The sequence below is a fragment of the Roseateles sp. GW823-FHT07B05 genome, assembly GCF_058794515.1.
Window position 1 is genome coordinate 1 of the sequence record NZ_JBXAGX010000011.1, and the last position, 109,224, is coordinate 109,224.

The 109,224-nt window shown below is 70.0% G+C and carries 104 protein-coding genes and 1 tRNA gene (1 of these 105 only partly in view); 40 read left to right on the forward strand and 65 right to left on the reverse strand.

The features are described 5' to 3' along the window. Window positions 1–605: 605 nt before the first annotated feature. The 5 genes from AC1Q7O_RS20705 to AC1Q7O_RS20725 form a co-directional block, all read right to left on the reverse strand. The gene (locus AC1Q7O_RS20705) at window positions 606–2,117 is read right to left on the reverse strand and encodes a tripartite tricarboxylate transporter permease (protein ID WP_492660321.1); all 1,512 of its coding nucleotides are present in this window, start codon (window positions 2,115–2,117) and stop codon (window positions 606–608) included. 10 nt (window positions 2,118–2,127) lie between these two features. Next, window positions 2,128–2,592 carry a tripartite tricarboxylate transporter TctB family protein gene (locus AC1Q7O_RS20710; RefSeq protein ID WP_492660322.1) on the reverse strand — a complete coding sequence of 155 codons (465 nt, stop codon included), beginning with the start codon at window positions 2,590–2,592 and terminating at the stop codon, window positions 2,128–2,130. Between the two features lie 92 nt (window positions 2,593–2,684). After that, a complete protein-coding gene (tfpB, locus tag AC1Q7O_RS20715; protein WP_492660323.1) occupies window positions 2,685–4,472 on the reverse strand; it encodes a type IV pilus assembly ATPase TfpB in 1,788 nt (595 codons plus the stop codon). An 11-nt stretch (window positions 4,473–4,483) separates the two neighbouring features. Beyond that, window positions 4,484–5,257 carry a spermine/spermidine synthase domain-containing protein gene (locus tag AC1Q7O_RS20720; protein WP_492660324.1) on the reverse strand — a complete coding sequence of 258 codons (774 nt, stop codon included), beginning with the start codon at window positions 5,255–5,257 and terminating at the stop codon, window positions 4,484–4,486. 50 nt (window positions 5,258–5,307) lie between these two features. After that, window positions 5,308–5,868: a DNA-deoxyinosine glycosylase gene (locus tag AC1Q7O_RS20725; RefSeq protein ID WP_492660325.1), complete on the reverse strand. Its 561-nt coding sequence runs from the start codon at window positions 5,866–5,868 to the stop codon at window positions 5,308–5,310. 17 nt (window positions 5,869–5,885) lie between these two features. Here AC1Q7O_RS20725 and AC1Q7O_RS20730 point away from each other — a divergent pair, with 17 nt between their 5' ends. From AC1Q7O_RS20730 to AC1Q7O_RS20740, 3 genes are read left to right on the forward strand one after another with little or no spacing between them, the layout of a single operon-like run. Next, window positions 5,886–6,695 carry a mechanosensitive ion channel family protein gene (locus AC1Q7O_RS20730; RefSeq protein WP_492660465.1) on the forward strand — a complete coding sequence of 270 codons (810 nt, stop codon included), beginning with the start codon at window positions 5,886–5,888 and terminating at the stop codon, window positions 6,693–6,695. A 31-nt stretch (window positions 6,696–6,726) separates the two neighbouring features. Then, on the forward strand, window positions 6,727–7,542 hold the full coding sequence (locus tag AC1Q7O_RS20735; RefSeq protein ID WP_492660326.1) for an MOSC domain-containing protein: 816 nt from the start codon (window positions 6,727–6,729) through the stop codon (window positions 7,540–7,542). Between the two features lie 18 nt (window positions 7,543–7,560). Further along, window positions 7,561–7,920 carry a hypothetical protein gene (locus AC1Q7O_RS20740; RefSeq protein WP_492660327.1) on the forward strand — a complete coding sequence of 120 codons (360 nt, stop codon included), beginning with the start codon at window positions 7,561–7,563 and terminating at the stop codon, window positions 7,918–7,920. On the opposite strand, the gene AC1Q7O_RS20745 is transcribed toward AC1Q7O_RS20740, so the two are convergent. The 6 genes from AC1Q7O_RS20745 to AC1Q7O_RS20770 are packed head-to-tail and all read right to left on the reverse strand — an operon-like array spanning window position 7,892 to window position 12,049. Next, window positions 7,892–8,725, reverse strand: a complete 834-nt coding sequence (locus tag AC1Q7O_RS20745; protein WP_492660328.1) for a TatD family hydrolase — start codon at window positions 8,723–8,725, stop codon at window positions 7,892–7,894. The two genes, AC1Q7O_RS20740 and AC1Q7O_RS20745, sit on opposite strands and share 29 nt — an antisense overlap. Then, complete coding sequence (locus tag AC1Q7O_RS20750) at window positions 8,725–8,997, reverse strand: type II toxin-antitoxin system RelE/ParE family toxin (RefSeq protein WP_492660329.1); 273 nt, start codon at window positions 8,995–8,997, stop codon at window positions 8,725–8,727. The genes AC1Q7O_RS20745 and AC1Q7O_RS20750 overlap by 1 nt, the downstream gene beginning before the upstream one ends. Beyond that, on the reverse strand, window positions 8,997–9,233 hold the full coding sequence (locus AC1Q7O_RS20755) for a CopG family ribbon-helix-helix protein (RefSeq protein ID WP_492660330.1): 237 nt from the start codon (window positions 9,231–9,233) through the stop codon (window positions 8,997–8,999). Before AC1Q7O_RS20755 ends, AC1Q7O_RS20750 begins: the two co-directional genes overlap by 1 nt. 38 nt (window positions 9,234–9,271) lie before the next feature. Beyond that, the gene (gene purU, locus AC1Q7O_RS20760; RefSeq protein WP_492660331.1) at window positions 9,272–10,129 is read right to left on the reverse strand and encodes a formyltetrahydrofolate deformylase; all 858 of its coding nucleotides are present in this window, start codon (window positions 10,127–10,129) and stop codon (window positions 9,272–9,274) included. Next, the gene (gene lolD / locus AC1Q7O_RS20765) at window positions 10,126–10,803 is read right to left on the reverse strand and encodes a lipoprotein-releasing ABC transporter ATP-binding protein LolD (RefSeq protein ID WP_492660332.1); all 678 of its coding nucleotides are present in this window, start codon (window positions 10,801–10,803) and stop codon (window positions 10,126–10,128) included. Before lolD ends, purU begins: the two co-directional genes overlap by 4 nt. Beyond that, a complete protein-coding gene (locus AC1Q7O_RS20770; protein WP_492660333.1) occupies window positions 10,796–12,049 on the reverse strand; it encodes a lipoprotein-releasing ABC transporter permease subunit in 1,254 nt (417 codons plus the stop codon). The genes lolD and AC1Q7O_RS20770 overlap by 8 nt, the downstream gene beginning before the upstream one ends. Window positions 12,050–12,146: 97 nt before the next feature. On the opposite strand from AC1Q7O_RS20770, the gene AC1Q7O_RS20775 reads away from it, so the two are divergent. Beyond that, complete coding sequence (locus AC1Q7O_RS20775) at window positions 12,147–12,692, forward strand: histidine phosphatase family protein (protein WP_492660334.1); 546 nt, start codon at window positions 12,147–12,149, stop codon at window positions 12,690–12,692. A gap of 23 nt (window positions 12,693–12,715) precedes the next feature. On the opposite strand, the gene AC1Q7O_RS20780 is transcribed toward AC1Q7O_RS20775, so the two are convergent. From AC1Q7O_RS20780 to nosZ, 7 genes are all read right to left on the reverse strand, one after another. Continuing rightward, complete coding sequence (locus tag AC1Q7O_RS20780) at window positions 12,716–13,321, reverse strand: nitrous oxide reductase accessory protein NosL (RefSeq protein ID WP_492660335.1); 606 nt, start codon at window positions 13,319–13,321, stop codon at window positions 12,716–12,718. A gap of 8 nt (window positions 13,322–13,329) precedes the next feature. Further along, window positions 13,330–13,875, reverse strand: a complete 546-nt coding sequence (locus AC1Q7O_RS20785) for a nitrous oxide reductase accessory protein NosL (RefSeq protein ID WP_492660336.1) — start codon at window positions 13,873–13,875, stop codon at window positions 13,330–13,332. Next, the gene (locus AC1Q7O_RS20790) at window positions 13,872–14,711 is read right to left on the reverse strand and encodes an ABC transporter permease (RefSeq protein ID WP_492660337.1); all 840 of its coding nucleotides are present in this window, start codon (window positions 14,709–14,711) and stop codon (window positions 13,872–13,874) included. Before AC1Q7O_RS20790 ends, AC1Q7O_RS20785 begins: the two co-directional genes overlap by 4 nt. After that, complete coding sequence (locus AC1Q7O_RS20795) at window positions 14,708–15,673, reverse strand: ABC transporter ATP-binding protein (protein WP_492660338.1); 966 nt, start codon at window positions 15,671–15,673, stop codon at window positions 14,708–14,710. The genes AC1Q7O_RS20790 and AC1Q7O_RS20795 overlap by 4 nt, the downstream gene beginning before the upstream one ends. Continuing rightward, entirely contained in the window at window positions 15,654–16,967 is a 1,314-nt protein-coding gene (locus AC1Q7O_RS20800; RefSeq protein WP_492660339.1) for a nitrous oxide reductase family maturation protein NosD, read from the reverse strand. The genes AC1Q7O_RS20795 and AC1Q7O_RS20800 overlap by 20 nt, the downstream gene beginning before the upstream one ends. Next, on the reverse strand, window positions 16,964–19,597 hold the full coding sequence (locus AC1Q7O_RS20805) for a 4Fe-4S binding protein (RefSeq protein WP_492660340.1): 2,634 nt from the start codon (window positions 19,595–19,597) through the stop codon (window positions 16,964–16,966). The genes AC1Q7O_RS20800 and AC1Q7O_RS20805 overlap by 4 nt, the downstream gene beginning before the upstream one ends. A 69-nt stretch (window positions 19,598–19,666) precedes the next feature. Next, window positions 19,667–21,613 carry a TAT-dependent nitrous-oxide reductase gene (nosZ, locus tag AC1Q7O_RS20810; protein ID WP_492660341.1) on the reverse strand — a complete coding sequence of 649 codons (1,947 nt, stop codon included), beginning with the start codon at window positions 21,611–21,613 and terminating at the stop codon, window positions 19,667–19,669. A gap of 264 nt (window positions 21,614–21,877) precedes the next feature. Here nosZ and AC1Q7O_RS20815 point away from each other — a divergent pair, with 264 nt between their 5' ends. Next, a complete protein-coding gene (locus AC1Q7O_RS20815; protein ID WP_492660342.1) occupies window positions 21,878–22,294 on the forward strand; it encodes a c-type cytochrome in 417 nt (138 codons plus the stop codon). Window positions 22,295–22,301: 7 nt separating this feature from the next. After that, on the forward strand, window positions 22,302–23,330 hold the full coding sequence (locus AC1Q7O_RS20820) for an FAD:protein FMN transferase (RefSeq protein ID WP_492660343.1): 1,029 nt from the start codon (window positions 22,302–22,304) through the stop codon (window positions 23,328–23,330). A gap of 138 nt (window positions 23,331–23,468) precedes the next feature. Here AC1Q7O_RS20820 and AC1Q7O_RS20825 read toward each other — a convergent pair whose 3' ends face one another. The 3 genes from AC1Q7O_RS20825 to AC1Q7O_RS20835 are packed head-to-tail and all read right to left on the reverse strand — an operon-like array spanning window position 23,469 to window position 26,818. Further along, window positions 23,469–24,308 carry an HDOD domain-containing protein gene (locus tag AC1Q7O_RS20825; protein ID WP_492660344.1) on the reverse strand — a complete coding sequence of 280 codons (840 nt, stop codon included), beginning with the start codon at window positions 24,306–24,308 and terminating at the stop codon, window positions 23,469–23,471. 36 nt (window positions 24,309–24,344) lie between these two features. Continuing rightward, window positions 24,345–25,637 carry a glycerate kinase type-2 family protein gene (locus AC1Q7O_RS20830; protein WP_492660345.1) on the reverse strand — a complete coding sequence of 431 codons (1,293 nt, stop codon included), beginning with the start codon at window positions 25,635–25,637 and terminating at the stop codon, window positions 24,345–24,347. Next, window positions 25,634–26,818 (reverse strand): urate hydroxylase PuuD, encoded by a 1,185-nt coding sequence (locus AC1Q7O_RS20835; protein WP_492660346.1) that lies wholly within the window; start codon window positions 26,816–26,818, stop codon window positions 25,634–25,636. Before AC1Q7O_RS20835 ends, AC1Q7O_RS20830 begins: the two co-directional genes overlap by 4 nt. A gap of 199 nt (window positions 26,819–27,017) precedes the next feature. Here AC1Q7O_RS20835 and AC1Q7O_RS20840 point away from each other — a divergent pair, with 199 nt between their 5' ends. Then, window positions 27,018–27,845, forward strand: coding sequence for a substrate-binding periplasmic protein (locus AC1Q7O_RS20840; protein WP_492660347.1), 828 nt, complete (start codon window positions 27,018–27,020; stop codon window positions 27,843–27,845). Here AC1Q7O_RS20840 and xdhC read toward each other — a convergent pair. Genes xdhC through uraH form a run of 3 tightly spaced genes read right to left on the reverse strand, consistent with a single transcriptional unit; the run spans window position 27,790 to window position 29,117 of the window. Next, complete coding sequence (gene xdhC / locus AC1Q7O_RS20845; protein WP_492660348.1) at window positions 27,790–28,569, reverse strand: xanthine dehydrogenase accessory protein XdhC; 780 nt, start codon at window positions 28,567–28,569, stop codon at window positions 27,790–27,792. The genes AC1Q7O_RS20840 and xdhC overlap by 56 nt on opposite strands. Then, window positions 28,562–28,774: a hypothetical protein gene (locus AC1Q7O_RS20850; protein WP_492660349.1), complete on the reverse strand. Its 213-nt coding sequence runs from the start codon at window positions 28,772–28,774 to the stop codon at window positions 28,562–28,564. Before AC1Q7O_RS20850 ends, xdhC begins: the two co-directional genes overlap by 8 nt. Continuing rightward, window positions 28,764–29,117, reverse strand: a complete 354-nt coding sequence (gene uraH, locus AC1Q7O_RS20855) for a hydroxyisourate hydrolase (protein WP_492660350.1) — start codon at window positions 29,115–29,117, stop codon at window positions 28,764–28,766. The genes AC1Q7O_RS20850 and uraH overlap by 11 nt, the downstream gene beginning before the upstream one ends. 49 nt (window positions 29,118–29,166) lie before the next feature. Between uraH and puuE the strand changes: the two genes are divergently transcribed. The 9 genes from puuE to AC1Q7O_RS20900 all read left to right on the forward strand — a co-directional run bounded on the left by puuE (window position 29,167) and on the right by AC1Q7O_RS20900 (window position 39,355). After that, complete coding sequence (gene puuE / locus AC1Q7O_RS20860) at window positions 29,167–30,123, forward strand: allantoinase PuuE (protein WP_492660351.1); 957 nt, start codon at window positions 29,167–29,169, stop codon at window positions 30,121–30,123. Further along, window positions 30,120–31,877, forward strand: coding sequence for a 2-oxo-4-hydroxy-4-carboxy-5-ureidoimidazoline decarboxylase (gene uraD / locus AC1Q7O_RS20865; RefSeq protein WP_492660352.1), 1,758 nt, complete (start codon window positions 30,120–30,122; stop codon window positions 31,875–31,877). Before puuE ends, uraD begins: the two co-directional genes overlap by 4 nt. Window positions 31,878–31,894: 17 nt before the next feature. Beyond that, the gene (locus AC1Q7O_RS20870) at window positions 31,895–32,323 is read left to right on the forward strand and encodes a DUF7684 family protein (protein ID WP_492660353.1); all 429 of its coding nucleotides are present in this window, start codon (window positions 31,895–31,897) and stop codon (window positions 32,321–32,323) included. A gap of 5 nt (window positions 32,324–32,328) precedes the next feature. Beyond that, a complete protein-coding gene (locus AC1Q7O_RS20875; RefSeq protein ID WP_492660354.1) occupies window positions 32,329–33,573 on the forward strand; it encodes a M20/M25/M40 family metallo-hydrolase in 1,245 nt (414 codons plus the stop codon). 121 nt (window positions 33,574–33,694) lie between these two features. Next, window positions 33,695–34,738 (forward strand): ABC transporter substrate-binding protein, encoded by a 1,044-nt coding sequence (locus AC1Q7O_RS20880; RefSeq protein WP_492660355.1) that lies wholly within the window; start codon window positions 33,695–33,697, stop codon window positions 34,736–34,738. 98 nt (window positions 34,739–34,836) lie between these two features. Further along, window positions 34,837–35,649 (forward strand): ABC transporter ATP-binding protein, encoded by an 813-nt coding sequence (locus AC1Q7O_RS20885; RefSeq protein WP_492660466.1) that lies wholly within the window; start codon window positions 34,837–34,839, stop codon window positions 35,647–35,649. Further along, window positions 35,646–36,398 (forward strand): ABC transporter permease, encoded by a 753-nt coding sequence (locus AC1Q7O_RS20890; protein ID WP_492660356.1) that lies wholly within the window; start codon window positions 35,646–35,648, stop codon window positions 36,396–36,398. Before AC1Q7O_RS20885 ends, AC1Q7O_RS20890 begins: the two co-directional genes overlap by 4 nt. Window positions 36,399–36,421: 23 nt before the next feature. After that, a complete protein-coding gene (locus AC1Q7O_RS20895; protein WP_492660357.1) occupies window positions 36,422–37,402 on the forward strand; it encodes a porin in 981 nt (326 codons plus the stop codon). A 297-nt stretch (window positions 37,403–37,699) separates the two neighbouring features. Further along, a complete protein-coding gene (locus AC1Q7O_RS20900) occupies window positions 37,700–39,355 on the forward strand; it encodes a HipA domain-containing protein (protein WP_492660358.1) in 1,656 nt (551 codons plus the stop codon). On the opposite strand, the gene AC1Q7O_RS20905 is transcribed toward AC1Q7O_RS20900, so the two are convergent. The 4 genes from AC1Q7O_RS20905 to AC1Q7O_RS20920 are packed head-to-tail and all read right to left on the reverse strand — an operon-like array spanning window position 39,344 to window position 42,699. After that, window positions 39,344–40,627 (reverse strand): hypothetical protein, encoded by a 1,284-nt coding sequence (locus AC1Q7O_RS20905; RefSeq protein ID WP_492660359.1) that lies wholly within the window; start codon window positions 40,625–40,627, stop codon window positions 39,344–39,346. The two genes, AC1Q7O_RS20900 and AC1Q7O_RS20905, sit on opposite strands and share 12 nt — an antisense overlap. 2 nt (window positions 40,628–40,629) lie before the next feature. Next, on the reverse strand, window positions 40,630–41,424 hold the full coding sequence (locus AC1Q7O_RS20910; protein ID WP_492660360.1) for a hypothetical protein: 795 nt from the start codon (window positions 41,422–41,424) through the stop codon (window positions 40,630–40,632). Window positions 41,425–41,429: 5 nt separating this feature from the next. Further along, on the reverse strand, window positions 41,430–42,092 hold the full coding sequence (locus tag AC1Q7O_RS20915; protein ID WP_492660361.1) for a hypothetical protein: 663 nt from the start codon (window positions 42,090–42,092) through the stop codon (window positions 41,430–41,432). A 43-nt stretch (window positions 42,093–42,135) separates the two neighbouring features. After that, entirely contained in the window at window positions 42,136–42,699 is a 564-nt protein-coding gene (locus AC1Q7O_RS20920) for a peroxiredoxin family protein (protein ID WP_492660362.1), read from the reverse strand. A 76-nt stretch (window positions 42,700–42,775) separates the two neighbouring features. Here AC1Q7O_RS20920 and AC1Q7O_RS20925 point away from each other — a divergent pair, with 76 nt between their 5' ends. The 6 genes from AC1Q7O_RS20925 (at window position 42,776) to AC1Q7O_RS20950 (ending at window position 50,324) form a co-directional block, all read left to right on the forward strand. Further along, a complete protein-coding gene (locus AC1Q7O_RS20925) occupies window positions 42,776–43,162 on the forward strand; it encodes a DUF2946 family protein (protein WP_492660363.1) in 387 nt (128 codons plus the stop codon). 84 nt (window positions 43,163–43,246) lie between these two features. After that, on the forward strand, window positions 43,247–45,673 hold the full coding sequence (locus tag AC1Q7O_RS20930) for a TonB-dependent receptor (protein ID WP_492660364.1): 2,427 nt from the start codon (window positions 43,247–43,249) through the stop codon (window positions 45,671–45,673). Window positions 45,674–45,683: 10 nt separating this feature from the next. Continuing rightward, entirely contained in the window at window positions 45,684–46,208 is a 525-nt protein-coding gene (locus AC1Q7O_RS20935) for a YcnI family copper-binding membrane protein (RefSeq protein ID WP_492660365.1), read from the forward strand. Beyond that, window positions 46,208–46,603: a DUF2946 family protein gene (locus AC1Q7O_RS20940; RefSeq protein WP_492660366.1), complete on the forward strand. Its 396-nt coding sequence runs from the start codon at window positions 46,208–46,210 to the stop codon at window positions 46,601–46,603. The genes AC1Q7O_RS20935 and AC1Q7O_RS20940 overlap by 1 nt, the downstream gene beginning before the upstream one ends. A gap of 104 nt (window positions 46,604–46,707) precedes the next feature. After that, window positions 46,708–48,843: a TonB-dependent receptor gene (locus AC1Q7O_RS20945; protein WP_492660367.1), complete on the forward strand. Its 2,136-nt coding sequence runs from the start codon at window positions 46,708–46,710 to the stop codon at window positions 48,841–48,843. A 2-nt stretch (window positions 48,844–48,845) separates the two neighbouring features. Next, the gene (locus AC1Q7O_RS20950) at window positions 48,846–50,324 is read left to right on the forward strand and encodes a PepSY domain-containing protein (RefSeq protein ID WP_492660368.1); all 1,479 of its coding nucleotides are present in this window, start codon (window positions 48,846–48,848) and stop codon (window positions 50,322–50,324) included. Between the two features lie 357 nt (window positions 50,325–50,681). On the opposite strand, the gene AC1Q7O_RS20955 is transcribed toward AC1Q7O_RS20950, so the two are convergent. From AC1Q7O_RS20955 to AC1Q7O_RS20975, 5 genes are all read right to left on the reverse strand, one after another. After that, entirely contained in the window at window positions 50,682–51,470 is a 789-nt protein-coding gene (locus AC1Q7O_RS20955; protein ID WP_492660369.1) for a PEP-CTERM sorting domain-containing protein, read from the reverse strand. 66 nt (window positions 51,471–51,536) lie between these two features. Next, window positions 51,537–52,067 (reverse strand): c-type cytochrome, encoded by a 531-nt coding sequence (locus AC1Q7O_RS20960; RefSeq protein ID WP_492660370.1) that lies wholly within the window; start codon window positions 52,065–52,067, stop codon window positions 51,537–51,539. Further along, on the reverse strand, window positions 52,064–52,909 hold the full coding sequence (locus tag AC1Q7O_RS20965) for a hypothetical protein (RefSeq protein WP_492660371.1): 846 nt from the start codon (window positions 52,907–52,909) through the stop codon (window positions 52,064–52,066). The genes AC1Q7O_RS20960 and AC1Q7O_RS20965 overlap by 4 nt, the downstream gene beginning before the upstream one ends. Next, window positions 52,906–54,597, reverse strand: coding sequence for a hypothetical protein (locus AC1Q7O_RS20970; RefSeq protein ID WP_492660372.1), 1,692 nt, complete (start codon window positions 54,595–54,597; stop codon window positions 52,906–52,908). Before AC1Q7O_RS20970 ends, AC1Q7O_RS20965 begins: the two co-directional genes overlap by 4 nt. Window positions 54,598–54,653: 56 nt before the next feature. Next, entirely contained in the window at window positions 54,654–56,351 is a 1,698-nt protein-coding gene (locus AC1Q7O_RS20975) for a hypothetical protein (protein WP_492660373.1), read from the reverse strand. Window positions 56,352–56,588: 237 nt separating this feature from the next. Here AC1Q7O_RS20975 and AC1Q7O_RS20980 point away from each other — a divergent pair, with 237 nt between their 5' ends. Further along, window positions 56,589–57,272, forward strand: coding sequence for a hemerythrin domain-containing protein (locus AC1Q7O_RS20980; RefSeq protein ID WP_492660374.1), 684 nt, complete (start codon window positions 56,589–56,591; stop codon window positions 57,270–57,272). On the opposite strand, the gene AC1Q7O_RS20985 is transcribed toward AC1Q7O_RS20980, so the two are convergent. Then, window positions 57,236–59,872 (reverse strand): winged helix-turn-helix domain-containing protein, encoded by a 2,637-nt coding sequence (locus AC1Q7O_RS20985; RefSeq protein WP_492660375.1) that lies wholly within the window; start codon window positions 59,870–59,872, stop codon window positions 57,236–57,238. The two genes, AC1Q7O_RS20980 and AC1Q7O_RS20985, sit on opposite strands and share 37 nt — an antisense overlap. A 53-nt stretch (window positions 59,873–59,925) precedes the next feature. Continuing rightward, a complete protein-coding gene (locus AC1Q7O_RS20990; RefSeq protein ID WP_492660376.1) occupies window positions 59,926–60,273 on the reverse strand; it encodes a hypothetical protein in 348 nt (115 codons plus the stop codon). Between the two features lie 200 nt (window positions 60,274–60,473). On the opposite strand from AC1Q7O_RS20990, the gene AC1Q7O_RS20995 reads away from it, so the two are divergent. The 3 genes from AC1Q7O_RS20995 to AC1Q7O_RS21005 all read left to right on the forward strand — a co-directional run bounded on the left by AC1Q7O_RS20995 (window position 60,474) and on the right by AC1Q7O_RS21005 (window position 63,685). Beyond that, window positions 60,474–62,153: an alkaline phosphatase D family protein gene (locus AC1Q7O_RS20995; protein WP_492660377.1), complete on the forward strand. Its 1,680-nt coding sequence runs from the start codon at window positions 60,474–60,476 to the stop codon at window positions 62,151–62,153. Window positions 62,154–62,170: 17 nt separating this feature from the next. Beyond that, window positions 62,171–62,752 (forward strand): DVUA0089 family protein, encoded by a 582-nt coding sequence (locus tag AC1Q7O_RS21000; protein ID WP_492660378.1) that lies wholly within the window; start codon window positions 62,171–62,173, stop codon window positions 62,750–62,752. A gap of 93 nt (window positions 62,753–62,845) precedes the next feature. Beyond that, complete coding sequence (locus AC1Q7O_RS21005) at window positions 62,846–63,685, forward strand: PEP-CTERM sorting domain-containing protein (RefSeq protein WP_492660379.1); 840 nt, start codon at window positions 62,846–62,848, stop codon at window positions 63,683–63,685. A gap of 18 nt (window positions 63,686–63,703) precedes the next feature. Here AC1Q7O_RS21005 and AC1Q7O_RS21010 read toward each other — a convergent pair whose 3' ends face one another. The 3 genes from AC1Q7O_RS21010 to AC1Q7O_RS21020 all read right to left on the reverse strand — a co-directional run bounded on the left by AC1Q7O_RS21010 (window position 63,704) and on the right by AC1Q7O_RS21020 (window position 67,040). Then, window positions 63,704–64,036, reverse strand: a complete 333-nt coding sequence (locus AC1Q7O_RS21010; protein ID WP_492660380.1) for a hypothetical protein — start codon at window positions 64,034–64,036, stop codon at window positions 63,704–63,706. Window positions 64,037–64,069: 33 nt separating this feature from the next. Further along, complete coding sequence (locus tag AC1Q7O_RS21015) at window positions 64,070–65,710, reverse strand: response regulator (protein ID WP_492660381.1); 1,641 nt, start codon at window positions 65,708–65,710, stop codon at window positions 64,070–64,072. Between the two features lie 82 nt (window positions 65,711–65,792). After that, window positions 65,793–67,040 (reverse strand): class I SAM-dependent methyltransferase, encoded by a 1,248-nt coding sequence (locus tag AC1Q7O_RS21020; protein ID WP_492660382.1) that lies wholly within the window; start codon window positions 67,038–67,040, stop codon window positions 65,793–65,795. A gap of 166 nt (window positions 67,041–67,206) precedes the next feature. On the opposite strand from AC1Q7O_RS21020, the gene AC1Q7O_RS21025 reads away from it, so the two are divergent. Together AC1Q7O_RS21025 and AC1Q7O_RS21030 are read left to right on the forward strand one after the other, a co-directional pair. After that, window positions 67,207–69,333, forward strand: a complete 2,127-nt coding sequence (locus tag AC1Q7O_RS21025) for an MHFG family PEP-CTERM protein (protein ID WP_492660383.1) — start codon at window positions 67,207–67,209, stop codon at window positions 69,331–69,333. A gap of 141 nt (window positions 69,334–69,474) precedes the next feature. Next, complete coding sequence (locus AC1Q7O_RS21030) at window positions 69,475–70,191, forward strand: PEP-CTERM sorting domain-containing protein (RefSeq protein WP_492660384.1); 717 nt, start codon at window positions 69,475–69,477, stop codon at window positions 70,189–70,191. A 604-nt stretch (window positions 70,192–70,795) separates the two neighbouring features. Here the strand turns inward: AC1Q7O_RS21030 and AC1Q7O_RS21035 are convergent. From AC1Q7O_RS21035 to AC1Q7O_RS21075, 9 genes are read right to left on the reverse strand one after another with little or no spacing between them, the layout of a single operon-like run. Beyond that, window positions 70,796–71,452 carry an SCO family protein gene (locus AC1Q7O_RS21035; protein WP_492660385.1) on the reverse strand — a complete coding sequence of 219 codons (657 nt, stop codon included), beginning with the start codon at window positions 71,450–71,452 and terminating at the stop codon, window positions 70,796–70,798. Continuing rightward, window positions 71,445–72,041 carry a c-type cytochrome gene (locus tag AC1Q7O_RS21040; protein ID WP_492660386.1) on the reverse strand — a complete coding sequence of 199 codons (597 nt, stop codon included), beginning with the start codon at window positions 72,039–72,041 and terminating at the stop codon, window positions 71,445–71,447. Before AC1Q7O_RS21040 ends, AC1Q7O_RS21035 begins: the two co-directional genes overlap by 8 nt. Window positions 72,042–72,056: 15 nt before the next feature. Further along, window positions 72,057–72,647, reverse strand: a complete 591-nt coding sequence (locus AC1Q7O_RS21045) for a cbb3-type cytochrome c oxidase subunit II (RefSeq protein WP_492660387.1) — start codon at window positions 72,645–72,647, stop codon at window positions 72,057–72,059. Window positions 72,648–72,658: 11 nt separating this feature from the next. Then, window positions 72,659–74,233, reverse strand: coding sequence for a cbb3-type cytochrome c oxidase subunit I (locus AC1Q7O_RS21050; protein WP_492660388.1), 1,575 nt, complete (start codon window positions 74,231–74,233; stop codon window positions 72,659–72,661). A gap of 47 nt (window positions 74,234–74,280) precedes the next feature. Further along, on the reverse strand, window positions 74,281–75,003 hold the full coding sequence (locus tag AC1Q7O_RS21055; protein ID WP_492660389.1) for an MgtC/SapB family protein: 723 nt from the start codon (window positions 75,001–75,003) through the stop codon (window positions 74,281–74,283). A gap of 5 nt (window positions 75,004–75,008) precedes the next feature. Next, entirely contained in the window at window positions 75,009–76,418 is a 1,410-nt protein-coding gene (locus AC1Q7O_RS21060) for a patatin-like phospholipase family protein (protein ID WP_492660390.1), read from the reverse strand. Continuing rightward, on the reverse strand, window positions 76,415–77,800 hold the full coding sequence (locus AC1Q7O_RS21065) for an efflux transporter outer membrane subunit (protein ID WP_492660391.1): 1,386 nt from the start codon (window positions 77,798–77,800) through the stop codon (window positions 76,415–76,417). Before AC1Q7O_RS21065 ends, AC1Q7O_RS21060 begins: the two co-directional genes overlap by 4 nt. Next, on the reverse strand, window positions 77,797–78,882 hold the full coding sequence (locus AC1Q7O_RS21070; protein WP_492660392.1) for an HlyD family secretion protein: 1,086 nt from the start codon (window positions 78,880–78,882) through the stop codon (window positions 77,797–77,799). The genes AC1Q7O_RS21065 and AC1Q7O_RS21070 overlap by 4 nt, the downstream gene beginning before the upstream one ends. A 13-nt stretch (window positions 78,883–78,895) precedes the next feature. Continuing rightward, window positions 78,896–80,476 (reverse strand): MFS transporter, encoded by a 1,581-nt coding sequence (locus AC1Q7O_RS21075; RefSeq protein ID WP_492660393.1) that lies wholly within the window; start codon window positions 80,474–80,476, stop codon window positions 78,896–78,898. A 274-nt stretch (window positions 80,477–80,750) separates the two neighbouring features. Between AC1Q7O_RS21075 and AC1Q7O_RS21080 the strand changes: the two genes are divergently transcribed. Beyond that, window positions 80,751–81,860, forward strand: a complete 1,110-nt coding sequence (locus AC1Q7O_RS21080) for an AraC family transcriptional regulator (RefSeq protein ID WP_492660394.1) — start codon at window positions 80,751–80,753, stop codon at window positions 81,858–81,860. A 31-nt stretch (window positions 81,861–81,891) separates the two neighbouring features. Here AC1Q7O_RS21080 and AC1Q7O_RS21085 read toward each other — a convergent pair whose 3' ends face one another. After that, complete coding sequence (locus AC1Q7O_RS21085) at window positions 81,892–82,026, reverse strand: hypothetical protein (protein WP_492660395.1); 135 nt, start codon at window positions 82,024–82,026, stop codon at window positions 81,892–81,894. A gap of 435 nt (window positions 82,027–82,461) precedes the next feature. Between AC1Q7O_RS21085 and AC1Q7O_RS21090 the strand changes: the two genes are divergently transcribed. Beyond that, complete coding sequence (locus AC1Q7O_RS21090) at window positions 82,462–83,502, forward strand: GSU2403 family nucleotidyltransferase fold protein (protein ID WP_492660396.1); 1,041 nt, start codon at window positions 82,462–82,464, stop codon at window positions 83,500–83,502. A 54-nt stretch (window positions 83,503–83,556) separates the two neighbouring features. On the opposite strand, the gene AC1Q7O_RS21095 is transcribed toward AC1Q7O_RS21090, so the two are convergent. Then, complete coding sequence (locus AC1Q7O_RS21095) at window positions 83,557–84,228, reverse strand: histidine phosphatase family protein (RefSeq protein ID WP_492660397.1); 672 nt, start codon at window positions 84,226–84,228, stop codon at window positions 83,557–83,559. Between AC1Q7O_RS21095 and AC1Q7O_RS21100 the strand changes: the two genes are divergently transcribed. The 3 genes from AC1Q7O_RS21100 to AC1Q7O_RS21110 are packed head-to-tail and all read left to right on the forward strand — an operon-like array spanning window position 84,227 to window position 86,786. Then, window positions 84,227–84,739 carry a GNAT family N-acetyltransferase gene (locus AC1Q7O_RS21100; protein WP_492660398.1) on the forward strand — a complete coding sequence of 171 codons (513 nt, stop codon included), beginning with the start codon at window positions 84,227–84,229 and terminating at the stop codon, window positions 84,737–84,739. The two genes, AC1Q7O_RS21095 and AC1Q7O_RS21100, sit on opposite strands and share 2 nt — an antisense overlap. Further along, window positions 84,732–85,391, forward strand: a complete 660-nt coding sequence (locus AC1Q7O_RS21105; RefSeq protein WP_492660399.1) for an alpha/beta hydrolase — start codon at window positions 84,732–84,734, stop codon at window positions 85,389–85,391. Before AC1Q7O_RS21100 ends, AC1Q7O_RS21105 begins: the two co-directional genes overlap by 8 nt. A gap of 57 nt (window positions 85,392–85,448) precedes the next feature. Next, window positions 85,449–86,786: a hypothetical protein gene (locus AC1Q7O_RS21110; RefSeq protein ID WP_492660400.1), complete on the forward strand. Its 1,338-nt coding sequence runs from the start codon at window positions 85,449–85,451 to the stop codon at window positions 86,784–86,786. On the opposite strand, the gene AC1Q7O_RS21115 is transcribed toward AC1Q7O_RS21110, so the two are convergent. Continuing rightward, on the reverse strand, window positions 86,783–87,670 hold the full coding sequence (locus AC1Q7O_RS21115; RefSeq protein WP_492660401.1) for a LysR family transcriptional regulator: 888 nt from the start codon (window positions 87,668–87,670) through the stop codon (window positions 86,783–86,785). The two genes, AC1Q7O_RS21110 and AC1Q7O_RS21115, sit on opposite strands and share 4 nt — an antisense overlap. 343 nt (window positions 87,671–88,013) lie before the next feature. Between AC1Q7O_RS21115 and AC1Q7O_RS21120 the strand changes: the two genes are divergently transcribed. Together AC1Q7O_RS21120 and AC1Q7O_RS21125 are read left to right on the forward strand one after the other, a co-directional pair. Beyond that, a complete protein-coding gene (locus AC1Q7O_RS21120) occupies window positions 88,014–88,919 on the forward strand; it encodes an MBL fold metallo-hydrolase (RefSeq protein ID WP_492660403.1) in 906 nt (301 codons plus the stop codon). Further along, on the forward strand, window positions 88,916–89,083 hold the full coding sequence (locus AC1Q7O_RS21125) for a hypothetical protein (RefSeq protein ID WP_492660404.1): 168 nt from the start codon (window positions 88,916–88,918) through the stop codon (window positions 89,081–89,083). The genes AC1Q7O_RS21120 and AC1Q7O_RS21125 overlap by 4 nt, the downstream gene beginning before the upstream one ends. A gap of 3 nt (window positions 89,084–89,086) precedes the next feature. Here AC1Q7O_RS21125 and AC1Q7O_RS21130 read toward each other — a convergent pair whose 3' ends face one another. From AC1Q7O_RS21130 to AC1Q7O_RS21140, 3 genes are all read right to left on the reverse strand, one after another. After that, the gene (locus tag AC1Q7O_RS21130; RefSeq protein ID WP_492660405.1) at window positions 89,087–89,368 is read right to left on the reverse strand and encodes an AbiEi antitoxin N-terminal domain-containing protein; all 282 of its coding nucleotides are present in this window, start codon (window positions 89,366–89,368) and stop codon (window positions 89,087–89,089) included. 259 nt (window positions 89,369–89,627) lie between these two features. After that, entirely contained in the window at window positions 89,628–91,610 is a 1,983-nt protein-coding gene (locus AC1Q7O_RS21135; protein ID WP_492660406.1) for a rhamnogalacturonan lyase, read from the reverse strand. 32 nt (window positions 91,611–91,642) lie between these two features. Then, window positions 91,643–93,511: a polysaccharide lyase family protein gene (locus tag AC1Q7O_RS21140; protein WP_492660407.1), complete on the reverse strand. Its 1,869-nt coding sequence runs from the start codon at window positions 93,509–93,511 to the stop codon at window positions 91,643–91,645. Between the two features lie 388 nt (window positions 93,512–93,899). Between AC1Q7O_RS21140 and AC1Q7O_RS21145 the strand changes: the two genes are divergently transcribed. Beyond that, window positions 93,900–95,543, forward strand: coding sequence for a GH35 family beta-galactosidase (locus tag AC1Q7O_RS21145; RefSeq protein WP_492660408.1), 1,644 nt, complete (start codon window positions 93,900–93,902; stop codon window positions 95,541–95,543). 361 nt (window positions 95,544–95,904) lie between these two features. Further along, entirely contained in the window at window positions 95,905–96,090 is a 186-nt protein-coding gene (locus AC1Q7O_RS21150; protein WP_492660409.1) for a hypothetical protein, read from the forward strand. Window positions 96,091–96,094: 4 nt separating this feature from the next. Here AC1Q7O_RS21150 and AC1Q7O_RS21155 read toward each other — a convergent pair whose 3' ends face one another. From AC1Q7O_RS21155 to secA, 6 genes are all read right to left on the reverse strand, one after another. Then, window positions 96,095–96,538 (reverse strand): GNAT family N-acetyltransferase, encoded by a 444-nt coding sequence (locus AC1Q7O_RS21155; RefSeq protein WP_492660410.1) that lies wholly within the window; start codon window positions 96,536–96,538, stop codon window positions 96,095–96,097. 145 nt (window positions 96,539–96,683) lie between these two features. Then, a complete protein-coding gene (locus AC1Q7O_RS21160) occupies window positions 96,684–98,810 on the reverse strand; it encodes a prolyl oligopeptidase family serine peptidase (RefSeq protein ID WP_492660411.1) in 2,127 nt (708 codons plus the stop codon). 105 nt (window positions 98,811–98,915) lie between these two features. Continuing rightward, window positions 98,916–100,145, reverse strand: a complete 1,230-nt coding sequence (argJ, locus tag AC1Q7O_RS21165) for a bifunctional glutamate N-acetyltransferase/amino-acid acetyltransferase ArgJ (RefSeq protein ID WP_492660412.1) — start codon at window positions 100,143–100,145, stop codon at window positions 98,916–98,918. Between the two features lie 90 nt (window positions 100,146–100,235). Next, complete coding sequence (locus tag AC1Q7O_RS21170; RefSeq protein WP_492660413.1) at window positions 100,236–100,940, reverse strand: PEP-CTERM sorting domain-containing protein; 705 nt, start codon at window positions 100,938–100,940, stop codon at window positions 100,236–100,238. Between the two features lie 27 nt (window positions 100,941–100,967). After that, window positions 100,968–101,462, reverse strand: a complete 495-nt coding sequence (locus AC1Q7O_RS21175) for an FxDxF family PEP-CTERM protein (RefSeq protein ID WP_492660414.1) — start codon at window positions 101,460–101,462, stop codon at window positions 100,968–100,970. 231 nt (window positions 101,463–101,693) lie between these two features. Next, entirely contained in the window at window positions 101,694–104,438 is a 2,745-nt protein-coding gene (gene secA / locus AC1Q7O_RS21180) for a preprotein translocase subunit SecA (protein ID WP_492660415.1), read from the reverse strand. Window positions 104,439–104,605: 167 nt separating this feature from the next. Between secA and AC1Q7O_RS21185 the strand changes: the two genes are divergently transcribed. After that, a complete protein-coding gene (locus AC1Q7O_RS21185; RefSeq protein WP_492660416.1) occupies window positions 104,606–104,941 on the forward strand; it encodes a hypothetical protein in 336 nt (111 codons plus the stop codon). Between the two features lie 98 nt (window positions 104,942–105,039). Here the strand turns inward: AC1Q7O_RS21185 and AC1Q7O_RS21190 are convergent, their stop codons facing one another. Then, complete coding sequence (locus AC1Q7O_RS21190) at window positions 105,040–105,240, reverse strand: hypothetical protein (RefSeq protein WP_492660417.1); 201 nt, start codon at window positions 105,238–105,240, stop codon at window positions 105,040–105,042. A gap of 170 nt (window positions 105,241–105,410) precedes the next feature. On the opposite strand from AC1Q7O_RS21190, the gene AC1Q7O_RS21195 reads away from it, so the two are divergent. Next, window positions 105,411–105,959 carry a hypothetical protein gene (locus AC1Q7O_RS21195; RefSeq protein WP_492660418.1) on the forward strand — a complete coding sequence of 183 codons (549 nt, stop codon included), beginning with the start codon at window positions 105,411–105,413 and terminating at the stop codon, window positions 105,957–105,959. Further along, on the forward strand, window positions 105,946–106,629 hold the full coding sequence (locus tag AC1Q7O_RS21200; protein WP_492660419.1) for a hypothetical protein: 684 nt from the start codon (window positions 105,946–105,948) through the stop codon (window positions 106,627–106,629). Before AC1Q7O_RS21195 ends, AC1Q7O_RS21200 begins: the two co-directional genes overlap by 14 nt. 384 nt (window positions 106,630–107,013) lie before the next feature. Here AC1Q7O_RS21200 and AC1Q7O_RS21205 read toward each other — a convergent pair. From AC1Q7O_RS21205 to AC1Q7O_RS21225, 5 genes are all read right to left on the reverse strand, one after another. Next, window positions 107,014–107,089: transfer RNA gene (locus AC1Q7O_RS21205), tRNA-Thr, on the reverse strand. Window positions 107,090–107,145: 56 nt separating this feature from the next. After that, window positions 107,146–107,652: a ClpXP protease specificity-enhancing factor gene (locus AC1Q7O_RS21210; protein WP_492660420.1), complete on the reverse strand. Its 507-nt coding sequence runs from the start codon at window positions 107,650–107,652 to the stop codon at window positions 107,146–107,148. Next, window positions 107,652–108,269, reverse strand: a complete 618-nt coding sequence (locus AC1Q7O_RS21215; RefSeq protein WP_394386872.1) for a glutathione S-transferase N-terminal domain-containing protein — start codon at window positions 108,267–108,269, stop codon at window positions 107,652–107,654. The genes AC1Q7O_RS21210 and AC1Q7O_RS21215 overlap by 1 nt, the downstream gene beginning before the upstream one ends. Before the next feature lie 137 nt (window positions 108,270–108,406). Continuing rightward, on the reverse strand, window positions 108,407–109,177 hold the full coding sequence (locus AC1Q7O_RS21220; protein ID WP_492660421.1) for a cytochrome c1: 771 nt from the start codon (window positions 109,175–109,177) through the stop codon (window positions 108,407–108,409). 20 nt (window positions 109,178–109,197) lie between these two features. Continuing rightward, on the reverse strand, window positions 109,198–109,224 hold the 3' end of the coding sequence (locus AC1Q7O_RS21225; protein WP_492660422.1) for a cytochrome b. Its footprint extends 1,380 nt past the window's final position; only the last 27 of its 1,407 coding nucleotides appear in the window; the start codon falls outside the window, past its right edge — the gene reads right to left on this strand; the stop codon is at window positions 109,198–109,200.

Consider the following 109,224-nt stretch of genomic DNA (forward strand, 5'->3'; position numbering starts at 1 on the left):
GAAGGACCGTTGCAAGTCACCTTGCAACATCACTTCGCCTCAAACGCCCACGCTTATCGGCTGTTAATTATTAAAGAACATCGCAAGGAGCATTTGCTCTTCTTGCGTCGCTGACAACTTGTTGTTATCAGCAAAGAGGCGAGATTCTAATCCGCCTTTCGCTTCGTCGTCAAGCGTTTTTGAAAATTTCTTTTCTCAACACCTTGCTGATTACTCAGCGGCCGACTCGGCTTTCTTTGCCGCCACTGAATCGTTTATTTAAACTTTTCGTCAGCAGCAAAGAGGCGAGATTTTTATCTGCTTTCACAGTGTCGTCAAGTACTTTCTGAAAATTCTTTTTGGAACTCTCTAGCACCTGGCGACTCTCTCAAGCTCGCCTGCAGATCTTTCGATCCACCTTCGCTGCAACTCGTCGTCGTTTCCGACTCAGTGCTGTGATCAGCGAAGCCCACGACTGTAGCACAGGTTTTCACCTAAGTGGAAGCCCTTTCCCGAAGTTCTTCGAGGCTGGTGCTCACGGGACTTGTGTGCCGCCTCCATAAATCAGAAGGGCCCGGTGATGCTTCGCATCACCGGGCCCTTCTGATTCATTCACCGAGGTGGCGTCAGCCTTCTTCCTGGAAGGCCTCCTCGCGCTTGTTCTTGATCGAGGGCAGCATGACCACCACGATCATCAGTGCGGCGGCGATCAGCAGGCCGGCCGACAGCGGGCGGTTCAGGAACGTCATCCAGTCACCGCGCGCCAGCAGCAGGGCCCGGCGCAGGTTCTCTTCCATCATGGGGCCCAGGATGAAGCCCAGCAGCAGCGGCGCCGGTTCGCAACTCAGCTTGTAGAAGATGTAGCCCAGCAATGCGAAGCCTGCTGTCATGTAGACGTCGAAGGCATTGTTGTTCAGCGAGTAGGTGCCGATGCAGCAGAAAACGACGATGGCCGGGAACAGGAACCGGTAGGGCACCGTCAGCAACTTGATCCAGATGCCGATCAGCGGCAGGTTCAGCACGATGAGCATCAGGTTGCCGATCCACATCGATGCGATCAGGCCCCAGAACAGTTCCGGGTTGCTGGTCATCACCTGCGGACCGGGCTGGATGCCCTTGATGGTCATGGCACCCACCATCAGCGCCATCACAGCGTTGGGCGGGATGCCCAGCGTCAGCATGGGGATGAAGCTGGTCTGCGCGCCGGCGTTGTTGGCGCTCTCCGGCCCGGCCACCCCCTGGATGGCCCCCTTGCCGAACGGGATGCGCGGGTTGCGGTTGATCTTCTTTTCCAGCGTGTAGGCGGCGAAAGACGCCAGCAGCGCGCCACCACCGGGCAGCACGCCCAGCACGGAGCCCAGTGCCGTACCGCGCACAACCGCCGGCCAGGCGTCCTGGAAGTCTTCCTTCGTGGGCCACAGCCCCTTGACCTCCTTCGTGAACACCTCGCGGTGCTCCTCGGGCTGGCCCAGGTTGGCAATGATCTCGCCGAAGCCGAACACGCCCATGGCGATGACGACGAAGCCGATGCCGTCCGTCAGCTCGGGGATGTCGAACGAGAACCGGGCCGTGCCGGTGATGACGTCGGTATTGATCTGGCCCAGCAGCAGGCCCAGCACGATCATCGCAATGGCCTTCACCAGCGAGCCCGAGGCCAGCACGACGGCACCCACGAGGCCCAGCACCATCAGCGAGAAGTACTCGGCGGAACCGAACTTGAAGGCCAGCTCGGTCAGCGGCGGTGCGAAGGCGGCAATGATGATGGTGCCCACGCAACCGGCGAAGAAGCTGCCAAGGCCTGCGGCCGCCAGCGCCGCGCCGGCGCGGCCGCGGCGGGCCATCTGGTAGCCGTCGATGGCGGTGACCACCGAGCTGGACTCGCCCGGCACGTTGATCAGGATGGCGGTGGTGGAGCCGCCGTACTGTGCGCCGTAATAGATGCCGGCCAGCATGATGAGGGCGGGTGTCGCGTCCAGCGTGTAGATGGACGGCAGCAGCATGGCGATGGTGGCGACCGGGCCCAGGCCGGGCAGCACGCCGATCAGCGTCCCCAGCACGGTGCCGAAGAACGCGTAGAGCAGGTTCTGTAGCGTCAGCGCCGTCTGAAAGCCGAGCGCGAGGTTGTTCAGCAGATCCATGTCGCGCGCCTCAGCCGTTGAAGTAGATGGGCCAGACCGGAATCGTCAGCTTCAGGCCCAGGATGAACAGCGCCCAGCTGCCGGCGGTCAGCACGACGCTGCTGAACAGCACGTCGCGCAAGCGGAACTCGCTACCGGCCAGCGACGACAGCAGGATGGTGATGGGCAGCGTGATGATGAGGCCCAGGCGCGGCAGCGCGACGCCAAACACGGCGATGGCCAGGATGATGACCAGCAGCGGCCGCCAGGCGATGGCGCCGATCGGGTCGCCGCCTTCGGACTCCAGCGTCAGTGCCTTGAACAGCACCAGGCCCCCCAGCAGCGCCAGCAGGATGCCGAGGCCGAACGGGAAATAGCCGGGCCCGGGGCGTGCCGAGGTGCCGAAGGAATACTCCGTCGCTCCCCAGGCAAACGCCACGCCCACCACGAGGAACATCAGCCCGGACCAGAAGTCCCGCTGGCTCTTGATCTTCATTGCTCTTGTCTCCAACGCCGCGGGAGGGCGCTCTATTAAGTGGGAGGAATTCTGTCAGCCGCCCCCTGGGGCCGTGCTGTGGATTACACGTATCAGCCTTCCCAGGCGGGCGTGCTGCGCAGCACTTCCTCGATGGTGGTCACGCCTTCGGCCACTTTCATCGCGCCGGCCAGGCGCAGGGGCCGCAGCCCCTCCTGCGTGGCCTGGCGGCGCAATGCGGGCAGGTCGCTCAGCGCGCCTTTGACGCCCTCCGTCACCGTCAGCAGTTCATACAGGCCCGCGCGGCCGCGGAAGCCGGTGTTGCGGCATTCCAGACAGCCGACCGGCCGGTACGGCTTCACGCCGCCGCCCAGGCGCCAGTGGCGCACCAGGTCGTTGAGGCTTTCGCGCGTGACAGTGGGATCGGGCTGCTTGCAATGCGGGCACAGCGTGCGAACCAGCCGCTGGGCCAGCACGCCGATGATGGTGGCGCTGAGCAGATAGCTGGGTACGCCCAGGTCCAGCAGCCGCGTGATGGCCGACACCGAATCGTTGGTGTGCAGCGTGCTGAACACGAGGTGGCCCGTCAGCGCAGCCTGGATGGCCATCTCGGCCGTCTCCAGGTCGCGGATTTCGCCGACCATGATGATGTCCGGGTCCTGCCGCATCAGCGCGCGCAGGCCTTCGGCGAAGCCAAAGTCGAGCACGTTCTGCACCTGGGTCTGGTTGAAGGCCGGCTCGATCATCTCGATCGGGTCTTCGATGGTCGTGACGTTGACCTCGTCGGTGGCCAGGCGCTTCAGCGTCGAGTACAGCGTCGTCGTCTTGCCGGAGCCCGTCGGGCCGGTCACGAGGATGATGCCGTGCGGTTGCTTGACCAGCCCCTCCCAGCGCTCGGAGTCATGCTGGCCGAAGCCGAGCGAGGCCAGGTCCTTGACCGCCGTGTCAGGGTCGAAGATGCGCATGACCATCTTCTCGCCGAAGGCGGTGGGCAGCGTGGACAGCCGCATTTCGACTTCGTCGCCGCCCGGGTTGCGCGTCTTGATCCGGCCATCCAGCGGGCGGCGCTTCTCGACGACGTCCATGCGGCCCAGCAGCTTGATGCGCGACGTCATCGCCGCCATGACGGTGGGCGGCAGCTGGTAGACCGTGTGCAGCACGCCGTCGATGCGAAAGCGGATGACGCCCATGTCGCGGCGCGGCTCCAGGTGGATGTCGCTCGCGCGCTGGTCGAAGGCGTATTGCCACAGCCAGTCCACCACCTGCACGACGCCCTGGTCGTTGGCGTCCAGCTGCTTGTTGCTCTTGCCCAGCTCGACGAGCTGCTCGAAGCTGGCCACCTGGCTCTGCTCGCCAGCCTTGGCGGCTTGGCGCACCGAACGGGCCAGCGTGAAGAACTCGGTCGTGTAGCGCGCAATGTCCAGCGGGTTGGAGATGACCAGCTTGATGGGCTTGCGCACATGCGACTCGATCTGCGCCACCCAGCCGGTGTCGAAGGGCTCGGAGGTCGCGATGGTCACGTCGTTGACGCCGAACTGCACCGGCAGGCAGCGCTTGGCCTCGGCGTAGCCGATGGACATCACGTCGCCGACACGGCCCACGTCGACCTTCAGCGGGTCGATGCGCAGGTAGGGCATGCCCACGCGCGTGGCCAGCCACTCGGACAGCGCATCCACATCCAGCGGCTTGCCCGTGGCCAGATGCACCAGGCTGGCATGCCCCAGTCGCACCAGCGGGTGCAGCGAACTGTCACCCGCAGCGAAGCGCTGCTCCGTGCGCTGCGACTGCGCCTCGTCGATGAGGCCGTCGCGCAGCAGCCATTTCAGCAACTGGCGCCATTCCAGGCGGCCTTCGGGCTTGGAGGACGACGGGGCAGCAGCGGGTTTCGGCTTGGGAGTCATCGTTTCGGTCGTCAAAGCGCTTGGATGATGCTCATGGGCAGCGGCCGCACCAGGCGCAGCCACTTGCGGGCCGGCAGCTTGAAGCGCGATTCGATGGTAGCCGCGCACTGCTCCAGCACCTCGCGGTCAGGCACCGTCACGCCACGGGCGGCGACGACGACCGTGTTGCCCTCCTTCGTCGGCGCCAGGCTCCACACCTGGTCGGGCCCGAAGGCGCGCGCGATGCGCTGCGCACTGCGCGCAAAGCTGGCGCTGCGGCCGAACAGGTTCACCGTCATCAGCCCGCCATCCGCCAGCACGCCGCGGCAGGCGGCGTAGAAGGCCTCGTCGTCCAGCACCGGCGACGCGGCGTCATGGTCATACAGGTCGACGTTGAGCACGTCCACAGTCTGCAGGTTCGCGTCGTCGGCCACCCAACCACCGGCATCCGCGTTGACGACGTTCAGCCGCGCGTCGTTGGCAGGCAGGCGGAACCACTGCCGGCAGGCGGCGATGACCTCCGGGTTGATCTCCACGGCAGTCGTGCGCATCTTGAGCTGGCCGTGGCAGAAGCGCGTCAGCGCCGCCGCGCCGAGGCCCAGCTGCACGGCATGGCCCTCGCCCAACGACGCCTCGTCGCGCCACAGCATCCAGGCGCACATGCGCTGGATGTATTCGAGTTCCAGCTGGTCGGGCTTGCGGATGCGCATCGCGCCCTGCACCCAGATCGAGTCCAGGTGCAGGAAGCGCACGCCGTCGAACTCGCTCAGCGTGGCGGGGCCCCAGGTCGGTGTCTTGGATTTCATTGGCGGCGCATCCTAGGTCAAGGCGGCAGGCGCGGCCCTCGGGGATCTTGCTACGACAGGTAAAGCTGCACGGCGGCGCGCCAGGCGTCAATCTTCGCCGGCAGGCTCTGGCCGGCATGGGCCGGGCTGGTGGACGGCAGGCGCAGCACCGGCAGGTCCGGCGCGCCCAGCGCCAGCAGCGTCTGCTTGTGCGCCAGCGCACCGTTGCAGGCGATGGCGCGCAGCGCCGGCAGCCGCGCCACCAGCTCCTGCAGGTCGCTGGGCTCGGCGGCCTGGATGGCCGTGTCCAGGCTGCCCTCGCGGCGGCAGGCGGCCACGGCGTCCCACAGCGCGATGCGGTGCCCGCGCAACACCTGCAGCCGCTCGGCGTAGGGGCGCCCGGCCAGGCCGGCCTCGCCCGTCAGCGCCGCCATGACCGGCCAGAACGCGTTGCGCGGATGGGCGTAGTACTGCGCGGCCTGCAGCGATGCCGCGCCGGGGAAGCTGCCCAGCACCAGCAGCCGCGCCCGCTCATCAAACACCGGCGCCAGGCCGACGAGTCGCCGCTCAGGCTCGGGGTTTGCGGGGTTGGCGCCGCGGGCCGGCGGCTGAGAGGATGGGGGAGATTTCAACGGGAGCACTCGAAATGATGAACACCGAAGCCGTCTGGCAGTTTCTCAGCACCCAGGGCGCCGACTTCGGCCTGAAGGTGCTGGCGGCCATCGCCGCCTGGATCGTGGGCCGGTGGCTCATCTCCTTGGCGCTGCGGCTGTTCTCGGCGGCACTGCTGCGCGGCAAGCACATCGACTCGACGCTGGTTACCTACCTGCGATCCATCCTCAGCGTGCTGCTGAACATCATCCTGATCCTGTCCATCCTGGACATCTTCGGCGTCAAGACGACCTCGTTTGCCGCGCTGCTGGCCGGCGCGGGCCTGGCCATCGGCACCGCCTGGGGCGGGCTGCTGACCCATTTCGCCGCCGGCGTCTTCATGCAGGTGCTGCGGCCGTTCAAGGTGGGCGACTTCGTACAGGCCGGCGGCGTGACCGGCACCGTCACCGAGATCGGCCTGTTCGGCACGACCATCACCAGCCCCGACAACGTGCACACCATCGTCGGCAACAACGCAGTCTTCAGCGGCTCGATCCAGAACTTCTCGACGCTGCCGCACCGCCGCGTCGACTGCGTCGCCAAGGTCGCCAACTCGGTGGACCCGCTGGACGCCATCGCCCGGCTGCGGCCGGCCATCGCCGCCATTCCCAACGTGATGACCACACCCGCGCCTGACATCGAGATCCTGCAATTCACTCCCGAAGGCCCGCTCCTGGCCGTGCGGCCCTACTGCCACACCGATCACTACTGGCAGGTCTACTTCGACACGCACAAAGCGGTCGTCGCGACCTTCGGGGCGGCGGGCTACCCGGTGCCGGAGACCCCGATCACGCCGCGGAATCGTTGAGCCCCTCGCCCAGCCTCGCCCCGCACGCGCCATGACTGACCTGACCGCCCGCATCGCCAGCCTCTGGCGCTACCCGGTGAAGTCCTGTGCCGGCGAGGCCGTCGACACGCTCGTACTCGACGCCGAGGGCTGGCCCGTGGGCGACCGCGGCTGGGGTGTGGTCACCGCCGGCGGCGAGCTGACGTGGATGGGCGCCTTCCCGCGCTTGGCGTTGGTCCACGCGTCGCTGGTCGATAGCGGGCTCACGCTGAGGACGGAAGGCCACGAACTGACGCTGCCCGTGGAGGGCGGCGACGCGGTCACCGTCAACGCATGGAACGACGGTATCAAGGGCTTCGACCGGATCCAGGCCTGGGATGCCGGCGACGCAGCGGCCGCGCTGCTGCATGCGGCGACTGGTGAACGGCTGCGCCTCGTGCGCCTGAGCCACGAGGCGCAGCGCCGGCCCATGCTGAACGCGCTGCACCTGGTGGGTGATGCGTCGCTGCAAGCCTGGCGCGATGCCACGACCCAACCCCTGGCTGGCGCGGCGCAACGCGCACGGCCCAACATCGTGCTGACCGCCGCCGACGATGGCGACCTGCCGCCCTTCATCGAGGACCTGATGACCCAGGCCCGCATCGGCGCGCTGACGCTGGCCCGCACGAGTGTCTGCGTGCGCTGCGTCATGCCGACCGTGGACCCGGCCACCGCCGAGCAGCAGCCGCCGGCGATGGACGCGCTGGTACGGCTCAGCGCCGAGCGCGCGCCGGGCGCGCCGGTGCAGTTCGGCATCTATGCGCGCGGCAGCGGCGCCGGCACGCTTCGTGTGGGCGACCGCGTGGCGCTGAGCCTCGAATTCTCCTGACCCGAACCCTGCACCTCAATGAAACCCGTTCTTCTTCTCATCGCGCTTGTCGCCACATGGCCCTGCAGCGCGCAGCCCACCGAACCAGCCACGGCGCCGGCCGCTGCCGCGTCGGCGGCGCTGACGTTCCCCAAGGACCGCTGCCCGCCTCCTCCCCTCATGCCCAAGGTGGTGGTCCCGTCAGGCGACTACAACTTCAAGGTGCACACCCTGATCAAGGCCGACGGCAGCGTGGGCGAAGTGCGCGTCGAGGGGCGGGGCGCACGGGATTTCAAGCGAATCATCGCCAAAGCGTTCGACGGCTACCGCTGCCTGCCGGCCGAGGCGGATCAGGAATACCAGATCGACCTCAAGCTGGGCAGCCGGCTCGTAGGCTAGCCAGCCGCGGCAGCGCCGCCAGCGCGTTGGCGCTCGTCACCGCGGCCGCCTGCTCAACCGTCCAGCCGCGCAGAGAAGCCAGGCTGCCGGCGATGCGCGGGAGTTCGCCAGGCTCGTTGCGCCCCTGCTCGGACGCCGCGTCGCGCTCGGCGGCCGTTCGGTAGAGCCACTGCGGCGGGATGTCCGGCGCATCGGTCTCCATGACCAGCGCCGTCTCGGACACCGTCGCCGCGATGCGGCGGATCTGCAGCGAGCGCTCGAAGGTCAGCGTGCCGCCGAAGCCGAGCTTGAACCCGAGGTCGATGAAGGCCTGCGCCTGCTGCTCGCTGCCGTTGAACGCATGGGCAATGCCGCCGTGCGTGAAGCCCACGCGGCGCAGGCCGGCCAGCAGCTTGTCGGCGCTGCGGCGCACATGCAGCAGCACCGGCAGGCCGGCACGCTTGGCGAGCCTCAACTGCTCGACGTAGAAGTGCTGCTGGACGTCGGCATCCAGCCCCGGCACGAAGAAGTCCAGCCCGATCTCGCCAACCGCCACAAGCCGCGGGTCGTCCCGGTGCTGCTGCAGCGCGTCGGCCACGCTGTCCAGGTCGCCCGGGCCGGCGTTCATCACGTACAGCGGATGGATGCCCAGCGCATAGCTGAAGCCATGGTAGTGCGCCAGCTCGCGCACGCGCGCCAGGTTGTGCGCGTCCACGGCCGGGATGACGATCTGCGCAACGCCCGCGGCTTTCGCGCGGGCGACGACGGCGTCGCGGTCAGCGTCGAACTCGGCGGCGTCGAGATGGCAGTGGGTGTCGATCCACATCAGCGTCGACGCATGGCGTTGTGATGTATGCGGAGCACCTGCACCGTGCCCTCATTCGCCCGGTAGATGACCCGGTAGTTGGCGTGCAGCACCAGTTCACGTGTCCCGGGCAGCCGTCCGGCGTGGCCGAGGCCCGGAAACTCCTCCAGCCGCTCGATCTTGTCCCTCAGCTCCTGCGCGAAGCTCGTGGCACGGCCAGGGTTGTCGGCAGCGATGTAGTCCAGCAGATCCTGCAGATTGCGCAGCGCGCCGCGCGTCCACCGAATCGCCATCAGGCGCCGTGGCGAGCGAAGACCGCGGCCACGTCGGCCTCACTGGCGAACTCGCCCGCCTCCGCTTCCCGCAGGCCGGCCTTGATGTCCTCGATCTGCCAGGCTTCCAGTGCCAGCAGCTGCTCCAGGGCTTCAGACACCACCCGGGACGGGCTGCGCGCTGTGTCACGGGCCAACGCGTCCACCTGGGCGAACACGGGCTCGGGCAGTTCGATGCTCAGTGTGCGGCTGCTCATGGGCGACTCCTCGAAAGCGCTGCCACCGAGTTTAGGCTTCAGCGGAACACCACGGTCCGGTTGCCATTCAGCAGCACTCGGTGCTCCGCATGCCACTGGATGGCCCGCGCCAGCGCCACGCATTCCATGTCGCGGCCGATGCCCACGAGCTGCTCGGGCGGCATGCTGTGGTCGATGCGGGCGACTTCCTGCTCGATGATCGGGCCCTCGTCGAGGTCGCTGGTCACATAGTGGGCCGTGGCGCCGATGAGCTTCACGCCGCGCTCGTAGGCCTGGTGGTAGGGCTTGGCGCCCTTGAAGCTGGGCAGGAAGCTGTGGTGGATGTTGATCGCACGGCCCGACAGGTCGCGGCACAGCGCGGGCGACAGGATCTGCATGTAGCGCGCCAGCACGACGAGGTCGATCTGGTTCTCGGCCATCACGTCGCGGATCTTGTCTTCCTGTGCGGCCTTCTGCGCGTCGGTGGCACCCAGCAGCGGGAAGTGATGGAACGGAATGTTGTGCGACGCCGCGAGCTGGTAGAAGTCGCGGTGGTTGGACACGATGGCCGGGATCTCGATCGGCAGGTGCCCGGTCTGCACGCGGAAAAGCAGGTCGTTCAGGCAATGCCCCAGCTTGGAGACCAGCAGCAGCACGCGCGTCTTGCGCTGGCGCGACACCAGTTCCCAGTCCATGCCGAACTCGCTGGCCAGCGGCGCGAAGGCGGCCTGCAATGCCGCCTCTTCGACAGTGGCTTCGAACTCGATGCGCATGAAGAAGCGCTGGTGATCCGCATCGCCGTGTTGGTGCGACGTGATGATGTTGCCGCCCTGCTGCAGCAGCACGCCGGTGACGGCGTGCACGATGCCGGCGCGGTCGGGGCAGGAGAGCTTGAGAACGAAACGTGGAGCGGTCATGACTTGAATTGGCCCTTGACCAGGTGCAGCTGCCGGTCGCAGCGTGCCGCGAGGTCGCGGTCGTGGGTGACGAGGACGAAGGCGGTGCCCTGTTCGCGGGCGCGCTCCAGCATCAGCGCGAACACGGCGTCGGCGGTGTCGCGGTCGAGGTTGCCAGTGGGCTCGTCGGCCAGCACGCAGGCCGGGCGCGTGACGAGTGCGCGGGCGATGGCCACACGCTGGCGCTCGCCGCCGGAGAGTTCCGCCGGGCGGTGCTGCACACGGTCTTTCAGGCCCACGCGGGCGAGCATCTCGGCGGCCACCTCGCGCGCCTGCGCCGGGGTCTGGCGGCGGATGCGCAGCGGCATGGCCACGTTGTCCAGCGCCGAGAACTCGGGCAGCAGGTGGTGGAACTGGTAGACGAAGCCCAGGTGCTGGTTGCGCCAGCGGCCGCGCTCAGCTTCGTCCATGGACGCGAAGGACGTGCCCATCAGCGTCACGCCACCGGTGGTGGGCTGGTCCAGCCCGCCCAGCAGGTGCAGCAGCGTGGACTTGCCCGAGCCCGACGCGCCGATGATGGCCAGCGTCTCGCCGCGCTTCACGGCCAGGTCCACGCCACGCAGCACGGTGACGTCGAGGCTGCCTTCCTTGAAGCGGCGGGTCAGGCCGGTGGCCTGGATGACGGCGTCATTCATAGCGCAGCGCCTCCGCCGGCTGCACGCGGCTGGCGCGCCAGCTCGGATAGAGCGTGGCGAGGAAGGCCAGGCTCAGCGAGCCGATGGCGATGGGGACGATGTCGCCGCTCTGCGGGTCGCTGGGCATCTGGCTGATCAGGTAGATGCTGCCCGGCAGGAAGCTGACGTTCAGCAGGTGTTCGATGGCGGGCACGATGATGTCGATGTTGAAAGCGATCAGCAGCCCCAGCACCACGCCGGCCAGCGTGCCGATGATCCCGGACGCGGCACCCTGCACGATGAAGATGCCCATGACCGAGCGCGGGCTGGCACCCAGCGTGCGCAGGATGGCGATGTCGCTCTGCTTGTCGGTCACCGTCATCACCAGCGTCGACACGAGGTTGAAGGCCGCGACGGCGACGATCAGCGTCAGCACGATGCTCATCATGCGTTTCTCGATCTGAACGGCGTCGAACCAGGTCGCGTTGGACCGTGTCCAGTCGCGCACGAGGATCTCCGGTCCCATCTGGCCAGCCAGCTCGGCGGCCACGCGGCGGGCATCATGCACGTCGCGCAGCTTGAGCTGCACCCCCGTGGGCCCCTCGGTGCGGAACAGCCGGGCAGCGTCGTCCACGTGCACCAGCGCCAGGCTGGAGTCGTACTCGTAGTGGCCGGAGTGGAAGACGCCCACGATGTTGAAGCTCTTCAGCCGCGGCACGACGCCGGCCGGCGTGACCTGGCCGCCGGGCGCGACGACGGTGATCTTGTCGCCCTCCCCCACGTTCAGCTGGCGGGCCAGCTCGGCGCCCAGCACGATGTTCCAGGCGCCGGGGACGAGCTTGGCGTAGGTGTCCTTGAGCTGCGCACCCAGGCCGGTGACGGTCGCCTCCTCGGCCGGCGAGATGCCGCGGATGACGGCGCCGCGCATGTCCTCGCCGCGGGCGATCAGGCTCTGGTTGGCCACGAACGGCGCCGCGCCGATGACGGCCGGGTTCTGGCGCGCCTTGGCGGCGGTGGCCTGCCAGTCGGGCAGCGCCTGGCCGGAGTAGTTCAGCAGCTCGACGTGCGCGATGACGTTGAGCATGCGGTCGCGCACTTCCTTCTGGAAGCCGTTCATGACCGACAGCACGACGATGAGCGCCATCACGCCCAGCGCGATGCCCACCATCGAGGCGCCGGAGATGAAGCTGATGAAAGCGTTGCGCCGCCCGCCGCGGCCGGCGCGCACGTAGCGCCAGCCGACCTGGAGTTCAAACGGCGACGGCATGGGGGTTTTCGGTGGCAGACGGCATGGGGCCGGCATGGTAACTGGCGGGCCGGGTCAGAATGCCCGGCACCCCATCCCACCCTCACCAGGAGAAGCGATGAAGCCCTTGTCTGCCCTGCCCGTGGCGTGCCTGCTGACAACCGCGCTGGCGCTGCCGGCGGCCGCGATGCCCGACGTCGTCATCGTCGTGCGCCATGCCGAGAAGGCCGCCGAGGCCGGCAACGACCCGGCACTGTCCGAAGCCGGCCTGCAACGCGCGCAGGCGCTGGCCCAGGCGCTCGCCGGGCTGCGCGTCAATGCCATCGTGACGACGCAATACCAGCGCACCCGCGCCACGGCCGCGCCGCTGGCGCAGGCGCTGGGGCTGCAGCCGCAGGTCATCGAGACGCGCCGCGGCGACATGCCCGGCCATGTGCAAGCGGTGGCCGATGCCGTGCGCGCCCAGACCGGCGCGGTACTGGTGGTGGGGCACAGCAACACCGTGACGCCGCTGCTCGCCGCGCTGGGCGGGCCGAAGCTGCCGGAACTGTGCGAGACCAGCTTCCACCACGTCTTCGTGCTGCAGCCGGCGGCCACGCCGCTGCGCTGGGCGCAGTTCGGTTACGGCGCGCCCAGCGTGGCGCCGCAGGCGGGCTGCCTCTGACGCCGGCCAAGCGCCGCGCGCCGTCAGTGGCGGTGGGGTGCGAGCAGCTGCAGGGCTGACGGGAGTTCATGCACCAGGGCGGCAAAAGCCATCGCCTCGCCACCGTGACGGCTGATGAACCGTTGTGCCGCCTCGCCGGTGGCAGTGGCGGGCAGGTTGCCGCCACGCATCGGACCAGCGAGCGCCGAGCCGTGCACGTAGAGCGCCTGCTCCGCGGCAAGCCAGCGGCCGGTCTCGTGCTCGCGAACGTGAAGGGCGGCGATGTCGGACCGCTGCCGCCCGGTCGCGTAGCGAGGCACCTGCTGCAGATACAGGAACAGACTCAGTGGCGAGTCGAGGTGATGGGCGTGCCCATCCGTGTAAAGCACCTGCGCAGCCCAGCTGGGCTGCCGCGCAGGGAACATGCCGCAGACAGGGCAGCGAGCGTCGTCCGGTATGGCGCGTGGCGCCATTGGGTCGCCAAGGCCATCCCAGGCCACCGTGGGCGCGTAGAGGCAGACATCGTCGGGCGGCATGGCCGCGGGATTCGAGGCTCCGGCGTGGCGGATCAGCAGCGGGGCGCCGACGCCCGCCAGCGACGCCGCGCCGATCAGCGCGAGCCGCAGCCAGGCCTGGCGGCGAGTTGGCATCACGGCGCTCACATGCGGCTGTCGTGCAGCGCGCCGCCGCTGAGGTCGACCATCTCGGGCTTGATCTCGGTGTAGCGCAGCACGCGGCCACCCCATTGGCCCGCAAAGGCCTTGGCAGCGGCCTCGTCGGCAAAGCTGGCCGCCGTCGGGCCCATGGAGCCGTGGCGCTTGCTGCCGAGCACGTAGACCGCCTGGCGGGCATCGATCCAGTGGCCCACGGGCTTGTCCCAGTCGGCCTTGGCCATGTCCTGCACGTGGGCGGCGAGCAGCGGACGCACCTGCTCGGGCTTGAGCAGCGTGGAGAGCAGCTCCGTGCTGTCGCAGAACCAGGCCACCTCGCCGCTGCCCTTGTAGAGGATCTGGCCCTTGGGGCCAGCGTAGTCCGACAGCAGCATGCCGTCGAGCGAGCAGCTGGACTGGGCGGCGATCTCGCGCGGCCTGGCGGCGTCCTCGGTCGAGGCCTGGCGGCTGCAGCCGGCGAGGCTCGCGGCGGCGAGGGCGGCGCAGCCGCAGAGCAGGCCACGGCGGGTGGGATGGAATGAACGCAGGGTCATGGCTTGAATCTCCAACCCGCCAGGGCCAGCGGCGCGCCTATCCAGGCCAGCATCGCGCCGCCCATGAGCCAGGGGTTGCCCAGCGCAGGCGGCACGACGCTGGCGAGGCCGTACAGGCGCGCCATGTCGTCCAGCGAGAACACGTTGAGGATGCGGAACACGTCCGCGGGATTGAGCAGCAGCAGGTAGGCGAAGCCATCGCCACTGAGCACACCGCCCAGCTCGCCACCGCTGGCCACCAGCAGGCCCAGCAGCAGCAGGTCGAACACCAACACCAGCGCGAACCACAGCGCGATCGCCAGGCCCGAGGCGCGCGTGCGGTCGCGTGCCAACACGGACAGCAGCAGCGCCAGGCTCAGGAAGGCCAGGCCCAGCAGCACCGAGCTGAGGACGAAGCCGCCGTAGTGGTACAGCCCTGCCGCGCCGAAGCGCTGCCACAGCAGCGCCGCCACCAGGGCGAAGCCGGCCAGCGTGGACAGCGCCAGCGCGGCGGCCAGGCCGAGGTACTTGCCCAGCAGCAGCTCCAGCCGCGTGATGGGGTGCGCCAGCAGCAGGTCCAGTGAACCGCGCTCGCGCTCGCCAACGATCGCGTCGAAGCCCAGCAGCAGCGCGATCAGCGGGATCAGGTAGATGACCAGCGACACCAGGCTGGCGATGGTGGCCTCGATGGAGCGCGGGCCGATCTGGCCCTGCGCCGCGCCGCCGAAGTAGGTGATGGCCAGCGAAAACACCGTGAACACGAGAGCCACGGCCAGCACCCAGCGATTGCGCAGCCGGTCGCTGAATTCCTTGGCCGCCACGGCGACGATCTGGCGGGGTTGCAGTCCGTCTTTCACGCGGCCTCCTTCTGGCCCGCGGGCGGTTCGCGCAGCTCGAAGTAAAGGTCTTCGAGCGTCGGCTCCTGCAGCCGCAGGTCCGTCAGCGGGTGGGCGGCGAGTTGCTGCAGCAGCGGCATCTTCAGCGCCCGCGGGCAGTCGAGGCCGGCGTTCTGTGCGCCGTCACGCCGCCAGCGCAGGCCGGGCAGGCCTGCGAGCCGGGCAGGCAGCGCGTCCAGCACGGCGGCTTCGCCTTCCAGGTGCAGGTGCAGCGGGCGCGTGGAGCGCTCGCGCAGTGCGTCCACCGTGCCTTGCGCACACAGCCGGCCGCTCGACAGCATGGCCAGCGCGTCGACGCGCTGCTCCAGCTCGGCCAGGATGTGCGAGCTGATGACCAGCGTGACGCCACGCGCACGCTGCCGATCCAGCTGGGCGTAGAAGTCGCGGATGGCGGCGGGGTCCAGGCCAGTCGTGGGCTCGTCCAGCAGCAGCAGTTGCGGGTCGCCCAGCAGCGCCTGCGCGAAGCCCAGGCGTTGGCGCATGCCCTTGGAGTACTCCCGCACCGGCCGGCGGCCGGCGTGGCTCAGGCCCACCTCCTCCAGCAGCGACGCGCATTGCGCGAGCGGCGCCCCCTTGAGGCGGGCGAAGAAGCGCAGCGTCTCCAGGCCGTCGAGGTTGTCGTAGAGCACCAGGTTCTCGGGCAGGTAGCCCAGGCGGCGGCGCGCCTCGCGGAAGTTGCGACCGCCCACCTCGCAGCCATCCACCCACAACTGGCCATGACTGGGCGCGATGAGACCCAGCACCAGCTTGAACAGCGTGCTCTTGCCAGCGCCGTTGTGGCCGATCAGGCCGAACAGCTGGCCGCGCGGCACCGCGAGGTCCACGCCGTCCAGCGCCTTGTGCAGCGCGCGCCCCCGGCCGTAGTGCTTGGCCAGGCCCTGCACGCGCAATGCGGGGGCCGCTTCAGCGGAATTGCTTGTCACGCCATTCGCTCCAGTTCTTGTGTTGCGGCTGCATGGCCGGGTGAGCGTCCACGACGCTGGGCACGCGCAGCACCGGAAACTGCTGGCCCAGCAGGCGCAGCGCCTGCACGGCGGGGCTGCCCATCAGCAGCTTGACGCTGGGGTAGCGCCACTGCAGGCGGTCCACCAGCTCGTTGGCCTCGTAGGGCACATCGCCCAGGCCGTCGCCGTTGCGGTCCCAGCCGCGGTAGTTGTCCCAGTGGTTGCCCTGGCCGCGGTCCTTGTCGCTGGCATCGCCCCAGCGCTCGTCGCGGGCGCCGATGTAGCGCACCTGCTCGCGGTTGGCGATGAAGTCGTTGCGCTGCACGATGTTGCGCGTGGAGCCGGCCGACAGGTGCACGCCGACATGGTTGTCCACGACGAGGTTGCCGCGCAGCGTCGCGTACTCGACGTCGTAGATGAAGAAGCCGCGGTTGTTGCCGGCAACGATGTTGTCCTCGATGACCGAGTCCTGCAGCGTGCGCAGCATGATGCCGAAGTCGCTGTTGCCCCAGGTGCGGTTGCGGCGCACGGTCTGGTTGCGCACCTCCATCAGCGCGAGGCCGCCGCGGTTCAGGTAGCTCTCGTTGTCCTCCCACAGGTTGTCGTAGGAGTTCATGTAGTGCGTGCCGTACCGGCTGTGGTGCAGCTTGTTGGCGCGGAATTCGGCGTGGTGGGACACGTCCACATAGAGCGCGTCGCGCACGAAGCTGATGTTGTTGCCGACGATCCGCGCGCGCTGGGTGTTGTAGAGCTGGATGCCGTTGCCGCGCTGCGACGAGTTGAAGTCACGCAGGCCGGTGATGAGGTTGTGCTCGACGTGCACGTCGTTGGCCTTCTCGATCCACAGCCCGAAGAGGTTGTAGGTCAGGTCGCAGTGCTGCACCACGGCACGGTGGCTGCCGGGCTGGATGTAGATGCCGGCGTGCTGGGACTTCAGCTCGCGGCCCGAGTCGCGCACGATCAGGCCTTCGATCGTCACGTCGGGCGCGGCCACGCGCAGCGTGTCACCGCGCTGGCCGCCGCTGATCGTGGGTCGGGCGATGCCGCGCAGCGTCAGCGGCTTGTCGATGCGCAGGTTCTCGTCATAGAAGCCACGCTCGATCTCCAGCACGTCGCCGGGCTCGGCCTGGGCGATGGCGGCCTGGATGGGCTCACCAGCGTGCACGCGCCAGGTCTTGGCCTCGGCGCTGCCCAGCAGTCCCAGCGTCGGGGCGACGGCCAGGACGCCGGAGAGAACGAGGGCCTGCAGCGGTTTTGCTCCGGGAGGCTTCATGCCGGCAACCACCCCAGCGTCTTGAGCGCCAGGAAGAGCGCGGCACCGATCAGCAGGTTCTTGAAGCCCACGTAGCTGAGCATGTCCATCCAGCCGGCGACGCGGTAGTTGGCGCGCCACCAGGGGCCGTCCTTCACGTAGCGGCGGCCGCTCATGCGGATCAGCACCTCGTAGACGCTCCAGCCGAACCACCAGCCGATGATGGCGGCCGACGACAGCTTGCCCTGCGCGGCCAGCAGCCAGGCCAGGCTGGCGGCCACGGCCAGCGAGATGCCGGCCACCTGCAGCGCGCGCTGGCTCTTCCAGCCGTCGCGGCTCCAGGGCCACAGGTGGTCGCGGACCTCCAGCACCAGCACCTGACAGGTGGTCGCGGCGCCGCGGGCGGCATAGGGCTGGGCCGGGTCGGTGGGCATGCGCGGATCGGGCCCTTGCGCGGCCTTGGCCGAGATGGCGGGCACGACGTCGATGGGGATGAAGTAGCCGTCGCGGCCGATGGGCGTGATGAGCAGGCCGTCGCGCTCGCGGCGCTTGCGCTCCCGGGCCAGCGGCGGGCAGCCCTTCTGGTCGGTGTAGAGCACCATGCAGTCCAGGCAGTGCAGGCATTCGCGGTGGTCGATGCGCCCGACCGCATCGATGGCCTGGGCACCGCAGCCGACCGCGCAGGCCTTGCAGCTGTTGCAGTCCTGCTTGCGCTTCAGGCCGAACCAGCGGAAGGTGCTGGGCATGGCCAGCGAGGCGCCCAGCGGGCACAGGTACTTGCAATACGGACGCTCGATGAAGAGGGACACCCCCAGCAGCGCGGCGACGAACAGGCCATACGGCCAGGCGCGGTTGAACACGCCGACGAGGAAGGTCGTTTTGAACGGCTCCACTTCGGCCAGCATCTCGGCACGGCCCATGTCGAACATGGACACCGCCAGCAGGCCGAAGAAGATCGCGTACTTCAGCCACTTCAGCTTGTCGTGCAGCGCCTGCGACACGGGCTTCTGCCAGCGCTTGAGCCCGAGCTTGCGCGCGATCTTGAAGATCGCCTCCGACAGCGAGCCGAACGGGCACATCCAGCCGCAGAACAGGCCGCGTCCGAACAGGAACACGGTGACGATGATGAAGATCCAGAACACGAAGATGAACGGATCGGTCAGGAACAGCGACCACGTCCACTGGAACAGCAGGCTGTGGAACCAGGTCAGCACCTGCGTGATGGACGGCTGGGCCATCAGCCCGAAGCCGACGAAGACGATGGACAGCGCCCAGGCGCTGTACTTGAAGGCATTGACCGGCCACTTGTTCTTGTGGGTGGCGCGCCGGGTGAGCCGCTCGCGCAGCGCGTAGACCACGGCCACGCCCACCAGCAGCGCGGTGAACAGCGCGATCTTCAGCGCCTGACTCTTCCAGATGCGCAGCCACGGCGCGTCGGGCTCGACCACGGTCGGGCGGCCGCCCTGCAGCAGCGCGTCGGGCAGCCAGTATTTGCTCTCGAACACGGCGAAGCTGCGGTGGCCGGTGGCCTGGTCGACACGGTTGCCGAGGAAGGCCAGCTTCCACGGGTAGGCGGCCGAGAAGCTGGGCGAGCGGATGATGAAGATGACCGACTCGGTGTAGGCTGGCGCGCCTTCGGCTTCCAGGCCGTAGAGGTTGACGGCATCGAGGTCGCGGAAGGTGAACGCGTCGGCGCCCTGCTTGACCTGGACGCGGTCGTAGATGCCGCCGCGCACGAAGCCCGAGCCCTTGAAGGACTCGGCGCCCGCGCTGCGCACGATGAAGAAGGCCTGCTCGCCGTCCTTGAGGCGCGAGCGCAGGCTGGCGTAGCCGCTGTCGCCCAGCAGGCTGCGGCCCAGGTCGGGGTGGTTCAGATCACCGAACCACAGTTCGATGAAAGGCTCGGCCGCGCGTGGCAGGCCAACCTGCTCGGGCCGCACGCGCAGCTGCTGCACGGCGCCCATCGCCTGCAACTCGCTCCAGCGGTAGCGGCGCCCGGCTTCCTGCCAGCGCGCGGGTTCGCGCACGGTGGGTTCGATGATGCCGACCTGGCGCGCGATGGCACTGCCCGAAAGCTGCATGACCTGGTTCTGCGCCACGACGGTAACGGTGGCGCCGGAGATGGCGTCCACGCCCAGCACGTTCTCGTCCGGGCGCGAGGGACCGACCTCGATCTGGTCCTTGACCGACTTGCCCAGGTACTGGTCGTTGAACTTGACCAGGGCCGTCTCGGGAATGCCCAGCAGCAGGATGGGCTCGGAATGCTTGAGCACCTTGACGCCGACATAGCGTCCGGTGGTGTCCATGCCGATCAGCGTGACCACCGGCTTGCCAGAGTAGGCAGGCGTGTCGGTGATGTCGGTGGACAGCATGACGTAGCCCAGCAGCGCGGGCCTGGCGCCGGCGGCGGCAGGGCCATAGGCCTCGACGTAAGGCGGCTGGCCCTTGCGTGGCGAGAAGCTGACGGCGCCGGGAAAGACGTCCTTGCAGGGCAGCAGCGCGCACAGGTCCGGCGCGGTGGCGAGGTTGTCCGGCAGCTGGGCCTCATAGGCCAGATGCGCGGGCGCCGCCTGCGCGAGCGCAGCGGCCAGAAAAAAAACCGCGGCCAGCGCCCGGAGGCAGGCCGCGGCAAGTCGTTCCACTAACGTCATCTGAGTTCTCGTCTTCCGTCGCCGCGCGGGCCGGCTCGAGTGGCCCGCGCGGTGGCGTCGTGTGCCTGCTCAGGCCTCCACGATCATGCGCGTGCGCATTTCCAGGTGCAGCGCGTGGCAGAAGTGCGTGCAGTAGCACCAGTACACGCCCGGCTCGCCGGCGATGAAGGTCACCGAGGCCGTCTCCTGCGGGTTGACGATGAAGTTGACGTTGTGGTTCGGGATCGCGAAACCGTGCGTCAGGTCTTCCACCTTGTCGAGGTTGGTCAGGATCAGGGTGACCTCGTCGCCCTTCTTGACCTTGAACTCGCGCAGGGAGAAGGCCGGTGCCTGCGACGTCATCTTGACGGTGACCTTCTTGCCGTTGCGGGTCACGCCGGACTCCTTGGGGTCCTTCACCGCGAGCGGGAAATCGTCCAGCTGGTACACCTGCTTGGGCTTGACCAGATCACGCTTGAAGATGATGAAGTCATGCGGCTCGCCGCGCACCGGGTGGTCGGCCAGCAGCACCATCTTGTCACCGGACATGTCGATGATCTGCTCGTTCTCGGCATGCAGCGGGCCCACCGGCAGGAAGCGGTCCTTGGAGAACTTGCAGCCCACGGCCAGGTACTTGCCGTCGGCCGCGATGGTCTCCGACTGCGAGCCGTTGATGTGGCCCGGCTGGTACTGCACGTCCAGGCGGTCCACCACGTACTTGGCGGTCTTGTCGCCCTTCTGGAAGGCGATGGCCTTGTCGATGTTCCACTTCACCACCTGGCTGTCCAGGAACAGCGTCGTGTAGGCGTTGCCACGGCCGTCGAAGGCGGTGTGCAGGGGGCCCAGGCCAATCTCGACCTCGGCGACGATGGCGTCGTCCACCTTCTCGAACTTGCCGTCGAACCAGTCCAGCACCTTGGCCAGCTCGATGACGGTGGCGGTCGGCGACAGCTTGCCGGCGCAGATGAAGTACTTCTGGTCCGGGCTGGCGTTGACGCCGTGCGGGTTCTTGGGGATGGAGACGTAGGCCGTCAGCGCGGTCTTGGGGTCCTTGTTGGCCTCGCGGGTGCCGTCCACGACCGGCACCTTGGAGCTGCCGATGGTCTTGAACTTGCCGGCCTTGACGGCCTCTTCGATGCGGGCGATGTTGAAGAACAGGCAGGCGTCGCGCTCGGCGGACATCATGTCCTCGTAGTGCACGCCCATCTCGGTGTTGTACTGGTTGGTCGCCGCCAGCTTGCCGTCGTACGAGGTGGCGGTCAGGTCGCAATTGCCGTCGATCAGCACCTGCCAGCGCACGTCCATGGTCTCGGCGTCCACGCAGGTGAACATCGAGCGGTACTTGCTGCCGTCCTCGACGCCGGCGTTGGGCAGCGGCGTGGCGAACTCGGCGCCGCAGAACACGCGCGTCGTGTAGTTGATCTTCGGATCGACCGGGTCACGCTTGTCCGGGAAGATGCCGTGGAAGCCCTGCACGTTGGGCAGCTGCGTGATCTTGTCGCAGACGAAGTAGTCCAGACGGATGCGGGCGATGCGGCTGTTGATCTTGTCGTTGATCCAGGCGTAGCGGCCGTCGTAGTTGCCGTCCTTGTAGGAGGCATGCGTGTGGTGCGTGTCGCCCACCGTGTAGCGCAGCGAGCCATCGGCCTTGGTGCCCATGACCTTCTTGGACTCGTTGGTGATGCCCCAGCCCACCAGTGCATCCGGCACGAAGCACGGGATGCGCAGCAGTTCGCGGCCCGAGGGCAGGCCCAGCACGCGCATGTCGCCGGTATGGCCGCCACTCCACAGGCCGTAATAGCTGTCGAGCTGGCCCGGCTTGAGGTGGGTGGCATTCGCCTCGCCCCCCTGAGCAGCAGCCGCGGTGCCGCTGGCCGCCGGCGCGGCGGCAGCGCCATCGCCCTTCTTGTCGCCACAGGCCACAGCGCCCAGCGACAGGCCGGCCAGCGCAGCGCTGTTGAGGAAGCGGCGGCGCGCCAGGCCCTGCGGCTCATGGTCGCCTGCGGTGACGGTGCGGTTCTTTTCTTGGTCTGTCATGGTCTCGCCTTTGCGGTGGGGTCGATACGTGATTCAGATGAACGCGGCCACCTCGATTGGCGACGGTCAATGCTTTAGGTGCGTTAGCGGCAGCCCGTGGCCCGGATGCGTTCAAGAGCGATGGCATCGTCGCCAAGTCACCTCGGACCGGCGTTGATCCAAATCAGTTCGCCCGCAAAAGAGACATTCATGATGCAACTTATTCAAGACACCTCCCAACGAACCGCGCAGAATGAATCTGTCCCTTCACTGATGAGTTACTCGATGCCGCACGTCCCAGCACGCCATCTCCTTCTCTCCGTCGTCGCTGCGCTGGCCCTGGCCGCCTGCGGCAAGCAGGAACCCGCCAGCGCCCCCGCCGCACCTGCGGCTACCACCGCCCCGGCGGCCACCGAGCCCGCATCGGCTGCACCCGCCGTGGCCGAGAACACCGTCGGCAAGGGCGTGTTCGGCAAGACCTGTTCGATGTGCCATGCCGCCGGCATCGGCGGTGCGCCCAAGCCCGGCGACAAGGCCGACTGGGGCCCGCGCATCGCGCAGGGCAACGAAGTCCTCTACAAGCACGCGATCGAAGGCTTCACCGGTGCCAAGGGCATGATGCCGGCGCGCGGTAGCGGCACGACGCTGACCGACGACGAGGTCAAGGCCGCCGTGGACTTCATGGTGGCGCAGTCGCGCTGAGGCCACCTTGACCGCCACGTTTTCGCCGCAGCGCCGCCGCCTCGCACTGGGCGCGCTGGCCTGCGTGCTGCTGCCACGCGCGGCGAACGCGCTGAGCGCCGGGGGCTCTCCCGTGCAGCGCAGCACGGCCGCGCTGATGGGCACGCAGGTCGACCTCGTCGCCGTGCATGCCGATGCCGCACTCCGCGCCCGCGCCGTCGACGCCGCCTGGGCCGAGATGCTGCGGCTGTCCGAGATGATGAGCAGGTACCGCAGCGCCAGCCAGCTGAGCCTGCTGGCGCAGGCCGCCGGCCGCGAGCCGTTGCGCATCGCCCCTGAGCTGATGGCCGTGCTGCAGCAGGCACAGACGCTGTCGCGCCGCACGGGCGGGCGCTTCGACGCAACGGTGGGCGCCTACGCCGACTGGCACTTCGAGCCTGGCACGCCGGCCTCGCTGCCGGACGGCGCGACGCTTGCGCGGCAGCACGCCCTCGTCGACGCGCGCGGGCTGCTGCTCGACGCGACGCGCGGCACCGCCCGGCTGGCCCGCCCCGGCATGCGGCTGGACCTCGGCGGCATCGCCAAGCTGCCCATCCTCCAGGCGGCGCTGCGCACGCTGGCATCGCACGGCGTGACGGACGCGCTGGTCAACGGCGGCGGAGACGTGCTGTGCAGCGGCTCGCTGCAGGGTCGGCCGTGGCGCATCGGCCTGCGCGACCCGAGGGCACCGCAGCGGCTGCTGGGCGCCGTGGCGCTGCGCGGCGGTGTCGTCGCCGCATCGGGCGACTACGAGCGCGGCTTCGATCACGGCGGCCGCCGCTACCACCACATCCTGGACCCACGCAGCGGCCGCCCCACCGAGGGCCTGCATGGCCTGGCGCTCGTGGCCGACGACGTCGACGCCGTCAACGGCTGGGGCGCCGCGATGATGGTGGCGGGCGCAGCCCAGTCCCGGCGCTGGCTGCACGAGCAGCTGCCAGGTGTCGACGCCATGCTGGCCGGCGCCGACGGGACCTGGCTTTCAGCGGGCCTGCAGGCCCGGCTGTTGCCGGTCTAGCGGAGGGCATCAAGCCTGCGCGCCGGCGTCGCCCCACCCAACAACAAGGCCGGCGCGAGGGCTGACCCGACCTTGAAACCCATCCCAATCCTGCCGGCTCTACCGCCTGGCAGGGCGGGAGTCAGGACGACCTGAGGGTCAATGCAGCATCTGCTCGACTTCAGCCGCCGGGTCGCCGGCGGCGACCACCTTGGCGGCCAGCATGTCCAGGTCCAGGTGCAGGTGCTCGATGAGTTCGGGCACGGCCACCTGCAGCGCATGCACCGGCTCGTCGTGGTGCTCGGCAGCATCGGCCAGCACCTCGGCCACGTGCAGCACGGCGGCGATCAGCGAGAACGGGCGGATCTCCAGCGGCGTGTTGGCGTCCTTGAACGCCTCCACCATGCGGTCCGGGAAGTGCCAGTGGGCCGCCAGCGACGCGGTCACGTCGGCATGCGTGCAGCCGAAGCGGTGCTCTTCCAGCGAGAAGCGGCTGCCCGGCTCGGCGGCATGGGCCTCGACGTCGGCCACCAGCTGCGGCGCGTCGGCGGCCATCAGCAGCTGGCCGGTGCGCAGCATCAGGCCGGCGAGGTAGGCGGTGTCTATGGTCGCGGCGTCGGCACCCAGCATGCGGGCCAGAATGCGCGCGTAGTTGGCGGTGGCGATGCTGTGGCGCCAGAACTGCGTGCGGTCCAGGCCCTGCACCTTGGGAAAGGCACCACTGAGGCAGGCAGCCATGGCCAGGTTGCGCAGCGTCTCCAGGCCCAGCGCATGGGCGGCGTCGATGACGGTGGCGATCTGGTGCGAGGGGCTGTAGTGCGCCGAGTTGGCCAGCCGCAGCACCTTGGCAGTCAGCGCACCGTCCTTCTCGATGAGGGCCGCGATCTGGGCCAGGCCCACGTTGTCGTCATCGAAGCTCTTCAGCAGCCGAGAGGCCACCTCGGGCATGGTCGGCAAGGCGGTGTGCTTGACGAAGAAACGCTCGGCGGCTGCGGTCATCGTGGACTCCTTCGGGGCGCTGAAGTGCGACCCAGTCTAGGGCGGCAACACCAGCATCGCGCGGAAATCGTTCACGTTCGTGAAGCTCGGGCCAATGCTGAGTAAATCCCCCAGCGGCGCAAAGAAGCTGGCGCTGTCGTGCCCGTCCAGCAAGGCCTGCGGGCTCAGACCCAGCGCGCGGGCGCGGGCCAGGCTGGTCGGCGTCAGCAGCGCGCCGGCATGGGGGCCAACGCCGTCAATGCCATCGGTGTCGGCGGCCAGCGCCCAGACACCTGGCTCACCCTGCAGCGCCAGCGCACAGCCGAGCAGGAACTCGGTGGCGCGGCCGCCTTTGCCGGCCGGCTTGCCGGCATCGACAGTCACCGTGGTCTCACCGCCGGACAGGATCACGCAAGGTCTGGCAAAGGGTTCACCCCGGCGCGCAACGGCCCGGGCCAGCGCCGCGTGCAGGCCGCCGACGACGCGCGACTCACCCTCGATCTCGTCGCTGAGGATGTGGGCCGCCAGCCCGTGCGCACGCGCCGTGTCGGCGGCGGCCTCGAGGCTCATCTGCGGCGTGGCGAGCAGGCGCAGCTCGTGGCCCGCCAGGCCGGGGTCGCCGGGCTTGGGGGTCTCGAAGGCGCCGGACGCGAGCCCCTCGCGCGCAGCCGCGGGCAGGTCCAGCCGGTAACGGCGGCAGATGGCCAGCGCATCGGCGCAGGTCGTCGCGTCGGCCACTGTGGGGCCGGAGGCGATGACGGCAGGGTCGTCGCCGGGCACGTCGCTGATGGCCAGCGTCAGCACGCGGGCCGGCGCGCAGGCGGCCGCCAACCGCCCGCCCTTGATGGCCGACAGGTGCTTGCGCACGCAGTTCATCTCGGTGATGGACGCGCCGCTGGCCAGCAGCGCACGGTTGATGGCCTGCTTGTCGGCCAGCTGCAGGCCCGGTGCCGGCAGGCTCAGCAGCGCCGAGCCGCCACCGGAGATCAGGCAGATGACGAGGTCGTCCGCGGTGAGCCCGCCCGTCATCGCCAGCAGCGCCTCGGTGGCAGCCAGGCCGGCGGCGTCGGGCACCGGATGCGCGGCCTCGACGACCCGCAAGCGGCGCGGCCGGTACCCCGGCGGCACATGGCCGTAGCGCGTGATGACCAGGCCCGACAGCGGCGCGTCGGCGGGCCAGGCGGCCTCCAGCGCCTGCGCCATCGCGCCACCCGCCTTGCCGGCACCCAGCACCAGCGTTCGGCCCTTGGGCGGCGGCGGCAGATGCTGAGCCAGCACCCGCCCCGGCAGGGCCCGCGCGACGGCCACGTCGTAGAGCTGGCGCAGCAGCGCGCGCGGGTCGAGGGTCATGGCTGCAGCGCCCAGCGGCCGATCAGCGCGCGTTCCTCGTCGGTGATCTGCGTCGCGTTGTTCAGCGGCATGGCACGCTGCACGACGACCTGCTGGTAGACCTGCGCCTTGTGCGCCGCCAGCGCCTCGGCGGAGTCCAGCCGCACGCCCTTCTGCGCCGCCTCGCCCGCGTGGCAGGCCAGGCAGCGCTGCGCGGCGATGGCCTGCACCTGGGCCAGCGTGACCGGCACAGCAGCCGCCACCGCGGGCGCGGGCTTGGGCGCCATCCAGGCGATGAGCCCGGCCAGCAGCGCCAGCGCGAGCACCACGGCGCCCCAGCTGTTGACGCCCTTGTGCCGCTTGACGAAGAACAGGCGGATGGCCACGCCCGCGGCCATCAGCACGCAAAGCACCACCCAGTTGTGCGGGTGCTGGTGCAGCATGCCGTAGTGGTTGCTCAGCATCGCGATCAGCACCGGCAGGCCGAACCAGGTGTTGTGCACGCTGCGCTGCTTGCCGCGCTGGCCGTAGATCGGGTCGGGCTTCTGGCCGGCACGCATCTGCGCGATGACCTTCTTCTGGCCCGGGATGATCCAGTGCGCGACGTTGGCCGTCATCATGGTCGCCAGCGTCGCGCCGACGATCAGGAAGGCCGCGCGGCCGGCGAACAGCTGGCAGGCCAGCCAGCTGGCGAAGACGATGAAGGCAGCGACGACGGCCAACACGCGGCCGTCGTTGCCGATCTGCCCGTCCCGCGTGCGACCCAGCGTCAGGCAGGCTGCGTCGTAGACGGCCGTGCCGACGACGAGAAAGCCCAGCGCCGCGCACACCGCCTGCCACGGCGCGCCCCAGGCGTGCACGCGCGGGTCCACCAGCATCTGGCTGGCGTTGAACAGGTACAGCACGACGAACAGCGCGAAGCCGCTCATCCACGTCCAGTAGCTCTCCCAATAGAACCAGTGCAGATCCTTCGGGAGATTGGACGGCGCCACCATGTACTTCTGCGGGTTGTAGAAGCCGCCGCCGTGCACGGCCCACAGCTCGCCGTCCACGCCCTTGGCCTTCAGGTCGTCGGCGGCGGGCTTGACGAGGTGGTTGTCCAGCCAGACGAAGTAGAACGACGCGCCTATCCAGGCGATGACGGTGATGACGTGCAGCCAGCGCAGCAGCAGGTTGGCCCAGTCGAGCAGGTAGATGTCCATGAGGCGGTGGAATTGTCACGAGCGGCCCCACCACGGCGGGTGCTGTGGGGCCCAAGGGTCGCGTCCGCAGGACTCACTGGACCTGACACCGCTGCGACTGGCGTCGGAGTGTATGCAGCCGCCGTGCCAGCCGTGGCGCCCGTCACGCGGCGGCGCGGCCAATGCGGCACGGGCCCGCCGGCGCGCACACAATCGCGCCATGCCTGCCCGACCACTCTGGCCGACTGCCGTCCTGTCCCTGCTGCCCCTGCTGTGGCTGGCGGCCCCGCCGCCGGCGCTGGCGCAGGAGGCGCCCACGGTGAAGCTGGCCACCAACGTGGAGCGCAGCTACTTCCCGCCGGCCGAGGCGCTGCTGCGCAAGGCCTACGCGAGCCTGGGCCTACAGGTGGAGTTCGTGCCGTGGCCGCTGAACCGCGCCCAGCTGGAGCTGGCCGCGGGCCGCCTGGACGGCGTGGCGATGCGCACGGACACCTTCTTCGCGCAGCTGCCCTCCGTGCGCAAGGTGGACGTGCCGCTGCTGACGCTGCATGTCTACGCCTTCGCCCGCCCGCCCTGCCCCGCCTCGGTCAGCCTGGAGGAGCTGGCGCGCCGCCGCATCGCCCACCAGCGCGGCATGGTGGCCGTCGAGGCGCTGGTGCCCGAAGCCGTGCGACTGCCGGCCAACACGCCCAGCGACGCCTTCCTGATGGTGGGCATGGGTGCAGCCGACTACGCGCTGATGCTGTCCACGCCGTGGATGTCCGAGCTGCCGGTGCTGACCCGCCAGGGCAGCCTGTGCCGCGTGGCGACGCCGCTGAGCCAGACGGTGCTGTACCACGGCGTGCACGAATCGCAGGCCGGCCGCGTGGCGGCGCTGGAGCAGGTGCTGCGCGCGATGCGCGAACGGGGCGAGATCCAGCAGGCCTGGACGGCCTACGAGCGCGAGATCGCGTCGCAGAACAGCGGCCTGCAGGCCCAGCCCGGCCGCAGCCTCACGCTGACGCCGGCGGCAGCGCCAGGATCTGCGCCAGCACAGCCACCGCGATGACGGCCGGCTGCTTGCCGGCGATGCCAGGCACGCCGATGGGGCAGACCACCCGGGCCAAGTCCTCGTCCGTGAAGCCGCGCGCCGCCAGCCGCTGACGAAAGCTCGCCCACTTCGTCTTGCTGCCGATGAGGCCGATGAAGGCCAGGTCGCCACGCTCACGCTGCCGCTTCAGGCAGGCGGCGACGAGGTTGAAGTCCTCCGCATGGCTGTAGCTCATCAGCAGCACGGCCGCGCCAGGCACCAGGTCGGCCACCGCGTCGGCGATGGGGTCGACGGCCTCCTGGCGCCAGTGCGCCGGGGGCGGCTCGGCGGGGAAGGCGTCCTCGCGGCTGTCCACCCAGTGCAGCGCCAGCGGCAGGTCGCGCGCGATGCGGGCGATGGCGTGGCCCACGTGACCCGCCCCGAACAGCGCCACCGGCCGCAGCGGCTCGACAGGCAGCCGGGCCTGCAGGTCCTCGCCAGCCGCCACGCGCTCGAAACGCAGCCAGACGACGCCGCCACAGCACTGCCCCAGGCCCGGGCCGAGCGGGTAGCGCACCTCGGCTTCCAGTGCGTCGCCGGCCAGCGCGGCGCGGGCGCGGGCGATGGCGTCGAACTCCAGATGTCCGCCACCCACCGTGCCGGTGAAGCTGCCGGCCGTGACTGCCATCCACGCGCCCACTTCGCGGGGCACGCTGCCCGACGTGCGGGCCACGGTGACGAGGATGCAGGGGCCGTCAGCCACGCCGGGCCTTTCGCTTCATGCGCAGCCGCTTGAAGCGCAGGAACACGCCCAGGCCCAACGCCGCCAGCGCACCGCCCAGCAGAAGCTGCCCCAAAGCAACGGCAACGCCGGCGCCGCTCCAGGCGCCAAAGCTGGCCAGCCCTTCGACGACGACCAGGCCGCCGTCGCCCAGCCGGTCCAGGCGCGAAGGCTGTTCAGCTGCCACGGTAGGTCGAGTAAGCCCACGGCGACGCGAGCAGCGGCACGTGGTAGTGCGAACCCTCGTCGGCGATGCCGAAGTCCAGCGGCACCTCGTCGAGGAAAGCGGGCTCTGGCAGTGTGTCGCCCCGGGCCCGGAAATACGCGGCCACCTCAAAGACCAGCCGGTAGCGGCCAGCCGTGAAGGTCGCGCCTTCCAGCACCGGCCCATCGGCGCGGCCGTCCCCGTTCAGGTGCAGGCTGCGCAGCCATTTGGGGCCGTCCGCCTCCAAACGGTACAGCCGCACGGCCATGCCGGCGGCGGGGCAGCCGTTGGCGGTGTCCAGCACATGTGTTGTCAGTTTGCCCATCGAAGCTCCGTGGCCTGTTGCCGCATGCGGCTTGATGCAAAGTGTAGGGATGACGACGCCCCGCTATCCCCGCGACCTCATCGGCTACGGCGAGAACCCACCCCACGCGCAATGGCCGGGCCAGGCCCGCGTGGCGGTGCAGTTCGTCCTGAACTACGAGGAGGGCGGCGAGAACTCCGTGCTGCACGGCGACGCCGGCAGCGAGCAGTTCCTGTCCGAGATGTTCAACCCGGCCAGCTACCCGGCGCGGCACCTGAGCATGGAAGGCATCTACGAGTACGGCTCGCGCGTCGGCGTGTGGCGGCTGCTGAAGGAGTTCGAGCAGCGTGCGCTGCCGCTGACGGTGTTCGGCGTGGGCATGGCGCTGGAGCGCCACCCGGACCTGACGCAGGCCTTCGTCGAGCTGGACCACGAGATCGCGTCGCACGGCTGGCGCTGGATTCACTACCAGGGCATGGACGAGGACACCGAGCGCGCCCACATGGCGCAGGCCATGGCGTCCCTGAAGCGCCTGACGCTGGGCCGTGACCCGCACGGCCTGGGCTGGTACACCGGCCGCGACAGCCCCGCCACGCGCCGGCTCGTCGCCGATTTCGGCGGCTTCGAGTACGACAGCGACTACTACGGCGACGACCTGCCCTTCTGGCTGCAGGTCAGGAAGACCAGCGGCGAGCTGGCGCCCCACCTCGTCGTGCCCTACACGCTGGACTGCAACGACATGCGCTTCGCGCTGCCGCAGGGCTTCAGCCACGGCGAGCCGTTCTTCGAGTACCTGAAGGACACGTTCGACGTGCTGTACGCCGAGGGCGCCGAGTCGCCCAAGATGATGAGCATCGGCATGCACTGCCGGCTGCTGGGCCGCCCGGGGCGGATGCGTGCGCTGCAGAAGTTCCTCGACCACATCGAGGCGCACGACCGCGTGTGGGTGTGCCGCCGGCTGGACATCGCGCGGCACTGGAAAGCCACCCACCCCTTTGATGCCAAGACCGCTTTCGTTTGGGAATGATGACGCTCGACGACCTCAACAACGCCAGCGCGGCCGACTTCGTCACGCTGCTGGACGGCACTTACGAACATTCGCCGTGGGTCGCCGAGCGCGCCGCGGCATCCCGCCCGTTCAAGACCGTGGCCGCGCTGAAGGTGGCGCTGGCGCGCGTCGTGCGCGAGGCGTCGCTGGATGAACAGCTGGGCCTGATCCGCGCCCACCCCGAGCTGGCCGGCAAGGCCGCCGTGGCGGGGGCGCTGACGGCCGAGTCGACGAACGAGCAGCAGAAGGCGGGCTTGACGGCCTGCACACCGGAGGAGTTCGCGAAGCTGCAGCAGCTCAACGCCGACTACAACGCGCGCTTCGGTTTCCCGTTCATCCTGGCGGTGCGCGGGCCGCGCGGTACGGGCTTCACGCGGCAGGAAATCATCGCCATCTTCGAGCGCCGGCTGCGCGCGCACCCGGACGTGGAACGCGCCGAATGCCTGCGGCAGATCCACCGCATCGCCGAGATCCGGCTGAACGACAAGTTCGGCATCAAACCCGCTCTGGGCGAGCAGTTGTGGGACTGGGCCGCGGCGCTGGCCGTACACAGCGAGGACGAGACTTTCCTGACCTGCACCTACGCCACGCCCGCGCACACGGCCGTCGCCGAGCAGCTGATGGTGTGGATGCGCGAGTGCGGTTTCGACACCGTCAACCGCGACGCTGTCGGCAACGTGGTCGGGGTCTACAACGGCACCGGTGAGCAGCGCCTGCTGACCGGCAGCCACTACGACACCGTGCGCCGCGCCGGCCGCTTCGACGGGCGGCTGGGCATCTTCGTGCCGATGCTGGTCGTGCGCGAGCTGCACCGGGCGGGCAAGCGACTGCCGTTCGGCATCGAAGTGGTCGGCTTCTCCGAGGAGGAAGGCCAGCGTTACGCGGCCACTTTCCTCGCATCCAGCGCGCTGACCGGCGCGTTCGACCCGACCTGGCTGGAGCAGACAGACGCTGCCGGCGTCAGCCTGCGCGACGCGATGCGTGCCGCCGGCCTGCCGGGCAAGGTGGCGGCCATCACCGCGCTGCACCGCGACCGCAGCCGCTACTTCGGCTTCGTCGAAGTGCACATCGAGCAGGGCCCCGTGCTGGACAGCCTGGACCTGCCGCTGGGCATCGTCACCAGCATCAACGGCAGCCGGCGCTACACCGGCGAGATCGTCGGCTTGGCCAGCCACGCCGGCACGACGCCGATGGGCCAACGTCGCGACGCGGCCGCGGGCGTGGCGGAGCTGATCCTGTTCGCCGAGAGGCGCGCGGCCAGCGTGCCCGACGTGGTCGCCACGGTGGGCATGCTGGAAGTGCCGTCGGGCTCCATCAACGTCATCCCCGGCCGCTGCCGCTTCAGCCTGGACCTGCGCGCGACGACCGACGAGGCCCGCGACGCGCTGGACGCCGACGTGCGCGCCGAGCTGGACGCCATCTGCCAGCGCCGCGGCCTGAGCTTCACGCTGCAGCCCACAGTCGCCGCCAACGCCGCGCCGAGCGACGCCGCCTGGCAGTCGCACTGGGAGGCCGCCGTGACAGCGCTGGGCCTGCCACTGCACCGCCTGCCCTCCGGCGCCGGCCATGACGCGATGAAGCTGCACGAACTGCTGCCGCAGGCCATGCTGTTCGTGCGCGGCGGCAACGGCGGCATCAGCCACAACCCGCTGGAGTCGGTGACGGTGGATGACGCGGAGCTGGCGGTGAACGCTTTCGCGCAACTGCTCGATCAACTCACAAAACAGCGATAGTTCCGTCTCGCCGCCTGATGCAAAGCGTCCCGACCTATCTGCATGTGCAGCCAGATGGCGAGCTGCCGCGCTGGCGCGCGAGCGAGCCGTTTCGCTGCGTCGTCGTCGTTCAGGCGGACGTGTCGCCTGGCTGGCGCTCAAACGTCAGCGGGTGGATGCTTCGCGAGGGTTGCCTGTACATGATGGCTTGGGGTTCCGAATGCAGCCGTTGGGATGACGCCGTGGACGATGAGAACCTTTCAAGGTTCGACTACGGCGATATTCCTGAAGACAAGTTCGTGATGACGACGTGGCACGAAGACCAGTCGCTGAGCGAAGTCTTCTGGTTCGCGAAGGAACTGGCCCATCACCCCACCGTCGCCCTACGCGACACGCTGCTGCTGCACATCGCACCCTGTGCATCAGAAGCTGAAATGCTTGCTGCGTTCAAGAACGCCAAGGACTGAAATAGATGAATGCCCTCGATCAAATCATTGACGATCGTCTGCCGGAGCAGATCCGTTTCCTGCAGCAACTCGTCCGCATCCCCACCGACACGCCGCCCGGCAACAACGCGCCGCACGCGGACCGCACCGCGGAGCTGCTGACCGAGCTGGGCTTCGAGGTCGAGAAGCACGTCGTGCCCGCGGCCGTCGTCAAGCGCGGCGGCATGCAGTCGGTGACCAACCTCGTCGTGCGCCACCGCTTCGGCACCTACGGCCCCAAGATCGCGCTGAATGCGCATGGCGATGTCGTGCCGCCCGGCGAAGGCTGGACGCATGACCCCTACGGCGCCGAGATCGTGGACGGCAAGCTGTACGGTCGCGCGTCGGCCGTCAGCAAGAGCGACTTCGCGACCTACACGTTCGCCTTGCTGGCGCTGAAGAGTTCCGGCCTGCCGCTGCGCGGCGCGGTGGAGCTGCACTTCACCTACGACGAGGAGTTCGGCGGCGAGCTGGGCCCGGGCTGGCTGCTGCGCGAAGGCATCGTGCGGCCGGACCTGCTGATCGCCGCGGGCTTCAGCTACCAGGTCGTCACCGCGCACAACGGCTGCCTGCAGATGGAAGTGACGCTGCACGGCCTGGCCTCGCACGCCGCCTACCCGGACACCGGCGTGGATGCGCTGCAGGCCGCGACCCAGCTGCTGACCGCGCTGTACGCGCACAACGACGTGCTGAAGACGCGCCGCTCCGACGTGCCGGGCATCACGCACCCCTATCTCAACGTCGGCCGCATCGAGGGTGGCAGCAACACCAACGTCGTGCCCGGCAAGGTGGTGCTGAAGCTGGACCGCCGCATGATCCCCGAGGAGAACCCGGCGGAGGTGGAGGCCGAGGTGCGCGCGCTCATCGAGAGCGCGGTGGCCGATATCAACAAGACCAGCCCGGGCATCCGCCTGGAGATCAAGCGCCTGCTGCTTGCCAACTCGATGAGGCCGCTGCCCGGTGCCGACACGCTGGTGGCCACGCTGCAAAAGCACGGCGAGGCCGTGTTCGGTGAGCCCATCCCGACGTCGGGCACGCCGCTGTACACCGACGTGCGGCTCTACACCGCGCAGGGCATTCCGGCCGCCATCTACGGCGCCGGCCCGCGCACGGTGCTGGAGAGCAATGCCAAGCGCGCCGACGAGCACCTGGTGCTGGACGACCTGAAGCGCGCCACGCAGGTGGTGGCACGCACGCTCGCGGAACTGCTGGAGCGCCGCTCCGGTGCGTGAACGCACGCGGCGCGGCCTTCGCGCCGCGCCGGGGTGCATCGGCGCCCCCTAGGTTGTAGGCACAGAGCTTGCAAATGTCTCCCTCGGGCGCACTGCCGCGCCCGATGCCCACGGAGATTGCATGCGACTGAGCCGACGTGCCCTGGCCACCCTGACGGCTGCCCTTGTTGCCTGGGGTGCCGCCCCCTCTGCCGCGCTGGCACAGACGACACCCGTCAAGTTCCAGCTTGACTGGCGCTTCGAGGGCCCCTCGGCGCTGTTCCTGCTGCCCACGGCCAAGGGCTATTTCAAGGACGAGAAGCTGGACGTGACGGTGGACGCCGGCAACGGCTCCGGCGGCGCGGTGACGCGTGTTGCCTCCGGGTCCTACGACATCGGCTTTGCGGACATGGCCGCGCTGATGGAGTTCCACGCCAACAACCCCGACGCGCCGAACAAGCCGGTCGCCGTCATGGTGGTCTACAACAACACGCCGGCCGCGGTGCTGACGCTGAAGAAGAGCGGCATCAAGACGCTGGCCGACCTGACGGGCAAGAAGCTCGGCGCGCCGGTGTTCGACGCCGGCCGGCGCGGCTTCCCCATCCTCGCCAAGGCCAACAAGCTGGGCGCCGTCACCTGGGTCAGCATGGACCCGCCGCTGCGCGAGACCATGCTGATGCGCGGCGACGTCGACGCCATCACCGGCTTCTCGTTCACGTCACTGCTGAACCTGGAGGCGCGCGGCGTGAAGACGGCCGACGTGCAGCTGTTCCCCTACGCCGAGAACGGCGTGAAGCTGTACGGCAACGTCATCATCGCGAGCCCGAAGTTCGTGAAGGAGAAGCCCGAGGCGCTGAAGGCCTTCCTGCGTGCGTTCACGAAGGGCGCCAGGGAGGTGCTGGCCAAGCCCGACGACGCGATCGCGTTCGTCAAGGAGCGCGACGGCATCATCAACGTGGACCTGGAGAAGCGCCGGCTGCGCATGGCGATCAGCGACGCCATCGCCAGCCCCGATGCGCGCGCCGAGGGCTTCGGCCAGCTGAACGCGGCGCGGCTGTCGCTGATGGCCAGCCAGGTGTCGGATACCTACGGCACCAAGACGCGCGTGGACGCTGGCGCCGTGTGGAACGGCAGCTTCCTGCCGTCCGCTGCGGAACTGAACATCCTGCCGCCCGTCAAGAAATGAGCGCGCAAGGGCCGAGCGCCGGGCCGCCCCAAGCCGGCCCGCGTCCCCTCGGGGGACCGGTTGGGGCTGGCGTAGCCAGTCCCGAACGAGGGGCTGACATTCCTGCGTTCGTCGATTTCCGAGACGTCTGGCTGGCCTACAACGACGAGCTGCTCGCGCAAGAGAAGTTCGCCGTCGAGGCCATCGACCTGAAGGTGGCGCGCGGCGAGTTCATCGCCATCGTCGGGCCATCGGGCTGCGGCAAGTCCACGTTCATGAAGCTGGCGACCGGGCTCAAGCCGCCATCGCGCGGCGAGATCCGCGTGGACGGCCGCACCGTGCACGGCCCGCTGAAGATCAGCGGCATGGCCTTTCAGTCGGCGTCGCTGCTGCCGTGGCGCACGACGCTGGCCAACGTCATGCTGCCACTGGAGATCGTCGAGCCCTACCGCTCCGAGCTGAAGGCCAAACGGCCGGAGTTCGAAGCCCGCGCCCGCGCGCTGCTCGCCCGGGTCGGCCTGGCCGGCTATGAGGACAAGTTCCCGTGGCAGCTGTCGGGCGGCATGCAGCAGCGCGCCAGCATCTGCCGCGCGCTGATCCACGAGCCCCAGCTGCTGCTGCTGGACGAACCCTTCGGCGCACTGGACGCCTTCACGCGCGAGGAGCTGTGGTGCATCCTGCGCGACCTGCAGGCCGCGCAGGGCTTCAACGTCATCCTCGTCACGCACGACCTGCGCGAGTCGGTGTTCCTGGCCGACAGCATCTACGTGATGAGCAAGAGCCCGGGGCGCATCGTGCTCAAGCGCGAGGTGCCACTGCCGCGCCCGCGCGAGCTGGATATCACCTACACGCCCGAGTTCGGCGAGATCGTCCACGAACTGCGCGGCCACATCGGCGCGCTGAAGAAGGCTGGCGCGGAGATCGCCCAATGAAGCTGCAGCGTCATGCCCACTGGCTGTTGCTGGCCGTCATCCTGGCGCTGTGGCAGAGCGTCTGCGGCCTGTTCGACATCTCCGAGTTCCTGTTCCCCAGCCCGGCGCGCATCGCGCAGCAGTTCTGGGAGCACCACGACGTGATCCTCGCCCACGCCTGGCGCACCTGGTGGGTCACGATGCTGGGCTTCGCGATCTCCATCGTCGTCGGCACGCTGCTGGGTTGCCTGATGGGCAGCTCCAAGCTCGCCTACTCGGCCATGTACCCGCTGATGACGGCGTTCAACGCGCTGCCCAAGGCGGCCTTCGTGCCCATCCTCGTCGTGTGGTTCGGCATCGGCGTGGGGCCGGCGGTGCTGACGGCCTTCCTCATCAGCTTCTTTCCCATCATGGTCAACATCGCCACCGGCCTGGCGACGCTGGAGCCCGAGCTGGAGGACGTGCTGCGCGTGCTGGGCGCCAGGCGAACCGACGTGCTGTGGAAGGTGGGCCTGCCGCGCTCGATGCCCTATTTCTTCGGCGCGCTGAAGGTGTCCATCACGCTGGCCTTTGTCGGCACGACGGTGTCGGAGATGACCGCCGCCAACGAAGGCATCGGCTACCTGCTGATCTCCGCCGGCTCGTCCATGCAGATGGGCCTGGCGTTCGCCGGCCTGCTGGTGGTCGGCGCGATGGCGATGGCCATGTACGAATTCTTCGCCGTGCTGGAGCGCCGCCTGACCGGCTGGGCGCACCGCGGACAGACCTGATCAACAACACAAGGAGAACCTCCATGGACAAGAAGATCCTGCTGGCCACCGTCATCGCGCTGGCTGCCGCTCCGGCGCTCGCGCAGAGCAGCGTGACCGCCTTCGGCCTCATCGACATGAGCGTCGGTAGCACGAAGCCCCCCGGTGCGACCGCGTCGGTGCTGGGCGCCGAAAGCGGCAAGATGACCACCAGCCACCTGGGCTTTCGCGGCAACGAGGACCTGGGCGGCGGCCTCTCGGCCATCTTCCAGCTGGAAGGCTTCCTGCGCGCGGACGTCGGCGCCAGCGGCCGCTCCAACACCGACAACTTCTGGGCGCGCAACGCGCTGGTGGGCCTGGCCAGCAAGGAATGGGGCACGCTCAAGGTGGGCCGCAACACGACGACGCTGTTCGTCACCACGCTGAGCTTCAACCCCTTTGGCGATTCGTTCGGCTACTCGCCCAGCATCCGCCACATCTTCACCAGCGGCACCGTCACCGGCGACTCCGGCTGGAGCGACTCGGTGCTGTACACGACGCCCAATTTCAGCGGCTTCACCGGCAGCGTCTTCGTCGCAGCCGGAGAGGGCCAGGGCGGCCGCAACGTGGCCGCCAGCGGCACCTACGTCAGCGGCCCGCTGGCCGGCGCGCTGGTCTACCAGCAGGTCAAGAAGGACGGCGGCGCCACGCCGGTGGACGACACCACCGTCTGGATGGGCAACGGCTCGTACGACTTCGGCGTCGTCAAGGTCTTCGGGCAGTACGCCCAGGTCACCAACGACACCAAGAACATCGACTACAAGATCTACGAGGCCGGCGTGAGCATCCCCGTCGGCGCCGCCAAGCTGCTGGCGCAGTACGGCCAGATCAGCCCCACCACGGGCGCCGGCCGCAAGACCTGGACGGTGGGCTACGACTACTGGCTGTCCAAGCGCACCGACCTGTACGCCGTGGCCATGATCGACAAGCTCAGCAACCTGACCGCCGGCGAGAGCTTCTCGGTGGGCATGCGCCACCGCTTCTGATCAGCAGCGCGCCACCATTGCCGGCGCTCGAGGCGCTAGCGACGGTCGGCGTCTTGCTTGATCGTGACTCGCTGCGGGCAGCGGACGTCGCCGCTCTGTTGATATCCAACCCGCAGGCCGCTGTACTCCAACGCTGACCACGCCCACTCCTGGGCGTGCGCCGACATCTCAGCCCCGGCAGCAACGTCATCGCATCCTCATGCCTGGCCCACGGCGGCGTCCACTGCGCGGACAGCAGGCGTCGATGGACACAATCCCTGCTGCAGTCCCAGCGCTCGCCTCGTTCTGGACCATGAAATGCGGCTCGACGTCCAGCGTCTTCGATACGAAGTCGGGCTCGACAGGACGGCCACTGTTGGCCAGCTCAAGCAGTCGGTTCACGAGATGCTTGATCCGATCCTCGGCAGCGCGCTGGGCCTTCGCCAGCACACTAGCCACGCAGAGGGAAACGGCCAACGTCCATCGCCAACTCTGCAGGAGCTTCCATGTCGTGCTGCGTCCGGCAACGGTCAGGTCTGCCGCACTTTTCTCACGTCACACCGGGAAATCATCAAGGCGCACCTCCCACGCCCGGAATGCCAGGTCGATTTGGCACACCGAGAGTACGTCTGTAGTATCTATTCAGTATCTATCCAACAAGCAGCCATGAATCTCGGCGCGTCTCATCAACATGTCCTCGGCGCTCTGGCCGCGCAAGGACCGTTGGCATCGACAGCCCTGCAAGGAATCGTCCATTTGAGCCAGCCCAGCCTGTCACGGCTGCTGGCGGATCTGGCCGGTCAGGTGGTGCCGCTGGGCAAGGCCCGTACCACGCGATACGGGCTTCTCAAATCTATTCACGGATCGAACGGAAGGCAGCCGCTTTTCCTCACGCTGGCGGATGGCCGCATCGAGCGGATCGGCGACGTGACGCTGCTGTATCCCGAGGTGCTCCACGTCAGCGGCCCTGGCGCCGATCTCACCGTCAGCGCGGAGCTGCCCTGGCTGCTCGCACCGCTGCTGGCCCAGGGTTTCCTGGGGCGGCTGCTGGGGCAGCATCTCGCGGCACCCGGCATCGCGGCAGACCCGGCGGGCTGGCGGCTGGAGACGCAGCTCTTTGCCGCGCTGCACCTGCACGACGGCCCCGGCGCACTGACGCTCGGCGAGCCCATGCACGCGCCTCCCACCCTGCTCCCAGCCGGTGACGACACCGCGGCCTTCGACACGCTCGCCGCCGACGTCGCCAGCACATTGCCCGCAGGATCTTCGGCCGGTGGCGAGCAGCCTAAGTTCCTGGCTACTGCCGCGAGCGGCGAGGCGCTGCTCGTCAAGTTCACGCCGCCGCGCGGCACGCCGTTCGGTGAACGCTGGCACGACCTGCTTCACGCCGAGCATCTGGCCTTGCGCGTACTCGCCGAACATGGCGTGCCGGTGGCGCCGAGCCGCGTCGTCACCAGCGCAGCGCGCACCTATTTCGTCAGCACGCGTTTCGACCGTCTGGGCCGCGGCGGGCGGCGGCACGCGGTGGCCATCGGCGCGGTGCACGCCGGCTTCGTGCCGGGCGGCTACTGGAGCTGGCCGCGCACGACCGAGGCGCTGGCGCAGCAGCGGCGCCTGCCGGCGCTGGCGGCCGCACAGGTACAGGCGCTGTGGCACTTCGGTCGCCTCATCGGAAACACCGACATGCACGGCGGCAACCTGTCGCTGTGGGTAGAGGGCGACGACCTGAAGACCTTGCTGCGCGGCCGCTTCACGGTGGCGCCTGTCTACGACATGCTGCCCATGCGCTGGCGGCCGGACGCGGCGCTGGGCGGCGCGCCCGACTACGCGCCCTTCGTGCCCGACGCGCCAGCGCTGCACAGCGGTGCACGCGAGCCGGCGCTGGCCTTCTGGGCAGCGCTTTCTCGCTCCGGCGACGTGAGCCGTGCGCTACGCGACGTAGCAGCGGAGATGGCGGCTCGGCTAGCGCGCTGAGCGCAGCACCTGCTGCCGCTGCGCCAGTTCCGCGGGCTCGAACGGGCTCAAGCCGGGCTTGTCCGCGTACAGGCGGTACAGCGCCGCGAGGTTGGCGCGCAGTTGCTCATCCTGCGGCGCCATGGCCAGCGCCCCCAGCAAGGCCCGGCCCAGCCGCTGCGCCGAGGCGGCGTCGGCCGGCGTGCCGCTGAGCGCGGACACCGCCGCCAGGTTGGCCGCGGCCGCCGAGGCCGGCAGCCGCGCGCGGGCCTGTGCGAACAGCGCGGCCGCGGCGGCACGGTCGCCCCGGGCCCAGGCGAGCTGGCCACGCAGCGCGGCAGCCAGCCCCCAGGCAGAGGGCGCCTCGTCGCCTGGCACGGCGGCCTCGTAGCGGGCCAGCGCCGCGTCGGTGAACTGCGCGATGCGCGCACGCTCGGCATCGCCGACGCTCCCCACCTGCAGGCGCAGCCAGCCGGCCACGCCCAGCGCGTAGTCCAGCTCCGGCAGCCAGCGTGACAGCGACCACTCCGGCACGCTGTCGTCGCCGCTGCGCGCCCGCACCCAGCCGGCCGGCAGGCCCGGGCGCATCGGCTGCAGCTGCAGCCAGTCGCCGCGCTGCGCGGTGATCCAGTACGGCAGCCCCTGGCCGGGCGTGCTCGGCAAGGCCACGCCGGGGGCCGCCGCGTCCGGCTGCGCACGCACGCTCAACGCGGCGCGGGAGGCCGCGTCGATGCGCGCCAGCTCGTCCACGCGCAGCCGGCGCGGCGCGAAGGCCAGCGCCTGCATCGGCAGCGCCGCCTGCAGCGTCTCGCCGCCCCAGCCCAGCGACAGCGTTTCCGGCTGCAGGCCACCGCCCACCGCCTGGCGCGCGAAGCGCAGGTAGGTCTGCACGAACAGCTCGCCGTCCTGCTCGAAGAACCGCCCCCACAGCACGACGACCGCCTGCCCGGGCGCCAGCGTGCCGCCCAGCGCGCCGCCGCGGCTGACACGGCCCAGCACCTCGTTGACATCGCAGGTGGCGCCGGGCGACGCCACCAGGTCCACCGCGCCGATGGACCCCAGCGGCAACATGCCCATCAGCAGCTGCAGATGCGCCAGCGACGACAGCTGCCGGCCGGTGGCCAGCAGCCGGGGGCTGCCGGACTCCACCCGCCACGGCAGCACCAGCGCATTGACGGCGGCGCCGCGGAAGACGAAGGGGTCGGAACAGTCCCGGGCCATCATGCCGGCCTGCGCAGAGGGGCTGGCCCCCAGCGCTAGCAGCAGGCAGGCGGCGAACAACAGTCGGGCCATGGTCACTCCTCGCCGGCGCAGGGTTGCGCCGGGTTCTGCAGCCGCAACAGGCCTGCCTTGGGGTAGGCCGGGTCCGCCAGCGCATCACGCAGCGCCTTCGCCGCACCGTCCTGCACGAAGTGCTGCAGCGCCGTCAGCTCGGTCTTGACGCGGCCCGCCAGCGGCCGCTTGAGCAGCGCGCCCAGCAGCCGCGTGGCGCGGCACAGGTTGGCGTGCGCGGGGTCGAAACGGCGCTCGCGCAGCAGCTTCAGGCCCAGGCTGGTGGCGATGAAGGCGTCCAGGTCCTGTGGGCGGGCCACCAGCTGCACGGCGTCCTGCGCGGGCGCGGCGCCCGCCTCGGGGTAGCGCAGCCGCTGCAGCGCGGCGGCCGGCACCGCCTCGCGCTGGTCGGCCGCGAAGCGCAGCGGCACCAGCAGGTAGTTCATCTGCGCGGACAGCACCGGCGGCGTGCCGTCGCGGTCCACCGCCCCCCACACCTCCAGCAGCACGCGCTGGTCGTTGAGCTGCTCGACGACCTCGGGGCTGAACTCGCTGCCGTCCAGCGCCGGCGCGCGGCGGGGGCAGGCCCGGAAGGCCACGGGCGTGGCATCGGGGTTGATCCACTGCTCGTCGCGCTCGCGGTCCAGCGCGAACTGCAGCCGACGCAGGAAACCGTCGACGGCGGCGCGGTCCGTCATCGCGCCACCGCTGGGCTCGCTGAGCAGCACGGTGAAGCTGTTGGGCGCCGGCGCGCAGTTGACGACGGCGGCCTGGGCGCCGCCGGCGCCCAGCAGCAGGGCTAGCAGCAGGGATCTCATGGGCATCACTCCAGGTTGGCAATGGCTTCGTCGAGCACCTTCTTCAGCCGCGGGTAGGCCTCGGCCGGCGCGGAGACCTCGCCGCCGATGCGCTCCTGCAACTCCGCGGGCCGGCCGGCGACGGCGGCGTTGACGAAGTCCCGGTAGCGGCGCAGCTGCGGCAGCGCCTTGCGGCAGCCGTTGTCCCCCACCAGGCCCACCAGCGTGCGGTGCGCGGCGATGTCGTAATGCTGGTTGCGCTTGAGCAGCAGCGGCGGCAGCACGCGGCACAGCAGCTCGGGGTCGCGCACCGCCATGGCCTCCAGGCCCCGCGTGGCGGCCACCGCGTGCAGGTCGGTGCGGCGCAATTCCATCAGCAGCGCGGGCAGCGCCGGCTCGCCGAACGACGCCAGCACGACGGCGGCGTTGTTGAGCTTGCCGAGGTCGTCCTCCTGCGTCAGCGTCTGCAGCACCGCCAGCATCTCCTTGGTGTAGCTCAGGTCCAGCTGGCGCTGCTTGATGGCCAAGTCCACCGAGTCCTTGACCCAGTAACCCAGCACCAGCAGCACGATGCCGGCCAGCAGCTTGGGCGCCTCGCCGCCCATCCAGGCCAGCAGGCGGGCGGGCAGCGACGGCGGCGGTGGGGCCGGCTTGGGAAGCGGAGGTGGCGTCGCGCCGGGGTAGCTCATCGCCGCAGTGTCTGCCTGCGTGAGCCGGGCGCACAACCCCAAATCAGCTATCCGGCGCGCTGGCGGCCTTGGCCGCCGTCATGGCGTCGTTGACATGCTCGACGATCTGCTCGAGACAGCCCTTCTCGCACCAGCCCGACATCGTCTTCGTGATCCGGCCGTCCCCACGCACCACCACCGTGTAGGGCACGCCGTCGGCCTTGCCGAAGGCCTTCGCGCTGGCGCCATCGGGGTCGTAGGTGTGCAGCATCTGCATCTTTCCCGACAGCTGGCGGTTGAGCTGCCGGAACACGTCGCGCTCCTCGACGCTGATCGCGACGACACGCGCACGCTCCCGGGTGGCGGCCATCTGCAGACGCTCCAGCCCGGGCAGCTCATTGCGGCAGTGCGGGCACCATGACGCCCAGAACATCACGACGACCGGCTTGCCGTCGAAGTCGGACAAGCGGACGACGGTGCCATCCAGCGCCTTGCCCAGCGGCACGTCCAGCGGCACCCGCTCGGGAGGCGTGGGCTTGGCCCGTTCCTGCGCCCAGGTCGGCGTTCCCAGCGTCGCCAGCATCACGCCAGCCAGCAGCAGGCCGCGGCGCAACCGTTCGTGCTTCATGTTTCTCCCTTGATCGGGCGCAACGCCCCGACTCGCCGCCATCTTAGGGACGACCGCCGCTGCATAGAATCCTGGCATGCCCGCCCTCTCCCACGCCCGCGCGCGCCGCCAGTCCTGGTGGTGGCTGGCCGTGCTGGTGCTGGGCATGCTGGCCCCGGGCATGAGCGCCGCGCTGGCGCATGCGCGCGGTGACTTCAGCGCCTGGCAGGACGTCTGCCGCGCACCGTCGCTGGGCCGGGCCGCCGAGCCCAAGCCCATCGAGAAGGCACTGGAGCTGCTGGCCAACGGCCACTGCGCGGCCTGCCACCTGCACGCCACCGATGCCGCCCCGCCACCGGCCACACCGGCGGTCGCGGTGCCGGCAGGTCTCGTGGCCGAGGCCCCGGCACGCTTCTGGACCGCACCGGTCACCGCCCACGCCTGGCGGCCTGCCAGCGCACGCGCGCCGCCCGCGGCGATCTGAGTCTTCCCGACCGCCCGAGGCCTGCCACGGCCCCGGGGACCGCCGCGCGCCTCGGGCGCCGGCCCGACTCCGATCCCGCCATCCATGAAAAAGACTGCCCTTGCGCGCGCGGCTGCCGCCTGCGCCGCCCTGTCCAGCCTCGCGCTGGCCCATGCCACCGCCTTCGCCTGCGACGACTGCGAGGACGCCGCCGCCCCTGAACAAACCACGTTGGCTGCGCAGGCCGACAGCGCCGACGCCGCCCCGCGCACGAAGCTGGGTCTGGTGCGCGTGCAGGGCGTGGCGCCCAGTTCGCTGCCCACCAACATTCCGACGACGCGCGAGACCGTCACGCGCGAGGACATCGAGCGCAGCATCAACGCCACCGACTCGGAAGACGCGCTGAAGTACCTGCCCAGCCTGCTGGTGCGCAAGCGCTACATCGGCGACTACAACCACGCCATCCTGTCCAGCCGCGCCTCGGGCACGGGCAACAGCGCGCGCTCGGCCGTCTACGCCGACGGCGTGCTGCTGTCCAACTACCTCGGCAACGGCGTGGGCGGGCTCTCCTTCCCGCCGCGCTGGGGGCTGGTGACGCCGGAGGAGATCGAGCGCGTGGACGTCATGTACGGCCCGTTCTCGGCCGCCTACCCGGGCAACTCGGTGGGCGCGGTGGTGGACTACGTGACGCGCATGCCGACCAAGTTCGAGGCTCATGTCAAAGTGGGATACGGTCACCAGTCCTCGGAGCTCTACGGCCACAGCAGCAGCTACCGCGCCTGGCAGGCCAGCGCGTCGGTGGGCAGCCGCGACGGCGCCTTCAGCTGGTGGCTCAACGTGAACCACACCGACAGCGACGGCCAGCCGCTGACCTTCGCCACGCGCGTGGCCAGCACCGGCACCGCCGCCACGACCGGCACGCCGGTGACCGGTGCCGTCCTCGTGCCCAACAGCAGCAACACGCCGTGGTACCTGCTCGGCGCCGGCACGCAGTACAGCACCGCGCAGGACCACCTCAAGCTCAAGCTCGCCTACGACCTCAGCCCCACGGTGCGGGCCAGCTACGTACTGGGCCTGTGGCGCAACGACTCGGACGGCAACTCCGAGAGCTGGCTGCGCGACGCCACCGGCAAGCCGGTGTATTCGGGGGTCATCGCCATCGACGGCAAGCAGTTCGCCCGGCTCACCGCATCGGACTTCGCCGTGACGCGCGAGCAGCTGCAGCACGCCATGCACGGCGTCTCGGTGAAGAGCCGCAGCGGCGCCGAATGGGACTGGGAGGTCGCCGCCAGCCTGTACGACTACCGGAAAGACCAGAAGCGCCAGAACGGGCTGACCGTGAACGGCGTGCTGACGGACAACCCACAGCCCGGTGCCCTGAGTGGCGGCGCCGGCACGCTGGTCGACGGCAGCGGCACTGGCTGGCACTCGCTGGCCGCCAAGGGCATCTGGCGCCCGGCCGGCACGGCCCACGTGGTGGACATCGGGCTGCAGCAGGACAGCTACGCGCTGCGCTACCTGACCTCCGGTATCAGCGGCAACTACCTGACGGACGGCCCGGGCGACCTGGTCAACCGCGTGGCGGGCAAGACCCGCCTGCAGGCGGCCTATGCGCAGGACGCCTGGCTGCTGAACGCCGACTGGAAGGCCGTGCTGGGCCTGCGGGCCGAGCACTGGCAGGCGTTTGATGGCCGCACGGACTTCTCCGCTACCGGCACGCCGGCGCCCAGCATCTACGCGGCGCGCAGCGCGAACTTCCTCTCGCCCAAGGCGGCACTGTCCTGGCAGGCCACGGCGCAGACCGTGCTGAAGGCGTCGGTGGGCCGCGCCGTGCGCATGCCCACCGTCAGCGAGCTGTACGGCGCCACGTCGACCACCAACTCGCTGTACATCAACGACCCCAACCTCCAACCCGAGAAGTCGTGGACGGCCGAGCTGAGCGCCGAGTCGGCCTGGGGCGCGCTGCAGTCGCGCGTCACGCTGTTCGCCGAAACCACACGCGACTCGCTGTACTCGCAGACGCTGCTGGACCCGGTACTCAACAAGAACGTCAGCCGCGTGCAGAACATCGACAAGATAGCCACCACCGGCCTGGAGGCCACGCTGGCCGCGACCGACTGGGGCCTCAAGGGGCTGGACCTGTCGGGCAGCGTGACCTACACGGACTCCAAGATCAAGGCCAATGCCGGCTTCGTGTCGACGGCGGGTGACACGGTGGGCAAGTGGCAGCCCAACATCCCGCGCTGGCGCGCCACGGCGCTGGCCGCCTACCGCTTCAGCGACGCCTGGAGCGCCAGCCTCGCCGCCCGCTACAGCGGCCGCCAGTACCGCACGCTGAACAATGCCGACGTGAATGGCTTCGCCTACCAGGGCGTCAGCAAGTACGCCACGGCCGACCTGCGCGTGCTGTGGAAGATCAGCCGCCAGTGGAGCGCCGCCTTCGGCATCGACAACCTCAACAACTACCAGTACTGGAACTTCCACAACTACCCGCAGCGCAGCTATTCGGCCGAGCTGAAATTCGACCTGTGAGGAGAGCCGCATGAAAGCCTTCGTCATCACTGCCCTGGCCCTGCTGAGCGCCTCGGCCCAGGCCCACGTCGTGCTGGACCAGCCCGAAGCCGCGGCCGGCAGCAGCTACCGAGCCGCGTTCCGCATCGGCCACGGCTGCAACGGCGCGGCGACGACCGTCGTCATCGTCACGCTGCCCACCGGCCTGCGCGGCGCCAAGCCCAGCCCCAAGCCCGGCTGGACGCTGACCACCACGCGCCGCCCGCTGAAGAGCCCGTACGAGAGCCACGGCAAGCCCGTCACCGACGAACTGGCCGAGGTGCGCTGGACGGCCAACACGCCGGCCGACTTCCTGCAGGACGACTGGTTCGACGAGTTCGTCATCCGCGCCAGCCTGCCGGCCGAACCCGGCACGCTGTGGTTCCCGGTGCGCCAGCTCTGCACGCAGGGCGAATGGCACTGGGCCGAGCTGCCCAGCGCCGACAACCCAAAGCCGCGCGCGCCGGCCGTCAAGCTCATCGTCTCGCCCGCCCAGCCCGCCGCCCACGCGCACTGATGGCGCCCACCGGCCTGCCCTGCCGCACCACCACCCGCGCCGCACGCGCCGGGTGGGTGGCGCTGCTCGTGCTGGGCCTGCTGCTCAAGGCGGCCGTCCCCTGGCTGGCCGCGGGCGCGGCGAGGGCACGCGGCGTGTCGACGGCGGACGTGTGCTCGGTCTACGGCGTGCGCACCCAGCCGGCGTCGACCGACGACACCGCCGGCCACGCGCACCAGGCCTGCCCGCTGGCCACGCTGCTGGCGGCGCTGCCGCTGCCCGCGCTGCCGCCGCGGCTGGCCCTGGCCCCGGGCCCGGCGCCGGCCGATGCCACGGCCACGCCTGCGGGCACGACGGCCCGCGACCCCGTGCGGCGCTGGCTCGCCCAGCGGCTGCACGCGCCGCCCGTGGCCTGACGCCTGGCCTGTCTCGGCGGCCGCTCACGGCTGCCCTCTTCCCCGTTCCTGACCGACCGCGACGCCCTCGAAGGCGCGCGACGGGCCTTCGCCTGAGCCTTTCCATGAAGCACGTTCCCCACCTCGCGCCGCTGGCGCTTGCCTGCCTGAGTTTTTCCGCGCTGTCACAGACCACCGCGCTGGAGCGCGTCTCCGTCAGCGGCACCGCCAGCGGCCTGAACGCCGACGCCGGCGGCAATTCCCGCCTGGGCCTGACGCTGAAGCAGACCCCCGCCAGCGTCACCGTCATCGACCGCGAGGCCATCGAGGCGCGCGGCGCCGCCAACACGCAGGACCTGCTCAAGGGCGTGCCGGGCGTGGTGGCCGCCGACCCGCCGGGCTCCGCCGGCAGCGTGGTCTACCGCGGCTTCGGCTCGGGCTCGCTGGCCCAGCTCTACAACGGCATCAGCGTGCAGTACGACGCCATCGCCGCACGCCCCGTGGACAGCTGGATCGTCGAGCGGCTGGAGGCCGTCGGTGGTCCGTCCAGCTTCCTCAACGGCTCGGGGGCCGTGGGCGGCACGCTCAACGTCATCACCAAGGTGGCCGACACCAGTGGCGACATCTCGCGGCTGTACGTCGCCACCGGCGACCGCGCCCAGGCGGCAGCCAGCCTGCAGCGCACGCTGGGCGAGCAGGTGCTGCGCGTGGAGCTGAACCGCAGCGAGGGCGCGCTGTGGACGCAGGGCCGCGACCGCAGCGCCTGGCAGGCCAGCGCGTCCTGGCGAGCGCCACTGGCCGCAGGCCTGGTGCACACGCTGGCCGTCGAGCGACAGCACGAGAAGGTGACGCAGCCCTACTGGGGCACGCCCATGCTGCGCGCGGCCGACGGCACCGTCACGGGCAGGCTGGCCTTCGACGCGGGCACGGACGGCGTCAACTACAACGTCGTGGATGGCCGCTACGAGCAGGACGTGACCTGGGCCCGCTCGCTGCTCGAGTGGACGCTGTCGCCCCAGACCCGCGTGAGCCACACGCTGTACCACTACGACGCGCTGCGCGACTACGACAACGTCGAGGTCTACACCTTCAAGGCCGGCAATACCGCGGTGGAGCGTTCCAGCGCGCTGCTGCAGCGCCACGACCAGCGCGTCACCGGCAGCCGCGCCTCGCTGAGCCATGGCACCCGCATCGCCGGCCAGCGCTCGGACTTCGCGCTGGGCTGGGACTGGAGCTTCAACGAGCAGACGCGCTTTCCGCTGTCGGTGAATGGCCCGTTCGACACCACCAGCCCCTACACGCCGGCCGACCGCTTCTTCCTGCAGACGCCGGGCATCACGCGCACCTACACCCCCGGCGCCACCAACCTGCTGCGCACCTTCGCGCTGTTTGCCGAGAACCGCACCGAGCTGGGCGATGGCTGGGCCGTGGTCAGCGCGCTGCGCACCGACCGCATCGCGTTGGACGTGCGCAACCACCGCGCCGTCACCGCCACCAACCCCGCGCTGTTCACCACCGACTTCTCGCCGGTCACCGGCCGGCTGGGCCTGGTGAAGGACTTGCGCAGCGACTGGCAGGTCTACGCGCAGGCCAGCACCGCCGCCGACCCGCCGTCGGGCGTGCTGGCCACGGCAGGCTTCTCGGCGCTGCGCGACTTCGACCTGACCAAGGCCCGGCAGCTGGAACTGGGCAGCAAGTGGGGCTTCGACGGCGGCCGCGGCTGGGCCACGGTCGCGGTGTACGACATCACGCGCAAGAACCTCTCCATCACCGACCCCAACGACCGCACCCAGGTCATCCCGGTCGGCGCGCAGAGCAGCCGGGGCGTGGAGCTGTCCACGCGCTGGCGTGCAACGGCTGCGCTGACGGTGGCCGGCCAGGCCAGCTACACGCGCGCGCGATTCGACAGCTTCGTCGAGACCGTCGGCGCCACCACCGTCTCGCGGGCCGGCAACCGCCCGGCCAACGTGCCGGCCGTGGTGCTGGGCGGCAGCGTCGACTGGCGCGCCAACGAGTCGCTGACGCTGGGCGCCGACTGGCGCCACGTCGGCAAGCGCTACGCCAACACCGCCAACACGGTGTGGGACGAGGCGTACTCGCTGCTGGGCCTGAACGTCACGCTGCGCATCACGCCGCAGCTCACGGCCCGCGCCCGCGTGGACAACGTGACGGACACCCGCTACGTGGCCAGCCTCAGCACCAGCCTGCCCTACCTGGGTGCCCCCCGCAGCATCAGCGCCGCGCTGGACTGGCGCTTCTGACCATGAAGCGCCTGCTCTACCTGCTGCATCGCTGGGCCGGCATCGCGCTGTGCCTGGTGATGGCGCTGTGGTTCCTGTCCGGCATGGTGATGCTGTACGTGGGCTACCCCAAGCTCACACCGGCCGAGCAGCTGCAGGGCCTGGCGGTGCTCAAGGCCGGCCCCGGCTGCTGCGTGTCGCTGGACCGGGCGCTGGACGCGGCCGGGCTGAAGTCGCCCACGTCGTGGCGCCTGGCGGCCGTGGCCGGCGAGCCGCGCTACCTGTTCGGCGACGGCCGCCAGGCAGCGGTGGCGGTGGACGCCGCCACCGGCCGGCGCATCGAGGCCGTCACACGCGACGCCGCGCAGGTGTCCGCCTCGCACTTCGCCGGCGGGGCGCCGGTACGCTGGCTGGGCGATGTCACCGAAGACGCCTGGACCCATTCCCGCGCGCTGGATGCCCACCGCCCGCTGCACCGCGTCGCGGTGGAAGACGGCAGCGGCCTGTGGCTGTACGTCAGCGGCCGCACCGGCGAAGTGGTGCGCGACGCCACGTTCACGGAGCGCACCTGGGGCTGGGTGGGCGCCTGGCTGCACTGGCTGTACCTCTTCCGCGGCGGTGCGCTGAACGCGTGGTGGACCGACATCGTCGTCTGGCTGTCCATCGCCGGCGGCGTGCTGGCGCTGAGCGGCCTGGTGGTGGGCATGTGGCGCTGGCGCTTTCGGGGCCGCTACAAGAGCGGCGCGCGCTCGCCCTACCGCGGCCGGCTGGCGCGCTGGCATCACGTGGTGGGGCTCACCGGCGGCACGCTGGCGCTGACCTGGGTGGTGTCGGGCCTGTTCTCGATGAACCCTTGGAAGGTCTTCGACGCGCCCGGCCCCCGGCCCGACCGCGCGGCCTACGCCGGGGGCCCGCTACGCGCGGACGATGCGCCCGACGCCAGCCGCGTGCTCGCGGGTCTGCAGGCCCAGGGCCAGCAGCCGCGCCTGCTGGAGTGGCGCCGCGTGGCCGGCCAGCCCTGGGTGCTGGTGCAGACGGTGTCCGGCCAGTTCCTCGTGGATGGCGAGGGCCGGCGCCTGGCAGCGCTGCCCGAGGCCACGCTGGTGCAGGCCGCGGCGCGGCTGCTGCCGCAGGCGAACATCGTCCGGCGCGAGTGGCTGACCGCCTTCGACAGCCACTACTACAGCCGCGAGGCGCACACGATGACCGGCCAGCGCGAACGCCCGCTGCCGGCGCTGCGCCTGCACTTCGACGATGCCCAGGCCCACACCGTCGTGCTGGACCCCGCCACCGGCGCCATCGTGCAGACCAGCAACGGCCACCAGCGCACCGACCGCTGGCTGTTCGCCTTCCTGCACAGCTTCGACCTGCCCGTGTTCCTCAACGCCCGCCCGGCCTGGGACGCCTGGATGCTGGGCTTCGGCGGGGCCGGGCTGGCGCTGTCCGTCACTGGCACGGTGATGGGCTGGCGGCGGCTGCGGATGGGGATGCACCGGCGCTGAGCCCAAAAAAGGGCGGCCCCGCCCCGCTGATTGCGGCTTTGTTCACGGCGGGCTGCGCCGATGATCCGTTCTGTCACCAGTGCACGGCCCCCGGCAACGCTGCGGCCCCTGGCGAGGCGGAACTCGAGCCCGCCCGCGACCATGAAAGCATGAGCTTCCCGGCCCGCCAGCGTCACCCCGGTGTCGCCCGCGTCAGCCGCCTGCGCTGTGATGCACACCGCAGCCCCATGTCCGCCGCGAGGCGGATGTCCCGGGCGGTGTGAAGCGCTTTTGCGCCCCGACCGGTGAACACCGGTCGGGGCTTTCCTTTGCGCCGTCACCGGACAGGGAATCAGCGCGGGCGACGGCACCGGGCCGTCATCGCGCGGCGCTGCGACGGCGCCGGTGCAGCACGGCGAGGCCGAACAGGCCGCTGGCCATCAGCGCCATGCTGGCGGGCTCGGGCACGGGCGCCGCCACGGGCGAGAAGTGCCCGGAGGCGGAGGTGTAGGTCCAGCCGGGCGGCAGGTCCCAGTGGAACGACATGGTGTGGCTGTAGTCGGCCACGGCGCCGTCGCGAGCCGACACCGACAGCGCGCCGTACACGTACAGCGTGATGGGCTGACCATTGCGCGCCTCCACGGTGCCGGCCGCCTCCATCTTGCCGTTGCCCAGCGTGCGCATGTTGGGCGTGTACCAGCCGTTGGCGTCGGTGCCGATGTAATACCAGGAGGTGGCCGTGGTGCCGCTGCCGTAGGCCCACGGGCCACGCTTGCGGAAGCCGTCGATGGCGAACCGGTAGTCCAGCGTCTCGGTGCTGTTCGCGGCGGGGGTGATGGTGACGGTGTCCCACACCGACACGCTGGCATGGGTCTGCCACGAGCAGGTGTACACCGTGCAGTAGATCGGCAGCGTCGGGTTCTCGGACGTCCAGGCCCGCGCATGGACGCTGAAGGACTCCGAGCTGCCCCAGGCGCTGGCTTCGGTGTTGCCGCTGGCACTGCCGTGCGAAGCGCTCGCCGTGGACTGGTACCAGCCGCCGGCCTTGACGCTGCCGGCCTCGGCCGTCACGCCGAAGCTGCTGCCCTGCAGCACCGCTGCGAGGCTCGGAAGGGACAGGGTGAACAGGCACAAGGCCGCCAGTGCGTGGCGTGGATGAAAGGACATGTTGGGCTCCTGGGTAGGTAGGGTTGCAGGGGATCGCGTGTGAGGGCGTGGATGCCGGTCCTGCGTTCAGGGCCGGGCGGCCATCGGGGGGGCGAGCGGCTCGGGCACCTTGTTGCGGATGGCCGGCACGCTCTTCAGGTAGGCGAAGACGGCCTTGAGGTCGTCGTCCGTCATCTGGCTGTAGACGGGAATGGGCATGGGCGGCAGTACTTGTCTGCCGCGGCCCAGGTGGCGGCCGGTGCGGATGGTCTGCACGAAGTCGTCCTCGCTCCAGCGGCCCAGGCCGGTGTCGGGGTCGGGCGTCAGGTTGGCTGCGAAGCTCACGCCCCAGGGGCCTGCGTAGGCCGTACCGGTGGCCGCGATGGCCACCATCCACGGCACCGGCAGCACTGCCGCAGGCGCCGTGACGGCGAAGCCTGCCGGGTGGCCGGACAGCGCACGAGCCAGGTCAGGCTCCGGGCCGTTGGCCCCCATCTTGAGCGGCGTGTGGCAGTCGGTGCAGCCGCTGGTGTTGACGAGGTAGCGGCCGCGCTCGATGCGGTCGCTGGCGTGCGCGGCACCGGCCAGCAGCACGAGCAGGGGAATCAGGGCTCTCATGGATGAATCTCCAGGTTGAAGTGACGGGCCAGCAGCGCCAGGCCCACGGCGTCGACCACGCGGGTGCCCAGGGGCGGCATCTGCTGGTAGGGGTTGCGGGTGCCGGCACGGCGCAGCACGGCGGCCCGCTGCTCGGCGTGCAGTGGCGCGGGCGGTGCACCCACGTCCAGCGCCAGGCGCAGCGGCACGGGCACACCGCCGTCGCCGATGTCACCGTGATGGCAGTGCGCGCAGTTGCCGTGCAGGTAGCCGCGCGCGGCGTGAGCGGTGGCGTCGGCGGCGATGAAGTCGGGCGGCTGCGCGGCCCAGGCGGCCGGGGCGTTCGCGAGCAGACCATCGCGCAGCAGCGCCGGCACGGCCGGGCCCAGCTGCAGCGCGGCAAACCCGAGCACCGGGCTGCGCGCCCCGGCGTGGCAGGCGACGCAGTCGCCCACCGACGGCACCTCGTAGCGCCGGCCGCCTGGCAGCGTGAGCGCCTGGCCCCGGTCCGGTGCGCGCACCGCGTCGCCACCCTGCCAGAGGTAGCTGGCGAACTGCCAGCGGCCGTCTGCGCCCAGCTGCATGTGGCGTGTCTCCACCGGCAGGCCGTCCACGCTGAAGGTCTTCCACAGCCGCGTGCCGACGGGGAAGCGCCAGGCATCGGGCCGGCTCGCATCGACCGCCGTGCCCGGCGGCAGCGCGATCCAGCGCTGCTTGGCCGCGCCATCGCTCCACAGCGCGAAGCGCGGCTCGAACGGCCGCACGCCGGGCTCGCCCAGGCCGGTCTGGCTCAGCCGTTCGGGCAGGCTGGCCTGCGCCGACGCGGCCAGCACCAGCCCGAGGGCCGCGAGACCTGCCCTCATTGCGGCCGCTCCAGCGACCAGCTGCGAGTGCCGCCAAGGACGACCTCGAGGCCCTGGATGCGGCCCGCCGAGACGTCGCCGCGCACATCCCAGATGTAGCCCGCTGCGGTGGGGCCGGAGACGGTGCCGGTTGGGCAGCTCACGGTCAGCACGGAATCCCAGCGCGTGCTCAGTCCCAGGGTGTAGCGAGCCGGGCTCACCGACTCGTCCACCACCAGCTCGCCCATCGCGTCGGCCTGCGCCAGTGGCAGCTGCCGGGGCGTCACGGTGTGGGTGCAGCCCGTGTCATCGATGGTGTAGATGTGGGTGGCATCGCCTGTGGGGCGGTAGACGCGGCGGGTGTCGGTGCTCTTGCCGGCATCCAGCGTCCAGCGCGTCGTCAGCCGGAACACGTGGCCGGCGCCGCCGGCGCCGATGCTGCCCTCAAGCTCGCCGGTCCAGGCGTCCTCCACGACGCGCACCTGCGCGGTCAGCACCAGGCGCCGCCCACTGGCGACATGGGTGCTGGTGAAACGCAGCGTCAGCGGGTTGGTGGCAGGCACCTGGGCGGGCGCCGTGTAGACCACGCCGCTGCCTGATTCCGCCGCCAGCACGCCCAGCGCCGGCGCGGGCGTGGTGCTGTCCTGCAGCTCCCACTGGCGCTGGTAGCCGGCCTTGGTGTTGCGCACCGGCATCGTCACGTCGCGCAGCACCGGCGTCGGGATGCAGATGTCGCCATCGGCGGGGCTCTCGCAGGAGATGTTGTCGCTGACCGTGTAGATGGACACCGGCACGAAGCGCTGGCTGCCCAGCACCCGCACGCTGGCGGAGGCCGGCAGCAGCTTGTGGGCCTTCACGCGTACGACATGCAGCTTGGCGGAAGGCGTGGGCAGCGCGGCCTGATGTGCCTGCAGCGCCTGGGCGGTCACGGCCTGCGGCCACAGGGACACGGGCAGGTCCACCGTCAGCAGGCGCTCACCTTCGCCGTGCGCCGCCAGCGGCAGCAGCCACCAGCTGCCGTCGGCCTGCTGCACCGCGAGGCGGTCCGAGGTCACGTCGTCCGCGCTTTCGTTCATGCCGTAGCGCAGCGACAGCCTCAGCGACTGCGCCGGGCGTTCGGGCAGGCTCAGCGCGAAGCCGGTGCCCACGCCGTCGGGCAGCGGGTTGCTCACCGGCTGCACGGTGGCGGTGCCGGCCTGGCTGAAGGCGCCGGCCGGCAGCGACAGCGCCAGCGCGCCGTCGGCCAGCGCAAGGCGGCGGGTGTCGGTCGTGAAGGGCAGCGAGACGGCGTCGCCGGCCGGCTGCGGGGCGGGCGTCACCCGCGCGGCATCGCTGCCGGTGCGCGCATCCGCCGTGGCGGCGACGCTGCCGTCGGCGCGCGTCACGCGGTAACGGTAGGCCGTATCGGCAGTGAGGCCGGTGTCCATCCACAGGCCGGCGCCGCTGTCGACATCGGCCACGGCGCTGAACGCCCCGCTCTCGCCGGCGCGGCGTTCCAGCCGCCAGGTCTGGCCGGCGCTGCCGCCTTGCCAGCGGAGGGTGACGTGGGCGGCGGAGCCGGCCATCGCCGACATCGTCGCCGCGGGCGGCAACGGGGTCGGCGTGTCGGGGCTGCCGGACGGCGCGCCGCCATCACCGCCGCCGCCGCAACCGGTGAGCACAAGCAGGCCGGCGCACAGCGGCGCCAGCAGTCGGAGGGACAAGGACATGGGGATCTCCAGAGTCAGGGGAGCGGGAGCGCCGGGCCGGGGCCCGGCGCGCGCGGTCACAGCCAGTGGCGCATCAGCACCACGTCGAGGTCGCTCGTGCCGCTGGCCTCGCCGGCCTGCAGCACACGCACGGTGGGCACGCGGTCGTCGGGCTGCAGCGCCAGCGCCCGGCCAGAGTCGGTGCGGGTACCGGCAGCGACGGCCGTGGTGCGCACGCCGCCGGGGCCGAAGCCGGCGTCAGCGCTGCCGTTGGCGTTCAGGCGCACCAGCACCGTGTCGGCGCTGGAGCTGTTGCCGGTGTAGACCCAGCCGCCCAGCAGCAGCTTGCCGTCGGCCTGCTGCACCAGCGCGGTGGCTTCGTCCCAGTTGGTGGTGCTGACCGGCAGCGTGACGCGCCCGCCGGTGCCGAAGCTGGCATCCAGCACGCCGCTGGGGCTCAGGCGCACGGCCGCGAAGTCGTGGTCGTGATGGCCGGCCAGCACCAGCTGGTTGTCGGCCGTCACGACGACACCGCGCGCGGCGCCGGTGACGCTGCCGAACAAGGCGTTGACGATGCCACCCGTGCCGAAGCCCGTGTCCAGCGTGCCGTCGGCCTTGTAGCCGGCGACGATGAAGTCGCCCTCACCGCCGACGGCGACGAGGCGCTGCGCGCCGCCGACGGTCTGCAGCGCCAGCGCGTAGACCGTCTCGCTCGCGCTGCCGGCGCCGATGGCCGTCAGCACCTTGCCACCGGTGCCGAAGGCCGCGTCCAGCGTGCCGTTGGCGTTGTAGCGGGCCAGCGCGAAGTCGTTGCCGCTGGCGCCCTGGTTGCTGTCGCCGGCCAGCACGATCTTGCCGTCGGGCTGCAGCAGCAACGCATAGGCCTTGTCGGCGCCGTTGCCGAACGAGGTGGTGACGCGGCCCACGTTGCCGAAGGTCGTGTCCAGCGTGCCGTCGGCGTTGTAGCGGGCCAGCGCGAAGTCGTAGCCCGTGGCGCCCTGGTCGCTGGTGCCGGCGACGAGGATCTTGCCGTCGGGCTGCACAGCCACCGCCAGCGCCTCGTCGCTGCGGCCGGCATTGTTGAAGCCGGTGGTGACCTTGCCACCCGTGCCGAAGCTGGTGTCCAGCCCGCCGTCGCGCAGATGGCGCACCAGCAGGAAGTCGGTGCCCGTCGCCGTGGCGGTGACGCCGAAACCGGCCACCAGCACGCGGCCGTCGGCCTGCACGGCCACGCCGCGGACGTAGTCGTCGGTCAGCCCGCCGGGGGCCACCAGCGTGCCGCCGCCGAAGCTGGTGTCGATGTCGCCCGCCTGGCCGCGCACGGTGACGGTCAGCGGCTTGCTGGCGTTGACGGTGCCCGCGATGCCCTTGACGGTGACCGCCGTCGGCAGCGAGTGCGGCGCCGTCGACGTGGCCTGCAGCGTCAGCGTGCCGGTGGTGCTGCCGGCCGCCACGCTGAGCGCGGCCGCCGTGGTGCCGGTGGGCAGGCTCTCGGCACTGAACTGGATGGCGTCGGTGAAGCCGGCATCGCGCTGCACGGTGACGGCCACGGTGGCCTGCTGGCCCTGCCAGACGATGGCCTTGCTGGTGTCCAGCGTGAAGCTGAAGCCGGCGCTGCCGCCGTTGCCGGGCTGGGGTTGCTGGGGCTGGGGTTGCTGCGGGGACGCGTCGGTCGGCGTCGATGAGCCGCCGCCACAGGCGGTGAGCGCGGCGGCCAGCAGCGCGGCCAGGCAGGGAGCGCGCAGCGCGCGGCGGGCAGAGAGTCGGTGTTGCATGGGTTGTCCTGGGTGAAACGTGGAGGGAGCCCTGTTCGGGCCGGACGCCGCTTCAGGGTTGACGGCACTGTGCCGAGCAGGGTCCGCGCGGCCATCGCCCGGACGGGCCACGCGCCGCGGCGTCGAAGAGCCATGCCGCGCCATCGCCCGGATGGCCCATCGGAGCGATGGCAGACGCACCCGGCGCCGGAACACTGGCGGCCATCGGGCATCCCGCCCGGACCACCAGGACCCACCATGACCTCACCCGCCCCCCGCCTCGACCTCTACGCCCACATCCACAAGGCCTTGCGCCTCTTCATGAGCGACACGCTGCAGCAGCTCGGCCGACTGGACATCGACGACCCGCTGGAGCTGGCGGCCACGCTGGGCCAGCTGGACGCGCTGCTGGACGCCGCGCGCCACCACCTGGACAAGGAGAACACCTACGTGCACCCGGCCATCGAGGCCCGCCGTGCCGGCGCCAGTGCAGCCATCGAGGCCGAGCACGACGAGCACCTGGACAGCCTGGCCGCGCTGCGCGCCGAGGGCGCGGCGCTGCGGGCCATGCCGTCAGCCGCGGCCGCGCAGCGGCTCTACCGGCGCTTCGCCACCTTCGTCGCGCACAACTTCGAGCACATGGGCGTGGAGGAGAGCCGCCACAACCAGGCGCTGTGGGCGGCCTACAGCGACGAGGAACTGATGGCGCTGCACGGCCGCATCCTGGCCAGCATCGGGCCGCGCGAGATGAGCGAGACGCTGCGCTGGATGATCCCGGCGCTGACGCCGGCCGAACGCGCCGAGGTGCTCGGCGGCCTGCCGCCCGAGGTGCAGGCCCCGGTGCTGGCGTCGGCCCGCGCGCTGCTCAACGACAACGCCTGGGCCAAGCTGTGCCGGGCGCTCGGTCAGCCCAGCGCGCCAGGCCTCGTCGCCGTGGCCTGACGCTGGTTCCACCACGCGGCGGCCTCGCCGCGCGAGTTCAGGCCCAGCTTGTCCAGGATGTTGGCCACATGGCGCTTCACGGTGTGGGGGCTCAGGTCCAGCGCGCGGGCGATGTGCTTGTTGCTGGCGCCCGCGGCGATCTGCGCGATGACTTCCGCCTCGCGTTGTGACAGCCGGTCATCGGCCGGCGCGGCAGCAGCGTCCGCGCCCAGCTGCGTGGCGGGGCGCAAGGCCTGGCCCCAGGCCCGCAGTCGCGCCAGCGCGGCGGCGTCCAGAAGCTCGCCCCAGTCCTGACCGGCCAGCTGCAGCAACCGGGGCACGGCCCACAGCAGGCCGGCCGGCTCGCGCCGGGCCAGCGCCGGCGCCAGCACCTGCGCGGCGCCCTCGCGGTCGCCGCGGTCCAGCAGCGCGCCGGCCAGCCGCGCCCGCGTCTCGCCCAGCTGGCCCAGCAGGTCGCCGCTCTCGCCGTCGGCCAGCAGGCCGCGCCAGCCGGCGATGGCGTCGTCCAGCCGATCCTCCAGCGCCGCCAGCTGCGACTGCAGCCCGAGCAGCGGCCGCGGGCGGTGTGGCAGCGCGAGGTCGGGCAGGTCGGCGCCCAGGCGCACCAGCCGTGCCAGGCCCTCGGTCAGCGAGGCGCGGTCGCCGCAGGCCGCCGCCATCCGGGCCATGAAGAAGGTGGCATGCCACTCGCCCCAGGCGCCGTAGCCCGGCACATGCTCGGACAGGCGCAGCTTCATCAGCGCAACGGCCGACTCGTGCTGCCCGGCGATGAGGTCCAGCATCGCGTGCAGCGCCTGGCCATGGTTGCGCGCGATGACGATGCGGCCGCACCAGGCCGCATCGGCCTCGGCCCGCCGCAGCAGCTCGCGCGCCTCGTCCAGCCGGCCCTGCCAGAACAGGTTCCAGGCCTGCGCCATGTGCGCATTGACGCCGAAGGGCAGCGGCCGCTCGCCGACCACCTGCAGCGCGCCGAGGTACCAGCGGTCCACCACGGCCGACATGCCCAGGCAGCTGATCTGCCGCGGTGGCGGCGAGCCGGCGTACCAGGCCTCCAGCGACGCGCTTTGCAGCAGCTCGGTGACGAGCGCGTCGTACAGCGGCGCGACCGCATTGAAGTGGCAGCTCTCCAGCGCGTGCCAGGCCCGGCCCAGCAGCGTGATGCGCTTGAGCTCGCCGCTCAGCGCAAAGGGGTCCAGGTCGCGCAGCAGCGCCTCGGCCTCGTGCAGGCGGCCTTGTGCGATGAGCAGGATGCTGCGATGCGCACGGGTGGTGCGCAGCCCGGTCTCGTCGGCGCGCGCCTCGAACAAGGCCTCGGCCCGCCCCAGGTGCCACTCGGCCTGGCGGACCTCCCACAGCACCCACAGTGCCAGCGCGTTGACGCGGTGCAGCTCGGGGCTGGCGTCCGCGAACGCCGGGTCGAAGCGCCGGGTCAGCTCCATCAGCCCCTGGGCGCCCAGCTGGTTCATCAGCAGCGCGCCATCGCCCAGCAGCAGCTCGGCGGCGCGCTCGGGGAGCCCGGCGGCCAGCAGCAGGCCCTGGCGGCGCACCGGGTCGGCCTCCAGCAGCGCGGCGCGCTCCAGCAGCTGGCGGTGCAGCGCCGGCTGCTCCTGGCTCAGCCGCTGCTGCAGCATGTCGCGGAACAACTGGTGCAGACGCAGCGTGTGCGGCGCCAGGTCCACCACCGTGACGAACAGCGACAGCCGCTCCATCTCGGCCAGCCAGTGCCCGGCGTGGCTGTCTTCGCCCAGCGCCTGGCAGCGCGCGGCATCCAGGTCGTGCAGCACGCTGGTGCGCAGCAGGAAGCCACGCAACCCGGGGTCCAGCCGGTCCAGCACCTCGGCAGCGAGGTAGTCGAACGTGGCGCGGTCGATGGCCGACGGCTGGCGCTGCGCGCCGGGGGTCATGCCCAGCGCCAGTCGCAGGCCGGCAGGCCAGCCCTGGCAGCGCTCGTACAGCCCGTCCACGGCGCTGTCCTCCAGGCCCGCGGCCTGGGCCAGCTGAGCCACTTCGTCACGCGCCAGCGCCAGCGCGCCAGGGCCCAGGTCGGCCAGTTCGCCCGCGGCCCGCAGCCGGGCCAGGCGCAGCGGCGGCTCATGCCGGGCCGACAGCACCAGCCGCCAGCGCCAGCCCATGCGGGCCAGCCAGCGGTCCAGGAACTGCTGGGAGGCGGTGTCCGCGAGGTGGTGCGCGTCATCGAGCACGATGAGGCCGCGCGGCACCTCGCAGGCCTCCAGCGCGTTGAGCATCGCGTCGGCCACCGTGATGAGCTCGGCACCGCCACGCAGCGCCGCATCACGCAAGCCTTCGGGCGCGGTGCGCCACGGCGGGTCGTAGGGCTCGAGCGCGGCGAACAGGCAGTCCAGCAGCCGCCCCAGGTCGTCACCTTCGTCCAGCGCCACCCAGGCGATAGCCATGTCGGCCGGCTGGGCCGCCAGGGCCTGGGTCAGCAGCGCCGTCTTGCCGTAGCCGGCGGGCGCGCACAGCAGCAGCACGCGCTGCTCGTCCAGTGCGCGCGACACCTGGTCCAGCAGCGCCGGCCGGGGCAGCAGCAGACCGTCGCGGGGGCGCGGCGCGCGGGTCTTGGTGTGGGCAAGGGCCATGGCGCGAAATGATAGGTGGCGCCCCGGCGCCTGGCGCCGAGTTCAGCGGACGCTCAGCCCGCGAATGCCAGCGACACCTGCAGCTCCGCCGGGCCGCGGGGCGCCAGCGGCGGGCTGCCCATCACGCGCACCACGGCCGCGGCTTCGTCCTTGCTGCAATGGATCTCGGCCTCATACGTCCAGGACTGCCCCGCCACCAGCGGCGTGGCCGACACGCGCAGCACGTCGTAGCGGCAGTCGCGCGTGCCGGCAAAGTCCTGCGCCTGTCGCAAGGCGGCGGCGACGACCGCATTGGCCTTGAGCTGCGCGACGACACGCGCCTTGTCCGCGGGCTTCACCTCCGCCGCCTGCGCTGCGGCGGCCAGTGCCAGCCCGGCCAGGGCGCACAGAGCTGTCTTCATCACTCGTTCTCTCCGGTGCGGCCCATCCACGGCCGCGTTGCTGCCCATCACGGGCGGGGCGCGATGGTCCGCGGCGCCACCGGCGCGGGCAATCCCCAGCTTCCACGTGACCCAGGTCATGGGCCGGCCCATGCCCGGGCTGTCGCACGGCGGTCAAACGGCGTCGCGATAGTCGCGCTCCCACAAGGAGAAAAGTCGTCATGGGTCGTCCGAAACAAGTCCAGCCCGCGCGCACCGGCAGCAGCCGCCGCGATTTCTTCAAGCGCTCCGGCGCCGGCACGCTGGCGCTGGCCGCCGCGCCCGCGCTGCTGCCACTGGCCGCCGAGGCCGCCGTCAACACGGTGTTCCAGCATGGCGTGGCCAGCGGCGACCCGCTGGCCGACCGCGTCATCCTGTGGACGCGCGTGACGCCCGCGAGCGTGAAGCCGGCCGTGACCGTCAGCTACGTCATCGCCACCGACGCGACACTGACGCAGGTGGTGCAGCGCGGCAGCGCCAAGACCAACCCGGGCCGCGACTACACGGTCAAGGTCGACGCCTCCGGCCTCAAGCCCGCGACGACCTACTACTACCAGTTCAGCGCCGAGGGCGCCACCAGCCCTGTGGGCCGCACCAAGACGCTGCCCACCACTGGCGCCAGCAGCCTGCGCATGGCCGTGGTGAGCTGCTCCAACCATGCCTACGGCTACTTCAACGCCTACGCCCGCATCGCCGCGCGCGCGGACCTGGACCTGGTGATGCACCTGGGCGACTACCTGTACGAGTACGGCGCCGGCCAGTACGGCAGCGTGCGCACGCCCGAGCCGGCGCACGAGATGGTGACGCTGGCCGACTACCGCGCCCGCCACGCGCAGTACAAGCGCGACGCCGACGCGCAGGCCATGCACCGCCAGCACCCGATGATCGCGATCTGGGACGACCACGAGGTCACCAACGACTCGTACCGGGACGGCGCGCAGAACCACCAGCCCGCCACCGAGGGCGACTGGCCGGGCCGCGTGGCCGCCGCGCTGCAGGCCTACTACGAGTGGATGCCGGTGCGCCCGGCCGACACGGCCAACCTGCGCGACAACCACCGCAGCTTCGCCTACGGCGACCTGGCCGAGCTGCTGATGCTGGAGGAGCGCCTGAACGCACGCTCCAAGCAGGTGGGTACGGCCACGCACGCCACCGCCTTTGGCGCCGGCTTCGCGTCCACCGACCCCGGCTACAACGACGCCAGCCGCACGCTGCTGGGCGAGGCGCAGGAGCAGTGGCTCGTCAACCGCCTGCGCGCCACGCCGGCGCAGTGGAAGCTGCTGGGCCAGGGCGTCATGTTCGCGCAGCTGAAGGCCCCGGGCAGCAACCAGGCCACCGATCCAGGCCTGTACTTCATCAACGGCGACCAGTGGGACGGCTACGAGCCGGCCCGCAACCGCCTCTACGCCGGCATCCAGGGCGACGCGACGCACGCGCCGGTCAACAACGTCGTCGTGCTGACCGGCGACATCCACAGCAGCTGGGCCGCCGACCTGCACCCCAACCCCTACAACCCCGCGCTGTACGACAAGGCCACCGGCACCGGTTCGCTGGCGGTGGAGTTCGTCGGCACGTCGGTGTCGTCGCCCGGCATCGACACCGACACCACCGGTGCGGTGGCCGGCGCCATCCGCTTCTACAACCCGCACCTCAAGTACGTGCAGCTGACGCGCCGCGGCTACCTGCTCATCGATGTGAACCGCGACCGCGTCGTCGGCGAGTGGTGGTACGTGGACACCGTGGCCAGCCCCAGCAACGTGGAGACCTTCGGCACCGCCTTCGAGGTGCGCGCCGGCGAGAACCACCTGCGCCCGTCGGCGCAGACGCCCTCGCGCGCAAACCCGCCGCTGCTGGCCCCCTGACACCTCAAGGACACGACATGCACAAGCACCTGCTCTCACTCGCCCTCGCCGCCTCGGCCCTGGGCGCCCACGCCGCCGACTTCAGCTTCTCAGGCCAGGCCGCGAACCACAACGACAAGATCGTCATCGACTTCCAGGTCGCCGCCGGCAGCTCGGTCAGCCTGTGGACCGACTCCTGGCAGTCGGGCCTGAACTTCGACCCGCAGCTGTTCCTGGCCTCGGGCGGCACCATCGTGCAGGCCGATGACGACGGAGGCAGCCTCGTCAACGCCGGCGCCGGCTACTACGACGCCGGCCTGCAGTTCACGGCCACCGCGGCCGGCAGCTACCGGCTGGTGCTGAACGCCGCGTCCAACAACGCGCAGGGCGCCACGCTGTCGCAGGGCTTTGTCTACGACGGCGACGCGCCCATCGCGCTGGCCGCCTGGAACCAGCCCAGCTACGACATCAACGCCAACGACCAGAAGGGCGGCTTCTGGCGCCTGCACCTCAGCGGCGTGGAACAGGCCGCCGCCGTGCCCGAGCCGGCCAGCGTCGCGCTGCTGCTGGCCGGGCTGCTCAGCCTCAGCCTGGCCGTGCGCCGCCAGCAACGTCGCTGATCCCCCGTCCGCGGGGGCCACGCGGCCCCCGCCGCTAACGTTTGCCTAACGGGCGCTGCCAACACTGGGCCTCCCTTGCCGAGGAGACGCCCGATGACCACCGCCCGCCACCTGTTCGCCGCCGCCCTGCTGGGCGCCGCACTCGCCTCCAGCGCCCACGCCGATCCCGGCGTCAGCATGGCCTGGAGCTACCGTGACTTCACCACCTGGCAGCTGTTCGGCACCGCCACCGCGCAGAACGACGTGCCTGGCAACGGCTTCATGTACAGCAACCTGGTGCTGACGGCGCCGGCCTCCCACGACGCCGCCGGCGCCGGTTTCGCGCCCGGCGCGCTGGCGCTGGACTTCAACCAGACCTTCAGCTTCGACTTCCACTTCTTCATCCCCGCCAGCCAGGACACGCGTGGCGACGGCCTCACCTTCACGCTGACCGACGCCACCGGCGTCGGCAACGGCGGCTCGGGCCTGGGCTACGAGGGGCTGAGCGCCCGCAGCGTGGCGCTGGCCATCGACACCTTCCACTTCGACGGCCAACCCGTCTCGCCCAGCCTGCAGCTGCTGTCAGGCGGCTCCGTGACGCCGCTGGCCGCCACCGAAACCGGCCTGGGCGACGCCATCCGCGGCAGCACCTACCAGTGGTACGCGGCACTGCACTACACGCCGTCCGGCAACGGCGACAACACCGGCGTGCTGACCGGCACGCTGGAGAACCTGGACCACGGCAGCTTCAGCGTCAGCGCCGCGGTGGACTTCGACGCGCTGGGCCTGGTCGGCGTGCCGGTGTTCTACGGCTTCACCGCCGCCAACGGGCTGGCCACCGACGGCCACTTCGTCACCAGCGCGATGCCGGTGCCGGAACCAGGCCGCTGGGCGCTTGTGCTGGCCGGCCTGGGCTGGCTGGCGCTGCTGGCACGGCGCCGCAGCGCGGCCTGACCGGGCCGCGGTTGAACCTCATCCGCCGGCCACGAAGGCCAGCGCCTCGCGCGACAGCGCCAGGCACACCGCCGGCGTGGGCCTGGCCAGCTGCAGCCACTCCTTCATGACGCGGCCGTGGCCGGGGTCGAACCGCTCGCCGTCGCCCTGCGCCACCAGCGCCTCGACACGGGCGCGCGGCAGCTTGACGACGAAGTGGCCCGCCGACGAGACCATCGCAAAGATCTTGCCGTGCACCTTCAGCGTGCCGGCGCCGAACGACTTCTTCGCGCTGTCGGCCAGCTCGACACCCGGCTGGCCCGCCAGTTCACGCGCGACCTGGTGGAAGACGGGGGTGAGATCGGTGCTCATGGGGCTCCTCGGTCAACGCCGGCCGGGCCAGGCTCAGTCTTGTCGCGCCACCAGCCGGCGGCCCGCGTCGGTGTGGCTGGCGTGCAGCGGGTCGATGGTCTGCCGCAGCCGCAGCAGCACGTCCGGCGCCAGGCGCGGGCCGTGGTGGTTCAGCGTCGCCCGGGCCAGGTTGATGATGCGGGCATTGAGGCTGGTGCTGGCCAGCTCGGCCAACGCCTCCAGCGTGCGCTGGTGCTGCTTGCCGACCAGGTGCGACATCGCCTCGTTGGCCTGCGCATTGATGGCCTGGGCCGTGTCGCGCACCAGCAGTTCCACGGCCGGCATCGCCGCGGCGGCCAGCTCCAGCAGGTGGGTGCGCGGCCGCGAGATGCAGAAGCGCCGCGCCAGCTGCGCGGCCCAGGTCATGGCTTCAGGAATGGGCTGCTGGCCGGCGCTGCGCACCAGCAGCTGCAGCAGGCTGCCGGCCATTTCGTAGGTGAACTCGGGCTGGGCGATCTGCGCGGCCAGCTGCCGCAGCCCGGCGTGGGCCGAGGCCGCGCGGCGCAGTGCCAGCTGCAGCGCCACCTCGGTGGTGAGCTTCAACATGCGCACCCGGTAGCTGTCGGGGTGGCGGCCCAGCGCGGCCTCCAGGCAGCGGAAGGCACGCTCGGCGCCCTCGACCTGGGCCAGATCCAGGCTCGCGATGGCCAGCGCGACGACGCCCTGGTAGTCCAGCGCCCGCGACTGCGCGCCGATGGTCAGCGCCGCGCCGAGATGCCGCGCCGCTTCCGCGCTCTGGCCCAGGTAGAGCTGCAACGAGCCGAGCTTCTGCAGGCGCGAGACGTTGCCGGGCGTGATCTGCACCGCCTTGGCCAGCACCTCGGCGGCCGCCTCGACCTTCATGTCCTCCAGCAGCGCGTGGCCGTAGACGTCGTAGGCATCGGCATAGGCCGGGTTCTCGGTCAGCAAGGTCTCCAGCGCGCGGCAGGCCCTGTCGGTGTCGGCGCCGCTGAGGTCCAGCCGGGCCAGGCCCAGCTTCGCCCACGGCACGGCCTTGTAGGCCAGCACCGCCTCCAGCATGCGCCGCGCGGCGTCGAGCTGGCCCAGGCGCAGGTAGAGCTCCGAGCCGATGCGCGCGGCGTAGACCCGGTAGGCCGCGCTGTCGCGGAACATGGCCTCGCACAGCGCGGCCGCGTTGGCATAGTCGCCCGTCGCGATGGCCTGGAACACCGCCCGGAAGGCCTGCTTGCGCGCCAGCACCACCTGCAGCCGCTCCTCGAATTGGCGCGCCGTGATGGGCTTGAGCAAGTAGTCGTCCAGCGCGCCCTCCACGGCCTCGGCCACGTGCTGGTAGCGGGCCTCTCCGGTCACCATGATGAAGGCCGTTTGCATGGGCAGGCCCTTGGCCTGGCGCAGCTCGTCCAGCAGGTCCTGGCCGGTCATGTCATGCGGGCCGTGCTGACGGAACGTCATGTCGCTGACGATCAGGTCATAGGGCTGCGACGCGCTCTTGATCAGCCGGCGCGCCTCCTCCGGGCGGCGAGCCATGTGCAGGTTGTGGTGGCGCACGCCCAGGTCGCGCAGCATGCTGGCCAGCACCGAGCGCGACAGCTCGCCCTCGTCGATGATGAGCACGATCAGCGGGTCCACCGGCACGCCGCCAGCCAGACCATTCGCCTGGATTGCCGATGACATCTCTTCAGGTCGCCTCAAGGGTGGGTCAAGGCAGTCTGTCAGTTATTGGCCGCCGCGTCCGGATGTTTTCACATCTGCCGGGCTACGCCAGCAGCTGCTCCAGCCGCTGCTCGCGCAGCCCGTAGAAGCGCTTGATCTCGGCGATCTGTGCCAGCAGCTCGGGCCGGCGCGCCGCCAGCACCTCGGCGGCGGGGCCCTGCGCCTTCACGGCCAGGATCATCTTGTTCTTGCTGGTGTGCTCCAGCGCGATGAACTCGAACACCTGCGTGCGGTAGCCCTGGCTCTCCAGCAGCAGCGCGCGCAGGCTGTCGGTCACCATCTCGGCTTCCTGGCCCAGGTGGATGCCGTGCTGCAGCATCGGCCGCAGCACCGCCGGCAGCATCATCTGCGGGCGCAGCTCCTTGTGGCAGCAGGGTGAGCTCATGATGACCTTGGCGCCGCTCTGCAGGCCCACGTGCAACGCATGGTCGGTGGCGATGTCGCAGGCATGCAGCGCGATCATGACGTCCAGCGGCTGCACGGGCTGCGTGCGCACGTCGCCCTGGTCGAAGCGGATGCCGGCCAGCTGCTCGCCGTCGATGACGGCGTTGCACAGCGTCACCATGTCGTCGCGCAGCTCGATGCCGGTCACGCGCGGCTGCAGACCGTGGGCCTGCAGCCAGTCGTGCACGGCGAAGGTCAGGTAGCCCTTGCCGGAGCCGAAGTCGGCAACGCGCACGGGGCCGTGCAGCTGGGCTTCCTCGACGGCCGAGGACAGGATCTCGACGAAGCGGTTGATCTGCTTCCACTTGCGCGCCATCGCCGGCACCAGCGCCGGCTCGCCCTTGACGAGGTGGGTCAGCCCGAGCGCGCGCCACACCGGGTGCGCCATCTCCAGCGGGCGCTGCTTGGCCTTGTCGTGCGCGGCCGGTGCAGGGGCGTCCTCGGCGCCGTCCAGGCGCGTCACTCGCAATGTTTCCCGGCCCTTGCGGCTGACGGCGAACTGCACCTCCTCAGAAGCCGTGTGCAGGTGCGCGTTGCGAAAGCGCGCCCCCAGCAGCGTGGCGAGTTCGGCGACGCCGGCCTCGGGCGTGTGATTCTTCGTGATGTCCTTCGTGCGGTGCCGCCACAGGAAGCTCAGCGCCGGCTCGCCGCGCAGTTCGACGAGCCGCACGGTCAGGCGCTCCACGTCCTCGTCCTCCCCGTTGACCGAGACCGGGCCGGACAGCAGCAGCTTGCCGAACTGCCCGCCGGCCAGTGCCAGGCGCACCAGGTGCAGGAAGCGCTCGTGCGCGGGCGCCGTGGCGGCGGGGGGCGGGGTGATGAGAGAGGTGAAAAGCGGAGCGGCCATCCGCCGCATTGTCGAACAGCGCTCCGAGCCTTCCCTAGCCTCTGACAACGCTGACAAACCATCCCCCCCCCCGCGAATGGGCTAGCGCACTCACGGCATGGCATCCCGGCCCCTGCCCCCCTAGATTGGCAACCGTGCCGTTTCGCCCGCACCGCCGGAGTCCTCCATGCCCCTGCTTGCTGCCCTTGCCCTCTCGGCAGCCCTGACGCCCGCAGGCAGCTGCGAGTGGCATCGCGGCAAAGTCCCGGCGCAGTCCGGCGATCTGGGTGCGCAGGTGCTGCGCCTGAAAGATCTGCCTGCCGCACGCCGCGACAGGCTGGCCCGCAAGGTGCAGGCGCTGCGCTTCGACGACACGGTGGTCATCGCCCGCGACGGCATCACCGGGCAACAGGCCTACGAGGCGACGCTGCGTGACATGCGGCTGGGCGGCCGCGCCTGCCCGGAGGTGGCCCGCAGCGGCTGGGCCGAGGACGAGACCGAACGCGCCCTGGTGTTCTGCGAGGCGGACGACTGCGTGCTCGTCACGATGCAGGGCCGGCTGCTGGCGCGTGTCAGGCCGCTGCCGGCGGACCCGGTCGGCCAGGCCATTGCCGAGCTGGCGCACAGGCCCACCGCGGCCGGCCCGCAAAGCACCTGGGCGCCACGCCGCGTGTTGATCGGCGCACGCGCCGGGCTGAGCGCCGGCGAGGTCGCCAGGATCGCCTCGGTGCACGGCGCGACGCCGCGCCGGCTGGGGCCGCCCGATGTTTACGTGCTGGACCTGCCGGCGACGGCGTCCGAGAAAGCCGTGGCGGCCACGCTGGCCCGCCACCCGCACTTGAAGTTCGCGGAGCTGGACCAGCTGGCACCTCCCGCGCTGGCGCCCAACGATCCCTACGCCGGCAGCGAGTGGCATCTGGGCCGGCTGGGGCTGCCCAGCGCCTGGGACACCGCGCAAGGCGGCGGCGTGACGATCGCCGTGCTGGACACCGGTGTCGATGCCACCCACCCCGACCTGGCCGGCCGCCTGGTGGCGGGCTGGAACTTCTACGACAACAACAGCAACACGGCAGACGTGAACGGCCACGGCACGGCCGTCGCCGGTGCCGCGGTGGCCTCGGTCAACAACGGCGTGGGCGTCGCCGGCATGGCCGGGCAGGCGCTGCTGATGCCGGTGCGCATCGCCGACGCCAACGCCTATGCGTACTGGAGCACCGTCGCGCAGGGCCTGAACTGGGCCACCGACCACGGCGCCCGCGTCGCCAACATCTCGTACGCGGGTGTCGCCGGGAGTGCCACGGTGCAAACGGCAGCGCAGTACATGCGCGCACGCGGCGGCCTGGTCGTCGTCGCGGCGGGCAACAACGGCATCGACGAAGGCATCGCACCGACGAGCAGCATGATCGTCGTGTCCGCCACGGACGCCAGCGACCTGAAGACGACATGGTCCAGCTACGGCAGCTTCGTCAGCATCTCGGCGCCCGGGCAGGACATCTGGACGACCACCCGCGGCGGCGGCTACCAGGCCTGGTGGGGCACCTCGCTGGCCAGCCCCGTGGTGGCCGGCGTCGTGGGCCTGATGATGTCGGCGCGACCCGCCATGGCCAACACGCAGCTCGAGAGCCTGCTGTACGCCAGCAGCCAGGATCTCGGCACCGCAGGGCGCGACAGCTACTACGGCTGGGGCCGCGTGAACGCCGCCGCCGCCGTGCAGGCCGCGGCCACCAGCACCATCTCCGACACGCAGGCCCCGAGTGCCACCATCGGCTCACCCGCGAGCGGCAGCGTCGTCAGCGGCCTGCTGGCCGTCAACGTCACCGCCAGCGACAACGTCGGCGTGACCCGCGTGGACCTGAAGGTCGGCAACAGCGTCGTCGCCTCGGACACCTCGGCGCCTTACGGCTTCAGCCTGGACACGACGCAGCTGCCCAATGGCAACGCCTCGCTCACGGCCGTGGCCTATGACGCCATGGGCAACGCCGGCAGCTCCGGCAGCGTGACCGTCAGCGTCAGCAACGCCGTGGCCAGCGCGCCGGACACCACGCCGCCGATCGTCACGATCACCGCCCCCGCCAACGGCGCCAGCGTGTCGGGCAACGTGGGCATCAGCGTGAGCGCCAGCGACAACGCCGGCCCGACCGGCCTGAAGCTGCAGTTGCTGATCAACGGCAGCCCGGTCGCCAGCGCCAGCGGCGGCACGCTCACCTACAAATGGAACACCACCAAGCTGCCAGCGGGCAGCTACACGCTGGAGGCCCGCGCGACGGACGCGCAGGGCAACCAGTCCTCCAGCGTCGCCAGCGTCAGGCGATGACACCCACTCAAGACGTCGAAGGCGCGCCCCGCACCTCGACCCCGACATCCCGCCCGACAACACCCATCGACCAAGGAAGTGACCGGAACCCCATGATCACTGACTGCACCCACCGACGGACGGGACACCCTGGAGGGCACCATGTTGCGTAATTCGATACACCGGCTCTGTGCTGTCGCACTGTCGCTGGTCTGTGCCTCGGCGCAGGCCGGCTATGTGCTGTCATCGCAGGGCGTCAGCTTTGACTTCAACCAGCTCGACGCCGATTCCTTCACCATCAAGATCACGAACGCGGAGAACGCGACAGGGAACTGGGGACCGGAAACCCACCTGGGCTTCCTGGGCTTCAAGGACCTGGGCGCGCTGGCCGGGCTGACCGGCGCCACGGTCACGACCATCACGCCGTTCACCACCAGCGTGTGGAACTTCTCCACGCAGGAGCTCAACGGCAACGGATGCCTGGGGGGCAATTCGGGCGGCATCTGCCTGGATGCCGATCCGGACATCGCGCTGGCGCACGAGATGCTGTTCCAGATCGACCTGGTGGGCACGACGCTGGCGATCGATCCGACCCTCGGCCCGCACCTGAAGGTGGGCTTCACGCACTGGGTCGACGCCAAGGGTGACCCGACCAAGAGCAACTACGAGCCCGGGCACTACGAGATCGGCGGCGACCTGCTGTCGCGCAACATGGTGTTCAGCGCCTGCTCGACGCCCGGCTGCGACGGTGGCGGCGGCGGCGGTGGCGCGGGCGGTGGTGGCGGCGGCAGCACGCTGCCCGAGCCCGCATCGCTCGCGCTGACGGGCGTGGCGCTGCTGTTGGCCGTGCAGGCCCGCCGGCGGCGTCTGGCACGCTGAGCGGCAGGCGCCGCTTCCGCTCGCGCGGGCGGCGCCAGCGCTTGAACGGCGTCGGGTTGCGCGCCTGCGCCCAGCACCGGCCGCAAGGCCAGCAGCGCCATGGTCCCCAACGCGACGCTCCAGGCCAGCAGCGCGAACCCGGCCGCCTGCTGGTCGTCGATGAGGTAGTTGACGCAGAGCCGCTGCTCGGCATCGAGGTAGAGCAGCCCCGCCGTGGCCGTCATCCAGGCCGCATTGGCCAGGAAGAACGCGGCGGCCACCGGCGCATGGCGCGCACGGGCCTGGCGCAACAGCGCGCCAGCGCAGGCCCACAGGCCGTACTTCAGCAGTGCGACGCCAGGCTCCAGCAGGGCCAGGTCGAGCGCCGCCGGCAGCATCCACACCGCCAGCACGCAAGCCGCCATGGTTGCCGCGAGCAGCCCGTCGGCATCCATCCCTGCCAGCCACCGCCAGCGCTTTGGCGCGGCGCCGGCGGCCAGCCAGCCGCTCAGCAGCAGCAGCGGCAGTTCGACCGCCATGTGCAGGCTCATGCGGCTTTCCAGCGCGGCTCGCACCTCTGGCGTGGCCAGCAGCAGGACGAGCAGCACGCCGGCCGGCCACCGCCTCATGGCCGGCCTGCCGCCAACTGGCGGGCCAACGCGAGCGCACGCTGCCAGTCGGCCGTGTCGAAGATGCCGGCCACACGGCCGCGAGGGTCGACGACGTGGATGGCGCCGTTGTGCACGAAGCCGCCGCGGCCATCGGCCACGGCGATGACGCCCAGCGCCCGGCGGGCCTGCCTCCCCGCATCCACCGACCGTGGAGCGGTGATGGCCCACACCGCGCCATCTGCGCGGTGGCGTGCGCCGTAGGCCGCCAGCGCCGACGGGGTGTCGCTCTCGGGGTCGATGGAGATGGACAGCAGGCGAATGCGCTGCGCTTGGCCCGCAGCAGCGCGCCGGATCTGCTGCTGTGCCTGAAGAAACTCCGCCCCGAGGGCCTGGCACACGGACTCGCAGCGCGTGTAGATGAAATCCACCACCAGGACCTGGCCCGTGCCGGCCGCCGGCAGGTGCAGCGGTCGTCCCTGGGCGTCGATGAGGTCCAAGGCCGGGAACGGCATGGCGCCCGCGAGCGCGGCCTGCCGGCGCAGCGCCTCGAAGGTCCAGTGCTCAAAGCCGGCCGTGAGCCGCCACGTGGCCGCGGTGAACGCCGCAGCCACGAGCGCGCAGGCCAGCAGCGTGAGGCCGAGGTGCCCCGACGGGGCCGGCCGGTCAGTCATGAGCCGGCAGTTCCTTGTCGCCCGCGAACGGTGCCGTGCGCTGCTGGTGCTCGGCACGCGCCTGCGCAACGGCCTGTGCGCTGACCGGCGCCGCCGTGTTGCCCCACTGGGCGCGCACATGGGTCAGGACTGCGGCGATCTGCTCATCGCTGAGCTGGCCGCCAAACGCGGGCATGGCGCCCTGGTAGGTGACGCCCTTGACCGACAGGCTGCCGGTGACGCCGTGCAGCAGGATGGCGGCGGCGGTGCCGGCCCTGCCCTGCACCCATTCGCTGCCGGCCAGCGGCGGGAACACGCCCGGCAGGCCCTGGCCGTTGGCCTGGTGGCAGGCGACGCACAGGGCGGCGAAGAGCGCGGCGCCGTCGACCTTGGCGGTGCCGGGCGCCGGGCCGCCGCCCAGTTCGGCGGCCGAGCGGCCATCGCCCCAGGCCGCCGGCGTCTCGATCTCCGCAGCGCAGATGTAGGCGATGCAGAACACCAGCAGCAGCGCCAGCAGCAGCCGCATCGGCCACGGCACCGGGTGGCTCTGCTCACGCGGGTCGGGGTGCTCGCGCTGCTGGGGCGAGGAGATCTGTGGGTCGGGTGTCATGGGGGCTCCAGAGGGTCAGCGCCTGGCGGGCAGGTCGGCCACCGGATAGGTGTGTTCCAGCGCCTTGAGGTAGGCGACCAGGTCGAGCGCCTCGGCGTTGGCCGTGACGAGCTGGCCCGGGGGCGCTTCGCCGGGCGGCAGCTGCACCTGCACGTCGCCGCGCTCGAGCCGGGCCTTGGTGGTGAACAGGAAGGGATAGCTCGGCATCACGCTTGCCGGCACATAGGCCCGCGGCTGGTAGAGGTGGCCGAGGTGCCACTGCTCGCTGGGCTGGCGGGCACCGATGTTGAACAGGTCCGGGCCGGTGCGCATCGTGCCCAGCAGGTGGGGGGTGTCATGGGCGTAGTCCGAGGCGACGCTGGCGCGCCCCCAGCCGCGGGCATGGTCCGGCGCGAGGCTCCTGGCGCGCGGCTGCTGCGAATGGCAATAGACGCAGCCGTTGGCGATGTAGACCTGCCGCCCGCGGAGCTGCGCCGCGGTGTAGGGCTTGAGGGCCTCTGGCGCGCGCACTTCCCGCACGGTCAGGTAGGGCACCACCACCAGGGCGCTGGTGGCGATGCTCAGCATCGTCATGCCGCCGGCAATCAATCGGGTTTCACTGTGCATGGCGGGTCTCCTCAGCGCGCTGCCAGCAGCGTGGGCGTGGCGCGGCCCGTCGTCCGCCCTACCAGCAGCATCAGGAAATGAAGGGCGAACACGAGGTGACTGAGCCCCATCAGGGCGCCACCCACCGTGCGGGCCTTCAGGTAGGGCAGCGTCAGCGTGACGGAGTCCATGAAGGGCCGGCTCTCGTCCAGCATGGCGAGCCCCTGCAGCCAGCCGCCCACCGTCAGCGACACGAAATAGACCGTGATGCCCACGGCAGCCAGCCAGAAATGAAGCGCGATGAGCGCCCGGGACGGCCACTCGCGGCCGCAGATGCGCGGCGTGATGAAGTAGATGGCGCCGAAGAACACCATCGTCACGAAGCCATACAGGCCCAGGTGGGCATGCGCCACGGTGAAGTGCGTGAAATGGGCCACCGCGTTGACGCTGCGCAGCGCCTCCAGGCTGCCCTGCACGGAACAGGCCGTGTACATGAGGCCACCGAAGCCGATGAAGCGCAGCGTCGGCGAGGTGCGCAGCTCGCCGACATGCCCCTTGAGCGTCTGGTACTGGTTGACGGTGAACGCCGCCACGGGCACGACCATCATCACGCTCTGCACGATGGACAGCGTGATCAGCCAGCCCGGCACCGGCCCGCCGATCAGGTGGTGGCCGCCGACCTGGCCGTAGAAGAAGGCCAGGCCCCAGAAGCCCAGCAGCGACAGGTTGTAGCTCTGCACCGGCCGGCCGATGACCTTGGGCAGGAAGTAGTACACCGAGGCCAGCGCCAGCGGCGTGTAGAACAGGCCCAGCACGTTGTGGCCGAACCACCAGTTCATCGCGGCCTGCTCCACGCCGCGATGCAGGCCGGGCACATTGGCCACCACGAACAGCACCGGCAGCCAGAACAGCGCGCAGCCCATGTACCAGACCGACACATAGAGGTGCGCCACCCGGCGGCTGAGCAGCGTCAGCACCAGCGGCAGGCCGACCAGCGCGCCGCCGGTGGCGAACAGGATGTCGATCTGCCAGGGGATTTCCAGCCACTCCAGGCCGTCGCTGAAGCCGGCGGCGATAGCGCCCAGGCCGGCCACCAGCGCGGCGTTCCACAGCGCCGCGCCGAGGAAGGCGTAGCGGGCCCCGACGAGTTCCGTCTTCAGCAGGCGGGGAATGATGAACAGCGCGATGCCCAGGCCCGCCATCGGTGCCCAGCCGTAGGCCACCGCGTTGAGGTGGATGGTGCGGATGCGGCCGAAGGTCAGCCAGGCCTGCGACGCCAGCCAGTCCGGCTCATGCAGCTTGATCGAGGCGGTGAGCCCCGCCGCCGACGCCACCAGCAGCCACGCAAAGGCACAGCACAGAAAGAAGAACACGAGTGGCGCCGTCGACGCGTCGGCCTGGGCGCGCCGCAGCAGCTCCTCGTTGGCCAGCGGCGGTGTGACCCCGGCGGCCGGGTCTTCCACCTGGCCGATCTCGCCGGGCGCGAAGATCACCTCGCCCGCGCCGGCGCTGCGCTCGAACAGGCCGCGCCGCTGCGTCCAGATGAAGAAGAGCAGCGCCGCCACCGAGAGGACGAAGGCCGATAGAAGAATGCTGACGGTGCTCAAGAACGCACTCCTTGGAAGTGAAGGTGGGCAAGCCGGGCCGGCATGGGCTACTCGCGGTTGGACCGGGTCATCACGAAGGACTCGATCTCGGGCAGCGCCGACAGCTCCAGCGCCACCTGGCTCATCGTGGTTGCGCGCGGGCCGCCGTCGGCAAAGATCAGGCTGTCGATCTCGAAGTGCCCGTGCTTGAACTTCACGGTCATGGTGTTGGGCGGCATGCGCAGGCCGCGCGCCACCAGGAAGGCCTGGACGACCTCGATGCGCGGCTGGAAGCCGGCGCGGAACTTCAGCGTGCTGGTGAAGGCCGTGCGGGCAGGCAGCCGGCGCTCCAGCCAGGGCAGCAGTTCCACGGCCACGACGGACAGCGCCGTCAGGGCGATCGCCGGCAGGTACAGGCCCACGCCGACGAGGATGCCCTGCGCGGCCACGCCCCAGATGGACGCTGCCGTCGTCAGCCCGCGCACGTTCAGCCCGGTCTGCACGATCAGGCCGGCGCCCAGGAAGCCGATGCCGGTCAGGATGGACCCGATGACCCGCGTGGGGTCGCCGCCAACCGACCCGGGGTCGACGCCGCCGTACCAGAGGCCGGGATGCCCGGCCAGCAGCGTGACCGCGGCCGAGGTGGCGCCCACCAGGCAATAGACCTGGCTGCCGGCGGCGCGCCCGCTGAAGAAGCGCTCGTAGCCGACGATCCAGCCCAGCAGCATCGCCAGGCTGAGATGGGCGAGGAACTGCAGGCCGGATGCCAGCCACGGCGGGTCGATGGGCATGGGGATCATTCGGGGGACGCGGGGCTTTGCAGGCTGCGCAACATGGCGCGGAACTCGGGGGCGGCGCGCAGGCGCTGCCGCGCGTGCGCGCGCAGCAGCGCGACGTCGGCCGGCGGCAGTTCGAGCGAGGTGGGGATGGCCTTCAGCCGCTCGGCCAGCGCGGCGTCGGGCGCGTCCAGGCCCACCTCGATGAGGTGGAACTCGACGTCGGGGGCAAACGGCGTGTCCTCGCCGCGCGCCTGGGCGTTGTGCACTTCCTCGCGCCAGGCCTGGACGGTGGCGCGCATCTGGTCCAGCGCGACGTCGGAGTTGCGGTTGATCGGGATGTCGGCCAGCGCCAGCGCCGTGCGCAGCGGCCCCGGCACCTGGGGGCTGAGGTCCTCGGGCGTGCGGGCGCTGGTCTCGGCATTGACGACGATGAAGACGACGCGGCGCAGGCGCCGGTAGCCCGCGAAGCGCGCGCTGCGGACGATGCCGCCGAACTGGCCGATGTAGTCGGTCGGGCCGCGCACGCTGACGTTGTCGGCCAGGCCCCCGTCCACGAGGTGGATGAAGGGCCGGCGCGGCCCGCCGGCCTGCAGCTCGCGGTAGCTTTCCAGCTCGCCCAGGCGCCGGCTGTTCAGCACGGCGGGCTGCGCCCGGGCGGCGCGGCGCAGCAGCGGCGGCCCGCAGTCGTCGCCGGGGGCGCCGCGCACGTGGTTCCAGATCGTCACCGGGCTCAGCAGCAGCGGCACGGCGCTGGAGGCCGCCACCGCACGCGCCAGCTTCACGCCGCCGAGGTCGCTGCACAGGAAATCGAACTGCTCCTGCACGAACTCGAAGCGGCCGCCGTTGACCATGTCGGAGGCGTAGATGACGGCGAAGGGCTTGCGCGGGTGCTCGCTCAGGTCGGCGAAGGTCGTGCCCTGGAACACGCGCTCGTCCAGGAAGCGCTCGAAGGCGTCGCTGCGCCCGAAGTTGGGGGAGCTCAGCCGCCACAGCGTCGCCGGCGAGAGCAGGCTGCGGGCGAAGTCCGACTGGGGCGATCCCCGCAGCAGCGCGTCCTCGAAGCGCACGAGGCCGGCTTCGCCCCCCATGGCCAGCGCGCCGGCCAGCATGCTGCCGCCGGACAGGCCCATGACGATGTCGACCTGGTCGAACAGCCGCTCGTCGCGGCCCGCCCAGTGGATGGGGGTGTCGCGCAGCTCGTCCAGCACGCCCAGGCCCAGCGTGGCCGCCCGCAGCCCGCCGCCGGAGAAGGACAGGTGCAGCAGCAGGCTGTCGTCCGGGTCTTGCGCAACGAAGCGCTGCAGCCGGTAGCCGCGCTGCGGGTCGACCTGGGCCAGCGGCGGGTTGACCGCGTAGTGCGCCGTCGAGCAGGCGCCCAGCAGCAGGCCCAGCGCCACGCCCGCGCCACGTGCGAGCCAGCCCGTCACGGTGCCACCCCCGACCAGCCACCGCCCAGCGCGCGGAACAGCGCCACCTGCGTCTGCAGCAGCCCGGACTGCAGGCCGACGAGGCCCTGCTCGGCGCCGAGCAGCTGGCGCTCGGCGAGCTTTTCATCCAGCGCGGACGCATAGCCCTCCCGGTAGCGCCGCCCGGCGATGCGCAGGGCCTCGGCCAGCGCTTGGTGCTGGGCCAGGGCCTCGCGCAGCTGGATCTGCTGCTGCTCGTGGCTGTTGAGCTGGACCTCGACCTCGGCCCACGCGCCCAGCACGGCGCGCTCGTAGGCCGCCAGCGCCTGGTCGCGGCGCGCCTGGCTGGCCTGGGCCAGCGCCTGCAGCCGGCCGCCGTTGAAGATCGGTGCCAGCACGCTGCCGCCGAGGCTCCAGATCGTGAACGGGTCGCCCCGCAGCACGCTGGCGCCGACATGGCCGAGGCTGGCGTTGAGCCGCAGCGACGGCAGCCATTGCGTGCGCGCGGCGGCCAGCTGCGCATCGCTCGCGGCCACCTGCAGCTCGGCGCCATGGATGTCGGGCCGCTGTCGCAGCAGCTCCGAAGGCAGGCCCGCATCGGGCAGCGCACAGGAGCGCAAGTCGGCCAGGCCGCCGCCCCGCGCCACCCGGCCGGGCGGGCGGCCCAGCAGCAGATTGAGCTGCGCCTCCTGGCGTTCGAGGGCGCGTGACAGCTGCGGCAACGCCTGGACGCCGGTATGCAGCTCAGCCTCGGCCTGGGCGAGTTCCAGGTTGCTGGCATGGCCCTGGTCGCGGCGCTGGCGCACCAGCGCCACCGTGCGCTCGCGTGACGCCAGCAGGCGCCTGGCCAGGTCCACCTGCGCGTCCAGTTCCAGCAGGCCGATGTAGGCCTGGGCGACGCTGGCCGCCACGCTCAGCGCCACGCCGTCGCGGGCGGCGCGGCTGGCTTGCTCGCCCTGGTCGGCGGCACGGGCCAGCGCGTCGATGCGGCCCCACAGGTCGACTTCGTAGCTGGCCTGGAAGAGCTCCTGGTGGCCCGTGGAGAGGTAGGGCTTGAGCGTGACGTCGCTGATGCTGCGCGAGCGGCCGGCGCCGATGCCGGCGTCCAGCGCGGGCCAGAAGGCGGCGTGCTGGGCGGTGGCCAGCGCACGGGCCTCGGCCACGCGGGCGGCCGCCTGGCGCAGGTCCTGGTTGTTGGCCAGCGCCTCGCGGATGAGCTGCGCCAGCGTCGCGTCGCCGAAGCCCTGCCACCAGTCCTGCTGCAGCGCGGCGGTGCCGGCGTCATGGCGCCAGCCCGCTGGCGGCGTGGGTGGAGTGACCGGCGGCACGGGGGGAGCGGCGCAGGCGGCCAGGGCCAGGGCGGCCGCCAGCGCGACGGCCAGGGGGGTGCGATGTGGCTTCATGGCTGGTGCGAGCCCGTGTCCACCTCGGCGAGCACCGACATGCCCGGGCGCAGCCGGCTGGCCAGCGGGTCGTTCGCGTCGACGGCGATGCGCACTTGCAGGCGCTGCGGCACCTTGGTGAAGTTGCCGGTCGCGTTGTCCGCACGGATGACGCTGAACTCCGACCCCATGGCCGGTGCGAGCTGCTCCACGCGGCCCTGCAGCTGCGCGTGGCCCAGGCCGTCGACCTGCAGCCGCGCCGCCTGGCCCGGCGCCATGCGGGCTGCCTGGGCCTCCTTGAAGTTGGCCACCACCCAGACCTGGGACGGCACGAGCGCCAGCAGCTGGGTGCCCGGCGTCACGTACTGGCCGAGCTTGACGCCGATCTCGCCGGCGGTGGCCGCGCGCGGCGCACGGATGCGGGTGTTCTCGAGATCGATCTCGGCGAGCTGAACGCTCGCCTGGCCCCCCTGGATGGCGGCTTCGATGACCTGCTGGTTCACGTCCACCGAGCGCAGCTCCTGGCGCGCCACCTGGATGGCGGCGCGGGCCTGGTCGGCATGCGCGTCCGCCTGACGCTGGGCGGCCTGCGCCTGGCGCAGCGCGCTCTCGGCCTGCTCCTGCTCGCGCCGGGACACCGACCCGTCCTCCACCAGGGCGCGCGTGCGCCGCTCGTCCGCCTGGGTGCGGCCGAGCTGGGCGGCCGCACCGGCCTGCTGAGCCTCGGCTGCCGCGAGCTGGGCCTGCGCATTGGCGATGCCGGCCTCCCGCACCCGGCGCGTCTGCGCGATGTTGGCCAGGTTGGCCTGCTGCGCCGCCAGCGCGGCCCTGGCCTGGGCCAGGCGCTGCCGGAAGTTGCGGTCGTCCAGCCGCACGAGCACCTGGCCGGCGTCGACCGATGCGAAGTCGCGCACCAGGACTTCGGCGACGTAGCCGTCCACCTTGGGCGCGATGACCGTCACGCTGCCGCGCACGTAGGCGTTGTCGGTGGATTCGATGTCGCCGTGGAAGGGCGGGAGCTGCCAGGCGTGCAGGACGAAGGCGATGGCGCCGAGGGCCGCGGCCGCGATGGCGATGTTGGCGAGGTGGGGGGACTTGCGCATGGTGGCGGAGGTTTCAGGGGCGGGCGGCGGACTGGCGGCGCAGTCCGCGGATGGCGAGTACCGTGAGCCAGGCCAACATGGCCGCGGCCAATGCCGCCGTGCTGGCGAACAGGTCGTCGTACGCCAGCACGACGGATTCGCGGCCGACCTGCTGGTGCAGCAGCGCCAGGCCTTGCTGGGCGCGCGCCGTGGGGTCGGTGACGAAGCGGGCCACCGAGCCCGCGAGCTGGCCCAGGCGCTGGGCCACGAGGGGGTCGCCGATGCCCAGGCGTTCGACGATCGCCGCGTAGTGGAAGGACTGCCGCCGGGCGACCCAGGTGGCGACCCAGGCCGAACCGAGCAGGCTGCCCATGAACTGCGCGGCGCTGAAGGCGGCCAGGAAGCTCACGAGCCGGCGCCCGCCGTCCTCGATGACCGGGCCGAAGCCCTGCAGCAGCGACGCGGAGAAGAACAGGCCCAGGCCGACGGCCAGCAGGGTCTGGCTGACGTAGAACTGCTCGGGGCGGCTCAGCGCGGTGGCGCGGCTGTCCATCCACGCGGCACACAGCACCAGGGCCACAGCGACCACCGACAGCAGCGGCACGCGGCGCCTGAGCGCCATGACGGCCGCCAGCACGAAGCCGGCCAGCAGGCCCGCGCTGGCCAGGGCGAAGAGGCCTTGCATCTGCACGTTGGACTGGCCGAGCGCCGACATCAGCCCCACCACGCCCACCGTCTGCTCCGACAGCACGATGCGGAACAGCAGCACGGCCAGCACGAAGCGCAGCATGTCGGGGCGGGCCAGCCAGCGCAGGTCGAGCAGCGGGTTGCTGCGGTTGAGGTCGACGAGGACGTACAGCGCCAGGCAGGCCATGCCGAGGGCCAGGCACACGCCGAGCCAGGGCGCGTCGGTCCACCAGGCGAGGCGGCCTTGCGAGACGGTCACGCACAGCAGGGCCAGGCCGGTGGCGTAGAGCAGGAAGGGCAGCAGGTCGCCGGCCTCGAAGGCGGGCTGGCGGGGCTGCGGCTTCAAGGGCAGCGCGTGGATGGCCGCGACGCTCACCGCGGCCAGGGCCACGTCCAGCAGGAACAGGCCGTGCCAGCGCCCGGCCGCCAGCAGGTCGGGCGAGATCACGCGGCTCAGCGGCCCCGGCAGCTGCAGGCAGGCAAAGCCGATCAGCAGCGCCAGCGGCGCCAGCTTCTGCGGCAGCGCCTCCATCATGTAGAACACCGCCAGCGTGCTCAGTGGCGCGGCGGCTAGGCCCAGCGCCGCGCGCACCGCGACCGCCGAGCCGAGCGTGTCCGTCAGCAGATGCAGCGCGCTGATCGCCAGGAACAGCCACAGGCTGGCCACCGTGAACGCGCGCAGCCCGAAATGCAGGCGCATCTTCGTCACCAGCAGGGTGGCCCACATCGCCGTCGCAAAGTAGGCCGTGGTGAGCCAGCTGGCCTCGGCGGCGGTGGCCCCCAGCGAGCCCTGGATGTCTCCCAGGTTGTTGGTGACCAGATAGAGACCGAAACCCTGGGTCAGCGCGAGCAGCACGGCCGCCGCCGCGCGCACGAGCGGCCGGGCTGTCGGGGCGGGCAGTGCCGTGGCGGCGGGGTCAGGGTTCATGGCGGTACATCCAGGGTGGTCCGTGGTCCGGTGGGCCGGCGTTTGCGGCACGGCCTGCACCGGCGGCGGGTGCCGACGGCTTCACGTGGGTGCAGGACGGTCTGCTTGCGCGGGCTTGCGCAGCACGAAAGGAATTCTGTTCAGGCAGGCACCGCGCACAAAGTCAGACTCGGACAGCCCGCGCATCGGATCGGACAAGTTCGCGGGCCTCACCGCGCCGGGTCGTCACGGCGGGCACTTAACATCCTTCGCTGGTCCCAACCTGCCCGGTGCCATGCCCATCGCCCCTCGTCCTGCCGCCAAGCAGGTACCGCCCGCTCCCGGCTTCCCGGTCCATGTCGCGGCCCGGCAGCGCGAGAAGATCTACGCGCCGTTGAAGATCCTGAGCGTCGTGCGGGCTCTGGCCGAGTGCGGCGTGGCCGGCGATGCCGCGCTGGCGGACACCGGCCTCAGCCTCGATCAGATCCGCGACCCCGACGTCCTGACCTCCGTGCAGCAGCTGCTGACCGTCGGGCGCAACGCGGTCCGGCTCTGTCCCGACCCACTGCTCGGCCTGTTCGCCGGCCAACGCATGCATGTCAGCAGTTATGGGCTGTACGGCTACGCGATGCTGTGCGCGAACACCATGCGCCAGGGCTTCGAAATGGCGCTGCGCTACCAGGACCTGGGCACGCCCGTGATGCCGATGAACTTGCTGGAGGAGGGCAGCGTGGCGATCTGGCAGCTGCCCCGCCATGAGGACGTGGCGGTGCTCGGCCTGAGCGCCGCGGAGTACGCCTGCTTCCTGGACATGCAGTTCGCGATCACGCTCACCCTCGTCAAGGATGTGATGGGCCCGTGGTGCGTGCCGACCGAGGTGCTGTACGCGCTGCCGCAGCCCCCCCATGCCGAGGAAATGGCGCGCATGCTGGAGTGCCCCGTACGCTTCGGCCAGGACGTGAACCAGCTGCACTACCCGCGCGCCTGGCTGGAGCGCGCGCCGCACATGGCCAACCCGATCACTGCCGCGCAGATGTCGGAGACCTGCGAGCGCCTGATGACGCAGATCTCGTGGCAGGCGGGGCTGACGCGCCGGGTGTACGAGGAGCTCACGCGCACACCCGGGCGGTTTGCGAGCATCGAGGCCGTCGCGGCATCGCTGTGCATGACCTCGCGGACGCTCAGGCGCAGGCTGAGCGCCGAGGGCACGTCATTCAGCGAGCTGCTGGCGCGTGTGCGCCACGCGCTGGCGCTGGACTATCTGCGCACGACCCAGCTGTCGGTCGAGGACATCGCCGCCGCGCTGGGCTTCAGCGACGCCAGCAGCTTCAGGCACGCATTCAAGCGCTGGTCGGGCAAGTCACCGCTGGAGTGGCGCACCAACCCGGGCCGCGTGGCACCGTGAGGGCGATGGCAGGAGAGCCATGACGGCGCCGTCAGGCGTGCGTGGCCAGTTCCCTCGTCTCCGCGGTGTCCAGGTGCGGCAGCGTGTTGAAGGTCGCGAGGCGATGCTGCTTGCGGTTGAGCTCGAACTCGGTCGCATGTCGACCGAGCACCAATCTGTACAACACGCGGCCTCAATGGCTCGTTGACGCCCATGAAGGGCTGGACCGCGCGGTCGCTGAAGCCTGCGGCTGGTCTGACTACGCCTCGGAAGTGCCGGATGAGGAGGCACTGCGGAGGTTGCTCCTGTTGAATGCAGAGCGCACCTCATTTGAGACAGACAGCCAGCTGACTGTGCCGTTTGCAGGGTGCACTCGCAGTCCCGTCGCAATGAAGCAAAAAGGTTGAGCACCAACTCCAGCACGGCCGAGTTGCGCAGCCGCAGGTTCAGATCAAGCAGGAGATGGCTGCCATTGCGGCTGAGTCGGCGGTAGATCTGCTGACAAGGGGCATGCAAGCGTGCAGCATGCGCTGTTGCGCTGGGAGCGAACAGCCTGGGAAGCTTCTTCAAGTCGCGAGACCGCGCCTCTATACTACTATTATAAAAAAGGTAGTATACGAACATGTTCGTCGATCACAGCGTTGCCGCCCAAGCCGCGTACTCGTCGGTGCTCTCGGCAACACGCATGGCCCAGCTGAATCGATCGCCAGCAGACTTGCCGGGCGGATTCTCATCCAAGCAAGTCCACGGCAAGCAGTACTGGTACTACCAACGCAAAGGCCCCGCAGGCCTGGAGCAAATCTATGTCGGCCCCGACGATGAGTCGACACGCGCCCTCATTGAAGCGTCTCGCAATGAAACTGCGAGCGCCCATCAAGAGCACTTGCGCAAACTCGCCAATGCCGCCGCGGCCCTGGGCTGCTACACCGTCGCTCCCAAGCACTTCCGGGTATTGAAGCGCCTTGCGGACCACGGCGTGTTCTCCGCCGGAGCTCTCTTGGTTGGCACGCACGCCTTCTTGGCGTACCAGAATGTCCTGGGCGTACTCTGGGGAGACCCGGGCCAGACGGTTGACTTGGACTTCGCGCACGCCGGCCGCAACTTGTCGCTTGCGTTGGCACCCGATGCCCGTGTCGACGCGCACTCGGCCATCGATTCACTGCAGATGGGCTTCGTGCCGGTGAACTCGGGCACGCGCTACATCAAGCCGGACGAACCCGATTTCGATCTGGACTGGCTGACTTCAAGAACCCGCGCCGGCGATGAGCCGGTTGCGTGCCCCGCGCTGAACGTGACCTTGCAGCCGCTACGCTTCATGGAGCTCGCGCTTGAGGCGCCCATCCCCGCAGCCCTGCTGGGCAGCACCTCGGCAATCGTCGTCAACCTGCCAACCCCGGCTGCCTACGCAGTAGGAAAACTGCTGGTCGCGGCGGAACGCACCGGGGACAGCCGGTCCAAGACGAAGAAGGACATCGCCCAGGCCGCGGCGCTCATTGACTACTTCATCCAGCGCGATCCCGACACCATTGTGGAAATGGTTGAGCAGACTCGCGCACGGGGCCCTGCGTGGCGCAAAGCGCTGGATGTGGGACTCGCCCAGGTTGGCCGGGCTTGGCCTGCCGCCGCGGCGGCGCTGGCACAGGCGACCTCAGGCCACAAGTAGACGTCTTCCCCCAGCCCGCCGGGGAAGCATGCAGAGCCTAGGCGGACCGGGCCGTCAGGCGTGCGTGGCCAGCTCTCTCGTCTCTGCGGTGTCCAGGTGCGGCAGCGTGTTGAAGGTCACGAGGTGATGCCGCTTCGGGTTGAACACGAACTCGGTGACGGCCGCGTTGCGCAGCCGCAGGTTCAGCTCCACGACGCTCTCCGCCGGGCAGGCCAGCACCTGGCCCACGGCGGTGGAGATGGGGCCGCCGCTGGAGACGATGAGCACCTGTTTGCCAACGCCCAGCGCCAGCACGCGGGCCAGCGCGTCGGCCACGCCGGCGGCAAAGTCGGCGTGCATGGGCATGCCCGCGGGGGCCGTCTCGCCGTGCATCCAGGCCAGCAGGCCCGTGCGCAGCAGCCGGAAATGCTGCTTGACCGACTCGGCATCGGTGGGCTTGCCCAGCGGCCCCGGGTGGACGGCGCGCACGATGGCCTCGCTGTCGTACTCGTTCAGGCCCGGCAGCGCAACGGCCGGCAGGTCGTCGCCGAAGCCCTCGACGATGCCTGCCAGCGACTGCGCATGCCGGCGCAGCGTGCCGGTGAACACGGCGTCGAAGCGCTGGCCGCGTGCACGCCAGTAGGCGCCCAGCAGCCGGCATTGCTCATGGCCGCGGGGGCTGAGCTGGTCGTAGTCGGCCGCGCCGAAACTGGCCTGGCCGTGGCGAACGAGGTAGAGGCTTCCCATGGCCACCATCATCAGCCGGCGCGGCGCCGCCGGCTGTCGCGACAATGACGGCATGTCACACCTGCGCCAAGCCACCCGCGACGACACCGCCGAACTCTGGCGCGTGCGCTACGCCGTCACCGAGAACACGCTGACGCCGGGCCGCATCTCCGACGCCGAGCTGCATGCCTACCTGGAGGAGCTGGGCCGCGGCTGGGTCGTCGAGCTTGAGCCCGCGCCGAACCTGAAGATCGCCGGCTTCGCCATCGCCGACGCGCGCGACGGCCACATCTGGGCCATGTTCGTGGACCCGGCGCTGCACGGCCGGGGCTACGGCCGGCAGCTGCACGACGTCATGGTGGGCTGGCTGTTCGCGCAGGGCCATGAGCGGCTGGACCTGGGCACGCAGCCCGGCTCACGGGCCGAGGCCTTCTACCGCCGCGCCGGCTGGCGCCCCCTCGGCGACGGCGTGGACGCGCACGGCGACAGGTCGTTCGAATTGCTGAAAAAGGACTGGAACCCCCATGCTTGAGACCCACGTCATCGAGACCGCCCCCAACCCGCGCACGACGATCATCGTGCTGCACGGCCTGGGCGCCGACGGCTACGACTTCGTGCCCATCTGCGGCGAGCTGGACCTGGCGGCACTGGGCTCGGTGCGCTACGTGTTCCCGCACGCGCCGCAGCGGCCGGTGACGATCAACGGCGGCTACGTGATGCGCGCCTGGTACGACATCCGCGTCACCGACCTGGTGCGCGAGGAGGACGAGGGCGGGCTGCGCGAGTCGTGCGCGCAGATCAGCGCCCTCATCGACGCCGAGCGGGCCCGCGGCGTGCCGGCTAACCGCATCGTGCTGATGGGCTTCTCGCAAGGCTGCGCGATGACGCTGATGACGGCGCTGCGCTACCCCGAGCGGCTGGGCGGCGCCGTGGGCATGTCGGGCTACCTGCCGCTGGCCGCGACGACGGCTGCCGAGCGCCATGCCGCCAACGCGCACCTGCCCCTCTTCCTGGCCCACGGCACGCAGGACCCCATCGTGCCGCCGGCCCGCGGCGCCGCCAGCCGCGACGCGCTGCGCGCGCTGGGCCATGACGTCGAATGGCACGACTACCCGATGCCGCACTCGGTGTGCGCCGAGGAGATCGAGGCGATCAACGCCTGGCTGCTGAAGCAACTGGCCTGACTTCAGCCCGCTGTTCGCGGCGCCGCAGGCGCAGCGCTGGGCGAAGATCAACAAGTCATGGAGCGCCTGCCCGAACAGATCGTCGACTGGCACAACCGCCACCCCCTCGCCCGCCGCATCGGCGTGGGCGACGTGCACACGGTGGGCGTCGTCGCCCTGCCCTTCGTGCGCGCGACGGCGCAGGCGGGCGGCTTTGCCGAGCCGGTGCTGACGGACGCGGTCAGCGCGTTCGACGAGCTGCACGGCTCGCCGCCGGTGTCGCGCGGCACGGTGTGGCTGCAGCGGCTGCAGGCACTGCCCGCGCGGCTCGCCGGGCTGCTGCCGGGGCGCCAGCCGCGCACGCAGTGGCGGGCCTTCAGCGAGAAGTTCCTACCGGGGCTGGGCGTCGGCCGCATCGAGCGCTTCGCGCTGGCCCACGGTTTTGCCGAGCCGCCCGCGACGCCCGAGTCCCAGCCCTGGCGCGTCATCGTCATCGACGAGAAGCTGGCCAGCACCCACGGCGGCTGGCCGTTCGAGCTGTACCTGATGAGCGCTGGCATCGACGTGGGCAGCGCGCGCACACGCGTGCTGTGCGGCCGCGGCATCCCGTCGCAGATCATCGGCCGGCGCCTGTGGGATCCGCGGCGCGTGGCGATCGCCGCCGCGGTGGCCGCCCTGCTGGGCGCCGTGGCGGCCTGGGCGCTGTGGCCACGCCACGCGGCCGAGCCGCTGCCTGCCCCGGTGGTCGCCGCCTCGGCACCGGCCGCGGAGGCGCCGCCGGTGGGGCCGGCAGCACCGGCTTCGGCGGCCAGTGCGGCGGAGGCCGCCTCCGCGCCTGACGCCGCCTCAGACTCGCAGGCGACGGTGCCTGCTACGGTGCCCCTGCCCGCGGCGTCACTGCCCGCGGCGTCACTGCCCGAGCCGGGCGCGAGCGGCGCCTCGCAACCCGACATCCGCCCGCGCCTGGTCGAGCGCGCCGATGGCGTCGCCCGGCCGCCGCTGCGCGCCGACAAGCCGGTGCAGCCGCCGGCCACCGAGGCGGCGGGCAAGGTGCCGGAAAAACCGGGTACCAGCCCCGCTGAGAAATCCCCCGAAAAGGCCGGGCAAAAGGCGGCCGAGAAACCCGCCGAGCCCGTCGACCCGCGCCTGGTGCGCATGGCCGAGTCGCCCGCCAAGATCGCGGTGGCACTGGTGGGCCCGCCGGGCAGCAAGGCCGACGCCGAGGCGCTGCTGAAGAAGATGAAGGACGGCTTGAAGGGCGTGCACGGCAACCCCGACGCGCTGCAGGCCGACGTCATCCAGACGCCCGAGGGCTGGCGCGCCACGGTCTGGCCCTTCCCCAGCCGTGAGCAGGCCCAGCTCATCAACGCCACGCTGGTGGCGCGCGGGCTGAAGACCAAGGCCGTCAACTTCTAGGCCGGCGCGCCGAACCGCTCGGCCAGGAAGTCCAGCAGCAGCCGCAGCGCCAGCGGCTGGTACTGCCGCGACAGGTAGACGCCGTGGATGCCATGCGACTCGGGCTCGCAACCCGGCAGCACGCGCACCAGGCGGCCCGCGCGCAGGTCGTCGTCGACGAGGTAGTCCGGCAGGATGGCCAGGCCCGCGCCGGCCAGCACGGCGCGGTGCATGACGCCCGCGTCGTTGCTCTGCAGCACCGAGCGCACCGGCACCCGCAGCCACTGGCCGGCCTGCTGCAGCGCGTAGTCGCTGCGGTTGACGTAAGCATGCGTCACGCAGCGGTGCTGGCGCAGGTCCTCGGGCGTCTGCAGCGGCGGCGCGCCGGCGAGGTAGCCGGGCGTGGCGCACAGCACCGAGTTGAAGCGCCCCAGCGGCCGCGCCACCAGACCCGGGTCCAGCTGGTTGCTGATGCGCACGGCCAGGTCGATGCGCTCCTCGACGAGGTTGACGGCGCGCTCCAGCACGACGAGCTCCACCTCGCAGTCAGGGTGCCGGGCCAGGAAGTCGGCCACCGCCGCGGCCAGCCGTGCCTGCGCCAGCGAGGCGCTGGCCGTCACGCGCAGCCGGCCGCGCGGCGCCAGCTGCTGCTCACCGGCGGCGGCCTCGGCCTCGCGGGCCAGCTCCAGCATCTGCCGGCAGCGCAGCAGCGCGCCGCCACCCGCCTCGGTGAGGCTGACACGCCGCGTGGTGCGCTGCAGCAGCCGCGCGCCCAGCCAGCGCTCCACGCTCTCCAGGTAGCGCGACACCATCGCCCGCGACATGTCCAGCGCGTCGGCCGCCTGCGTCAGGCTGCCACGCTCGGCCACCTCCACGAACACCTGCATCGCGATCAGGCGGTCCATGGTCCTAGAAGCGGCAGTTGAGCAGGCCCGAGGGCGCGCCGAGGCGGGCGGCTGGCAAGGCGCGACGACGACGTGGGCTCATGCCCACGAGAAGGAGCAACGCAGCCAGCGGCCCGAAGCGGCGGGCCAGCGGGCCTGCAGCGCTGCTGCCCGACGTGGTGGACGTGGCACCGTGAGCAAGGTCTTGATGCATTGAGACTTTCGATCAGTAGCAAGCGGTCGACTGCCGCTTCTAGGACATTTGCTCGATCTGGTTGACAAAGCATCGACTCTAGCGGCGTTTATTCATTCAACCAGCGCAAATAGAGTGCAAGTCATTCCTTCCACCTCTCCAAGGACCGCCATGAACCCCCTCAAGACGCTGCGCCGCTTCGCCCTGCCGCTGGCCGCGCTCACGCTGGGCGTCACCGACGCCGGCGCCCAGGCCGCCGCACCTGCCGCCACCCCGGCGCCGCTGACGCTGCAGGTCTACAACGCCGACGCCGGCAGCTTCCACGTCAACGCGGTGCTCGTCAGCGGCAAGACCGACGCCGTGCTGCTGGACACCGGCTTCACGCGCGCCGACGCGCTGCGCATCGCCGCCCTGGTGCTGGACAGCAAGAAGACGCTGACCACCATCTACATCAGCCAGGCCGACCCGGACTTCTACTTCGGCATCGGCGTGCTGAAGGCCTTCTTCCCGCAGGCCCGCGTCGTCGCGACCGCGCCGACGCTGAAGAAGATCGAAGCCACGCTGCCGACCAAGCTGCAGGTGTGGGGCCCGCGCCTGGGCGCCAACGCGCCGCAGGCCGTGCCGCTGCCCGAGGCGCTGGCCACGCCGGTCATCGAGCTGGAGGGCGAGAAGCTGGAGATCCGCGGTCTGGACGACACGCTGGCGCACCGCAGCTATGTCTGGATCCCGTCTCTGCGCACCATCGCCGGTGGCGTCAACGTGTTTGCCGGCCTGCATGTGTGGACGGCCGACACGCCGACCGTGCAGGAGCGTGCCGCCTGGCGCGACAAGCTGTCGGCCATGGCCGCGCTGCAGCCGCTGCGCGTCATCCCCGGCCACAGCCGCGCCGGCACGCCGCAGGACGCCACGCAGATCCGCTGGACGCAGGACTACCTCGCCCGCTTCGAGACCGAACTGCCCAAGGCCGCCAACGCCGCGGCGCTGATCGGCACGCTGCAGCAGGCCTACCCGGACGCGGGCCTCGGCATCGCGCTGGACATCGGCGCCAAGGTCAACAAGGGGGAGATGAAGTGGTGACCCGGCTGCACTACGTGCACGACCCCTTGTGCGGCTGGTGCTGGGCGGCGTCGCCGCTGGTGCAGGCCGCCCGCGAGCTGGTGCCGGTCCAGGCCCACGCGGGCGGGCTGTTCATGGACGACGCCCGCCGCTCCATGGGCGCCGAGTGGCGCGCCGATCTTTGACGGCTAGGTGTGCCGCACGCCTCGCCAGGCAAGCGCAGTCTTCCCACCCACATGCAGGCCCGGTATCAATTCCGCCAAGCGGGCCAAGCTGGCATCACGGCCCAACTGGTCCCCCGGGAGGATGTAGAAACCGTGCCCGAGGCGCTCAAGCCAGCCATCCTGCGCAAGCCTTGACACCTGCTTTGCGGTCAAGCCGCGCGCCTGCAGCCAGGTGGTCGGCATGGGCAAACCTCGCGGCACCTCCGCCAGGAGTTCTCGGAATACAAAAGATGGCAAGGCTCCCATCTGGAGGGGATTTTATGGATTTTTCTATTCCGACGCCACACTAAATCGGTCGGCAAGCCGGATCTTGAGTTCCCATCGTCGCCTGCTCGAATGCATATAAATATTGTCGATATTCCCGCTACACGGCTGATACGAAACCTTTTCTATTCCGCTAGTCAAGGTCTTACGCCGTCGACACTGCGCCTGCTGGCCGGCCCTCGAACGAGCTGGTCCTACGGGACCGATTTTTCTGCCGCGCCAGTGCCATCGGGATGCACGTTCACTTCGGTGCTGTCCAGCGACGCGCAACGATCTTCGCCACCGGCGGCTCCTTCATGCCGGCACCGATGAAGAAGCTCGGATACGGCGGCTGGTTGTAGGCGGTGTTCTGCCAGGCGATGGCGACGCGGTACTGCGCGTCGTGCATCAGCGTGAAGAGGCGCCGGTCGGTGGGATGGGGCGTCGTGTAGATGCGCAGGAACTTCTCGTCCGGCGTGTGCCACACGACTTCTTCGCGCCAGTCGCCGAACAGGTCGGCTGACACGACGGGCACGTTCTTCGTGCCGCTGGTGTGCGTCGCGCCGGTCGCCTCCAGCAGCGTGCGCGACGTGCCTGCCAGCCAGTCCCACTTGGTAATGCGGTTCTTGTCGAACATCTCGCGCAGGTCGTCGCCATCCCACCAGACGAAGAAGCTCAGCTCCCTGGGCCGCTTGACGCCGTCAATGGGCTTGCCCTGCGCGGTGTACAGCGCGTCCTGGTTGGTGGCCCAGGCCTCGGCGCCGGGGAAGCGCGGGTCGATGTCGGCGGCGACGCCGCGGCCGGTGTCCTTGTCCGCCGGCGTGCTCCACAGCACCTTGCCCGTGCGTGCGTCCAGCATGGCCGCGCCGATGCCTCCGTTGCGCCCTACCACCTCGTGGGCGCCGAATTTCTCCAGGCCCGGGTGGCCCGGGTCCAGGTCGCTGACGGCCATCGCGTCGCCGTGCAGTAGGCCGGAACTCCACAGCCCCTTGCCGTCGCTGCCGACGACCATCGAGCCGTAGATGACTTCGTCCCGGCCGTCGCCGTCCACGTCGGCCACGCTGAGCTGGTGGTTGCCCTGGCCGCCGAAGGCCTCGTTGCCCGGCTCGGTGCTGTCGAAGGTCCAGCGTTTGGTCAGCCTGCCGTCGCGCCAATCCCAGGCGGCCAGCGTCGTGTGCGCGTAGTAGCCGCGGGCCATGACGATGCTGGGGCGCTCGCCGTCGAGATAGGCCGTGCCGGCCAGGAAACGGTCGGAGCGGTTGGCGTAGCCGTCGCCCCAGACCTCCTTCATCTGCGCGGCCGTCGGCGCGTCGGTGCGGGGGGCGCGCGCCGGCCAGTAGGGTTCGCTGGCCAGCGCCTCGCCGGTCGCGCCGTCGAAGATCGTCAGGAACTCGGGGCCCTTCAGGATGCGGCCCTGCAGCGGCGCGACCAGCGTGCCGTCGGGCTGCGGCTTGCCGCCGGTGCGGTCGGTGGACGGCACCTCGCCGCCGGTTTCGCGCCAGTCGGCGTTCGCGTCGCCCAGGACCTGACCGGTGCCGTCGACCGTGCCGTCGCTGGTGCGCACGGCCAGTTCGGCACGGCCGTCGCCGTCGTAGTCGAAGACCTGGAACTGCGTGTAGTGCGCGCCGGCGCGGATGTTTTTGCCGAGGTCGATGCGCCACAGCCGCTGGCCGTCCAGCGTGTAGGCATCGAGGTAGACCGGACCGGTGTAGCCGTGGAAGGCGTTGTCCTTGGCGTTGGTCGGGTCCCACTTCAGGATGATCTCGTAACGGCCGTCACCGTCCAGGTCCGCGACGCTGGCCTCGTGGGCCGTGTAGGTGTAGGCCTCGCCGGCCGGCGTAACGCCGCCCTCGGGCTGCTGGATGGGGATGCTGAGATAGCCCTCGGCCCAGACCTTGACCGGTGCCGTGCGCTCGATGTCGCGGCCGTTGATGCGGGTGCGCACCACATAGGTCGACTGCGGCGTGCCGGCCTTGTCGACGAAGTTGGTGCCGCCGCCCAGCGGCTTCGCATTGAGCTTGCGGCCGTCGCGGTAGACGTCGAACGTCGTCTTCGGCGCGTCGGTGGCGAGCAGGCGCCAGCTGACGAGCACGCCGCCGTCGATGGCCGGCACCGCGACGGCGCCGCGGTCCAGCGCCTCCAGCCACTTAGGCGCGGCGGTGGCGTTGCAGGCGGCGAGCAGGCCGAGGGTGGCGCCGCCCGCCAGCAGTGTCTGGCGAAGACGGGCTTTGAATGTTCTGGTCATCGTTGAATCTTTGGTGGGTCTGGGCTTGAGGGTCATGGCGCCAACGTCGTGCCAGCGGCTTCCAGACGCAGGTAGTCGTACTGCGTCGTGCCACTCTTGCCCTTGGCAAACACTTGCGACAGGGAAATGGCATTAGCGCCTTGCTTCAGCAGGCCGCCAGGGATCTCGATCCGCGTCTCCGCAAAGGCACCATGGCTACCCAGGCGCACCGGTGCATGGCTGGGTTGCGGAGCCTTGTAGGTGGCGACCTGCGTGCCGTTCACTGTGACGACTAAGCTGGCCTGCGTGGACGCCAGTGCGATGTACAGCGACGCCGGCGCGTTCATGGGAGGCGTCGCGGCCAGCGCGAACTTGATCGTCCACGGCGCCGAGCCGAACTGCGCGTAGTGCCAGTCCTTGCGCCAGTCGCTCTTGCCGACGGTGTAGGTCAGGCCCGAGGTCTCGGCAGCGGCCTTCTCGTAGGTGGCCCACTGCGAATAGTTGAACGCACCGTCGTTCAGTTCCTGGGTATCACGATCGGGGATGCCGATCTCCCACAGCGTGGGCGCGACCCGCGGGGGAGACCACGGCACCGCGCCGAGGTCCAACACCTTTCCGGCCTGCACTTCAATGTTCGCGCGCTTGAAGGTGCCGATGTTGCCGGCGCCGAACGCCAGCAGGTGATATGGGCCTGGCAGCACGTGCGGGATGCGGAAGCGGCCGTCGGCGCCGGCCTTGACCCAGAACTGGTAGGTGCGGCCCTGCAGCTGGAAGTCCGTGCCACCGTCATCGGGTGCGAGGCCCACCCAGGCGCCGGCCGATGTAGCGGCGGCATTGCCGCTGTCGCTCACCTGCAATTGGCCGTTGACCTGGCCACGACCCGAGGCCTGGACGTAGTCGGCGTTCTTGAACCACGTGTAAGGCCACGCGGAGCGTTCGGCATCCGCCTGGGCCTGCGCGTCCCGCCACAGCGACTGGGTCACCTGGCTCGTCGAATCGGTCGCGGCGCCCTGGTAACGGTTGGCGTAGACGAAGAAAGGGCCGTAGGTCTTCTTGAAGTCTTTGCCAGCGTCCAGGATCAGCTGTGTGCCGATGCTGTAGTGCGACCCGTTCAGCATGTTCAACAGCGCATGCGTCATGTGCCCCGTCAGTTCCCGCTTCATGGGGCCGCCGTTGTAGTACTCGTGGCTGGGCACGGTCATCCAGATGCCGATGCGCTTGGTCGTGCTGCTCCATCCCCAGACGTTCAGTTCGCCCAGGTCGGCGCTGTAGGAATACTTGCACTCGTACTGGCCGGCGTATGTGCCGGTGGTCAAGCGGGTCACCTCCTTGGGCGCACCCGGCACAGGCACCGAGGCAGCCAGGTCTTCAGCCGTGGGCATCTGTCGCTGCCGCAGCGCGTCCACGCTGAGCCAGTCGAACATCGGGCTGACGTAGGCATTGGAGCGCCACTCGCCGATATCGGTCCGCGGGTAGGACGCCGGGTGGTGCAGCACGGCTGCCGCGTAGTAGCCGTGCGCACCGCGCTTGAGGCTGAAATAGATGTCCACATCCATCGCCGCCTCGCCAGCCTTGCCGGACCAGGGGCTATGGATCTTCACTTCCGCGTAGTCGCCATGGTTGGACGCAGGGTCGACCGTCAGCGTCGACGTGCCCTTAGGGCCGCCATAGGCCGGTGCGTTCCAGCTCCAGTAGAAGCGCCCGCCCTTGTAGCCGTCGCCGAACAGGTTGGTGCCCTGGTAGTTGAACGTGCTGATCGACGCATCCGCCTTGTTGACGCGAATCGAGACGATGCCGTTGTCCAGCACGATGGCCCCGCCTTCATCCTTGAGCGATACATCCGGGCCTTGGCCGTTGCCGCCCCCCGCGACGTTGGCAAGGACGCTGGCCGGCGCCACGCCGGCCAGCGCGGCGAAAAGCATATTCAGCAGTATGGATCGGCAGTTTGCAAACATCATCAATTCGATTCTCAATCGCGACGGATATGCACCCAGGGTCGGATGCATATGATCATTCCGACTATCGAATTCCATCGATCTGGGATTCGCGCTGCATTTAACGGCGACCGGCACGGCCTCGCCTACACGGTATCGCTCAAGGCTCTGCGCGTTTGCTGTGAGCGAGGTGATGAGGCGGCACCCGGACAGCGTTGCCAAATGAATAGATGGCGTCAAACTGGATATATATCCAATTGAAGGGCGGCGCACCCAACATTTATATAGGTCGCGTTTTGCAGTGCAGCTGCAATCAGGGTGCTGATCATTTCGGGCGGCGGATATACAAACAAGCCGTCATGCCTAAACTGGCCGCATGACTGCCAAACGCTTCAAGACAATATCTGCCCTAGCCCTTGCCTTCGCCATGGTGGGCGCCACAGCGCAGGACCAGCCCCATCTGCGCAGGCAGGGCACGGCCACCCAACTGATCGTGCACGGCAAGCCCATGCTCATCCTGGGCGGCGAGTTGGGCAATTCGACGGCGTCGGACCTGAAGTACCTGAATCAGTACTGGCCCACGCTGAAGGCCATCGGCCTGAACACAGTCATCGCCACCATCGAGTGGGACCAGATCGAGCCCAGGGAAGGCAGCTTCGACTTCTCGTCGGTGGACGGTCTGATCCAGCAGGCCGAGGCCAACAACGTCAAGCTGGTGTTGTTGTGGTTCGGCGCATGGAAGAACTCGACCTCGTCCTATGCGCCGCCCTACATCAAGCACGGCTGGCAGAAGTACGCCAAGACGCAGGACGACAAGGGTGTGCCCCAGGACATCCTGAGTCCTTACGACATCGACACGCTCAAGGCGGACCAGCGCGCACTCGGTGCGGTCATGGCCCACGTCAAGAACGTCGACAGGAACCACACGGTCGTCATGGTGCAGGTGGAGAACGAGATCGGCATGCTGCCCGTCGTGCGCGACTACAGCCCGCTCGCACAGCAGGCCTTCAAGGGCCAGGTGCCCCAGGCGCTGACGAACTACCTGCGCAAGAACCAGTCGACGCTGCACCCCTACGTGCGCAACGCCTGGGCCGCGAAGGGAGACAAAGCAGCCGGCACCTGGACGGAGGTGTTCGGGGATGGCGTCGAGGGGCAGGAGATCTTCCAGGCCTGGGGCTTCGCGGTGTTCGCCAACGAGCTGACGAAGGCAGGCAAGGCCGCCTACAACCTGCCCATGTACGTCAACGTCGCGCTCAATCGGCCCGACCAGAAGCCGGGCCAGTACCCGAGTGCCGGCCCGCTGCCCCACCTGTTCGACGTCTGGAAGGCCGCCGGCCCGGACATCGACCTGATCGGCATGGACGTCTACTTTCCGAACTACGTCCAGTGGGCCGACCAGTTCAAGCGCCCGGACAACCCCGTGTTCGTGCCCGAAGCCAATCGCGCCGGCCAGTCGGACGCCGGCGGCAACGCCTTCTACACGCTGGGCGAGCTGGACGGCATCGGCTTCTCGCCCTTTCATATCGAGACCCTGCCCAACTTCGCGACCGATCCGTTGACGGATGCCTACCGCGTGCTGCGCCAGATCGCGCCTGTCGTGCTGGCTCACCAGGGCAAGGGCACGATGCGCGGGTTCAAGGCGCCGCTGAGCTACGAAGGCGTGCTCGACGAAACGCCGAGGAAGATCGAGCTGGGCGGCTTTGCGCTCACGGTGACCATGGTCGACTCGCGCACGCCGAAGAACACGCAGGACATCAAGGCGCACGGCGGCCTGATCATCCAGACCGGCAAAGACGAATTCCTGGCCGCGGGCCGGGGTGTCATCGTCAGGTTCGCCGATGCCGCCGCCATCTCCGGCTACCGCATCGGCATCGAGCAGATCCGCGAGGGCGAGTTCGTGAACGGCGAGTGGGTACCCGGCCGCTGGCTGAACGGCGACGAGAGCGGCCAGGGTCGCTACCTGCGCCTGCCCCCGGAGAAGTTCGGCATCCAGAAGATCAAGGTCTACCGCTACAAGTAGCGCGGCCGGGTCGGCCCGGTTCAACGCCGCTGCGGCCTGACCGCGCAGCGTCCGGCGCTCGTTGGCTGGCGGCCGACTCCGCCGAGACCGGCGCGACGATATTCCGAGGTCATTGCGTGCCACCGGGAAGGCCGCTTCCCGCCAACTGGCAAGCGCCTCTGCCGAATGGTCCTCGCGCAGATGCCCGTAGTGCTTTTCGATCATCTCAACGCTCGTCCCACTGAGCAGTGCCACGGTCAGCAGGTCGAGTCCATCGATGACCAGGTCCGTGATCGTTGAATGCCGCAACGTGTAGAGGACGGTCCCCGGTGGCAGGCCCGCAGCAGCAGCTGCTGCCTTCATCGGCCTCTTCCAGGCATCCTTGTTCCAGGCTTTGCCGCGGCCCCGCGCGAAGAGTGGTGCAGCAGGCAGCCGCGCGCTACTCAGTGGCCTGGGCGGCCGGGGCTTTCCGGCGCTGGCGCGCGGCGACGACTGGCAGGTGATCGACGTGGGCCGCTACCTGGGCCGCGTGGACGACTGGCGCAAGTGGCTGCGGACGCAGCGCTGAGCGCTCAGCGTTCCGCGGGCGCGCGGATGACGAAGGCGCGCTTGTCGCTGCTGCTGAAGCCGCAGCGCTCGTAGAACGCCCACACGGCCGGGTCCTTGCGGCTGGTGGTCAGCACCACCTTGTAGGCGTCCATGGCCCAGGCCTGCGCGATGGCATGCCGGATAACGGCCTGGCCGTGGCCCTGGCCGCGGTGGTCGGCCTGCGTCACAACGTTCTCGATGACGCCGTAGCTGCGCCCGCCGCGCGTCAGGTTGGGGATGACGGCGAGATTGCAGCTCGCGATGAGCTGCGCCCCGTCGAACCGCCCGAAGTGGCGCAGCCCCGGGTGCGCGAACACACGGCGCACCGCCTCTGGCGAAGGCGGCGCGTCGCCGGCGTTCAGGTGCTGGTACAGCGCCAGGAGGGCGTCGACATCGTCGACACCCAGGTCGCGGATGGTGGTCATCATGATTTACGGGCCGAGCGCCGGGCCGCCCCAAGCCGGCCCGTCTGGCGATGTGCTTGCGGCTCAACGCCGCAAGCATCGCCGTCCCCTCGGGGGACCGACCAGATCCGCCCGCGTTCAGCGCAGCGGGACTGGGCGAGGGGCCCCATCACTTGACTTCGAGCTTCATGGTGTTCGCGATGAACGCCAGGATGTCGCTGCGCTCCTCGATGATCTTGGAAGTCGGCTTGCCGGCGCCGTGGCCGGCGTTGACCTCGATGCGGATCAGCTTGGGGGCCGGGCCGGTGTCGGCGGCCTGCAGCGCGGCGGTGTACTTGAAGCTGTGTGCCGGCACGACGCGGTCGTCGTGGTCGCCCGTGGTCACCATGACGGCGGGGTAGGTCGCGCCGTTCTTGATGTTGTGCAGCGGCGAGTAGGCATACAGCGCCTTGAACATGTCGGCCTTGTCGCTGGTGCCGTAGTCGGTGGCCCAGGCCCAGCCGATGGTGAAGTTCTGGTAGCGCAGCATGTCCATCACGCCCACCTGCGGCACGGCCGCGGCGAACAGGTCGGGGCGCTGGTTGGTCACCGCGCCCACCAGCAGGCCGCCGTTGGAGCCGCCGTTGATGGCCAGCGTGGCGGGGCTGGCCACCTTGTTCTTGACCAGCCATTCGCCGGCGGCGATGAAGTCGTCGAACACGTTCTGCTTCTTCAGCTGCGTGCCTGCTTCGTGCCAGGCCGAGCCGTATTCGCCGCCGCCGCGGATGGACGCGATGACGTAGACGCCGCCCATCTTCAGCCAGCTGGCCGACGTGACGCCGTAGCTCGGCGTGATGGAGATGTTGAAGCCGCCGTAGCCGTACAGCAGCGTCGGGTTCGTGCCGTCCAGCTTCAGGCCCTTCCTGGCGGCGATGAAGATCGGGAAGCGCGTGCCGTCCTTGCTGGTGACGAACTCGCGGCGGGTTTCGAACTCGTCGGCGTTGAAGGCGGTCTTGGGCTTCTTGAACAGCTCGATCTTGCCGGTCTTGACGTCGTAGCGATGGATCTCGGCCGGCGTCGTCAGGCTGGTGTAGCTGAAGAAGGTCTCGGCGTCGCTCCAGCGGCCGCCGAAGCCGCCGGCCGTGCCCACGCCGGGCAGCTTGACCTCGCTGAGCGGCTTGCCGTCGGCGCCGTGCACGCGCACCAGCGTGGCGGCGTCATGCAGGTAGCTCAGCAGGTAGCGGCCACCCACGGCGGACGCGCTGGTCATGGCGTCGGGGCCCTGCTCCACCAGCGTCTTCCAGCCGGCGGGCGCGGGGTTCTTCAGGTCGATGACGATGAGCTTGCCACGCGGCGCGCCCTTGTCGGTCTTCACGACCAGCTTGCTGCCGTGCACGGCGACGGGGCTGTAGAGCGCGTCGAAGTCCAGCGTGACGGGCTGCGGCTTGCCGCCCGAGAAGCCGCCCTTGGGCAGCGGCAGCACCAGCAGGCCGTTCTTGCTGCCGGCGCTCTTCCAGACGTTGATCAGCAGCAGCTGGCCGTCGTCGGACACCTCGGCGCCGAAGCCCCATTCCTTGTCGTCGCGGTTCTCGGTGACGAGCACGTCCTCGGCCTGCGGCGTGCCCAAGCGGTGGTAGTACAGCTTCTGGAAGTAGTTGGCGCCCTTGAGCTTCTCGCCGTCCTTCGGCGCGTCGTAGCGCGAGTAGAAGAAGCCCTTGCCGTCGGCCGTCCAGGCCGCGCTGCTGAACTTGACCCACTCGATCTTGTCGTCCAGGTCCTGGCCGGTGGCGAGGTCGCGCACCTTCCAGGTCTGCCAGTCGGAGCCGGCACCAGCGATGCCGTAGGCGATCAGCTTGCCGTCGCGCGACGGCACCAGGCCGGACAGCGCCACCGTGCCGTCCTTGGACAGCAGGTTGGGGTCCAGCGCCACCGTGGGCGTGTCCTTCAGCGACTTGGCCGTGTAGATGACGTTCTGCTGCTGCAGGCCGTCGTTGCGGCTCCAGAAGTAGCGGCCGCCCTCGCGGAACGGGATGCCGAAGCGCTCGAAGTTGTAGAGCTCGGTGTAGATGCGGCGCGCCGGCAGGCGCTGCGGCATGGCGTCGAGGAACTTGTCCGTGACCTTGTTCTGCTCGACGACCCAGGCCTTGGTCTCGGCGCTGTTGTCGTCTTCCAGCCAGCGGTAGGGGTCGGCGACGGCGGTGTCGTGGTAGCCGTCGATCTGGTCGACCTTGCGCGTGACCGGGTAGGTCAGCGACTGGGCATGGGCCGAGGTGGCGAGCGTGGCCGCGAGGGTGACGGCGGTCAGGGCGAGCTTCATCGTGCGAAGTCCTGGGGGTCTAGAAGGCGCGGATTGTCTCCGCGCCACCCACCCCGGCCGATGGTCACTTCGGGTTTCACCCGGCGCCGACCTCCGCGTCGGAGGTCAGCTGCGGTAGTCCGCGTTGATGGTCACGTAGTCGTGGCTGAGGTCGCAGGTCCACACGGTGGCGCTGGCCGAGCCGCGGTTCAGGCCCACGCGGATCGTGATCTCGCTCTGCTTCATGACGCGCTGGCCGTCTTCCTCGCGGTACTCCGGCCGGCGGCCGCCGCGGGTGACGACGTGCACATCGTCCAGGTGCAGGTCGATGAGGCCCTGGTCCAGGTCCGTGATGCCGGCATAGCCGACGGCGGCCAGGATGCGGCCCAGGTTCGGGTCGCTGGCGAAGAACGCCGTCTTGACCAGCGGCGAGTGGGCGATGGCATAGGCGGCCAGCCTGCACTCGGCCTCGTCACGGCCGCCTTCGATGGTGATGGCGATGAACTTGGTGGCGCCCTCGCCGTCGCGCACGATGGCCTGGGCCAGTTCCTGGCTCAGCGCGATGAGCGCCTCGCGCAGCGTCTTCGCATCGGCGCTGTCCAGCGACGTGATCTCGGCGTGGGCCGCCTGGCGGCTGGCGATCAGCAGGAAGCAGTCGTTGGTGGACGTGTCGCCGTCGATGGTGATGCGGTTGAAGGACGCGTCGGCGGCCTCCTTCACCAGCGGCTGCAGCAGCGCCGGCGCGATGTTGGCGTCCGTCGCGACAAAGCCCAGCATCGTCGCCATGTTGGGGCGGATCATGCCGGCGCCCTTGGAGATGCCCGTCAGCGTGACCGGCACGCCGCCGAGCGTGATGCGGCGCGATGCGGCCTTCGGCAGCGTGTCCGTCGTCATGATGCCGGCGGCGGCCTCGCCCCAGTTGGCCGCCTCCAGCGCGGCCAGCGCACCGGGCAGGCCGGCGGCGATGCGGTCGACGGGCAGCGTCTCCATGATGACGCCGGTGGAGAACGGCAGCACCTGCTGCGGCTGGCAGCCGATCAGGCCGGCCAGCGCCTCGCAGGTCTGGCGCGCACGGGCCAGGCCGTCGGCGCCGGTGCCGGCGTTGGCATTGCCGGTGTTGATGACCAGCGCCCGGATGGCGCTGCCGCCGGCCAGGTGCTCGCGGCACACCTGCACCGGCGCGGCGCAGAAGCGGTTGGTCGTGAACACGCCGGCCACGGCGGCGCCCTCGTCCAGCGCGATGACGGTCAGGTCACGCCGGTTGGCCTTGCGCACGCCGGCCATCGTCACGCCGAGGCGCACGCCCGGCACGGGCAACAAGGTGGCGGGATCGGGGGCAGAGAGATTGACGGGCATGGCGCGCTCGGTGAGGGTGTCAGGGAAACCCGCGGATTCTAGAAAAGCAAAAAGGCTCCCGAAGGAGCCTTTTCGTCGCACGGCTGACGATCAGCGCGGCAGGCGGCGGCGGGCAATCATGCCGATGGCGCCCAGGCCGGCCAGGAACAGCGCGTAGGACTCGGGTTCCGGCACGGCGGCCAGCGGCGTCGCGACGATCAGGTCCTGCTTGCCCAGGTTGACGTCGTCACCCAGGTTGGTCAGCTTGGTCAGCGAGTACTGGGCGGCGCCGTTGTAGCTCAGCGCCTGCGCCAGGAAGCTGGTGGCCTTGGCCACGACGGCGGCGGTGGCGACGTCGTCACCCAGCGTGTAGAAGCTGCCGGCGCTGACGTTGAACGTGCCGCTGGTCTCGCGCACCAGTTCCCACACGGCCAGCTGGAAGGCGGCCTTGTCGTTGTAGGTGGCCAGGCTGGCGTAGCTGGTCGAGAACAGGCCTTGCAGGTTGTGCGCCTGATCGCCGCCGAAGCTGGCGACGTTGTAGGTGTACTCGCGGCCCTTGCGGCCGTTGCCTTCGTTGGGCTCGATGCAGAAGGCGATGAAGCTCTCGCCGCTGGCGGCGTAGCTGTAGTTCAGCGCCGACGTGGCGTAGCCGTCGGTGACGGGCACGCTGGCGTTGATGGTGCTGTCGATGGTCGTCAGCTTCGTGCCCGCCTGGTCCAGACCGGCCCAGATGATGTTCACGGTGTTGGCGGCCGAGGCGCCCTGGGACGCGAGGACACCGGCGGTCAGCAGGCTGGCGGCAACAATGCTTTTCATGGGAGTCATCCGTTGTTCTTGTGGGGCTCAGGCCTTGCGGCGGCGCGCGCTGGCGGCACCGGCGCCCACCAGGGCCAGGGCGGCGAGGGCAACGCTGGCGGGCTCGGGCAGTTCCAGCGTGGCGGTGTAGCCATTGCCGGCCTTGTCGATGTAGCTCACGCCCTTGACCTCGAACTGCCAGCTGCCGGCAGCCAGTTGCTGGGTGGCCATGGACCACTTCTCGACGCCGCCGTCGGCGACGTCCCAGTTGATCGCGACGTTCTGGACCCAGCTCAGGCCCGTGCCCAGCTGGCGCAGCGTGACGGACTGGATGTCGATCGCCGGCAGGCCGCCCAGCAGCGTGCCGGTCGTCAGCAGGCCGCCCACCCAGGTGTCGCTGGCCAGCTCGAACGTGTAGGTGTCGTCGAAGGCCGTGCCGTCACCGGTCAGGTCCTTGTGCGAGAAGTCGCTGATCTTGATCGTGCCAGCGGAGGCGCTGGTGGCCAGGACAACGGCTGCGATCGCGGTGAACAGGGCTTTCATGACGAGCTTTCTGGAACTTCTATCGGGCAAACCCCAGTGGCGGGGATCTCTTGGACTGCACTCTAGGGGGATGCCTCTCCCCCGAGCACCCCCCATGCATGTGGCGAGGGGGTCTGTTCGTGCCCAAACGCACGGTTTTCCCCCTGGATGGGTGGGGTCCCGACATGCCGCGCCGCCCATGAAAACGGGCCGGCAATGCCGGCCCGCGAGGGTTGTGGCGGCCCGCCGGAATCAGGCCAGCTTGCCGTGGCAGCTCTTGAACTTCTTGCCGCTGCCGCACGGGCAGGGGTCGTTGCGGCCGACATGGCCGAACTGCTCCAGCAGCGTCTCGGGGTCGACGTCCTGGCTGATGGAGCCATCCTCGTTGGGATGCTGGTAGGTCACGTTGGACACGGCCTCGGCGCGGCGCTCGATGGCCTCGGCGGCGCGGTCGGCTTCTTCCTGGCTCTGGATGCGCACGTTCAGCAGGATGCGCGTGACTTCCATCTTCACGACGTCCAGCAGCTGCGAGAACAGCTCGAAGGCCTCGCGCTTGTATTCCTGCTTGGGGTTCTTCTGGGCGTAGCCGCGCAGGTGGATGCCCTGGCGCAGATAGTCCAGCGCGGCCAGGTGCTCGCGCCAGCGCTGGTCGATGCTCTGCAGCAGCACCATGCGCATGAAGGGGTTGAACTGCTCGATGCCGACGCGGTCGATCTTGGTCTGGAACAGCGCGTCGCCGGCCTTCACGACGGCCTCGACGATCTCCTCGTCGGTGATGGAGTCGCTCTTCTTGACGAGGTCGGTCAGCGAGACCTCGACCTGCCATTCGTCGCGCAGCACCTGCTCCAGGCCGGGCAGGTCCCACTGCTCTTCGACGCTCTCGACCGGCACGTAGGTGCGCACGACGTCGGTCAGCGTGGACTCGCGCAGCGACGCGATCTGCGCCACCAGTTGCTCGGCTTCGAGGATGTCGTTGCGCTGCTGGTAGATGACCTTGCGCTGGTCGTTGGAGACGTCGTCGTACTCCAGCAGCTGCTTGCGGATGTCGAAGTTGCGCGCCTCGACCTTGCGCTGCGCGCCTTCGATGGAGCGCGTGACGATGCCGGCCTCGATGGCCTCGCCCTCGGGCATCTTGAGCCGGTCCATGATGGCGCGCACGCGCTCACCGGCGAAGATGCGCATCAGCTGGTCGTCCAGCGACAGGTAGAAGCGGCTGGAACCCGGGTCGCCCTGGCGGCCGGCACGGCCGCGCAGCTGGTTGTCGATGCGGCGGCTCTCGTGGCGCTCGGTCGCGATGATGCGCAGGCCGCCCTCGGCCTTGACCTTGTCGTGCAGGCCCTGCCACTCGTCCTTGAGCTGCTGGATGCGCGCGGCCTTCTCGCCTTCGGGGATGGACTCGTCGGCCTCCAGGAACTTGACCTGGTTCTCGACGTTGCCGCCCAGCACGATGTCGGTGCCGCGGCCGGCCATGTTGGTGGCGATGGTGATGACGCCCGGGCGGCCGGCCTGGGCGACGATCTGCGCTTCCTTCTCGTGCTGCTTGGCATTCAGCACGTTGTGCGGCAGCTTGGCCTGGTTGAGCAGCTTGGAGATCAGCTCCGAGTTCTCGATGGACGTCGTGCCCACCAGCACCGGCTGGCCACGCGTGTGGCAGGCGCGGATGTCCTCGATGACGGCGGCGTACTTTTCCTTGTCGGTCTTGTAGACCAGGTCCAGCTCGTCCTTGCGGATGGTGGGGCGATTCGGCGGGATGACGACGGTCTCCAGACCGTAGATTTCCTGGAACTCGTAGGCCTCGGTGTCGGCCGTGCCCGTCATGCCGGACAGCTTGCCGTACATGCGGAAGTAGTTCTGGAACGTGATCGAGGCCATCGTCTGGTTCTCGGCCTGGATCTGCACGCCTTCCTTGGCCTCGACGGCCTGGTGCAGGCCGTCGCTCCAGCGCCGGCCGCTCATCAGCCGGCCGGTGAACTCGTCGACGATGATGACTTCGCCGTTCTGCACGACGTAGCTCTGGTCACGGTGGTAGACGTGGTGGGCCCGCAGCGCTGCATTCAGGTGATGCATCAGCGTGATGTTGGCCGCGTCGTACAGGCTCGCGCCCTCGGCGATCAGGCCGGCCTGGCTCAGCAGGCGCTCGGCGTTCTCGTGACCGTCCTCGGTCAGGTGGATCTGGTGCGACTTCTCGTCCACCGTGAAGTCGCCCGGCTCGATGACGCCCTCGCCCGTGCGCGGATCCAGCTCGCCGATCTGCTTCTTCAGGCCGGGGACGACGCTGTTGATCTTCAGGTAGACGTCGGTGTGGTCGTCGGCCTGGCCCGAGATGATCAGCGGCGTGCGCGCCTCGTCGATCAGGATGGAGTCCACCTCGTCGACGATGGCGTAGGCCAGGCCGCGCTGCACGCGGTCGGCCGTCTCGTAGACCATGTTGTCGCGCAGGTAGTCGAAGCCGTACTCGTTGTTCGTGCCGTAGGTGACGTCGGCAGCGTAGGCGCTCTGCTTCTGCTCGCGCGGCATCTGCGGCAGGTTGATGCCGACCGACAGGCCCAGGAAGTTGTACAGGCGCCCCATCCACTCGGCGTCGCGGCGCGCGAGGTAGTCGTTCACCGTGACGACGTGGACGCCCTTGCCGGTCAGCGCATTCAGGTAGACCGGCAGCGTCGCCATCAGCGTCTTGCCTTCACCGGTGCGCATTTCGGCGACCTTGCCGGCGTTCAGCACCATGCCGCCGATCAGCTGCACGTCGAAGTGGCGCATCTTCAGCGCCCGCTTGCTGCCCTCGCGGCAGACGGCAAACGCCTCGGGCAGGATGTCATCGACCGTCTCGCCGGCGGTGATGCGCTGCTTGAACTCTTCCGTCTTGCCGCGCAGTTCGTCGTCGGTCAGCGCCTCGAACTTGGGCTCCAGCGCGTTGATCTGCTGCACGGTGCGGCGGTAGCCTTTGAGCAGGCGCTCGTTGCGGCTGCCGAAAATCGAGGTGAGAAGCTTGGGCAACATGCTGCAGGTGACGAAACAGGGGCTGAGGCACGGGCCGGCGAAGGCCGGATGACGCGCGAATCTGGGGGCGGGCCGGGGCAATGCAAGGCGGGTTTGCCTGGCCGCGCAAAGCGGCGCAGTTTAGCAGCGGGCCTGTGTCGGCCGGCCCGGCTGACTACACTGCCGCCATGGCCCTGCCCCGCTACCTCGCCCCCACGCGCGTCCGCGCCAGCGTCCCGTCGCCCACGCCGATGGCCGACGCGCTGCGTGCGCACGAGGGCCTGGCACGCCTGGGCGAGCGGCTGGAGGCGTCGCGGCGCCGGCTGCGTGTCATCGCGCCCGCGCTGCCCGGCACGCTGATGGCCAGCATCCAGCCGGGCCCGCTGGACGAGGACGGCTGGAGCCTGCTGGTCGCCAACGCGGCCGTGGCCGCCAAGCTGCGCCAGCTGCTGCCGCGCCTGGAGGCGCTGCTGGCCCAGGCCGGCCTGCCCGGCCGCATCCGCGTGAAGCTGGCGCAGAAATGAGAAACGAGCCACTCCTTAGAACTTGCTTTCTCGATTGCGTGCTCCCACACGGGGTCGCCTCTATGGACGATGGGCTACCCAGGGCACCGACTGCTGCATCAGCCAGTCCAGATTTGCAGGATCACCCGCGCCGTTGAGTTGGCGACCGGAGCAATGTTGCGCTCAACGACATTCATCCCGGCTCGCACCAGCGCCGTGGCGAGCATGTGCCCATCCCGCGCGTTCAGTTCATCGAGTAACAACACCAAGGTGCCCTCACGCACGGCGCTGGCGGCAACTCGCGACGACTGCGCCGACATTGATGCCTCAGGCCAACCAAGCGGCGAACTGACGAACTTGACGCGCGCGGCACAGCTGCGTTGGGAGCGGCGGAAGTTCTGACATGAGGGCCTTGCGGGCCTGGGCCGCTTGCCAAAACCTACCCCATCGGTGACATTCGCAATTCGCGAATAGCGAATATGGCGATGTGATGGAACTCAAACCCCAAGACCTGCTGGTGCTGCTGAAGGTGGCGGCGCACCCGCCGCAGCGCTGGACCTATGCCGCGCTGGGCGAAGCGCTGTCGATTAGCGCCTCGGAGGCGCATGCGAGCGTGAAGCGCGCCGTGGCGTCCGGCCTGGCAGTGGCCCCCGGTCGCGGCGAGTGGTCGCCGGTGCGCCCAAGCCTGCTGGAATTCGTCCTGCACGGTGCACGCTACATCTGGCCGGCCACACAGGGTCCGGTCAAGCGCGGTGTGCCGACCGCCTTTGGTGCCGAGCCCCTGGCCAGCCAGTTGACGGTTGCCTCTGGCGAAGCGCCGGTCTGGGCACACCCCACCGGTAGCGCCAAGGGCCCGACGCTCTCGCCCCTGTACAGGACGGTGCCGCAAGCCGCCCTCGCCGACCCAGCGCTGCATCGCCTGCTGGCCCTGCTGGATGGCTTGCGCATCGGGCGCGCACGCGAGCGCGGCCTGGCAGCCAAGCTGATGGAAGTCGAGCTGATGCGCTTCGAGTCAGGAGTTGCTGATGCGAGCCGATGACCCCAATCTGCCCCACTTGCGCCGCGTCGCCGAAGCGCTGGGCGAGCTGCGCGAGCAGGTGGTGTTCGTCGGCGGCGCCGTAGCCGGCCTGCTGGTGACCGACCCACTGGCCGACCCGGTGCGCGCCACCCGCGATGTGGATGCGGTGGTGAATGCCAGCCGCACCATGTTCCATCGCATCGAAGCCCAGGTGGCGGAGCGCGGTTTCACGCGCGACGTGAGCAGCGATGTGATTTGCCGCTGGGTTCACAAGGCCTCAGGCGTGCTCTTTGACCTGATGCCGGTGCAGCCAGAGGTGCTGGGGTTTTCCAACCGCTGGTATCCGCATGCCGTGGAGACGGCCGTGCCAATGGACCTGGGTAACGGCGTGATGGTCCGCTTGGTCAACGCCGTGGCCTTTGTGGCGACGAAGCTGGAGGCCTTCGCCAGCCGCGGTGGCTGTGATTTCCTGAGCAGTCACGACCTGGAGGATGTACTGAACATCGTCGATGGGCGCGAGGAACTGGCCGAGGAATTGGCTGCCGCTCCCGCCGAGTTGAGGCAGGCCGTGGCTGCGGCCTTCACGCCCTTGCTGTCAAACCAGGATTTTGTGAACGTGTTGCCGGGCCTGATTGCCGAGCCGGAGCGTGCCAGTCTCGTGATGGACCGCCTGAGGGCTTTGATTCGATGATGAACCTGCACCAAGAACACCACTTCGAGCGCGAGATCCGCACCCACTTGGCCGCGAACGGTTGTAGGGGTATTGACGGTCTGGGACTGCGGCCCCAGCAACCTTCACGGCGACAAGTACTTGTCGTGGAGGGATTTTTGACTCAACCGCAGTAGCTGCTATCGAGACTACGGGGGCCTCCCACCTGGCTTCGGGGCGGCCTTGGTGCAGGTGATGACGGCAAGGTATCTCCAAGAGCCACCAGAGCAAGTACCGTCACGCATACCGTCACAAGCGCTGACCTTCCACGGCGCAGGAAGATGCGGACTGAAATGAAAAAGACCCCCAAGTCGTTGATTTACTTGGGAGTCTTGATCTTCCTTGAGCCTGGGCGACTCGGGGAAATGGTGCCGGCTATCGGATTCGAACTGATGACCTACCGCTTACAAGGCGGTTGCTCTACCAACTGAGCTAAGCCGGCGAAAACAGGAGGCGCATTCTAGACCGCGCGCCGCACGCGTTCTGCGTGCAGCTGGCCTATTTGACCCGCTTCAGCGCCGGGCGAGGCCCGCCGCCGGGCGCATCGGGCGGCGGCGGTGCGTCGTCCCCCTCGTCGTCACCGGCTTCGCTGGCCAGGCGCAGGCCGCTGCGGCGCGGCTCGGCAGGCGCGGGGGCCACCGGCGGCGGCACGCCGTCAGCCGGCGCCTCGGGCGCCGGAAAGGCCATGCCCTGCCCGTTCTCGCGGGCGTAGATGGCCACGACATGATCGACCGGCACGAGGATCTCGCGCGCGACGCCGCCGAAGCGCGCCTTGAACTGGATGAACTCGTTGCCGAGGTCCAGCCCGCTGGTCGCATCGAAGCCGATGTTCAGCACGATCTCGTTGTTGGACACGTACTCCATCGGCACCTGCACCGAGCGGTCGACATGGACCGCGATGTAGGGCGTGAAGCCGTTGTCCGTGCACCAGTCGTGGAGCGCGCGGATCAGGTACGGCCGGGTGGAGGTACCGTTGCCCGCGCCGGTAGCGGGGGTCTGGTCCATCAGCGGCGCATCACCTTCTCGGACGGCGTCAGCGCCTCGATGTAGGCCGGGCGGCTGAAGATGCGCTCGGCGTACTTCAGCAGCGGCAGCGCGTTCTTGGACATGTCGATGCCGTAGTAGTCCAGGCGCCACAGCAGCGGGGCGATGGCCACGTCGAGCATCGAGAAGTCGTCGCCCAGCATGTACTTGTTCTTCAGGAAGATCGGGGCGAGCTGGGTCAGGCGGTCGCGGATCTGGGCGCGGGCCTTCTCGAGCTGCTTGTCCGTCGCCTTGGTCGTCATGCCGCGGCCTTCGAGCACGTTCACGTGGGCGAACAGTTCCTTCTCGAAGTTCAGCAGGAACAGGCGCACGCGGGCGCGGGCGACCGGGTCGCCGGGCATCAGCTGCGGGTGCGGGAAGCGCTCGTCGATGTACTCGTTGATGATGTGCGATTCGTACAGGATGAGGTCGCGCTCGACGAGGATGGGCACCTCGTTGTACGGGTTCATCAGAGCGATGTCTTCAGGCTTCGCGAACAGGTCAACGTCGCGGATTTCGAAGTCCATGCCTTTCTCGAACAGCACGAAGCGGCAGCGGTGCGAGTAGGGGTCGGTGGTACCGGAGTAGAGGACCATCATGGCTTGGGCTCCCGAGGGGTCAGTCAATCAAAAAGCGCAGCGGTGGCCGCGCTGAAAAAGCAAACGCAGTGGGTGGCCGAAGCGCGCCCCACTGCGTGGTTCGACGCCGCTTTGACGCGGCGCCGGGAAGGACAGGCTTACTTCACGCCCTTCCAGTACGAGGCGTTCAGACGCCACGCGAACAAGGTCAGGATGCCAAGGAAGATCAGCACGATGACACCGAGCTGGAATCGCTGGCCCTGCGCGGGTTCACCCATCCATTGTAGATAGGCCACCAGATCGGCCACCGCATCGTCATATTGGCGCTCGGTCAGCGTGCCGGGCGTGACCTGCTGATAGCCGGCGAAGACGTGGGTTTTCTTCTCGTGGTCATGCGGGTCGGCGACCTCGTCGAACTTGGCCACACGCTGGCCCTGCAGCTCCCACATCACATGCGGCATCGCGACGCTGGGGAAGGCCAGGTTGTTCCAACCGGTGGCCTTGGTGTCGTCGCGGTAGAAGTTCCGCATGTAGGTGTAGAGGTAGTCCGCGCCCGAACCCTTGGCGCCATCGGCACGCGAGCGGGCGATGACGGTCAGGTCCGGCGGATTGGCGCCAAAGTAGGCCTTGGCGTCTTTCGCGTCGAGGCTGACCTTCATCGTCTCGCCAACCTTGTCGGCGGCGAACAGCAGGTTGTTCTTGATGTCCGCTTCGGTCAGGCCGATGTCGCGCATGCGGTTGTAGCGCATGTAGGCGGCCGAATGACAGTTCAGGCAGTAGTTGACGAACAACTTGGCGCCGTGCTGCAGCGCGGCCATGTCCGACATCTTTTCCTTGGGGAACTTGTCCCACTCGATGCCGCCGGTGTTGGCCTGCACGGCGCCGGCCAGGCCCAGGGTGGCCAGCAGGAGGGCGATCAGCTTTTTCATTGGTGTTCTTGCTCCGCGGCTCAGTGGGCGTGGAAGGTCACACGGTC

What these genes read in the sequence shown, in the direction of transcription:
- AC1Q7O_RS20705 (WP_492660321.1), bottom strand. Translation starts at nt 2,117, where the DNA reads ATGGATCTGCTGAACAACCTCGCGCTCGGCTTTCAGACGGCGCTGACG.
- AC1Q7O_RS20710 (WP_492660322.1), bottom strand. Translation starts at nt 2,592, where the DNA reads ATGAAGATCAAGAGCCAGCGGGACTTCTGGTCCGGGCTGATGTTCCTC.
- tfpB (WP_492660323.1), bottom strand. Translation starts at nt 4,472, where the DNA reads ATGACTCCCAAGCCGAAACCCGCTGCTGCCCCGTCGTCCTCCAAGCCC.
- AC1Q7O_RS20720 (WP_492660324.1), bottom strand. Translation starts at nt 5,257, where the DNA reads ATGAAATCCAAGACACCGACCTGGGGCCCCGCCACGCTGAGCGAGTTC.
- AC1Q7O_RS20730 (WP_492660465.1), top strand. Translation starts at nt 5,886, where the DNA reads ATGAACACCGAAGCCGTCTGGCAGTTTCTCAGCACCCAGGGCGCCGAC.
- AC1Q7O_RS20735 (WP_492660326.1), top strand. Translation starts at nt 6,727, where the DNA reads ATGACTGACCTGACCGCCCGCATCGCCAGCCTCTGGCGCTACCCGGTG.
- AC1Q7O_RS20740 (WP_492660327.1), top strand. Translation starts at nt 7,561, where the DNA reads ATGAAACCCGTTCTTCTTCTCATCGCGCTTGTCGCCACATGGCCCTGC.
- AC1Q7O_RS20745 (WP_492660328.1), bottom strand. Translation starts at nt 8,725, where the DNA reads ATGTGGATCGACACCCACTGCCATCTCGACGCCGCCGAGTTCGACGCT.
- AC1Q7O_RS20750 (WP_492660329.1), bottom strand. Translation starts at nt 8,997, where the DNA reads ATGGCGATTCGGTGGACGCGCGGCGCGCTGCGCAATCTGCAGGATCTG.
- AC1Q7O_RS20755 (WP_492660330.1), bottom strand. Translation starts at nt 9,233, where the DNA reads ATGAGCAGCCGCACACTGAGCATCGAACTGCCCGAGCCCGTGTTCGCC.
- purU (WP_492660331.1), bottom strand. Translation starts at nt 10,129, where the DNA reads ATGACCGCTCCACGTTTCGTTCTCAAGCTCTCCTGCCCCGACCGCGCC.
- lolD (WP_492660332.1), bottom strand. Translation starts at nt 10,803, where the DNA reads ATGAATGACGCCGTCATCCAGGCCACCGGCCTGACCCGCCGCTTCAAG.
- AC1Q7O_RS20770 (WP_492660333.1), bottom strand. Translation starts at nt 12,049, where the DNA reads ATGCCGTCGCCGTTTGAACTCCAGGTCGGCTGGCGCTACGTGCGCGCC.
- AC1Q7O_RS20775 (WP_492660334.1), top strand. Translation starts at nt 12,147, where the DNA reads ATGAAGCCCTTGTCTGCCCTGCCCGTGGCGTGCCTGCTGACAACCGCG.
- AC1Q7O_RS20780 (WP_492660335.1), bottom strand. Translation starts at nt 13,321, where the DNA reads ATGCCAACTCGCCGCCAGGCCTGGCTGCGGCTCGCGCTGATCGGCGCG.
- AC1Q7O_RS20785 (WP_492660336.1), bottom strand. Translation starts at nt 13,875, where the DNA reads ATGACCCTGCGTTCATTCCATCCCACCCGCCGTGGCCTGCTCTGCGGC.
- AC1Q7O_RS20800 (WP_492660339.1), bottom strand. Translation starts at nt 16,967, where the DNA reads ATGAAGCCTCCCGGAGCAAAACCGCTGCAGGCCCTCGTTCTCTCCGGC.
- AC1Q7O_RS20805 (WP_492660340.1), bottom strand. Translation starts at nt 19,597, where the DNA reads ATGACGTTAGTGGAACGACTTGCCGCGGCCTGCCTCCGGGCGCTGGCC.
- nosZ (WP_492660341.1), bottom strand. Translation starts at nt 21,613, where the DNA reads ATGACAGACCAAGAAAAGAACCGCACCGTCACCGCAGGCGACCATGAG.
- AC1Q7O_RS20815 (WP_492660342.1), top strand. Translation starts at nt 21,878, where the DNA reads ATGCCGCACGTCCCAGCACGCCATCTCCTTCTCTCCGTCGTCGCTGCG.
- AC1Q7O_RS20825 (WP_492660344.1), bottom strand. Translation starts at nt 24,308, where the DNA reads ATGACCGCAGCCGCCGAGCGTTTCTTCGTCAAGCACACCGCCTTGCCG.
- AC1Q7O_RS20830 (WP_492660345.1), bottom strand. Translation starts at nt 25,637, where the DNA reads ATGACCCTCGACCCGCGCGCGCTGCTGCGCCAGCTCTACGACGTGGCC.
- AC1Q7O_RS20835 (WP_492660346.1), bottom strand. Translation starts at nt 26,818, where the DNA reads ATGGACATCTACCTGCTCGACTGGGCCAACCTGCTGCTGCGCTGGCTG.
- AC1Q7O_RS20840 (WP_492660347.1), top strand. Translation starts at nt 27,018, where the DNA reads ATGCCTGCCCGACCACTCTGGCCGACTGCCGTCCTGTCCCTGCTGCCC.
- uraH (WP_492660350.1), bottom strand. Translation starts at nt 29,117, where the DNA reads ATGGGCAAACTGACAACACATGTGCTGGACACCGCCAACGGCTGCCCC.
- puuE (WP_492660351.1), top strand. Translation starts at nt 29,167, where the DNA reads ATGACGACGCCCCGCTATCCCCGCGACCTCATCGGCTACGGCGAGAAC.
- uraD (WP_492660352.1), top strand. Translation starts at nt 30,120, where the DNA reads ATGATGACGCTCGACGACCTCAACAACGCCAGCGCGGCCGACTTCGTC.
- AC1Q7O_RS20870 (WP_492660353.1), top strand. Translation starts at nt 31,895, where the DNA reads ATGCAAAGCGTCCCGACCTATCTGCATGTGCAGCCAGATGGCGAGCTG.
- AC1Q7O_RS20875 (WP_492660354.1), top strand. Translation starts at nt 32,329, where the DNA reads ATGAATGCCCTCGATCAAATCATTGACGATCGTCTGCCGGAGCAGATC.
- AC1Q7O_RS20880 (WP_492660355.1), top strand. Translation starts at nt 33,695, where the DNA reads ATGCGACTGAGCCGACGTGCCCTGGCCACCCTGACGGCTGCCCTTGTT.
- AC1Q7O_RS20890 (WP_492660356.1), top strand. Translation starts at nt 35,646, where the DNA reads ATGAAGCTGCAGCGTCATGCCCACTGGCTGTTGCTGGCCGTCATCCTG.
- AC1Q7O_RS20895 (WP_492660357.1), top strand. Translation starts at nt 36,422, where the DNA reads ATGGACAAGAAGATCCTGCTGGCCACCGTCATCGCGCTGGCTGCCGCT.
- AC1Q7O_RS20900 (WP_492660358.1), top strand. Translation starts at nt 37,700, where the DNA reads ATGCGGCTCGACGTCCAGCGTCTTCGATACGAAGTCGGGCTCGACAGG.
- AC1Q7O_RS20905 (WP_492660359.1), bottom strand. Translation starts at nt 40,627, where the DNA reads ATGGCCCGACTGTTGTTCGCCGCCTGCCTGCTGCTAGCGCTGGGGGCC.
- AC1Q7O_RS20910 (WP_492660360.1), bottom strand. Translation starts at nt 41,424, where the DNA reads ATGAGATCCCTGCTGCTAGCCCTGCTGCTGGGCGCCGGCGGCGCCCAG.
- AC1Q7O_RS20915 (WP_492660361.1), bottom strand. Translation starts at nt 42,092, where the DNA reads ATGAGCTACCCCGGCGCGACGCCACCTCCGCTTCCCAAGCCGGCCCCA.
- AC1Q7O_RS20920 (WP_492660362.1), bottom strand. Translation starts at nt 42,699, where the DNA reads ATGAAGCACGAACGGTTGCGCCGCGGCCTGCTGCTGGCTGGCGTGATG.
- AC1Q7O_RS20925 (WP_492660363.1), top strand. Translation starts at nt 42,776, where the DNA reads ATGCCCGCCCTCTCCCACGCCCGCGCGCGCCGCCAGTCCTGGTGGTGG.
- AC1Q7O_RS20930 (WP_492660364.1), top strand. Translation starts at nt 43,247, where the DNA reads ATGAAAAAGACTGCCCTTGCGCGCGCGGCTGCCGCCTGCGCCGCCCTG.
- AC1Q7O_RS20935 (WP_492660365.1), top strand. Translation starts at nt 45,684, where the DNA reads ATGAAAGCCTTCGTCATCACTGCCCTGGCCCTGCTGAGCGCCTCGGCC.
- AC1Q7O_RS20940 (WP_492660366.1), top strand. Translation starts at nt 46,208, where the DNA reads ATGGCGCCCACCGGCCTGCCCTGCCGCACCACCACCCGCGCCGCACGC.
- AC1Q7O_RS20945 (WP_492660367.1), top strand. Translation starts at nt 46,708, where the DNA reads ATGAAGCACGTTCCCCACCTCGCGCCGCTGGCGCTTGCCTGCCTGAGT.
- AC1Q7O_RS20950 (WP_492660368.1), top strand. Translation starts at nt 48,846, where the DNA reads ATGAAGCGCCTGCTCTACCTGCTGCATCGCTGGGCCGGCATCGCGCTG.
- AC1Q7O_RS20955 (WP_492660369.1), bottom strand. Translation starts at nt 51,470, where the DNA reads ATGTCCTTTCATCCACGCCACGCACTGGCGGCCTTGTGCCTGTTCACC.
- AC1Q7O_RS20960 (WP_492660370.1), bottom strand. Translation starts at nt 52,067, where the DNA reads ATGAGAGCCCTGATTCCCCTGCTCGTGCTGCTGGCCGGTGCCGCGCAC.
- AC1Q7O_RS20965 (WP_492660371.1), bottom strand. Translation starts at nt 52,909, where the DNA reads ATGAGGGCAGGTCTCGCGGCCCTCGGGCTGGTGCTGGCCGCGTCGGCG.
- AC1Q7O_RS20970 (WP_492660372.1), bottom strand. Translation starts at nt 54,597, where the DNA reads ATGTCCTTGTCCCTCCGACTGCTGGCGCCGCTGTGCGCCGGCCTGCTT.
- AC1Q7O_RS20975 (WP_492660373.1), bottom strand. Translation starts at nt 56,351, where the DNA reads ATGCAACACCGACTCTCTGCCCGCCGCGCGCTGCGCGCTCCCTGCCTG.
- AC1Q7O_RS20980 (WP_492660374.1), top strand. Translation starts at nt 56,589, where the DNA reads ATGACCTCACCCGCCCCCCGCCTCGACCTCTACGCCCACATCCACAAG.
- AC1Q7O_RS20985 (WP_492660375.1), bottom strand. Translation starts at nt 59,872, where the DNA reads ATGGCCCTTGCCCACACCAAGACCCGCGCGCCGCGCCCCCGCGACGGT.
- AC1Q7O_RS20990 (WP_492660376.1), bottom strand. Translation starts at nt 60,273, where the DNA reads ATGAAGACAGCTCTGTGCGCCCTGGCCGGGCTGGCACTGGCCGCCGCA.
- AC1Q7O_RS20995 (WP_492660377.1), top strand. Translation starts at nt 60,474, where the DNA reads ATGGGTCGTCCGAAACAAGTCCAGCCCGCGCGCACCGGCAGCAGCCGC.
- AC1Q7O_RS21000 (WP_492660378.1), top strand. Translation starts at nt 62,171, where the DNA reads ATGCACAAGCACCTGCTCTCACTCGCCCTCGCCGCCTCGGCCCTGGGC.
- AC1Q7O_RS21005 (WP_492660379.1), top strand. Translation starts at nt 62,846, where the DNA reads ATGACCACCGCCCGCCACCTGTTCGCCGCCGCCCTGCTGGGCGCCGCA.
- AC1Q7O_RS21010 (WP_492660380.1), bottom strand. Translation starts at nt 64,036, where the DNA reads ATGAGCACCGATCTCACCCCCGTCTTCCACCAGGTCGCGCGTGAACTG.
- AC1Q7O_RS21015 (WP_492660381.1), bottom strand. Translation starts at nt 65,710, where the DNA reads ATGTCATCGGCAATCCAGGCGAATGGTCTGGCTGGCGGCGTGCCGGTG.
- AC1Q7O_RS21020 (WP_492660382.1), bottom strand. Translation starts at nt 67,040, where the DNA reads ATGGCCGCTCCGCTTTTCACCTCTCTCATCACCCCGCCCCCCGCCGCC.
- AC1Q7O_RS21025 (WP_492660383.1), top strand. Translation starts at nt 67,207, where the DNA reads ATGCCCCTGCTTGCTGCCCTTGCCCTCTCGGCAGCCCTGACGCCCGCA.
- AC1Q7O_RS21030 (WP_492660384.1), top strand. Translation starts at nt 69,475, where the DNA reads ATGTTGCGTAATTCGATACACCGGCTCTGTGCTGTCGCACTGTCGCTG.
- AC1Q7O_RS21035 (WP_492660385.1), bottom strand. Translation starts at nt 71,452, where the DNA reads ATGACTGACCGGCCGGCCCCGTCGGGGCACCTCGGCCTCACGCTGCTG.
- AC1Q7O_RS21040 (WP_492660386.1), bottom strand. Translation starts at nt 72,041, where the DNA reads ATGACACCCGACCCACAGATCTCCTCGCCCCAGCAGCGCGAGCACCCC.
- AC1Q7O_RS21045 (WP_492660387.1), bottom strand. Translation starts at nt 72,647, where the DNA reads ATGCACAGTGAAACCCGATTGATTGCCGGCGGCATGACGATGCTGAGC.
- AC1Q7O_RS21055 (WP_492660389.1), bottom strand. Translation starts at nt 75,003, where the DNA reads ATGCCCATCGACCCGCCGTGGCTGGCATCCGGCCTGCAGTTCCTCGCC.
- AC1Q7O_RS21065 (WP_492660391.1), bottom strand. Translation starts at nt 77,800, where the DNA reads ATGAAGCCACATCGCACCCCCCTGGCCGTCGCGCTGGCGGCCGCCCTG.
- AC1Q7O_RS21070 (WP_492660392.1), bottom strand. Translation starts at nt 78,882, where the DNA reads ATGCGCAAGTCCCCCCACCTCGCCAACATCGCCATCGCGGCCGCGGCC.
- AC1Q7O_RS21075 (WP_492660393.1), bottom strand. Translation starts at nt 80,476, where the DNA reads ATGAACCCTGACCCCGCCGCCACGGCACTGCCCGCCCCGACAGCCCGG.
- AC1Q7O_RS21080 (WP_492660394.1), top strand. Translation starts at nt 80,751, where the DNA reads ATGCCCATCGCCCCTCGTCCTGCCGCCAAGCAGGTACCGCCCGCTCCC.
- AC1Q7O_RS21090 (WP_492660396.1), top strand. Translation starts at nt 82,462, where the DNA reads ATGTTCGTCGATCACAGCGTTGCCGCCCAAGCCGCGTACTCGTCGGTG.
- AC1Q7O_RS21100 (WP_492660398.1), top strand. Translation starts at nt 84,227, where the DNA reads ATGGCCACCATCATCAGCCGGCGCGGCGCCGCCGGCTGTCGCGACAAT.
- AC1Q7O_RS21095 (WP_492660397.1), bottom strand. Translation starts at nt 84,228, where the DNA reads ATGGGAAGCCTCTACCTCGTTCGCCACGGCCAGGCCAGTTTCGGCGCG.
- AC1Q7O_RS21105 (WP_492660399.1), top strand. Translation starts at nt 84,732, where the DNA reads ATGCTTGAGACCCACGTCATCGAGACCGCCCCCAACCCGCGCACGACG.
- AC1Q7O_RS21110 (WP_492660400.1), top strand. Translation starts at nt 85,449, where the DNA reads ATGGAGCGCCTGCCCGAACAGATCGTCGACTGGCACAACCGCCACCCC.
- AC1Q7O_RS21115 (WP_492660401.1), bottom strand. Translation starts at nt 87,670, where the DNA reads ATGGACCGCCTGATCGCGATGCAGGTGTTCGTGGAGGTGGCCGAGCGT.
- AC1Q7O_RS21120 (WP_492660403.1), top strand. Translation starts at nt 88,014, where the DNA reads ATGAACCCCCTCAAGACGCTGCGCCGCTTCGCCCTGCCGCTGGCCGCG.
- AC1Q7O_RS21130 (WP_492660405.1), bottom strand. Translation starts at nt 89,368, where the DNA reads ATGGGAGCCTTGCCATCTTTTGTATTCCGAGAACTCCTGGCGGAGGTG.
- AC1Q7O_RS21135 (WP_492660406.1), bottom strand. Translation starts at nt 91,610, where the DNA reads ATGACCAGAACATTCAAAGCCCGTCTTCGCCAGACACTGCTGGCGGGC.
- AC1Q7O_RS21140 (WP_492660407.1), bottom strand. Translation starts at nt 93,511, where the DNA reads ATGCTTTTCGCCGCGCTGGCCGGCGTGGCGCCGGCCAGCGTCCTTGCC.
- AC1Q7O_RS21145 (WP_492660408.1), top strand. Translation starts at nt 93,900, where the DNA reads ATGACTGCCAAACGCTTCAAGACAATATCTGCCCTAGCCCTTGCCTTC.
- AC1Q7O_RS21155 (WP_492660410.1), bottom strand. Translation starts at nt 96,538, where the DNA reads ATGATGACCACCATCCGCGACCTGGGTGTCGACGATGTCGACGCCCTC.
- AC1Q7O_RS21160 (WP_492660411.1), bottom strand. Translation starts at nt 98,810, where the DNA reads ATGAAGCTCGCCCTGACCGCCGTCACCCTCGCGGCCACGCTCGCCACC.
- argJ (WP_492660412.1), bottom strand. Translation starts at nt 100,145, where the DNA reads ATGCCCGTCAATCTCTCTGCCCCCGATCCCGCCACCTTGTTGCCCGTG.
- AC1Q7O_RS21170 (WP_492660413.1), bottom strand. Translation starts at nt 100,940, where the DNA reads ATGAAAAGCATTGTTGCCGCCAGCCTGCTGACCGCCGGTGTCCTCGCG.
- AC1Q7O_RS21175 (WP_492660414.1), bottom strand. Translation starts at nt 101,462, where the DNA reads ATGAAAGCCCTGTTCACCGCGATCGCAGCCGTTGTCCTGGCCACCAGC.
- secA (WP_492660415.1), bottom strand. Translation starts at nt 104,438, where the DNA reads ATGTTGCCCAAGCTTCTCACCTCGATTTTCGGCAGCCGCAACGAGCGC.
- AC1Q7O_RS21185 (WP_492660416.1), top strand. Translation starts at nt 104,606, where the DNA reads ATGGCCCTGCCCCGCTACCTCGCCCCCACGCGCGTCCGCGCCAGCGTC.
- AC1Q7O_RS21190 (WP_492660417.1), bottom strand. Translation starts at nt 105,240, where the DNA reads ATGTCGGCGCAGTCGTCGCGAGTTGCCGCCAGCGCCGTGCGTGAGGGC.
- AC1Q7O_RS21195 (WP_492660418.1), top strand. Translation starts at nt 105,411, where the DNA reads ATGGAACTCAAACCCCAAGACCTGCTGGTGCTGCTGAAGGTGGCGGCG.
- AC1Q7O_RS21200 (WP_492660419.1), top strand. Translation starts at nt 105,946, where the DNA reads ATGCGAGCCGATGACCCCAATCTGCCCCACTTGCGCCGCGTCGCCGAA.
- AC1Q7O_RS21210 (WP_492660420.1), bottom strand. Translation starts at nt 107,652, where the DNA reads ATGGACCAGACCCCCGCTACCGGCGCGGGCAACGGTACCTCCACCCGG.
- AC1Q7O_RS21215 (WP_394386872.1), bottom strand. Translation starts at nt 108,269, where the DNA reads ATGATGGTCCTCTACTCCGGTACCACCGACCCCTACTCGCACCGCTGC.
- AC1Q7O_RS21220 (WP_492660421.1), bottom strand. Translation starts at nt 109,177, where the DNA reads ATGAAAAAGCTGATCGCCCTCCTGCTGGCCACCCTGGGCCTGGCCGGC.